The organism is Thalassolituus oleivorans MIL-1, assembly GCF_000355675.1.
GTDB classification, from domain to species: Bacteria; Pseudomonadota; Gammaproteobacteria; order Pseudomonadales; family Oceanobacteraceae; genus Thalassolituus; species Thalassolituus oleivorans.
Genome location: NC_020888.1, coordinates 1,267,747 through 1,383,089, shown reverse-complemented (window position 1 = coordinate 1,383,089; position 115,343 = coordinate 1,267,747). Strand labels below are relative to the sequence as shown.

General features: G+C 46.7%; 101 protein-coding genes, 1 tRNA gene and 1 pseudogene (2 of these 103 only partly in view). 41 read left to right on the top strand and 62 right to left on the bottom strand.

Annotation, left to right across the window (positions count from 1 at the left end; genetic code table 11):
- The 7 genes from cysN to TOL_RS06220 form a co-directional block, all read left to right on the top strand.
- Window positions 1-1,068 carry the 3' portion of a sulfate adenylyltransferase subunit CysN gene (gene cysN, locus TOL_RS06250; RefSeq protein ID WP_015486455.1) on the top strand. 543 nt of this gene lie to the left of the window's left edge, so only the last 1,068 of its 1,611 coding nucleotides appear in the window; its start codon lies beyond the left edge, outside the window; it ends in the stop codon at window positions 1,066-1,068.
- Window positions 1,069-1,270: 202 nt separating this feature from the next.
- A tRNA-Met gene (locus TOL_RS06245) sits at window positions 1,271-1,347 on the top strand.
- Between the two features lie 66 nt (window positions 1,348-1,413).
- The gene (locus tag TOL_RS18705; RefSeq protein WP_081601088.1) at window positions 1,414-2,085 is read left to right on the top strand and encodes a hypothetical protein; all 672 of its coding nucleotides are present in this window, start codon (window positions 1,414-1,416) and stop codon (window positions 2,083-2,085) included.
- A gap of 11 nt (window positions 2,086-2,096) precedes the next feature.
- Complete coding sequence (tnpA, locus tag TOL_RS18245) at window positions 2,097-2,396, top strand: IS66 family insertion sequence element accessory protein TnpA (RefSeq protein WP_015485608.1); 300 nt, start codon at window positions 2,097-2,099, stop codon at window positions 2,394-2,396.
- On the top strand, window positions 2,383-2,739 hold the full coding sequence (tnpB, locus tag TOL_RS06230) for an IS66 family insertion sequence element accessory protein TnpB (RefSeq protein ID WP_015485607.1): 357 nt from the start codon (window positions 2,383-2,385) through the stop codon (window positions 2,737-2,739). Before tnpA ends, tnpB begins: the two co-directional genes overlap by 14 nt.
- A gap of 23 nt (window positions 2,740-2,762) precedes the next feature.
- Window positions 2,763-4,394: an IS66 family transposase gene (tnpC, locus tag TOL_RS06225; RefSeq protein WP_015486452.1), complete on the top strand. Its 1,632-nt coding sequence runs from the start codon at window positions 2,763-2,765 to the stop codon at window positions 4,392-4,394.
- Window positions 4,395-4,408: 14 nt separating this feature from the next.
- On the top strand, window positions 4,409-4,645 hold the full coding sequence (locus TOL_RS06220) for a hypothetical protein (protein ID WP_015486451.1): 237 nt from the start codon (window positions 4,409-4,411) through the stop codon (window positions 4,643-4,645).
- 272 nt (window positions 4,646-4,917) lie between these two features.
- Here TOL_RS06220 and TOL_RS06215 read toward each other — a convergent pair whose 3' ends face one another.
- Window positions 4,918-5,643, bottom strand: coding sequence for a phospholipase D family protein (locus tag TOL_RS06215; RefSeq protein WP_015486450.1), 726 nt, complete (start codon window positions 5,641-5,643; stop codon window positions 4,918-4,920).
- A 121-nt stretch (window positions 5,644-5,764) separates the two neighbouring features.
- On the opposite strand from TOL_RS06215, the gene TOL_RS06210 reads away from it, so the two are divergent.
- Window positions 5,765-6,085, top strand: a complete 321-nt coding sequence (locus TOL_RS06210; RefSeq protein WP_015486449.1) for a type II toxin-antitoxin system RelE/ParE family toxin — start codon at window positions 5,765-5,767, stop codon at window positions 6,083-6,085.
- A gap of 10 nt (window positions 6,086-6,095) precedes the next feature.
- On the top strand, window positions 6,096-6,419 hold the full coding sequence (gene nadS / locus TOL_RS06205; RefSeq protein ID WP_015486448.1) for a NadS family protein: 324 nt from the start codon (window positions 6,096-6,098) through the stop codon (window positions 6,417-6,419).
- Window positions 6,420-6,539: 120 nt separating this feature from the next.
- Here nadS and TOL_RS06200 read toward each other — a convergent pair whose 3' ends face one another.
- Window positions 6,540-6,791 (bottom strand): hypothetical protein, encoded by a 252-nt coding sequence (locus TOL_RS06200; RefSeq protein ID WP_015486447.1) that lies wholly within the window; start codon window positions 6,789-6,791, stop codon window positions 6,540-6,542.
- Between the two features lie 276 nt (window positions 6,792-7,067).
- On the opposite strand from TOL_RS06200, the gene TOL_RS19015 reads away from it, so the two are divergent.
- Window positions 7,068-7,214 (top strand): hypothetical protein, encoded by a 147-nt coding sequence (locus tag TOL_RS19015; RefSeq protein WP_158505908.1) that lies wholly within the window; start codon window positions 7,068-7,070, stop codon window positions 7,212-7,214.
- 52 nt (window positions 7,215-7,266) lie between these two features.
- On the opposite strand, the gene TOL_RS06190 is transcribed toward TOL_RS19015, so the two are convergent.
- The 4 genes from TOL_RS06190 to TOL_RS06175 all read right to left on the bottom strand — a co-directional run bounded on the left by TOL_RS06190 (window position 7,267) and on the right by TOL_RS06175 (window position 9,121).
- Complete coding sequence (locus tag TOL_RS06190; RefSeq protein ID WP_015486445.1) at window positions 7,267-7,758, bottom strand: GNAT family N-acetyltransferase; 492 nt, start codon at window positions 7,756-7,758, stop codon at window positions 7,267-7,269.
- Entirely contained in the window at window positions 7,755-8,039 is a 285-nt protein-coding gene (locus tag TOL_RS06185; RefSeq protein WP_015486444.1) for a type II toxin-antitoxin system TacA family antitoxin, read from the bottom strand. Before TOL_RS06185 ends, TOL_RS06190 begins: the two co-directional genes overlap by 4 nt.
- A gap of 108 nt (window positions 8,040-8,147) precedes the next feature.
- Entirely contained in the window at window positions 8,148-8,720 is a 573-nt protein-coding gene (locus TOL_RS06180; RefSeq protein WP_015486443.1) for an ATPase, read from the bottom strand.
- Complete coding sequence (locus tag TOL_RS06175) at window positions 8,717-9,121, bottom strand: TA system antitoxin ParD family protein (RefSeq protein WP_015486442.1); 405 nt, start codon at window positions 9,119-9,121, stop codon at window positions 8,717-8,719. The genes TOL_RS06180 and TOL_RS06175 overlap by 4 nt, the downstream gene beginning before the upstream one ends.
- Window positions 9,122-9,390: 269 nt before the next feature.
- Between TOL_RS06175 and TOL_RS06170 the strand changes: the two genes are divergently transcribed.
- The gene (locus TOL_RS06170; protein WP_015486441.1) at window positions 9,391-10,311 is read left to right on the top strand and encodes a fructosamine kinase family protein; all 921 of its coding nucleotides are present in this window, start codon (window positions 9,391-9,393) and stop codon (window positions 10,309-10,311) included.
- A 67-nt stretch (window positions 10,312-10,378) separates the two neighbouring features.
- On the opposite strand, the gene pdxH is transcribed toward TOL_RS06170, so the two are convergent.
- The gene (pdxH, locus tag TOL_RS06165) at window positions 10,379-11,017 is read right to left on the bottom strand and encodes a pyridoxamine 5'-phosphate oxidase (RefSeq protein WP_015486440.1); all 639 of its coding nucleotides are present in this window, start codon (window positions 11,015-11,017) and stop codon (window positions 10,379-10,381) included.
- Window positions 11,018-11,191: 174 nt separating this feature from the next.
- Between pdxH and TOL_RS06160 the strand changes: the two genes are divergently transcribed.
- Complete coding sequence (locus TOL_RS06160) at window positions 11,192-11,638, top strand: RDD family protein (RefSeq protein ID WP_015486439.1); 447 nt, start codon at window positions 11,192-11,194, stop codon at window positions 11,636-11,638.
- A gap of 11 nt (window positions 11,639-11,649) precedes the next feature.
- Here the strand turns inward: TOL_RS06160 and lptG are convergent, their stop codons facing one another.
- Together lptG and lptF are read right to left on the bottom strand one after the other, a co-directional pair.
- Window positions 11,650-12,714 (bottom strand): LPS export ABC transporter permease LptG, encoded by a 1,065-nt coding sequence (gene lptG, locus TOL_RS06155; RefSeq protein WP_015486438.1) that lies wholly within the window; start codon window positions 12,712-12,714, stop codon window positions 11,650-11,652.
- Window positions 12,711-13,781 (bottom strand): LPS export ABC transporter permease LptF, encoded by a 1,071-nt coding sequence (lptF, locus tag TOL_RS06150; protein ID WP_041588421.1) that lies wholly within the window; start codon window positions 13,779-13,781, stop codon window positions 12,711-12,713. The genes lptG and lptF overlap by 4 nt, the downstream gene beginning before the upstream one ends.
- A 223-nt stretch (window positions 13,782-14,004) precedes the next feature.
- Between lptF and TOL_RS06145 the strand changes: the two genes are divergently transcribed.
- Both TOL_RS06145 and TOL_RS06140 read left to right on the top strand, forming a co-directional pair.
- Entirely contained in the window at window positions 14,005-15,474 is a 1,470-nt protein-coding gene (locus TOL_RS06145; protein WP_015486436.1) for a leucyl aminopeptidase, read from the top strand.
- 115 nt (window positions 15,475-15,589) lie between these two features.
- Window positions 15,590-16,252 (top strand): nitroreductase, encoded by a 663-nt coding sequence (locus tag TOL_RS06140; protein WP_015486435.1) that lies wholly within the window; start codon window positions 15,590-15,592, stop codon window positions 16,250-16,252.
- Between the two features lie 21 nt (window positions 16,253-16,273).
- On the opposite strand, the gene TOL_RS06135 is transcribed toward TOL_RS06140, so the two are convergent.
- From TOL_RS06135 to TOL_RS06100, 8 genes are all read right to left on the bottom strand, one after another.
- Window positions 16,274-17,485 (bottom strand): substrate-binding periplasmic protein, encoded by a 1,212-nt coding sequence (locus TOL_RS06135; protein ID WP_015486434.1) that lies wholly within the window; start codon window positions 17,483-17,485, stop codon window positions 16,274-16,276.
- A gap of 181 nt (window positions 17,486-17,666) precedes the next feature.
- Window positions 17,667-27,476 carry an Ig-like domain-containing protein gene (locus tag TOL_RS06130; RefSeq protein ID WP_015486433.1) on the bottom strand — a complete coding sequence of 3,270 codons (9,810 nt, stop codon included), beginning with the start codon at window positions 27,474-27,476 and terminating at the stop codon, window positions 17,667-17,669.
- A complete protein-coding gene (locus TOL_RS06125; RefSeq protein WP_015486432.1) occupies window positions 27,457-28,941 on the bottom strand; it encodes a delta-60 repeat domain-containing protein in 1,485 nt (494 codons plus the stop codon). Before TOL_RS06125 ends, TOL_RS06130 begins: the two co-directional genes overlap by 20 nt.
- A 429-nt stretch (window positions 28,942-29,370) precedes the next feature.
- Window positions 29,371-30,951: a glutamine-hydrolyzing GMP synthase gene (gene guaA / locus TOL_RS06120; protein WP_015486431.1), complete on the bottom strand. Its 1,581-nt coding sequence runs from the start codon at window positions 30,949-30,951 to the stop codon at window positions 29,371-29,373.
- A 79-nt stretch (window positions 30,952-31,030) separates the two neighbouring features.
- Window positions 31,031-32,515, bottom strand: coding sequence for an IMP dehydrogenase (gene guaB, locus TOL_RS06115; protein WP_015486430.1), 1,485 nt, complete (start codon window positions 32,513-32,515; stop codon window positions 31,031-31,033).
- 78 nt (window positions 32,516-32,593) lie between these two features.
- Window positions 32,594-33,469, bottom strand: coding sequence for an alpha/beta hydrolase (locus TOL_RS06110; protein ID WP_015486429.1), 876 nt, complete (start codon window positions 33,467-33,469; stop codon window positions 32,594-32,596).
- Window positions 33,469-35,349, bottom strand: a complete 1,881-nt coding sequence (locus TOL_RS06105; RefSeq protein ID WP_015486428.1) for an Lnb N-terminal periplasmic domain-containing protein — start codon at window positions 35,347-35,349, stop codon at window positions 33,469-33,471. Before TOL_RS06105 ends, TOL_RS06110 begins: the two co-directional genes overlap by 1 nt.
- Before the next feature lie 107 nt (window positions 35,350-35,456).
- On the bottom strand, window positions 35,457-35,927 hold the full coding sequence (locus tag TOL_RS06100) for a DUF3015 domain-containing protein (protein WP_015486427.1): 471 nt from the start codon (window positions 35,925-35,927) through the stop codon (window positions 35,457-35,459).
- Between the two features lie 266 nt (window positions 35,928-36,193).
- On the opposite strand from TOL_RS06100, the gene xseA reads away from it, so the two are divergent.
- The 3 genes from xseA to TOL_RS06085 are packed head-to-tail and all read left to right on the top strand — an operon-like array spanning window position 36,194 to window position 38,683.
- The gene (gene xseA / locus TOL_RS06095; RefSeq protein WP_015486426.1) at window positions 36,194-37,570 is read left to right on the top strand and encodes an exodeoxyribonuclease VII large subunit; all 1,377 of its coding nucleotides are present in this window, start codon (window positions 36,194-36,196) and stop codon (window positions 37,568-37,570) included.
- 22 nt (window positions 37,571-37,592) lie between these two features.
- Window positions 37,593-38,435, top strand: coding sequence for a M23 family metallopeptidase (locus tag TOL_RS06090; protein ID WP_041588418.1), 843 nt, complete (start codon window positions 37,593-37,595; stop codon window positions 38,433-38,435).
- 17 nt (window positions 38,436-38,452) lie between these two features.
- Window positions 38,453-38,683 (top strand): hypothetical protein, encoded by a 231-nt coding sequence (locus TOL_RS06085; RefSeq protein WP_015486424.1) that lies wholly within the window; start codon window positions 38,453-38,455, stop codon window positions 38,681-38,683.
- Here TOL_RS06085 and TOL_RS18240 read toward each other — a convergent pair.
- Complete coding sequence (locus TOL_RS18240; RefSeq protein WP_015486423.1) at window positions 38,680-39,234, bottom strand: acyl-CoA thioesterase; 555 nt, start codon at window positions 39,232-39,234, stop codon at window positions 38,680-38,682. The two genes, TOL_RS06085 and TOL_RS18240, sit on opposite strands and share 4 nt — an antisense overlap.
- Complete coding sequence (locus tag TOL_RS06075) at window positions 39,231-40,109, bottom strand: acyl-CoA thioesterase (protein ID WP_015486422.1); 879 nt, start codon at window positions 40,107-40,109, stop codon at window positions 39,231-39,233. Before TOL_RS06075 ends, TOL_RS18240 begins: the two co-directional genes overlap by 4 nt.
- Before the next feature lie 280 nt (window positions 40,110-40,389).
- On the opposite strand from TOL_RS06075, the gene trmA reads away from it, so the two are divergent.
- The 3 genes from trmA to TOL_RS06060 are packed head-to-tail and all read left to right on the top strand — an operon-like array spanning window position 40,390 to window position 44,094.
- Window positions 40,390-41,520 carry a tRNA (uridine(54)-C5)-methyltransferase TrmA gene (trmA, locus tag TOL_RS06070; RefSeq protein WP_015486421.1) on the top strand — a complete coding sequence of 377 codons (1,131 nt, stop codon included), beginning with the start codon at window positions 40,390-40,392 and terminating at the stop codon, window positions 41,518-41,520.
- Between the two features lie 33 nt (window positions 41,521-41,553).
- Entirely contained in the window at window positions 41,554-42,933 is a 1,380-nt protein-coding gene (gene dbpA / locus TOL_RS06065; protein WP_015486420.1) for an ATP-dependent RNA helicase DbpA, read from the top strand.
- A 24-nt stretch (window positions 42,934-42,957) separates the two neighbouring features.
- Complete coding sequence (locus TOL_RS06060) at window positions 42,958-44,094, top strand: putative solute-binding protein (RefSeq protein ID WP_015486419.1); 1,137 nt, start codon at window positions 42,958-42,960, stop codon at window positions 44,092-44,094.
- Window positions 44,095-44,304: 210 nt separating this feature from the next.
- Here TOL_RS06060 and TOL_RS06055 read toward each other — a convergent pair whose 3' ends face one another.
- The 4 genes from TOL_RS06055 to TOL_RS06040 all read right to left on the bottom strand — a co-directional run bounded on the left by TOL_RS06055 (window position 44,305) and on the right by TOL_RS06040 (window position 47,132).
- A complete protein-coding gene (locus TOL_RS06055) occupies window positions 44,305-45,222 on the bottom strand; it encodes a pirin family protein (protein WP_015486418.1) in 918 nt (305 codons plus the stop codon).
- Between the two features lie 90 nt (window positions 45,223-45,312).
- Window positions 45,313-45,570, bottom strand: coding sequence for a hypothetical protein (locus tag TOL_RS06050; RefSeq protein WP_015486417.1), 258 nt, complete (start codon window positions 45,568-45,570; stop codon window positions 45,313-45,315).
- Between the two features lie 33 nt (window positions 45,571-45,603).
- Window positions 45,604-46,284, bottom strand: coding sequence for a glycine-rich domain-containing protein (locus TOL_RS06045; protein WP_015486416.1), 681 nt, complete (start codon window positions 46,282-46,284; stop codon window positions 45,604-45,606).
- Between the two features lie 113 nt (window positions 46,285-46,397).
- Window positions 46,398-47,132, bottom strand: coding sequence for a hypothetical protein (locus tag TOL_RS06040; RefSeq protein ID WP_041588417.1), 735 nt, complete (start codon window positions 47,130-47,132; stop codon window positions 46,398-46,400).
- 125 nt (window positions 47,133-47,257) lie between these two features.
- Between TOL_RS06040 and TOL_RS06035 the strand changes: the two genes are divergently transcribed.
- Window positions 47,258-47,935, top strand: a complete 678-nt coding sequence (locus TOL_RS06035; RefSeq protein ID WP_015486414.1) for a DNA-3-methyladenine glycosylase I — start codon at window positions 47,258-47,260, stop codon at window positions 47,933-47,935.
- Window positions 47,936-47,979: 44 nt separating this feature from the next.
- Here the strand turns inward: TOL_RS06035 and TOL_RS18235 are convergent, their stop codons facing one another.
- From TOL_RS18235 to TOL_RS06020, 3 genes are read right to left on the bottom strand one after another with little or no spacing between them, the layout of a single operon-like run.
- Window positions 47,980-48,336 (bottom strand): glutaredoxin family protein, encoded by a 357-nt coding sequence (locus TOL_RS18235; RefSeq protein ID WP_015486413.1) that lies wholly within the window; start codon window positions 48,334-48,336, stop codon window positions 47,980-47,982.
- 46 nt (window positions 48,337-48,382) lie between these two features.
- Window positions 48,383-49,825 (bottom strand): exodeoxyribonuclease I, encoded by a 1,443-nt coding sequence (sbcB, locus tag TOL_RS06025; RefSeq protein ID WP_015486412.1) that lies wholly within the window; start codon window positions 49,823-49,825, stop codon window positions 48,383-48,385.
- A gap of 21 nt (window positions 49,826-49,846) precedes the next feature.
- A complete protein-coding gene (locus TOL_RS06020) occupies window positions 49,847-50,818 on the bottom strand; it encodes an alpha/beta fold hydrolase (RefSeq protein ID WP_015486411.1) in 972 nt (323 codons plus the stop codon).
- A 265-nt stretch (window positions 50,819-51,083) separates the two neighbouring features.
- On the opposite strand from TOL_RS06020, the gene TOL_RS06015 reads away from it, so the two are divergent.
- Complete coding sequence (locus TOL_RS06015; RefSeq protein ID WP_015486410.1) at window positions 51,084-53,777, top strand: DUF349 domain-containing protein; 2,694 nt, start codon at window positions 51,084-51,086, stop codon at window positions 53,775-53,777.
- Between the two features lie 175 nt (window positions 53,778-53,952).
- Here the strand turns inward: TOL_RS06015 and TOL_RS18230 are convergent, their stop codons facing one another.
- The 4 genes from TOL_RS18230 to TOL_RS05995 all read right to left on the bottom strand — a co-directional run bounded on the left by TOL_RS18230 (window position 53,953) and on the right by TOL_RS05995 (window position 59,014).
- The gene (locus tag TOL_RS18230) at window positions 53,953-55,914 is read right to left on the bottom strand and encodes a GLUG motif-containing protein (protein WP_015486409.1); all 1,962 of its coding nucleotides are present in this window, start codon (window positions 55,912-55,914) and stop codon (window positions 53,953-53,955) included.
- Window positions 55,915-56,063: 149 nt separating this feature from the next.
- A complete protein-coding gene (gene tusA / locus TOL_RS06005) occupies window positions 56,064-56,309 on the bottom strand; it encodes a sulfurtransferase TusA (protein WP_015486408.1) in 246 nt (81 codons plus the stop codon).
- 9 nt (window positions 56,310-56,318) lie between these two features.
- Window positions 56,319-57,554: an MFS transporter gene (locus tag TOL_RS06000; protein WP_015486407.1), complete on the bottom strand. Its 1,236-nt coding sequence runs from the start codon at window positions 57,552-57,554 to the stop codon at window positions 56,319-56,321.
- Between the two features lie 164 nt (window positions 57,555-57,718).
- Window positions 57,719-59,014, bottom strand: a complete 1,296-nt coding sequence (locus TOL_RS05995; RefSeq protein ID WP_015486406.1) for an acetyl-CoA C-acetyltransferase — start codon at window positions 59,012-59,014, stop codon at window positions 57,719-57,721.
- 238 nt (window positions 59,015-59,252) lie between these two features.
- Between TOL_RS05995 and TOL_RS05990 the strand changes: the two genes are divergently transcribed.
- Together TOL_RS05990 and TOL_RS05985 are read left to right on the top strand one after the other, a co-directional pair.
- Entirely contained in the window at window positions 59,253-60,671 is a 1,419-nt protein-coding gene (locus TOL_RS05990) for a 3-oxoacyl-ACP reductase (protein WP_015486404.1), read from the top strand.
- Between the two features lie 135 nt (window positions 60,672-60,806).
- A complete protein-coding gene (locus tag TOL_RS05985) occupies window positions 60,807-61,238 on the top strand; it encodes a CBS domain-containing protein (protein WP_015486403.1) in 432 nt (143 codons plus the stop codon).
- Between the two features lie 3 nt (window positions 61,239-61,241).
- Here TOL_RS05985 and TOL_RS05980 read toward each other — a convergent pair whose 3' ends face one another.
- Window positions 61,242-61,748, bottom strand: coding sequence for an RNA methyltransferase (locus tag TOL_RS05980; protein WP_015486402.1), 507 nt, complete (start codon window positions 61,746-61,748; stop codon window positions 61,242-61,244).
- 175 nt (window positions 61,749-61,923) lie between these two features.
- Here TOL_RS05980 and TOL_RS05975 point away from each other — a divergent pair, with 175 nt between their 5' ends.
- Window positions 61,924-62,277, top strand: coding sequence for an EF-hand domain-containing protein (locus TOL_RS05975; protein WP_015486400.1), 354 nt, complete (start codon window positions 61,924-61,926; stop codon window positions 62,275-62,277).
- A gap of 55 nt (window positions 62,278-62,332) precedes the next feature.
- Here the strand turns inward: TOL_RS05975 and rlmF are convergent, their stop codons facing one another.
- The 6 genes from rlmF to TOL_RS05945 form a co-directional block, all read right to left on the bottom strand.
- Entirely contained in the window at window positions 62,333-63,646 is a 1,314-nt protein-coding gene (gene rlmF / locus TOL_RS05970) for a 23S rRNA (adenine(1618)-N(6))-methyltransferase RlmF (protein ID WP_015486399.1), read from the bottom strand.
- A gap of 44 nt (window positions 63,647-63,690) precedes the next feature.
- Window positions 63,691-64,182 carry an SRPBCC family protein gene (locus tag TOL_RS05965; protein ID WP_015486398.1) on the bottom strand — a complete coding sequence of 164 codons (492 nt, stop codon included), beginning with the start codon at window positions 64,180-64,182 and terminating at the stop codon, window positions 63,691-63,693.
- 42 nt (window positions 64,183-64,224) lie between these two features.
- On the bottom strand, window positions 64,225-65,043 hold the full coding sequence (locus tag TOL_RS05960) for a mechanosensitive ion channel family protein (RefSeq protein ID WP_015486397.1): 819 nt from the start codon (window positions 65,041-65,043) through the stop codon (window positions 64,225-64,227).
- Complete coding sequence (locus TOL_RS05955; RefSeq protein WP_015486396.1) at window positions 65,036-67,147, bottom strand: ATP-binding protein; 2,112 nt, start codon at window positions 67,145-67,147, stop codon at window positions 65,036-65,038. Before TOL_RS05955 ends, TOL_RS05960 begins: the two co-directional genes overlap by 8 nt.
- Window positions 67,148-67,206: 59 nt before the next feature.
- Window positions 67,207-67,410: a hypothetical protein gene (locus TOL_RS05950; protein ID WP_015486395.1), complete on the bottom strand. Its 204-nt coding sequence runs from the start codon at window positions 67,408-67,410 to the stop codon at window positions 67,207-67,209.
- A gap of 69 nt (window positions 67,411-67,479) precedes the next feature.
- A complete protein-coding gene (locus TOL_RS05945) occupies window positions 67,480-67,662 on the bottom strand; it encodes a hypothetical protein (RefSeq protein WP_015486394.1) in 183 nt (60 codons plus the stop codon).
- A gap of 75 nt (window positions 67,663-67,737) precedes the next feature.
- On the opposite strand from TOL_RS05945, the gene hrpB reads away from it, so the two are divergent.
- Both hrpB and TOL_RS05935 read left to right on the top strand, forming a co-directional pair.
- Window positions 67,738-70,260 carry an ATP-dependent helicase HrpB gene (hrpB, locus tag TOL_RS05940; RefSeq protein ID WP_015486393.1) on the top strand — a complete coding sequence of 841 codons (2,523 nt, stop codon included), beginning with the start codon at window positions 67,738-67,740 and terminating at the stop codon, window positions 70,258-70,260.
- 56 nt (window positions 70,261-70,316) lie between these two features.
- The gene (locus TOL_RS05935) at window positions 70,317-71,072 is read left to right on the top strand and encodes a TSUP family transporter (RefSeq protein WP_015486392.1); all 756 of its coding nucleotides are present in this window, start codon (window positions 70,317-70,319) and stop codon (window positions 71,070-71,072) included.
- Between the two features lie 169 nt (window positions 71,073-71,241).
- Here TOL_RS05935 and TOL_RS05930 read toward each other — a convergent pair.
- From TOL_RS05930 to TOL_RS05880, 10 genes and pseudogenes are all read right to left on the bottom strand, one after another.
- A pseudogene (locus TOL_RS05930) lies at window positions 71,242-72,287 on the bottom strand (IS3 family transposase); the annotation flags it as partial.
- Between the two features lie 96 nt (window positions 72,288-72,383).
- Window positions 72,384-72,647, bottom strand: a complete 264-nt coding sequence (locus tag TOL_RS05920; protein ID WP_015486389.1) for a Txe/YoeB family addiction module toxin — start codon at window positions 72,645-72,647, stop codon at window positions 72,384-72,386.
- Window positions 72,640-72,894 (bottom strand): type II toxin-antitoxin system Phd/YefM family antitoxin, encoded by a 255-nt coding sequence (locus TOL_RS05915; protein WP_015486388.1) that lies wholly within the window; start codon window positions 72,892-72,894, stop codon window positions 72,640-72,642. The genes TOL_RS05920 and TOL_RS05915 overlap by 8 nt, the downstream gene beginning before the upstream one ends.
- A gap of 95 nt (window positions 72,895-72,989) precedes the next feature.
- Window positions 72,990-73,553: a transglutaminase-like domain-containing protein gene (locus TOL_RS05910; RefSeq protein WP_338055006.1), complete on the bottom strand. Its 564-nt coding sequence runs from the start codon at window positions 73,551-73,553 to the stop codon at window positions 72,990-72,992.
- A gap of 145 nt (window positions 73,554-73,698) precedes the next feature.
- A complete protein-coding gene (locus tag TOL_RS05905; RefSeq protein ID WP_015486386.1) occupies window positions 73,699-74,106 on the bottom strand; it encodes a GNAT family N-acetyltransferase in 408 nt (135 codons plus the stop codon).
- Window positions 74,107-74,208: 102 nt separating this feature from the next.
- Window positions 74,209-74,514 carry a hypothetical protein gene (locus TOL_RS05900; protein ID WP_015486385.1) on the bottom strand — a complete coding sequence of 102 codons (306 nt, stop codon included), beginning with the start codon at window positions 74,512-74,514 and terminating at the stop codon, window positions 74,209-74,211.
- On the bottom strand, window positions 74,511-74,999 hold the full coding sequence (locus TOL_RS05895; protein WP_015486384.1) for a hypothetical protein: 489 nt from the start codon (window positions 74,997-74,999) through the stop codon (window positions 74,511-74,513). The genes TOL_RS05900 and TOL_RS05895 overlap by 4 nt, the downstream gene beginning before the upstream one ends.
- A 116-nt stretch (window positions 75,000-75,115) precedes the next feature.
- Window positions 75,116-75,592: a hypothetical protein gene (locus TOL_RS05890; protein ID WP_041588416.1), complete on the bottom strand. Its 477-nt coding sequence runs from the start codon at window positions 75,590-75,592 to the stop codon at window positions 75,116-75,118.
- A gap of 110 nt (window positions 75,593-75,702) precedes the next feature.
- Window positions 75,703-76,143 (bottom strand): hypothetical protein, encoded by a 441-nt coding sequence (locus TOL_RS05885; protein ID WP_015486382.1) that lies wholly within the window; start codon window positions 76,141-76,143, stop codon window positions 75,703-75,705.
- 121 nt (window positions 76,144-76,264) lie between these two features.
- On the bottom strand, window positions 76,265-77,041 hold the full coding sequence (locus TOL_RS05880; protein ID WP_015486381.1) for a nucleotidyltransferase domain-containing protein: 777 nt from the start codon (window positions 77,039-77,041) through the stop codon (window positions 76,265-76,267).
- A gap of 550 nt (window positions 77,042-77,591) precedes the next feature.
- Between TOL_RS05880 and TOL_RS05875 the strand changes: the two genes are divergently transcribed.
- Window positions 77,592-78,041: a hypothetical protein gene (locus TOL_RS05875; protein ID WP_015486380.1), complete on the top strand. Its 450-nt coding sequence runs from the start codon at window positions 77,592-77,594 to the stop codon at window positions 78,039-78,041.
- Window positions 78,038-81,292 carry a beta strand repeat-containing protein gene (locus tag TOL_RS05870; RefSeq protein ID WP_015486379.1) on the top strand — a complete coding sequence of 1,085 codons (3,255 nt, stop codon included), beginning with the start codon at window positions 78,038-78,040 and terminating at the stop codon, window positions 81,290-81,292. Before TOL_RS05875 ends, TOL_RS05870 begins: the two co-directional genes overlap by 4 nt.
- Before the next feature lie 34 nt (window positions 81,293-81,326).
- On the opposite strand, the gene TOL_RS05865 is transcribed toward TOL_RS05870, so the two are convergent.
- Complete coding sequence (locus tag TOL_RS05865) at window positions 81,327-82,082, bottom strand: sulfite exporter TauE/SafE family protein (protein WP_015486378.1); 756 nt, start codon at window positions 82,080-82,082, stop codon at window positions 81,327-81,329.
- A gap of 51 nt (window positions 82,083-82,133) precedes the next feature.
- Between TOL_RS05865 and TOL_RS05860 the strand changes: the two genes are divergently transcribed.
- The gene (locus TOL_RS05860) at window positions 82,134-82,373 is read left to right on the top strand and encodes a glutaredoxin family protein (protein ID WP_015486377.1); all 240 of its coding nucleotides are present in this window, start codon (window positions 82,134-82,136) and stop codon (window positions 82,371-82,373) included.
- Window positions 82,374-82,390: 17 nt separating this feature from the next.
- On the opposite strand, the gene TOL_RS05855 is transcribed toward TOL_RS05860, so the two are convergent.
- Window positions 82,391-83,041 carry a riboflavin synthase gene (locus TOL_RS05855; RefSeq protein WP_015486376.1) on the bottom strand — a complete coding sequence of 217 codons (651 nt, stop codon included), beginning with the start codon at window positions 83,039-83,041 and terminating at the stop codon, window positions 82,391-82,393.
- Between the two features lie 77 nt (window positions 83,042-83,118).
- Here TOL_RS05855 and TOL_RS05850 point away from each other — a divergent pair, with 77 nt between their 5' ends.
- The 4 genes from TOL_RS05850 to TOL_RS05835 all read left to right on the top strand — a co-directional run bounded on the left by TOL_RS05850 (window position 83,119) and on the right by TOL_RS05835 (window position 89,338).
- A complete protein-coding gene (locus tag TOL_RS05850) occupies window positions 83,119-84,267 on the top strand; it encodes a patatin-like phospholipase family protein (RefSeq protein ID WP_015486375.1) in 1,149 nt (382 codons plus the stop codon).
- Complete coding sequence (cobB, locus tag TOL_RS05845; protein ID WP_015486374.1) at window positions 84,260-84,958, top strand: Sir2 family NAD+-dependent deacetylase; 699 nt, start codon at window positions 84,260-84,262, stop codon at window positions 84,956-84,958. Before TOL_RS05850 ends, cobB begins: the two co-directional genes overlap by 8 nt.
- 187 nt (window positions 84,959-85,145) lie before the next feature.
- Entirely contained in the window at window positions 85,146-86,240 is a 1,095-nt protein-coding gene (locus TOL_RS05840; protein WP_015486373.1) for an efflux RND transporter periplasmic adaptor subunit, read from the top strand.
- 2 nt (window positions 86,241-86,242) lie between these two features.
- Window positions 86,243-89,338 (top strand): efflux RND transporter permease subunit, encoded by a 3,096-nt coding sequence (locus TOL_RS05835; RefSeq protein ID WP_015486372.1) that lies wholly within the window; start codon window positions 86,243-86,245, stop codon window positions 89,336-89,338.
- A gap of 81 nt (window positions 89,339-89,419) precedes the next feature.
- Here TOL_RS05835 and TOL_RS05830 read toward each other — a convergent pair whose 3' ends face one another.
- The 9 genes from TOL_RS05830 to rlmKL all read right to left on the bottom strand — a co-directional run bounded on the left by TOL_RS05830 (window position 89,420) and on the right by rlmKL (window position 101,074).
- Window positions 89,420-89,698, bottom strand: a complete 279-nt coding sequence (locus tag TOL_RS05830) for a TfoX/Sxy family protein (RefSeq protein WP_015486371.1) — start codon at window positions 89,696-89,698, stop codon at window positions 89,420-89,422.
- A 180-nt stretch (window positions 89,699-89,878) separates the two neighbouring features.
- Window positions 89,879-90,115, bottom strand: coding sequence for a CDGSH iron-sulfur domain-containing protein (locus TOL_RS05825; RefSeq protein WP_015486370.1), 237 nt, complete (start codon window positions 90,113-90,115; stop codon window positions 89,879-89,881).
- 125 nt (window positions 90,116-90,240) lie between these two features.
- The gene (locus TOL_RS05820; protein ID WP_015486369.1) at window positions 90,241-93,381 is read right to left on the bottom strand and encodes a hypothetical protein; all 3,141 of its coding nucleotides are present in this window, start codon (window positions 93,379-93,381) and stop codon (window positions 90,241-90,243) included.
- A gap of 143 nt (window positions 93,382-93,524) precedes the next feature.
- The gene (locus TOL_RS05815; protein WP_015486368.1) at window positions 93,525-94,253 is read right to left on the bottom strand and encodes a hypothetical protein; all 729 of its coding nucleotides are present in this window, start codon (window positions 94,251-94,253) and stop codon (window positions 93,525-93,527) included.
- Window positions 94,247-95,359: a hypothetical protein gene (locus tag TOL_RS05810; protein ID WP_015486367.1), complete on the bottom strand. Its 1,113-nt coding sequence runs from the start codon at window positions 95,357-95,359 to the stop codon at window positions 94,247-94,249. The genes TOL_RS05815 and TOL_RS05810 overlap by 7 nt, the downstream gene beginning before the upstream one ends.
- A 148-nt stretch (window positions 95,360-95,507) precedes the next feature.
- On the bottom strand, window positions 95,508-96,092 hold the full coding sequence (locus TOL_RS05805) for a nucleoside deaminase (protein WP_015486366.1): 585 nt from the start codon (window positions 96,090-96,092) through the stop codon (window positions 95,508-95,510).
- 68 nt (window positions 96,093-96,160) lie between these two features.
- Window positions 96,161-97,156, bottom strand: a complete 996-nt coding sequence (locus TOL_RS05800) for an alpha/beta hydrolase (RefSeq protein WP_015486365.1) — start codon at window positions 97,154-97,156, stop codon at window positions 96,161-96,163.
- A gap of 207 nt (window positions 97,157-97,363) precedes the next feature.
- On the bottom strand, window positions 97,364-98,542 hold the full coding sequence (locus tag TOL_RS05795) for an ammonium transporter (RefSeq protein ID WP_041588744.1): 1,179 nt from the start codon (window positions 98,540-98,542) through the stop codon (window positions 97,364-97,366).
- Between the two features lie 390 nt (window positions 98,543-98,932).
- Entirely contained in the window at window positions 98,933-101,074 is a 2,142-nt protein-coding gene (gene rlmKL / locus TOL_RS05790; protein ID WP_015486363.1) for a bifunctional 23S rRNA (guanine(2069)-N(7))-methyltransferase RlmK/23S rRNA (guanine(2445)-N(2))-methyltransferase RlmL, read from the bottom strand.
- Window positions 101,075-101,242: 168 nt separating this feature from the next.
- Here rlmKL and rmf point away from each other — a divergent pair, with 168 nt between their 5' ends.
- Entirely contained in the window at window positions 101,243-101,437 is a 195-nt protein-coding gene (gene rmf, locus TOL_RS05785) for a ribosome modulation factor (protein WP_015486362.1), read from the top strand.
- Window positions 101,438-101,528: 91 nt separating this feature from the next.
- Here the strand turns inward: rmf and TOL_RS05780 are convergent, their stop codons facing one another.
- From TOL_RS05780 to TOL_RS05765, 4 genes are all read right to left on the bottom strand, one after another.
- Entirely contained in the window at window positions 101,529-102,557 is a 1,029-nt protein-coding gene (locus tag TOL_RS05780; protein ID WP_041588415.1) for a quinone-dependent dihydroorotate dehydrogenase, read from the bottom strand.
- 100 nt (window positions 102,558-102,657) lie between these two features.
- Entirely contained in the window at window positions 102,658-102,882 is a 225-nt protein-coding gene (locus TOL_RS05775) for a DUF2835 domain-containing protein (protein ID WP_015486360.1), read from the bottom strand.
- Window positions 102,879-104,012, bottom strand: coding sequence for a hypothetical protein (locus TOL_RS05770; protein ID WP_041588413.1), 1,134 nt, complete (start codon window positions 104,010-104,012; stop codon window positions 102,879-102,881). The genes TOL_RS05775 and TOL_RS05770 overlap by 4 nt, the downstream gene beginning before the upstream one ends.
- 113 nt (window positions 104,013-104,125) lie before the next feature.
- Window positions 104,126-108,961 carry an NAD-glutamate dehydrogenase gene (locus TOL_RS05765; protein WP_015486358.1) on the bottom strand — a complete coding sequence of 1,612 codons (4,836 nt, stop codon included), beginning with the start codon at window positions 108,959-108,961 and terminating at the stop codon, window positions 104,126-104,128.
- A 218-nt stretch (window positions 108,962-109,179) separates the two neighbouring features.
- Here TOL_RS05765 and TOL_RS05760 point away from each other — a divergent pair, with 218 nt between their 5' ends.
- The 6 genes in view from TOL_RS05760 to TOL_RS05735 are tightly spaced (at most 2 nt apart) and all read left to right on the top strand, a layout consistent with a single transcriptional unit that may run on beyond the window.
- Window positions 109,180-110,139, top strand: coding sequence for an AAA family ATPase (locus TOL_RS05760; protein WP_015486356.1), 960 nt, complete (start codon window positions 109,180-109,182; stop codon window positions 110,137-110,139).
- A 2-nt stretch (window positions 110,140-110,141) separates the two neighbouring features.
- Window positions 110,142-111,080, top strand: coding sequence for a DUF58 domain-containing protein (locus TOL_RS05755; RefSeq protein ID WP_015486355.1), 939 nt, complete (start codon window positions 110,142-110,144; stop codon window positions 111,078-111,080).
- Window positions 111,077-111,601, top strand: a complete 525-nt coding sequence (locus TOL_RS18225; RefSeq protein WP_015486354.1) for a DUF4381 domain-containing protein — start codon at window positions 111,077-111,079, stop codon at window positions 111,599-111,601. The genes TOL_RS05755 and TOL_RS18225 overlap by 4 nt, the downstream gene beginning before the upstream one ends.
- On the top strand, window positions 111,598-112,611 hold the full coding sequence (locus TOL_RS05745; RefSeq protein ID WP_015486353.1) for a vWA domain-containing protein: 1,014 nt from the start codon (window positions 111,598-111,600) through the stop codon (window positions 112,609-112,611). The genes TOL_RS18225 and TOL_RS05745 overlap by 4 nt, the downstream gene beginning before the upstream one ends.
- The gene (locus TOL_RS05740; RefSeq protein ID WP_015486352.1) at window positions 112,608-114,653 is read left to right on the top strand and encodes a VWA domain-containing protein; all 2,046 of its coding nucleotides are present in this window, start codon (window positions 112,608-112,610) and stop codon (window positions 114,651-114,653) included. The genes TOL_RS05745 and TOL_RS05740 overlap by 4 nt, the downstream gene beginning before the upstream one ends.
- Window positions 114,647-115,343 carry the beginning of a BatD family protein gene (locus TOL_RS05735; protein WP_015486351.1) on the top strand. It continues 989 nt past the right edge of the window, so 697 of the gene's 1,686 nt are visible here — the first part of the coding sequence; it begins with the start codon at window positions 114,647-114,649; its stop codon lies off the right edge, out of view. Before TOL_RS05740 ends, TOL_RS05735 begins: the two co-directional genes overlap by 7 nt.

Sequence of the window (115,343 nt, the reverse complement as noted above, 5' to 3'; positions counted from 1 at the left end):
AAAGACTACCAAGAATTCGCCGACAAGCTGAATCTGCCAAACGTACATTGCGTACCTATGTCAGCCCTTGACGGTGACAACGTAGTAGATCGCTCTACTCGTTCGCCTTGGTATACGGGCCAGACCTTAATGGAAATTCTGGAAACCGTTGAAGTATCCAAAGACAAAAACTTGGTTAACTTCCGCCTTCCGGTTCAGTACGTTAACCGTCCTAACCTCGACTTCCGTGGTTTCTGCGGCACCATCGCTTCGGGCACCATCAAGCCGGGCGAAACCATCATGGCCTTGCCGTCACAAAAGACCAGCAAAGTTGAGCGTATCGTAACGTTTGATGGCGACTTAGAAGAAGGCTTCGCGGGACAGGCAGTCACCCTGACTCTAGAAGACGAAATCGACATCAGCCGTGGCGACATCATTGTAAAAATCGACGACCAGCCGATTGTTAGCAACAAGCTCAACGCTAACATCGTATGGATGACCGAAAAACCAATGACCGTTGGCAAACCATACGATCTGAAATTCGCATCAAGCGCGACGGCGGGTACCTTCACTCATGTTCACCACCTGATTGATGTAAATACCCTAGAACAGCGTAGTGCTGAAGAAATTCAGATGAATGAAATCGGTCTAGTTCAAGTTAGCCTTGATAAAGCCGTACCATTCGACAGCTATGCACGTATTCCAGGCACTGGCGCATTCATCGTTATTGATCGCCTAACCAACGTCACCATCGGTGCAGGCATGATCGTTGGCGAAGCCGCCGACGACAGCGTAGAGCGTGGCCCACTAACAGCCGACGAAAAAGCCCGTCGCTTTAACCAGAAGCCAGCAATTGTTGCCATCAACGCAACCAACGCCGAGCAACTGGTAAGCGCTCTGGATCGTCGCTTGTTTGAAATGGGACGTGTTGCCGGTATCGCAAACGCGAAAGACGCCGAAGTACTGAAGAGTGCTGGTTTGGTTGCTCTTGTTGCCGGTGGCGCTGACGGCGCTGACGTGAGCCTAGCGGCTGAAAACGAAAGCGTTGAAAGCCTGATCGCAGACCTACAAGAGCAAGGTATTATCTAACCCTGCTTCTACGTAGCCAAAAGCCCCAGTGTCCACAAGATACTGGGGCTTTTTTGTATAAAAAATCGGTAACAACTAAGCCCGATCCTGTCGGACCTAACTCATTGAAAATAATCATAAAAAAATATTTGACAGCCTTTAAAAAGGTGGCATAATACGCGCCACTTGAGAGACGCAACGCGCATCATCAAGTGTGTGAAGTGGCTATGTAGCTCAGCTGGTTAGAGCACAGCATTCATAATGCTGGGGTCGATGGTTCAAGTCCGTCCATAGCTACCACTTATTCAAAGCCCTGCCCTGTTAGGATGTACTAACTCGGTGGGGTTTTTCGTGTTGGAGGCTAAAATGGAATTTGTTCTTGTTATATTTGCTGGTGTAATCGCAACACTAATAACAATATTATGTATATCAACACTACCCATTCCATCCGAAATAACAGCAGACGCTGTCCTATCTTCCATAGCAACAATATTAACAGGAGCAATTGCCTTAATAGCTGCGCTCCTATCAATAAAAAACATGAACAAAAACCACAAAGAACAAATAGACAAAATATTAGAGAAAAACGAGATAGAAGAATTCTTTAGGTACAAAAAAGACTTTGAATACAACTACCGATCAATAATAGAAAACCATAAAAAAAATGAGCCAAATAACTACCAAATATCTGCAGGTAATATATTCGGACAGCTACACGAAATAAAGGATTTTAAAGGAATACCCAATCTGGATGATACATTCATAAATAAACTCATAGATTTAATATCACGAGAACTGGGTTTATATACAAAAATATTAGAAAACAGAGATGGGAGTTCTGAATTCATATTAAGCACTGCACGCGCTATGTATCAGGAAATATCTGAAATAGGTAGTTATTTATATACGACAGACAAAGAAGTAAGAACAATAATAGAAACCAACTCGAAAGAAGTACTCTGTTTAAAAGTAAGCGCTCAAACAACCCCATCTAAAACCCACGCCGAAATCCCTCTAAACTGTCTTCAAATTATTTAACGAGACAGCTCATGACCAAATCGGAACAATGGCAACAACACCTTAATCTCTGGCACGAGAGTGGTCTATCCCAAGTCGCCTTTTGTCAGCAGCACAACATAGCCGTTCATAATTTTCAGTATTGGCGTAAACGTTTGTCGCCCAAGACAGAGTCGACGAAAACCAAGGCTCTGATCCCTATCACGCTGACGTCTTCGGCTCCGGCACGACTACGATTGGGCTCGCAGGTGTTGATTGAACTGTCAGTCGAGGCCTTACCCGATCTATTGGTGGCTCTCAATGATCGAGGGCTTTTGTATGCTTCGGCCTAGCGCATCGGTTCAGGTGTATTTATACGCAGGCGCGGTGGATATGCGCAAGTCTATTAATGGCTTGTCCGCTCTGATTGAGCAGGAGTTAGAACTCAACCCCATGATCAATGCGCTGTTCGTCTTTTGTAATCGTAACCGCGATAAAGTTAAGCTACTGTACTGGGAGCGCAATGGCTTTGTGCTGTGGTACAAACGGTTGGAAAAGCAACGTTTTAAATGGCTAAAGCCGACCGACACTGCATCCCTTTGCATCGACGGTTATCAACTGAATTTATTATTGGATGGACTGGATATTTTTAATAATAAACCGCATGAAACGCTATTTTACTCTGCTATAAATTAACGGATTTGGTATAATCCAACCCCATGAAAACACCACCGGCTGATCACTTACCTGACGATATTGTTGCGCTAAAACAACAGCTTTTAGCGCAGAGTCAGTTATTGCAATCGCAACAGAATCAGTTGGAAAAAAAAGAACAATTAATTCATCACCATCAAGTACTGTTAAATAAAAAACAATCACGTATCCAGTTTTTGGAAGAACAGATCATTCTGTTTAAACAGCGTCAGTTTGGTAAAAGCAGCGAGAAGAGTGATCAGCAAGCCGAATTGTTTGATGAAGTCGAACATGAGAATGATGCCTCTGCTCCTGAAATCGCAGAGTCCATTGATACAGAAGTGAGTACCGCAGAGTTGGCCTCAGACGCAGCATCGTCTACGCCTAAAAAAACCTCCGGCCGTAAACCTCTGCCTGCGGTATTACCGCGAGTACGTATCGAACACGATCTTACTGAAGCCGATAAACGTTGTGCATGTGGCTGTGTGAAAACCTGCATAGGCGAAGACACCAGCGAACAGCTGGATATTATTCCTGCCGTGGTTCAGGTACTCGTACACGCCCGCAAAAAATACGCGTGTAAAGCCTGTGAATCCGGCGTACACATCGCTGAACTTCCAAAGCAACCGCTACCAAAGAGCAATGCTAGCCCGGGCTTACTCGCCCACATTGCGGTTGCCAAATATCAAGACGGTTTACCTCTCTACCGGATGGAAACCATTTTTAAACGAATGGGCATTCATTTACCGCGTAACACCTTAGCCAACTGGATGATCAAAAGTAGTGAATGCCTACAACCACTTTACAACCTACTCAATGATCAACTGCTTGAAAGCGGTTATCTCCACATGGATGAAACCCGAGTTCAAGTATTAAAAGAACCGGATAAAACAGCCGAAAGCCTCAGCTACATGTGGGTCCGAAAAACCGGTGATCGAGAACATCCCATCATCTTATTTGATTACGCGAGTCGTCGACGTACCGACGTTGCCGCCTCACTATTAGGCGACTATCAAGGCTACCTGCAAACTGATGATTACGCGGGTTATCACCGAATTGGGCAGCAACAAGGCATCGTAGCACTTGCCTGCATGGCCCACGCTCGTCGTAAATTTATCGAGGCGCAAAAAGTCAGCCCAAGCCTAAAAGGCAAAGTCAGCAAAGCCGACATGGCGATCACCATGATCAAAGGGCTGTACGCCATCGAAGCCAGCATCAAAGACCAAGCAGCCGAACAAAAATATCAAACTCGACAAGAAAAAAGCCAACCTCAACTCAACAAACTCAGAGCTTGGCTGGATAAAGCGTTGCAACAAACCCTGCCAAAAGGAAAAACGGGGGAAGCCTTAGCGTACCTCGATAAAAACTGGGACAAACTCACGGTATACATCAGCGATGGCCGACTGAATATAGACAACAACCCAGTCGAAAATGCCATCCGGCCGTTTGCGATTGGACGCAAAAATTGGCTGTTTAGCGATAGTCAACGTGGTGCAAAGGCCAGCGCCATGCTGTACAGCATAATAGAAACCGCCAAAGCGAATGGACTCGAACCCTACGCGTATTTACGTACGGTACTGACGCGATTGCCGCACTGTGAAACGGTGGAAGATATTGAAAAACTGCTGCCGGAAAATATAGAGCTGGCGGTTATTTAAATTGGTAGGTGGGGTTGCTTGAGCGCTTACGTTTAAAAGAGCATGAGATAGCGCAAATAATATCCCTACATTTCAAAATAGTAAGCGAGTCAATATCAATCAATGAAGATTATATGGCAAAAAATATATTAATTACTGAGAATCTAAAAAAACTCACAAAAAAAACAAGAACTTTATCAGCATCAGAAGAAGATAGCATCGTAATAAATGCAGCAGAAAAATCCATACAAGAAAATACGCAGGAAGACTAGGATGATAATTGCTAAAACGCAATCGAATCAAACAAACCCAACACCTTAGCCCTTGATGGTATTTTACAGCCGACCAATGGGTTAAATTCCAATACCTGTTCAAGATATTCAGGACTTAAATTGTACTAGCTCAGACTTGATCTGACAGTTACCCGTTTTTTAAGCGTCATCTTTAAGTCCGAATGCCCCAACACCTTTTGCAGTGTGAGCAGATCGCCACCGTTCAAAGTATTCTAAAGAACCACTCGCTAAAACATCGCGAGATCAAATATTCACAGCACCAAATCGTCAGGCCACAAAAAGTAAAACCCCTTCCAGCCCTTACGAAACTCACCGCCCGCTTCCTTACCCTTATCAGTTAGATAATGCCGCTCATCGCGTAACTCTAGATAGCCAGATTTACACAATATCAGCAACACTTCATCCGTTTTACAATTACGCTTTTTAGCCAGCTTTGAGGTCGTTAACTTAGCCCCATCATCGGTACTTTCTTCATCATCTTCTTCTAGAGCTTGGTCTGTCTCTACATCTAAAGACTCGGCAGAAGACTCGGCAGAAGAATCACCAAAGGACACTAAATCACTGATTCTTAGTATTCTGGAAACCTCTTCAAAGGCATCTGTGAAAGCTTCCGTATCCGCCGACCGAGTAACGAGAACACCCATCTCATTATTATTAACCTGACTGAACTCATACAGATTCAAACTAGAGATGATGGCATTGGCATCATTCATATAGCACTTGGCGTGAAGATTTTTACAGAACCGAACTTCAATATGTCGCTGTCCAGCGAGCCAATCAAGCTCTGACTGGGCCATCTCTTTCTTTCCATAGACAATACGGACTTTCAGATCGGAATCGGACTTGAACTCTAAGAGTTCCTTCAAACGGGCGTTTATCTTGAGATAGGGACTAATGAGAATGAGATTCTTAGTCGACTTTTTGATCAACTCTTCAAGATAGAAGTTTAGAGATGTGGTACTGAGAAACTTAGCCATTAGATGTCGTTTACTTCCTTGTATTACAGTGAAGACATAATAACCGGTCAAACCGCATTAATAAATACTAGACAGGTACAATGTACGCGCCTATAGTAGGTACATTGTACACGAGGGCACAATGTTTACTTTTATAGAACTGGAAGGCTTTAGAAAACGACGAGCCGATCTAATGGAAGACGACGACTTTAGCGCAATGCAAGAAGCCTTGATCGTTAACCCAGAACTAGGAAATGTCATCCAAGGTACAGGAGGATTTAGGAAGCTACGTTGGGCAAGAGAAGGCACCGGAAAAAGCGGAGGTGTCAGAGTCATTTACTACAACAGATCGCAGGTAACAGGCAGACTGTATTTAGCCCTGATCTATGCCAAAAATGAAGCCGACAACATAACGAATGACCAGAAGAACCAGCTGAAACAAGTATCAGAACGGCTTAAGTGAGGATACCAACATGAAAGACGAATTATTTGCCGATCTACTCGCCAGCACAAGAGAGATGATCGAGATTGAAAATGGTGAACGAACTCCTAACCCTGAACACATGCACAGCTATAACGTTGTTGATGTGAAGGCAATACGTGAAGCCGCAGGAAAAACAAGGGATGAACTCGCAAAGATCATTGGCACAAGCACAGAAACCATCAAAAGCTGGGAAACCAAACGGAGAAATCCAACGGGACCCACTCAAAAGCTACTGCGTCTGATTCAAACGAATCCCTCAGGCATGATCGCCATATTAGAAGAGGACAACAAGGTGGCATCTCGACAAGCTTGATAGCACCTTCATAATGCTGGGGATTCAAGTCCGTCCATAGCTACCGCTTATTTCTATGGCTAGTAGGTTAACACTTACTAGCTTTTTTCGTTTTCTGGGGTTCAGAACGACCATTCTCCTTCACCGATCTACAAACATCTGCTCACCATTAGGCACTGCGAATATATCCTCATAGCGCAGCCCTGCCCGCGCTAATCTATCGCGTATAATGCAAACCAGCGGTGCAGCCAGTAGCGCATCTTTGCTGACTAAGTGGTATTCAACAAACTCATACAGTGAGTCAAGAGACCGATAGACTAGATGCAATTCCTCGTACAAGGATAAAACGTCATCCAGTTCTGCCGGACGCTTAGGTAAATCGACATTCGTCATTTCCATACTCCAGTAGTGGAAGATCTTAAAGTCCCTATGCCTGAATATCTGAATTCTGGGCTTTCGTGCTAGGATGTTCATTGACTTTCAAACTCCAACCCATACCAGCGGGTTGATGCAAATAATACATCAAGGATGCATTATTTGCACCATATTAAATGGTAATAAAAAGTGGATGCTATAGAACGAATAGATTTGCTAGCGCGAATAGAAGGACTATCCAGACCAGAACTCGCTAGGAAGTGTGGGCTTAAGGAAGATCGCATAAAAAATGTGATGACTAGACGAGCAAAGCTATATCAAGACGATATGGAGGCACTGTTCGCTGTATGGCCAGAGTATGCACATTGGCTAGCTACTGGATTAGAGTTAGCAGAAGCTGGTCAAATTAGCCCAATGACGAAGAAGCTTATGAAGTCTTAAAGACCGGCCCCAAAGCTGGCTGCTAGTAAGAAGAGTCGCGGACAGATAAACGCTATAAAGCTGATAACGGCAAAAACCAGCGATTATGATCCGTCGCCAGCTTCTTAAATCCAAAATGCTGATAAAAACGAGCTGCTTGGTCATCTATAGCATCCACGACAACCGCATAGACACCAACATGCTGGCTCACTTCTAATACTCGCTTTATGGCATCGGCCAGTAGCAGTGCTCCAACCCCTTCCCCTTGATGATTATCGACAACCGCCAAGCGCCCCAATAAAACGGCAGGAAGTGGATGCTTAGGCAGCTTTTTTAGCAGATGTAAGGGTAAGGTCGATAAATCAATAGCCAAATTGCTAAGCGTATAAAAGCCGATGATCTCGTTAGGCGTATCTTGATTGGTAGCAACATATACCCGAGCCACATTGCGCGTTTCATCCTGTTTAGCCTGACGCCGAATGTAATTATTTAGAGCAGCATTACCACAAGAAAAAGCCGACTTGTTATGGTCGGCTTTAAGTCTTTCAATAATAAGCACGCTCATCTGCTAACAACCCGATGATTATGCTCAATCATCGCATCCTTGAGGCGGTCATTTGCTTTGACATTATCTAAGGCTTCAAAGAATGACAAAGCATCACCCGCCGACAATGCCATGAATTCATGCTCATGAATGGTTTGTTTAGCATGATCTAATGCAATGGATAGGATATAAGCGTTAACCGACTTACTTTCAAGACTCGCGGCCTTTTCAAGCATCGCCTTCGCATCGGCTTGAAGACGAATATTGATCCGTTCATCTTTTACCTGCAGCAACGAACTCATATCTACCTCGCTAAACTATGCCTTAAGGACACGATTTTTTTACTCACTTGAAGCTAGTGTACGTCAAAATGGTGCCATGACAAGCAAGTTTGCACAATCTTGAAACCCCTACTCCCCTATCAGCGCCAGCACCCAGCTCGGCAATGCCACATCGACTCGCGCACTGATCTGGCCATTGATAATACTCAGCACGCGTTTAAACGGATCATCCAATCGGCTGTTGTCCAATACGTGTACTTCGTCGCACAGCGGAATTGCTGCTTTCACGTTATCTAAGGTGCGAGGAATGCGAGATAAGATCTTATCAGCTGGTACATTATGGCCGCCGTCGAGCACTCGTTGCGCGACACGAACTTGGTTCAAATCTGTGTTGTCGATGTGAATGAACACCAAAATAACTTGGTAGCCCGTCGCTTTGGCGGTGGCGATAAAGTCAATTTTGCTAACGTGGGAGAATACGGTTTCAAAGCAAAAGCTGTAACCTTGGCGGAGTTTATCGAATCTGAGTTCTTCGGCAATGCGTGCGGCTTTATGACTATTATTTACGGGGTCGTCTGGGAAGGCTTCTTTGGCAATGATATCTGCATTAATAAACGGCATACCTTTGGGCTTGAGCATTTGCTCGTAGAATGTACTTTTGCCAGATCCATTGCCACCGACCAACATCCATAGTTGTTTCATACGAGGGGTTCGAATTGTCCATTAGTAAAGCGACCAACAACAAGGCTGCCATCGGGGTTAACTTGCTCTAAACAGCCCGGTTGTGTTGCAGATGCCTGATAACGAACGCTGTTGCTGGCAATGGCTTGTTCCAACGCACCAGAAACACGCTTCTGGTCAAGCTCACTAAACAAAGCACCGGAATCTACCGTCACGGGTTTAGCTTCTTCGAATTTGATATCGAGCAGGCCCGCTTGCAGTTCGATCAGTTCTTTCGGGCTGATCTTGGGTGCGACTAAGCGACCTAAACTCGCCCAAAACTCGACTTGTTCGGCGGCGCTGCGCTTAAGTAGATCGCCAGCGAACTTTGCCGATTCCATTAACGATGCTTCAAGACGCACAGGGGATTGGGCTTTAGCCATGATCACAACCTCATACCAAAGAAAGTAGAAACGCGTTACAGGTATTGTAGCAGATTGCTACAAGGCATCAAGATACTCGAAATAGCCATCGTTTAACTCGATACAACTCAGCCTTACACTCGCTCACCTAAGCTTACCTACCTGACATTTTGCAGCATTCACTGACACAATTGGTCGGTTAGTTTACGGTAAAGTGTTAAGTAGGACTCACTCTTATTCCAATTCGTCCGACTATACTGATCATTCGTTCTTTTTTGGATTGTCGGATCATGACTGCGACATTATTACGCTCAACCGAGAGTGCTCAGTATCTACTGACTCGAATTTTGGCCGATGCGGTTGATCAACGTTTACTACTGCCTGCCGCCAGTGAGCTAACGAGCTATAGCCAACACTTAAATACGGCTCAGCAACAATATTGTGTTCGTACGGAAGCTGGCGACTTTTTTATCAAGCGCTTATCCGCTGAAGGCACCGGCATTGAACGTTTTCGAGCTGAGCAAGATGGCTTACTACGCATTATGGAAACTCAAAGCATTGTTACAGCACAGCCAATAACGTGCGGTGTGGTTGATGGTCATTCGTATCTAATTCTTACCCATACGCCATTAGCTGTACATGGTGATTGGCTCGAAGCAGGACGCCAAATTGCAGAGATGCACAGCCATACCAGTGATAAGGGCTATGGCTTTGAGCACACAACATTTTGTGGTGATACGCCACAAAATAACAATTGGAGTAATCACTGGGCGCATTTTTTCAGTGAGCAACGCATCGCACCGCTGTTAACTCAATTAGAAATGCGTGGGGATGGCATTCGCGGACGTGAACGAATTTTAGCTCGCTGCCAAACGCGCTTACTTGGGCATCAGCCAGAAGCTTCGTTACTGCATGGTGATTTATGGTCTGGCAATATCGCATTCCGTCCCGATGTCGAATCTTCTCGCCCTGTTGTGTTTGATCCCGCTTGTTATTACGGTGATGCCGAAACCGACTTGGCGATGACGGAACTCTTCGGACGCTTCCCTGAGGCCTTCTATAAAGGGTATCAGAGTGTGCGATCAATTGATGATGGCTATGCCATGCGCCGCCCTGTTTATCAGCTGTATCATGTGCTTAATCACGCGGTTTTATTCGGCAATCATTATATGGATCAAGCGCGAGAAATTATTAAAGGCCTAGCCAACTAATAAACAAAAAAGCACCCTTCATAGCGGTGCTTTTTAAATCATTTCCAAAACGTTAAACGCCTGCAACTTACGGATTCAACCGTTGCTGCAGCCATTCTCTGCCATTGCGGCGGTATTCTATGCGGTCATGTAATCGATGTTCACCGCCTTGCCAAAACTCCACTCGTTCAGGCACCAAACGATATCCGCCCCAGTAATCCGGTAACGGCACATCCTTACCTTCGTAAGCTTCTTTGACGGCAGCAAAGTTGGCCTCTAGTTCTGCCCTATTGGCCAATGGACGGCTCTGTTTTGAGGCCCAAGCACCCAGTTGGCTTTCGCGCGGACGCGAATGAAAATAACTTTCCGCTTCGGCGCGGGTCATTTTCGTCACTATGCCCTGCACCTGAATTTGTCGTTCTTGGCCAATCCAAAAAAAGTGAATTGAGGCACGAGCGTTGTTCGCGAAATGCTGGCCTTTGTTACTTTCATAATTGGTGAAAAATACGAAGCCTTGCTCGTCATAAGCTTTCAACAACAAGATGCGTTGCCAAGGTTGGCCTTCGGCATCAACGCTAGCCACCGTCATAATGGTTGGCTCTACAGGCAGAGTTTCACGATAGGCTTCAAACCATGCATGAAACTGTGTCATCGGATCTTTAGCGGCGGTTTGCTCGTCTAAACGACCTTGGGTGTATTCTTTACGAATATCAAATAAATCCACCATTTGGCGGCTCCTAATACTCAAATTTATCGAATTCAATGCTAGTTTGATGATATCACTCAAAAACCGCCGGTGTGATATTCATTAATGCAAAGAAGTGATGTGAATCATCAGCCTTCGTACTCCACGCTGTCCTTTGCTATCATTCGCGCCATATTCCTTCCTACCGAGGCTTGTATGTCGCTACAAAATTACCCCACTGCTTCATTGTTACGCCGATTTGCAGCGCTTGCATACGACGGTCTGATTGTCATTGCCTTGTACATCATGGTTGGTATGGTTTTAGTAGCCATCATTAAAGCAATTAGCGGCGAATTTCCGGGGGGCTTCCCAGCATCGGTTGATTTATCGCTGATGTTTACTATTTGTTTTTTGTATTACAGCCACTCTTGGCGTAAAGGCGGACAAACTATTGGGATGAAGGCATGGAGACTTCGCATCACAACCCTTGATGGCTCACATATACGTTTGAGCCACTGCATGCTACGCACGGGTATGGGATTTTTCTCGTTAGTGATTTTTGGCGTTGGTTTTTTCTGGGCTTGGTTGGATAAACAACAACGCACGTGGCACGACATGGCGTCGCTCACGCGCATTGTTTATCTCCCAAAGGATATGGCCTAAGCGCTAGACTACTAGCCCGCTTTGCGCAGCAGATAAATACCCGCTGTTGCGCTTCCTACAATAGGAATAATACTTGCCCAAATCGGCGCGAATCCAAACACGATACTGGCTGGTGCCAGTAGTTCTTCGGCATATTTATACACTAAGCCAACCAAGATACCTGAGAAGATTCGATAACCAGGCGTCACCGCCCGCAAAGGCCCAAAAATAAAAGAAATGCCCAAAATAACTAACGCAAATGTCCCCAGAGGCTGAGTAACCTTACGCCAAAACGACAGTAAATAGTTATCGGCATTCAATCCTTGGCGCTCTAAGTAACGGGTATAGCTATAGAGATTAGAGATCGACATATCACGCGGCTGCACCATCACCACGCTTAAACTAGCGGGGGTTAATTCGGTATTCCAATCTAAAGTATCAAAGTGCGTTGCAATAGTGCGGTCTGGTGTTACATCTAAGTCACGTACGTTTTCCATAGACCAATGTGCACGCTGATAGATCGCACGTTCGGCAGTTCGCATCCGTATTAAATTTTGCGCACTATCAAATTCATATAGGGTAACTCCATGCAATACGCCACCCGGTTCAATAGCAGTAAAGCGCATAAATAAATCGCCTTCTCGATGCCAATAGCCTTTGCCTTTGTTCGATAACGCATCATCCTTACCTTGAGCAACCGCTTTTTGCGCTTGGGCAATACGTTCCAAGGTTGGGATAGCAAACTCCGCCGTTACCATGCTTAAAATCATCAACAAAGCGACTGGCTTTAACACCGCGATAGAAATTCGTGTAACAGATAAACCAGCAGCGCGCATCACCGTTAATTCACTGCTTGCTGCCAAGCCACCTAATCCGGCTAGGCATCCGATCAAACAAGCCATAGGCATGTATTCATAAGCGCGACGCGGTAAACGCAGCGTCATAAACTCTAGGGCTTGAACAAATTGATAATCGCCTTTGAGCTGATCTAACTCATCAACTAAGGTAAAAATAGCATCAAGACCAACAATAACAATGACCACCACAAGCGAGGCCATCAATACACTGCGGGCGATGTAAGAATCGAGTTTATTCATAAACGCTTCACCCGCTGACGACGCAACCACTCAGGTCCAAGCAGAAGTCCTGTAGCGATAAACAAATACACAATATGCAAACTCCATAAGCCGATTTCAGGCTTTAGCGTGCGCTTTTCAATCATGCCCGTCATAGCAATCAGCAAAGAGATGTACACCATAAACAACACGATTGCTGGAAATAAACGAGCAAAGCGACCTTGTCGCGGATTTACTTTAGATAGGGGGAAAGCAATCAAAGTAACAATAGGCACCATCAATATCAGGGAAATACGCCACTGCAGTTGGGCCTGATGTTTGGGGTCTTTAGATCCGATTAAATCGAGTGTCGGCACAGCCTCTTTTCGCAGTTTACGGCGTTCTTCAGGTTCATCTGCGATCTTTACACCATACAAATCAAAATCGAGAACTTGCAACTCTAAGCTGTCTGAGTTGAGATCAAAACGGCGACCGCCATGCAGTTCCAAGAATCGCGAGCCTGTGTCGTCACTTACGTACTGAGTGCCAGATTCGGCGAGCAATAAAGTGTCACCATCAGCAATAAAAACACCGTGCATTTGAGTTTTATCATCGGATAGTGCCTTAGTGTAAGTCACCCTAGTGCCACTTTTTGTACTTTGAAAACGTCCCGGCACCAATAACTCAAACTCAGTAAGCTGAGATTGCTTTTGATACAAGGCTTCCATTTTCTGGGCACCCCATGGGCTCATCACTAACGTAAAGCTGGCGACAACCATAGTGACCATTGCAGCAGGCATTAAGGTGTACCCCAACAACTTGAAGTTAGAAAACCCTGTTGCGGTTAATACTGTCATCTCGCTTTCGGCGTATAAGCGCCCGTACGTCAGCAAAATAGATATGAAGAGTGCTAACGGAAGAATCATTTCAAGAAAGGAAGGTAGACGTAATAGCAGCGTAAAAAACACAATCTCAAGCGATACTTCGCCCGCAGCAGCAGCGGCCAATTGTTGAATCAAGCGACCACTCATTAAAATCATTAGCAGCACTATGGTAACGGCGAACATAGCGCCGGCAAGTTCTCGTGCTAAATAGCGAAAAAGAATCAAATCGATAAACCTTGTAACCCTGCGGCCAATTTGGCTGGGCGTATAATATTGGTGGCGGCCATTGTACCCATTTTCATTAGAAGATGTGCTCTCCCCTTGTATTTTGCCAACCAGCCCGCACACTATAGAACTAATCACCGAAGATAGTTACACGGCGAGGCCGCGTCACCGTCCTCAATAATAATGAAGCACGTTTTATGTGTTCACTTCGTCAGGAGCAGTCATGCAATATCAGGTAGTTTCAGATTCGGCCACCCAAGTTCAAACGGGATGTATTGTCGTTACTCTCGACCAGTCAGGCAAGTTATCTGACGCTGCACAAGCCATAAACAGTGCAACCGGCGGTTTCTTGCAAGCGCGTATTGATGCAAAAGACATTAAAGGTAATGTTGGTGACACTCTACTACTGCTAGGGGTTTCCGGTATTAGCGCCGAGCGAGTGTTGCTGGTTGGCACAGGTAAGGACGAAATCAGCGCGTTTAACGCAGGTAAAATTGTGACCGCTATTGCTTCCGGTATCGCCAAAATCCCAGGAACCGTTGCTGTCTCTATTGCTGACCTCGCAAGTGAGTGCATGCCTGAAGCTTGGTGGGCAGAACAAATGATGTTGGCCTTACACAGCGCACAATACCGCTTCACGGCGACAAAACCAGCCAAAGAAGAACCAGCGAGAGCTGAGAAGTTGATTTGGATTGGTAGTGACGTTGGTGCGGCACTAGAACGTGGTGACGCAATTGGTATGGGTACAGATTACGCTAAAGATCTTGGCAATATGCCACCGAATATTTGCACGCCCACCTACCTTGCTGAACAAGCTGAAGCGATAGCGGCAGACGGCTCAATGACGTGTAAGGTTTACGATGAGAAAGAACTAGAAGCGATGGGCGCAGGTTCGTTCTACTCAGTCAGCAAAGGATCTTCCGAACCGGGCAAAATTATTATCCTGCAATACTTAGGCGCAGCCGATAAAAATGCAGCGCCGCATATGCTCGTAGGCAAAGGCATTACCTTCGACACTGGCGGTATCAGCTTGAAGCCTGGTCCTAAAATGGACGAAATGAAATACGACATGTGTGGTGCCGCTTCGGTACTCGGCACGATGAAAACAATCCAAGCTCTAAAGCCCGCCATCAACGTTGTTGCTATCGTCACTAGCGCCGAAAACATGCCCTCAGGACACGCCAGCAAGCCAGGCGATGTTGTAACGAGCTTGTCGGGATTAACTATCGAGATCCTCAACACCGATGCCGAAGGCCGCTTAGTACTGTGTGATGCACTAACGTTGGGTATCCGCGACTATCAACCTGCCTCGGTAGTTGATATTGCAACCCTAACCGGTGCTTGTATGGCAGCACTGGGTAAAGTGAACTCAGGCTTGTTCACCACTGACGAAGGCCTGGCAACGGAATTGATGACTGCCAGTGGCTATTCTCGCGACCGTATTTGGCGCTTACCTCTGGAAGAAGACTACCAAGCAGGTTTGGATTCCAACTTCGCTGATATAGCAAACATCGGTGGTCCTTTGGCTGGCGCAACCACGGCAGCGTGTTTCTTATCGCGCTTCACTGAAGGCACTCGTTGGGCGCACTTGGATATTGCAGGCCCTGCATGGGGTGGTGATGGCACAACAAAGAATTCAACTGGTCGCCCAGTACCTTTGCTGAGCACTTACTTGTTAAATAAAGAAAGCTAAGACTAGAATCACGGAATCAGTGCTGTGACATTGGCACTTATCACCTGTTCTAACGATAGCCGGACTGTTAACGTAAAGCCGTTAGTAGTCCGGCTTTTTATTTTGAGGAACTCATATGTCCATTGCCAATATTCTGAACGATCGATTTTCAGTTCGCGCTTTCCGCCCAGAACCTGTCGCTGCAGATGTGTTACAAGAAATTTTTACAGCAGCTCAACAAGCGCCATCGAATTGCAATGTCCAGCCGTGGCAAACCTATGTGGTATCCGGTGAAAAGAAAGATAAGTTAAAAAATTTATTAGTTGGCACTGTGATGAAACAGCAAGCGCCCAATCCAGATTTTAATTGGAAAGTCGCCTACGATGGCATTCATCGCGAGCGTCAGTTTGGCTCAGCTAATGCACTGTATACATCAATGGATATTGCACGCGAAGATAAAATGAAACGCAACATGGCCATGTTACGCAACTGGGCATTTTTCGACGCCCCACACGTTGCATTTTTCACCATGGATACCTATCTCGATATCATGGGAGCTGTAGATATTGGAATATATGCGCAAACCTTGACGCTACTATTGAAAGAAAAAGGGATTGATAGCTGTATGCAAGGCGCGCTTGGACAGTTTCCTGATCCAATACGAGAATTTCTAGGTTTGCCTGAAGGGCGTGGAGTGTTATTCGGCATGTCATTTGGCTACGCGGACGAAAATGCTCCTGCCAATAAATGTCGAACAGATCGAGCAGAACTAACCGATGCAGTAACCTTCGTCAGTTAACGGTGTTATTAATTAGCCCTATCAATCTGCTGATAGGGCACGTTCCACATCAATACCTACAATGACTGCACCTATTGGCGTTTTAAATTCATCACCGACGGTTAAACTCAATTTGACCTGAAACGTTCGCGTCGACTCATCATATTCTATTCCGCTAATATTATTTCCGCCTATCCCATCTCCGAAGCTCTTTTTAAATGGCTCTTCATCGCCTTGATAGTAATCTGAAGTAATTGCACTCTGCCCTACGTTTACGCCATTTCGATCAACCACAAAAATCTCGGTATACAAGCCTTTTGAGGCCTCTTGGACGTCACGCAGATATTTAGATAATTGATTACTCAATAATTTATTGATCATCGGGCGCTCCGATACACCAATCTCCGCTTGCCACTTTTTATCTAATACTTCAATATCTTTAATCGTGACTTTTTTCATGGATTCATTCTGCATACGAATACTACTAATAACTTCGCGACTCTCAACCCAATTACGAATTTGATATTCTAAGATCGCCTTCAGCTTCTTGTTTTCACTTGTCGAAAGTAGCATCGAGCCGGGAGCACAACCCGAAACTCGGGCGTTGAAATTAGCTAAAAATTCTGGACGTTCGGACAAAAAATGATTGGCAAAATAGATACCCAAAGGCGTGTATTTCAAAAACCGACGCTTAAAATCACGCTCATTTAGATCAAGTTCAAGTGCAATTTCATGGAAGTTTTTTTCATCGGCAATAAAGGCGTCCAAGCGCCCTGCTCGAACCAGTTTGAATAATTGCTCCCCTTCATTAACCTCTTCGATCTGAGTGTAACCATTGATCTTCAACCACAGCGCCTGATTACTCGATCGAATGGCACCAATCCGCAGCCCTGAATGAAAATCTACCCGAGATTCCAGCTTGCTATCGGTAAAATACCAATACCATTTCTCTAGGGCGAACGGCACGGACATAGTCGCATAATCATCCAGTTCATCGGTAGGCATCGAGGTGAACAAACCGTCAGCATCGGCGGAGACAAGATCCGCAACGGCTCGCCCCCATGGCATGACCTGCACGTCATAGACTTCGTCCATTTCGCCAAAAATACAACGCATGACATTGGATGAAACGCCCGAGAGCTCACCTTGGAGCATGATTTGATATGGCGGAGATATTGTTGTGCGTAGATCGACAGCTTCGGCAGTTTGCAAGTAAACAATGAATAACATCGCAATCCAATGTCGTAACCTCATACGCAAATATCCTTACCCTAGATTTTCTAACCTTTTCTAAGACTAGCAGCCTTTGATCTGTTTGGAATATTCACTAGGTATATTTACACCCTACTTAATTAGCAATATTTGCGAATGATGAGTATAAAAAAGCCGGAGTCTAGCTCCGGCTTTTACGCTTACTATAGTGCCTTAGGGCAGCTTAATAGCTACCAAAGTAGAGTTCAACCCGACGTTTTTCGTTCTCTGGCAAACCGCTGCTAGGATCTATTCCTCGAGAAATAGTCACAATATGATCAGACGGGATACCACGTTCCTGTAAATACGTTCGAACAGTGTCTGCACGTTTATACGACAGTTTCTCGTTATAACGCACACTGCCTGATGAATCAGTAAACCCAACTAAGGTAATCACGCTTTCCTTACAGGCAAAGTAGTCGATAACAGCACGATCAAGAACATCAAAAAAGTCTGCCTTCAACTTGCTTGAGTTACTATCAAATAGGATATCGGCACGTGAGCTCTTCGATGTGCAAGCTTGAATCTCAACAACAGGTTCAACCACAACCGGCTCAATAACTTCAGGCTCAACAACCTCTACTACTTCAGGCTCTGGCTCAGGAATTACTTCAGGAACAGGCTCAATTTTTTTGCTGCCACTACTAAATGGATACCAAGTAATACCCAAACCATAACTCAGTAAATCTCCGGAATAACGATTAACGGTCGCTTCAACCAACATGCTCTCAGTTATTTGATAGTTTGCACCAATACCGTAAGCAAGGGTTGCCGAGCTTTGTTCATCAGCAAGCAAGGATCCTGAAGTATTCACAGTAGCGAAACCACCAGATACAAACCAATGCCAAGATCTATCGTTGTCCGTATAACGTTCATTATTGTCTAAAAAGGTTGGATACCAACGTCCTAGTATAGACAAGGCTTTGTAATCCAATGTCTCTTTTGTCGTCAGAACATCTGCAGCCAAGCCGCCTGCATCCTCATAGGACGCATTGACCGACCACTGATTAAACAAGTCATAGCCAGCCGACAGCGAATACCCCCAATCGAAACGATCAGTGATATTGATGCCGGAACCTGCAGTCTCTGGCGAGAAGCGTGAATAATTAAGGCCTGCGCCTACATACACACGATCCGCGCTAAACAAAGATTCTGACTCATTGGCACTTGCCACTGACACCATACTGAGAAGGCCAGCTAATACTGCGAGTAAGTGCTTGCGACGAACTAACAGTAAAGCAAGACCAGCCCAGATAAATCCAAGTGCACCACCCTTCGTTGACGTTTTCAGATAGCCTTCACGAGTATCGTTAATGCCATTACCGTTAATATCCTGGTTCTCGGCACCATCCAGAATGCCGTCGCCATCGGTATCTGCAACGATAGGATTTGAGCCTATGGTTACCTCTACAAAATCCGATAAACCGTCGTCATCAGTATCGCTCTTGAGCGGATCCGTTCCCAATGTCGCTTCCTCGTCATCGCTTAAACCATCACCGTCAGTATCAATTACTACAGGCGCTGGCGATGGAGCTTCATCAACAAGTGCATCCATATAGTCTGGGATTCCGTCGCCATCACTATCTGCGCAATTTGGATATCCATCAGCACATTCTTCCTTATCGCTCAGGCCATCGCCGTCAGAATCACCGCCATCGACACCAGATACTGGGTCAACACGATCAGGGATACCATCGCCATCAGTATCGCGATTAGGGAATGAACCATAGCCGCTCTCTTCTTCATCACTAATACCATCATTGTCACTATCGGTATCACGGTAATCAGCCAAGCCATCGCCATCCGTATCGAGTGGCATCCAGTCGTCATTCAGACCATCGGCATTCTCATCAGGACCATTGTCGACGACGCCATCACCATCTACATCAGCATCGTAAGTGTCATCGTAACCGTCATTATCTTTGTCTACGCCACTGATACCAGCTTCGTCCACATCATTGATTCGGTCAGAATCACTATCTAACTGCATGTAATCCGGTTGGCCATCTTTATCGGAATCGTGGCAGCATTCAATTGCGTCAGGAATAAAGTCGCCATCGCTATCACCACCGCCAATAGCGTTAACTGGATCAAGTACATCAGCGATACCATCGCCATCGCCGTCAACCAAGGTTTCATTGATGTCATCAATGCCATCTGCATCACTATCTGTATCCAATACATCTGGAGTGCCGTTGCCATCAGTGTCACGGATTGCAAAGTCGGCAACACCATCACCATCTTCATCAGGAGCGCCAAGTACATCAGCATCTAACGCATCATCAATACCATCGTCATCGCTATCTACGCCTGACAACTTAACGGCAAGTTCCTCATCGTCCCGGAAGTCATCACTATCAGAGTCGCGCAAGTTAGGATCTGTACCAATAAGCGTTTCCAAATAGTTAGACAGGCCATCCAAATCCGAGTCATTCGAATTGTCTAGCGCATCTATAGTACCGTCACCGTCCGAATCTACAGGCGTTGAAGTATCAGCACCGACTTCTTTACCATCTTCAACACCGTCATTATCAGAATCTGGGTTCAGAGGATCCGTACCGATATTTATTTCATCAGTATCAGACAAGCCATCATTATCATCGTCGGTATCAATAACATCTGGAATGCCATCGCCATCAGTGTCCGTACCTACCACAATTGAACTTGCGATTGACTCGTTACCGGCAGCGTCTTTGGACGTAGCAAATACAGTATCTCCCTCACTCGGTACAGGACTTAGTACACAACTGAAGTTACCGGTTGCACCAGCAACAGTAGTACAGAGAACAACACCGCCGGCGTCGGTAATAGTCACCGTAGATGCAACCTCTGCGGTGCCCGTTACTTCGACACCAGTACTTGGGTTGAGTAAAGGTGCCGCTGGGGCAGTTGAATCCACAGAACCAATTGCGGTCGCTGGTGATTCGTTACCCGCTGCGTCTTTCGCAGTCACTGAACCAGTCTGGCCATCCGCCAATGGATTCGGTGTGAAGCTGTAGCTGCCGTCTGGGCCAGCAGTCGTGGTCGCAACCACGGCACCGCTCGCATCTTTGATGGTTACTGTGCTGTTCGCTTCTGCTGTACCGCTTAACTCACCGGCGTTGCTTACAGTAACAACAGGTGCTGTTGGAGCTGTCGCGTCAACCGAACCAATTGCGGTCGCTGGAGATTCGTTACCCGCTGTATCTTTCGCAGTCACTAAACCTGTTTGGCCATCGGCCAATGGGTTTGGAGTGAAGCTGTAGCTACCGTCTGGGCCAGCAGTGGTAGTCGCAACAACCGCACCGCTCGCATCTTTGATGGTTACTGTACTGTTGGCTTCTGCTGTACCACTCAACTCACCGGCATTGCTTACCGCAACAACAGGTGCTGTTGGAGCCGTCGCATCAACCGAACCGATTGCAGTCGCTGGTGATTCGTTACCGGCGGCATCTTTCGCAGTCACTGAACCTGTTTGACCATCGGCCAATGGGTTCGGCGTGAAGCTGTAGCTGCCATCAGGACCAGCAGTCGTGGTCGCAACCACCGCACCGCTCGCATCTTTGATGGTCACTGTGCTGTTGGCTTCTGCTGTACCACTCAACTCACCGGCATTGCTTACCGCAACAACAGGTGCTGTTGGAGCTGTCGCGTCAACCGAACCGATTGCAGTCGCTGGTGATTCGTTACCCGCTGCATCTTTCGCAGTAATACTGCCGCTCTCACCATCCGCTAATGGGTTTGGAGTGAAGCTGTAGCTGCCGTCTGGGCCAGCTGTGGTAGTCGCAACAACCGCACCGCTCGCATCTTTGATGGTCACTGTGCTGTTGGCTTCTGCTGTACCGCTTAACTCACCGGCGTTGCTTACAGCAACAACAGGTGCTGTTGGAGCCGTCGCATCAACCGAACCGATTGCAGTCGCTGGTGATTCGTTACCGGCGGCATCTTTCGCAGTCACTGAACCTGTTTGACCATCGGCCAATGGGTTCGGCGTGAAGCTGTAGCTGCCATCTGGGCCAGCGGTGGTAGTCGCAACAACCGCACCGCTCGCATCTTTGATGGTCACTGTGCTGTTGGCTTCTGCCGTACCGCTCAACTCACCGGCATTGCTTACCGCAACAACAGGTGCTGTTGGCGCAGTCGCATCAACCGAACCAATTGCAGTCGCTGGAGATTCGTTACCGGCGGCATCTTTTGCAGTCACTGAACCTGTTTGACCATCGGCCAATGGATTCGGTGTGAAGCTGTAGCTGCCGTCTGGACCAGCAGTGGTAGTCGCAACAATCGCACCGCTCGCATCCTTGATGGTCACTGTGCTGTTGGCTTCTGCTGTACCGCTCAACTCACCGGCATTGCTTACCGCAACAACAGGTGCTGTTGGAGCCGTCGCATCAACCGAACCAATTGCAGTCGCTGGAGATTCGTTACCCGCTGCATCTTTCGCAGTCACTGAACCTGTTTGACCATCGGCCAATGGATTCGGTGTGAAGCTGTAGCTGCCATCAGGGCCTGCAGTGGTGGTCGCAACAACCGCACCGCTCGCATCTTTGATGGTCACTGTGCTGTTGGCTTCTGCCGTACCGCTTAACTCAGTAGCGTTATTGGTATCAACACTTGGAGCATTCGGCGCAGTCGCATCAACCGAACCAATTGCAGTCGCTGGAGATTCGTTACCCGCTGCATCTTTCGCAGTCACTGAACCTGTTTGACCATCGGCCAATGGATTCGGTGTGAAGCTGTAGCTGCCATCAGGGCCTGCAGTGGTGGTCGCAACCACCGCACCGCTCGCATCTTTGATGGTCACTGTGCTGTTGGCTTCTGCCGTACCGCTTAACTCACCGGCATTGCTTACCGCAACAACAGGTGCTGTTGGCGCAGTCGCATCAACAGCTGTAATCGCTGTCGCTGGAGATTCGTTACCGGCGGCATCTTTCGCAGTCACTGAACCTGTTTGGCCATCGGCCAATGGGTTTGGAGTGAAGCTGTAGCTGCCATCTGGGCCTGCAGTCGTGGTCGCAACCACGGCACCGCTCGCATCTTTAATGGTTACTGTGCTGTTGGCTTCTGCTGTACCGCTCAACTCACCGGCATTGCTTACCGCAACAACAGGAGCTGTTGGCGCAGTCGCATCTACCGAACCGATCGAAGTCGCTGGTGATTCGTTACCCGCTGCATCTTTTGCAGTAATACTGCCGCTCTCACCATCCGCTAATGGGTTTGGAGTGAAGCTGTAGCTGCCGTCTGGGCCAGCGGTGGTAGTCGCAACAACCGCACCGCTCGCATCTTTGATGGTCACTGTGCTGTTGGCTTCTGCTGTACCGCTTAACTCAGTAGCGTTATTGGTATCAACACTTGGAGCATTCGGCGCAGTCGCATCAACAGCTGTAATCGCTGTCGCTGGAGATTCGTTACCGGCAGCATCTTTTGCAGTCACTGAACCAGTTTGGCCATCGGCCAATGGATTCGGTGTGAAGCTGTAGCTGCCGTCTGGGCCAGCAGTGGTAGTCGCAACAACCGCACCGCTCGCATCTTTGATGGTCACTGTGCTGCCTGCTTCTGCCGTACCACTTAACTCACCGGCATTGCTTACCGCAACAACAGGTGCTGTTGGAGCCGTCGCATCAACCGAACCGATTGCAGTCGCTGGAGATTCGTTACCCGCTGCATCTTTCGCAGTAATACTGCCGCTCTCACCGTCCGCTAATGGGTTTGGAGTAAAGCTGTAGCTGCCGTCTGGGCCAGCAGTGGTAGTCGCAACCACCGCACCGCTCGCATCTTTGATGGTTACTGTGCTGTTGGCTTCTGCTGTACCACTCAACTCACCGGCATTGCTTACCGCAACAACAGGTGCTGTTGGAGCCGTCGCATCTACCGAACCAATTGCAGTGGCTGGAGATTCGTTACCGGCTGCATCTTTTGCTGTCACGGAACCAGTTTGGCCATCCGCCAATGGATTCGGTGTGAAGCTGTAGCTGCCATCAGGACCAGCAGTCGTGGTCGCAACCACCGCACCGCTCGCATCTTTGATGGTCACTATGCTGTTGGCTTCTGCCGTACCACTTAACTCACCGGCATTGCTTACCGCAACAACAGGTGCTGTTGGAGCCGTCGCATCGACAGAACCGATTGCAGTCGCAGCAGATTCGTTACCGGCTGCATCTTTCGCAGTCACTGAACCTGTTTGGCCATCGGCCAATGGATTCGGTGTAAAGCTGTAGCTGCCATCTGGGCCAGCAGTGGTAGTCGCAACAACCGCACCGCTCGCATCTTTGATGGTTACTGTGCTGTTGGCTTCTGCCGTACCGCTTAACTCAGTAGCGTTATTGGTATCAACACTTGGAGCATTAGGCGCAGTCGCATCAACTGAACCGATTGCAGTCGCTGGTGATTCGTTACCGGCTGCATCTGTCGCTGTCACTGAACCAGTTTGGCCATCCGCCAATGGATTCGGTGTGAAGCTGTAGCTACCGTCTGGGCCTGCAGTGGTGGTCGCAACAATCGCACCGCTCGCATCTTTAATGGTCACTGTGCTGCCTGCTTCTGCGGTACCGCTTAACTCACCGGCATTGCTTACCGCAACAACAGGTGCTGTTGGAGCCGTCGCATCGACAGAACCGATTGAAGTGGCTGGAGATTCATTACCGGCGGCATCTTTTGCAGTCACTGAACCTGTTTGGCCATCCGCCAATGGATTCGGTGTGAAGCTGTAGCTGCCGTCTGGGCCAGCAGTGGTAGTCGCAACAACCGCACCGCTCGCATCTTTGATGGTCACTGCGCTGTTGGCTTCTGCTGTACCGCTCAACTCACCGGCATTGCTTACCGCCACAACAGGTGCTGTTGGAGCCGTCGCATCGACAGAACCGATTGCAGTCGCTGGAGATTCGTTACCGGCTGCATCTTTCGCAGTAATACTGCCGCTCTCACCGTCCGCTAATGGGTTTGGAGTAAAGCTGTAGCTGCCATCTGGGCCTGCCGTTACAGTCGCAACAACCGCACCAGTCGCATCGTTGATGGTGACTGTGCTGTTGGCTTCTGCAATACCGCTCAACTCACCGGCATTGCTTACCGCAACTGTCGGAGCTATCGGCGCGGTCGCATCAACCGAACCAATTGAAGTGGCTGGAGATTCGTTACCCGCGGCATCTTTTGCTGTCACTGAACCTGTTTGGCCATCCGCCAATGGATTCGGTGTGAAGCTGTAGCTGCCATCAGGACCTGCAGTGGTAGTCGCAACAACCGCACCAGTCGCATCTTTGATGGTGACTGTGCTGTTGGCTTCTGCAGTACCGCTTAACTCAGTAGCGTTATTGGTATCAACACTTGGAGCATTCGGCGCAGTTGCGTCAACCGAACCGATTGCAGTCGCTGGAGATTCGTTACCGGCTGCATCTTTCGCAGTCACTGAACCCGTTTGGCCATCCGCCAATGGGTTCGGTGTGAAGCTGTAGCTGCCGTCTGGGCCAGCAGTGGTAGTCGCAACAATCGCACCGCTCGCATCTTTAATGGCTACTGTGCTGTTGGCTTCTGCTGTACCGCTTAATTCACCGGCATTGCTTACCGCAACAACAGGTGCTGTTGGAGCCGTCGCATCAACCGAACCGATTGCAGTCGCTGGTGATTCGTTACCGGCTGCATCTGTCGCAGTCACTGAACCTGTTTGGCCATCGGCCAATGGATTCGGTGTGAAGCTGTAGCTGCCATCTGGGCCAGCAGTGGTAGTCGCAACAATCGCACCGCTCGCATCCTTGATGGTTACTGTGCTGTTGGCTTCCGCGGTTCCGCTCAACTCACCGGCATTGCTTACCGCAACAACAGGTGCTGTTGGAGCCGTCGCATCAACCGAACCGATTGCTGTCGCTGGAGATTCGTTACCCGCTGCATCTTTTGCAGTCACTGAACCAGTTTGGCCATCGGCCAATGGATTCGGTGTAAAGCTGTAGCTGCCATCAGGGCCTGCCGTTACAGTCTCAACAACCGCACCGCTCGCATCTTTGATGGTTACTGTGCTGTTGGCTTCCGCTGTACCACTCAACTCACCGGCGTTGCTTACCGCAACCGTCGGAGCTGTAGGCGCAGTCGCGTCAACGGCTGTGATCGCTGTCTCTGGAGATTCGTTACCGGCGGCATCTTTCGCAGTCACTGAACCTGTTTGGCCATCAGCCAATGGGTTCGGTGTGAAGCTGTAGCTGCCGTCTGGGCCTGCCGTTACTGTCGCAACCACTGCACCGCTCGCATCTTTGATGGTGACTGTGCTGTTGGCTTCTGCAGTACCGCTTAACTCGGTAGCGTTATTGGTATCAACACTTGGCGCTGTCGGCGCAGTCGCGTCAACGGCTGTGATCGCTGTCTCTGGAGATTCGTTACCCGCTGCATCTTTCGCAGTCACTGAACCTGTTTGGCCGTCCGCCAATGGGTTTGGCGTGAAGCTGTAGCTGCCATCTTGGCCAGCCGTTACAGTCGCAACAACCGCACCGCTCGCATCTTTGATCGTTACTGTGCTGTTCGCTTCTGCAGTACCGCTCAACTCACCGGCATTGCTTACCGCAACTGTCGGAGCTATCGGCGCGGTCGCATCAACCGAACCAATTGAAGTGGCTGGAGATTCGTTACCGGCGGCATCTTTTGCTGTCACTGAACCCGTTTGGCCGTCCGCTAATGGATTCGGAGTGAAGCTGTAGCTGCCGTCTGGGCCAGCCGTTACAGTCGCAACCACTGCACCAGTCGCATCTTTGATGGTTACTGTGCTGCCTGCTTCTGCAATACCGCTTAACTCGGTAGCATTATTGGTATCAACACTTGGAGCCGATGGCGCAGTCGCATCAACCGGCCCGAATAATGTCGGAACTGATTCATTACCCGCGGCATCCGTTGAAGTTGCTGATCCCAAAGCGCCATCAATAAGGGGATTTGGATTAAAAGTATAAATACCGTCTGGGCCAGCAGTGGTAGTCGCAACCACGGCACCGCTCGCATCTTTGATGGTTACTGTGCTGTTGGCTTCTGCAGTACCGCTTAACTCTGCAGCATTACTCACAAGAATAATTGGAGCATTTGGAGCTGCAGAATCAACGGTAGCCGTCGCTGCTGCTGAAGGACCCGCACTATTATCCGCGGTAACACTCAATACAGCGCCATTACTTGGTACTGGTGATAGTGGCGTACAATTATAGTTACCAGATGAATCAGCAACAGTCGTACACAATAAAGTACCGCTAGCATTCTTAACTTCAACCGTGCTTCCCGCTTGTGCAGTACCAGAAACTTCATTACCGCTAGTAGGATTAACCGTGGGGGCACTAGCCACCGCAGGGCAACCATTAGCATTCACGACTAAACCACTAGGAGTGCCTGGGCATGTATCGAAGAAGTTATTAACACCGTCAGAATCGCTATCTGTATTTACTGCATTAACAACCGATTGAATTTCAGCCAAGGTATCAACATCAGCACCAACTAATGAATCAATAGCAGCATTTACATCATCGAGATTGGCCGCGGTGACTCCCGTTGCTCCTGCGTCTATATAGTCTTGAACGGTAGGTAGTGGGTATGAGTTATCTTCAGCATAAAGCTCAATTGCATTCGCGAGTTCGCGGTTAAAAGCATACTTAGAGTTGTCTTCGAATCTCTGATTTGTGGAAACTAAATTTGCGTAAGCAGCATTACCATCCGTATCTACATTACTAGAATCAAAAATATTACTAATTTGGTAAGAACTAATGCCCGTGCTCTTAACAAGGCCAGTCAAGTCATTAGATGGACTTCGAACAGTGTAACTACCACTAAGTTGATCAAAGCGAAATTTAACAATCATCGCTTCATCATCGGCCGAATCACCCGCAGCACCCGTAGCGCGATAACTGCTAAACGAACCAACAACTAATAAACCGCCGTCGCTTAACAATTCAAAATCATGTACGTCATCACTACTATCAATTTTTATGAACGATCCCTGAGCTTTAATAATATCCATGAACTCTTGGTTGATGGAGCCGTCATTTAAGTTGAACACCATCAAGGAAGACACACCACAAACAAGTGTCACTTGTGCTGTTGTTACCATTTGCAGTATTTGCAGGGCAAGCTGTGCTATTCAGTGATTTATAGTAGCCAGCGGCATCACGGATATCATCCGCCGAGAGATCGTTACCGGCGTAATGCATACCGAAGAAAAGTTTGTCTTTAACAATCTGGAAACCTTCACCCGACCAAGGATTAACCGCGAACGCGTTGCCTTGTACACTCCAGTTAGTATTTTGAGTGCCATCATCGTTGATAACGAAAAGAGGTTTGTTATTCGCGGTTGAGACTGCTGTGCCGCCATTAGATGAACTTGTATGGGCCGCCATGTCTAAACTATTGCCGCTTATAGCAACACCGCCTACACCGCCATCAGCAACTTCTGGTAAAACTACAATGCCGCCGACTAAGTCACCCGTTAAACGGTTAACGTAAGTGTTATCAACTGAGCCGTCGGCCAAATTCAGACGCCATACATCTACGTTAGTACCTGCGCCTGATACCGTCATATTTTGTCCGACAACCCACAACTTGTTGTCATCAATCGCTAATGACATAGCGCGCGTACCGCCAGTAAACGGAGAGGTAAAACCGCTACAAAACGTACCGTCGAGATTTAAACATGCAATATGACGAGTTGTGACACCGGCGATCTGGGTAAAATCACCAGCAATATAGAGCTTGCCATCCTGCTCAACAACCGGCGTATTCGCAGAGTAATAGCTAGCGCTACCATAAGTACCACTAGAACCCACTTGTCCATTTGAGCTATCAGCGCTACCTGGAGTGAGGTTATCCATGAAAGCTGTATCAAGAGTAAAATCGGCATTCAATTGGACTAAGTAATCAATGGCGGTATCGCCCCAGACGTTAGTGAACTCGCCACCAACTAAAATCTTGCCTTCGCTCGTCTCAAATACCATTTGAATATTTTCTGCATCAAACTGCGGCGCAGCATAAGGATACGAAGACGAGTTATTTGAGGTGAAAGTCTTATAAATCGTACCGTCCGCATTCAAGACCATCATTTTAGCCTTGCCGGTACCACTGTTTTCGTACTCAGTAAAACTACCGACAACAACAATGCGGCCCGCATTAGCACCAACCTTCAATTCGGTTGCCATGACAATACCTTCCGACGAGGTATCACCCTTACCTTTTGCGTTAACGGTATTCGGTACACCGAAAGACTTATCAACCAGAGACGTGGCCGAAAAGGTTAAAGGAACATCGACCGTTTCCGGCCCGACATTTAACGTAACAGACATCTGACTGTTAGGAGACGTGCTGATGAAATCATCAAACTTCGCTGTAATATTTACCGTATCCCCTTGGTTATAACGACCATCAGGGTTTACGCCTTCAATACTTAATAGCGATGGTGCCGCCGAGTAAACAAAAGAACTGCTTACAATAGCGATAGTAAAAAACACCAATTGGCGTGCGATGCTTTTTGTCATCAGTGACATCCTCAGCAATTTCGATTTAGCTACCACCAATTTGGGAACGGCAGAGCTACCAAAGAACACATCTCGCAACACTAAGTAACACTTCTGCTACACAACTGTTACAAATTTGCTCAGAGTGTAACGATATCGTCCTTTAGACGAATTGAGCCAAAATGCTGACTAATTTGCTTCAGAATCACAAGAAAAGATAAAAAAAACCATAAAAAACAAACACTTAAAAATATACAAGTGTCTATTATATTTTTTAAATGCTTGATTGTCAGGATAAAAATTACAAAAAGTAGACACTTGTAAGCTTAGCTAGCGGAACTTAATGTCAAAATACTTGTATGCAGATATCAAAGAAGTAAAACGGAATTTTTTAGCAAAAAAAACCACCCGAAGGTGGTTTCTTTTCATACTTAAGCAGCCAGTACCAAGTTATTCCCACTCAATCGTAGCTGGCGGCTTGCTCGACACATCGTATGTCACGCGCGAGACATGTTCGATCTCATTAATAATGCGATTCGACACCTTCTCTAACAATTCGTATGGCAAGTGCGCCCAACGAGCGGTCATAAAATCGATGGTCTCTACCGCACGCAAGGCAATGACCCACTCATAACGACGGGCATCGCCTACCACACCAACCGACTTCTGCGGGATGAATACGGCAAATGCTTGGGAGGTTTTGTGATACCAATCGAAGTTATGCAGCTCTTCGATGAAGATGGCATCCGCTTCGCGCAAGATATCGGCGTATTCTTTTTTAACTTCACCCAAAATACGTACGCCCAAACCAGGGCCCGGGAATGGATGGCGATAAACCATGTCGTACGGCAAACCGAGTTCTAAACCGATTTTACGTACTTCATCTTTAAATAGTTCGCGTAGCGGCTCGACCAGTTCCATCTTCATATCATCTGGCAATCCGCCGACGTTATGGTGAGATTTAATCACATGCGCTTTACCGGTTTTCGATGCCGCTGACTCAATCACATCGGGATAAATAGTCCCCTGTGCTAGGAAGTTAACGTCTTTAAGCTTGGTTGCTTCAGCATCAAATACTTCAATAAAGTTTCCACCGATGATTTTACGCTTGGCTTCTGGGTCAGATACCCCAGCCAACGCACCTAAGAATAAATCGGCAGCGTCGGCACGAATAACTTTAACGCCCATGTTCTTGGCGAACATGTCCATCACCATATCGCCTTCATTCTTGCGCAATAGGCCGTTATCAACGAACACGCAGGTCAATTGATCGCCAATGGCTTTATGCAGCAAGGCAGCAACAACCGAGGAATCAACACCACCAGACAGACCTAATAGAACTTTCTGATCGCCTACTTGAGCACGTACACGCTCGATTTGATCTTCAGCAATCTTGGCAGGTGTCCATAAAGCTTCGCAATCACAAATTTCTAATACGAAATGCTCTAATAAACGTTTACCTTGCAGGGTATGAGTCACTTCTGGATGGAATTGCACGCCATAGAAATTTTTCGCTGCATTCACCATACCGGCAATAGGGCAAGATGGCGTAGACGCCATAATTTCAAAGCCTTCAGGCATGGTAACGACTTTATCACCGTGACTCATCCACACATCCAGTAACGACTTGCCAGTCGTTGCATCAATGTGGTCTTTAATGTCTTTTAATAGTCGGCTTTCGCTATCCACTTGAATTTGGGCATAACCGAATTCACGAATATTCGACCCTTGAACCTTACCGCCAAGCTGCTCGGCCATGGTTTGCATGCCGTAACAAATACCCAACACAGGCAGCCCCATGTTAAAGACGATTTCAGGCGCGCGCGGCGAGCCCGGCTCAGGCACAGACTCAGGACCACCAGCCAAAATGATACCGCTAGGGTTGTATTCACGAATTTCTTCTTCGTCCATATCCCAAGCGCGAATTTCAGAGAACACACCAATTTCGCGCACGCGGCGAGCAATCAGCTGAGTATATTGTGAACCGAAATCAAGAATCAGAATCCGTTGGGCATGAATGTCTTGAGACATGAGGCTTTCCAGAATGTAGGCGTTAAAAACAAAATTGGGGATGACGCATCATCCCCGTTATTTCTTGCTAGGCAGTTAATTAGCCTAAGCGATAGTTTGGTGCTTCTTTAGTAATCTGCACGTCATGAACGTGAGATTCCTTCATGCCAGCCGCCGTAATACGAACGAACTCTGGCTTAGTACGCATTTCGTCAATCGTGGCACAACCGGTGTAACCCATGGCTGCACGCACACCGCCCATGAGCTGGTGAACGATATTGGTTAATGGACCTTTAACGGCGATACGACCTTCAATACCTTCTGGTACTAATTTATCGACGCCATCCTTCTTATCTTGGAAGTAACGGTCTGAAGAGCCTTGGCTCTGTCCCATTGCACCCAAAGACCCCATACCACGGTATGACTTATAAGCACGGCCTTGGAACAATTCGACTTCGCCTGGCGCTTCATCAGTACCGGCTAGCATAGAACCGACCATCACCACACTGGCACCGGCAACAATCGCCTTCGCGATGTCACCAGAAAAACGAATACCGCCATCCGCGATAACAGGAATGCCATACGGTTCCATTGCAGCCGCGACATTGGCTACAGCAGAAATCTGCGGAACACCAACACCGGCGACAATACGAGTAGTACAGATTGAGCCCGGACCAATACCCACTTTAACGCCATCAGCGCCAGCTTCAGCCAATGCAACCGCAGCAGCGGCAGTCGCAATATTACCTGCAATGACCTGCATATGAGGGTAGCGTTCTTTCACCCAGCGTACGCGGTCAATAACGCCTGTGCCATTCGCATTGCTGGTATGGCCGTGGGCGGTATCAACAACAATCACATCAACGCCAGCTTTAACCAGTGCATCAACACGTTCGTCAGTACCTGCACCAGTACCTACCGCAGCGCCAACTAGTAAACGACCTTGGTCATCTTTGGCTGCACTTGGATAGGCTTTGGCTTTTTGAATATCTTTAACTGTCATCATGCCGGTTAGCTTGCCGTTGGCATTCAGCACAAGCACTTTTTCAATGCGGTGCAAGTGCAGCAAGTCTTGTACTTCTTGTGGGCTAGTACCTTCTAGAACCGTTACCAACTGATCTTTTGGCGTCATAACTGAAGCTACAGTTGCGTCGAGATTTTTCTCAAAACGGACATCGCGGCTTGTCACAATACCCACCAGCTCTTCACCATCGACAACTGGCATGCCAGAGATGTTGTGCTGATTGGTTAATTCTAAGATTTCACGAATCGTCGTCGTGCTCGGCACAGTGATTGGATCTTTAACCACACCGCTTTCGTGTTTTTTAACCTTACGTACTTCAGCAGCCTGCTCTTCAACAGAGAGGTTTTTGTGAACGATACCAAGGCCACCTTCTTGCGCTATGGCAATAGCTAGGCGGGCTTCGGTTACAGTGTCCATGGCAGCCGAGATAACAGGCGTATTAAGCTGAATGCCGCGTGTTAAGCGTGTTTTCAGAGAAACCTGATTGGGCAGAACCTCGGAATAACCGGGAACCAATAGCACGTCATCAAAAGTGAGTGCATCCTGAGCGATTCGCAACATAGAGTGCCTTCCAGAACGAGGAGAATGAAGGTAATTCGGAAGTCCTTAGACTCCCAGGCGGCGCATTATACCGAAAGGTCAGTCACCGGTAAACGACGAACAACCCTGAGCCTCAATGAAGCGATAAGCAGCCTCTTTCAAATCGGGGTAAGCAAAGGTCTGAATGTGCGGGCCGACACTGTCTATCCAGCACGAAGGCGACCTAAGTGCCGCATACACTTCTTTGCCCTGATCATAAGGAATAACACCGTCCGTAGGGCTATGAAAAACCAACACCGGCACCTCAATGCTAGGCGCCAAGCGCACTGGATCCCAGGTTGACGGTACAAACAAAGTACCTGGCCAAAACAGATAACCAATCCAAGAATGCGCCAACGCCGAACGGGCAACAGCAGGAAAACCACTAAACGGCGCATCAAGCACCAAGGCTTCAATTGAATAAGTGTGTTGCGCCGCAGCAACGAAATTAACCGCCAACGCGGCTCCCATACTTTGTCCTAATACCACCAAAGGCTGTTCTGGAGCCCTGCTCTTTAACCAAATAGCAGCGGCTTCGACATCCATCATGACAGCGGGCATCATGGCTCGACCTTCGGAGGCACCATAACCACGATAGTCGAGCGCTAGCACCCCTACACCGCGCTCAGGTAACCAAGCGACACTGCGAAAATGACTGCTAATATTTTCGCCATTGCCGTGCAAATACAGAACCACCGGCGCATCCGCCTGCTGCTCTTCATTGTGCTCAAGCACCCCATCTTGCTGCGCCGGAATCCACCAAGCATGTACGGTGATATCGTCGGCAGTAGTTAAATAAACGTCTTCATACACTAAGCCAACATCTTGCGGCGTTTGTATCCACACAGTGCGCGGCACAAAATACAAACTGGTTAAAGAGGTACAGCCAACCAATACCCCTGACAACAAAAACAGACAAACTAATTTAAAACGCATCAAAAATACCAAACCGCTGATATATCAGCTTCATTGATTGCTTGAGCTTCCGCCCATTGACGCTTAAAAGCCAAACGCAACTGCAGGTTATCGGCCACCCCTACACCCTGCTGTAACAGCAATTGGCGGCGAATGGTATCGTCACCCAATGTGGCCGGTTGCCAATTAAACTCAAACTGTTGCTGATACGTTTGCCCTTGATACAGCCAACCTAAACGCGGCCCTATCGATGCTTGAATACCGTCCTCGAATTGATTGTCGGCTTTAAGCTCTATTTGCGCTAAACCATATATTCGGCCATCACCCAGTTTATGCGCGCGACCAAAACCAACGTTCAGATAAGTGAACAGCTCGCTATTTCCGGCAGCATATCTATCCATACCGGCACTAACACCCCAAGCGACAGGGCGTTGAAAGCGTGTACGGTGACTCAGCGATAAAACATCCACCAGCAAGAACCGCTGTAACTGCAGATCATGGTTGCCGCCATCACGTATATCAATCTCCCCCATTTGTATCTGCGAACCGGGGACAAATCCTTTAGGAAGGTCCAATATTTCGTGGTAAGCCGCGCGCCAACTTAACTGCACAAACGGCTGCTCATCACTCTGCCCTAGGGTTAACCTAGCGCGCTGTGTTTTATGGCCTTGATCATCACGAACATCGGGCATAGGTACGGAAGTGAAAGGACTACCGGTTTCCAACTTACTTCTGGCGGAAAGGATGGCGATCGTGCGTTTACGCAATTCCGGACTCGCCTTCTTCTTTTTCACCGACAAATAACGTGCATAGGCATGCCCTAGCTCCAGCGCTTGCGCCTGCTCAAGCGGTGATAAGCCGACCAATACGTCATCTACAGAATCGTCGCTTTCAACTAATTGCTTGGCGCGATCAACGACTTCGCCATCGGCTTGCGTCGCCATAAATTCCAGCTCCGTCGCCGCTGATGGCCGATACTCGTAGCCTGCGATCAGATTTTGTTGCTCTAAAGCTCGAATCGTATCAACCGGAACGGCTTTTAATACAAATTGATCCGCTAAGTTTGCTCGTTCAGAACTAGCATCCAGCAACGCCAGTAAACGGTAAGAACAGTTTTCGTCGAAGAAAAAATAATCAAAATACGTATCTTGGGTTTCCCAGATGTGACGCACGAACTGCGCAACCTCATCAGGGGTAAAATTCAGCGGATATTCCCACGTATCACGATATTCCATATGCTGATACTGATTGGTTTTTTCGTAGTACGGCATCACAGATACCACTCCAGGATAACCTCCCGTTAAACCTTTGTAGCTAAACACCAACTCGTTATCAGTGGGGTCGGCATTAGCCGCAAAATTCACACTATAGGCCAGTAATTTACTACGCGAGGGATCAGCTCTGTCCATACGCACTAATGTATGGCCGTACATGGATGAGGGCGAATTGATATGCGAGGCTGGAAATATGAGCGTCAGCGAATTGGCTTCTAAATCATCACGCCACTTTTCAAATTTGGGGCAAGGCTGATCAACAAAGGTATTAAGGGGTAACTGTTGTTTCAGCCAGAAATATCGCGCGGGAAACTGGCATTGAGCCGAAACGTCAGGTGCCTGTTCCGTAAGGGAAAATGCGGCGATATCCGCTGCCATTTCAGCCTCTGGATTGGTTTTACCATCAGCCGCTAAAAAGAAATTATCACTGTCATTTTGGCTAATTATCTTACGACTAAACGGATGTAAACGAACATGTAGTAGATGTGCCCATTGTGATTTATCCGCGAGCGCTTGAATCTGGTTATCACTAATAACTGAAGATTGGTTTTCTGTTGAAGGAAAAGCCGATGCACTGGCCAACAAGAATGTACAAAAAAACGACAACAACAATCCTGAGCGGAGCATGGTAAAAATATCCATTTAACGAAAGCGAAACCATAACCTAAAAAGAAAACAGTAAACATAAAAAAGCGCGCCGAAGCGCGCTTTCATCACGAAGATCTAATCAAAGATTAGCCAACGTATTTTTTCAACTCAACGTCTTTAGCCATTGCAGTCTTCAGTGACTCTAAAGCCACTTCAGAAGTTGCATCAGCGTTAAACATAGAATCAAAGTTAGATTGAACAGTGCGGTTAAATGCTGCTGAATCTGCTGCTTCTACGCCCATAACTTCAGCCAATGCAGCTAGAGTTTCGCCTTGACCTTTCGCTGCATCAACTGCCAACTGATCCATATTTTGATCAATAAACAATTGTGCATCTGCCAATGGACCGTTAGCTGCTTCACAACCCAAAGTACCAGAGGTCATACCAAATGTTTGGTTACCAGAAGTACCGTTAGTGGTAGCTGCTAATACATGCTCATACCATTGGCTAGCATCTTTAAAGACTACAGCAGTACCCAAACCGCAACCCGCTGGGCCTGCAGCGAATGCCATAGTAGATGAAGTAGCAAGAATTGTTGCTGCGATCAATTTTTTCATGGACAAATTCCTTGTTCAAATAAAGAAGTTCAGTTCAAAAAACATACAGTTAAACCCGTATCTTTAATACTGATCGAGAAATAACTTAGTCCTAAAATTTGTTGATGTCTATGCAAAATCAAAGAAATTATAACAAACCGGATATCATCAAATGCCGTTAGTGCCAATCTAAAAATTACAGCATTATCCGAAAGCCTGACTGGAGAATCACACGAGTTTGTGGCAGCCTGAACACACATTTACTGCAGTACTAATACAGTAGCGCTATGTCGTTTCAAGAGCCTCAAACCCGAGATCCGGGTGTATTCACCGTTAGCCAACTCAATCAGCGTGCACGCCAACTGCTTGAGATTTCTTTTTCGTCTGTGCGGGTCGAGGGTGAAATATCCAATTTAGCTCGCCCGTCTTCAGGCCATTGGTACTTTACCCTCAAGGACAGTGGTGCTCAGATTCGCTGCGCTATGTTTCGTTCGCGGACCTCTCAACTAAAGTTTTTACCAAAAGAAGGTGATCAAGTTGAGCTACGCGGCAATGTCAGCCTATATGAAAATCGTGGCGATTATCAGCTAATCGTCGATAGCATGAAGCCCGCCGGGGAAGGCGCTCTGCTGTTGGCATTTCAGCAGCTTAAAAATCGCTTAGCCGCAGAAGGATTATTTGACCCTGCACGCAAACGACCGCTGCCCGTTATTAAGCGCATTGGTTTAGTCACCTCCCCTACTGGGGCCGCAGTCCACGATATGCTCACCGTATTGAAACGTCGCTGGCCGTCAATGGAAGTTGATATTTACCCTACCCCCGTTCAAGGGCGTGAAGCGACACAACAAATTGTCGATGCCATTGGCCGTGCCAATCGAGATCAGCGCGTAGATGCCATCATTGTTGGCCGTGGTGGCGGCTCGCTAGAAGATTTATGGTGCTTCAACGAAGAGATCGTTGCTCGCGCTATTGCGGCATCGCAATTACCAGTAATTAGCGCGGTGGGTCATGAAGTCGATATCACCATTGCCGACTTCGCTGCCGATGTGCGCGCTCCGACTCCCTCTGCAGCCGCCGAGTTAGTGAGTCCAGATCAACAAGATGTGATGCAACGCTTGCAACAACTGCAACGCCGCTTGGCCCAAGGCATGCGCCAACATTTGCAGCAACAGCAACAGCGTATTTTACGCTTGCAGCAACGCGTACGTGGGCCACAACATCTATTGCGCAATCAGGCTCAACGTATTGATCAATTAGAAGCACGCCTGCAACGCGCCATGCGTCAGCAGTTACGCGACCAACAACAGCGTTTAGGCCGATTGCAGCAAGCGCTGAATCACCAACACCCGCAACGCAACCTGACGGAATATCAGCAACGGTTGCAGCGTTTATGGCTGCAACTACAACGACGTATGCAAACTCATTTACAACAGCAAGGTCAACGTTTGCAAAGCCAAGCTAAATTACTCAGCAGCCTGAGCCCCTTAGAAGTATTAGGCCGTGGTTATTCGATCACTCAGAGAGCTGACGGCCAAGTGATTGAAAAACACACAGATGTGAAAATAGACGACATAATGCACACTAGACTCGGCTCAGGCTGGATTGAAAGCCAAGTATTGTCACGTCGTAAAACGTTAAAAAAATCGTCACCAACAAAGAAGTAACTCAATCACTATGGCTATAAAAATGAAAATATTGTCTGCCGTTACAGCCTCTCTCTTATTAGTAGCCAATACGCTATGCCATGCCCAAGCCGACTCGCTTAGCGACTACCCGATGGCGGCCATTCCTGGCGGGATCGTCTCTGTTCCTTTAGGAATAACAAGTCACGAACGCCCAACCGTAAAACTCGGAAAACAGCCGGTATTAACCGTACAAGAAACAAGCGGAGAATGGGTCGCAGTTGTTGGGGTGCCATTGGAGCAAAATGGCAAACTCACCTTAACTAGCCAGCAAAAACAGTGGACAGTTGAAGTCGGAACGCATGATTATCCCGAGCAACACATCACGGTCGAAAATAAGCGCCACGTAAACCCAGAAACCAATGATATGACGCGCATCAACAAAGAATACGCACTCATGGGACCGGCATACAAAGGCTACAACGGTATCGTTGCAGAGGGTTGGCAAAAAATGAGTTGGCCAGTAAAAGGGCCATTAAGTAGCCCATTCGGATTTAAGCGCTTTTTTAACGAACAACCGCGCAAACCGCACAGTGGTTTAGATATCGCTGCACCGGCGGGCACCACCATTCTAGCTCCGGCAGATGGAAAAATCGTATTAACAGGCGAGTTTTTCTTTAATGGTAACAGCGTATTTATTGATCATGGCCAAGGCCTAATCAGCATGATGTGCCACATGAGCCGCATTGACGTTAAGGACGGTCAAATTATAAAACGCGGCGATGCGATTGGTGCTGTGGGACAAACCGGTCGCGCGACTGGCCCACACTTACATTGGAGTATCAGTATGAATAACACTCGTGTAAATCCGCTCTTGCTGGTAGCCGACCCTAACGGTAACCAGTAATTACCGAGGTAAATCTCATGACCAAACATCCAGGAACATCCGGTTTAATGCCAGTAAAGGGCAGTAGCTGTGGAATACGCCCAGATCCAGAAGCCTTGGAAATAACGGAGGGTTTTGATTTCAGCGGTGCGGCAGATTTGCTCACCGATGTAGCTGATGATGATAAGAAAAATGTAAAAGAAAATGGCAGCGCTGAATCATTTAATGCAGACACGGCCACCAAAGAAAACACTAAAAAACAGGATTAATGCGCTAATTCCGCATCGCGCTTAGCGTTCAATAAATTAATCTTGGCCGTTACTTCTGCCGACGGCGTCATCGCTTCGTAGTTGCCTTCTGGCTCATCGTTATATACATCAATCGCTTTTAATAACGAATCAAACGACCGTACGCGATTACCACGAATCATGGCAACGCGAGCCAATGTTTTACAGTGAAGCTTTCCATCGACCAAAAAACGATGCTCGGTGTAAACGTATTTACGATCCCAATAAACCACCCGTCCTTCGACCACGACTTTAGCAAACGGTTTGATTTCGCGAATAAAACTCATGGTTTGGCTGGCAATCACAGATCGCCAACCTTGTTTGAATACCAAAGGAATCATACCAATTTCAAAAAAACTCTGAACTCGGCACAAATCCAACCACATCGGGTAGCGGGTATTGGTTAAGTGCAAATTTAGATCACAATCCCACGGCATTACTCTAAATGTGGTTGTCGTTACACCAAATGGGTCACGACGCGGTCGCCAAGGACAGCGCACAATCATTAATGCATAGCGAATCAGTTGGATCATTTTTTAGCGCTCAAATCCAACTTACGAATCAAGCCTTCTTGTGCAACCGAGACAACAAGCTCACCTTGCTGGTTAAAAATTTGCCCACGGCAAAAGCCGCGACCGCCACCGGCATTCGGGCTATCAATTGCGTACAGTAGCCATTCGTCCATACGGAATGGGCGGTGAAACCAAATACTGTGATCTAGGCTAGCCATTTGTAGATCTTTTTGACCATAGGAAACCGCATGAGGATGCAGTGACGTTGCTACCAAATTAAAATCTGAGGCATACGCCAGCATAGTGCAATGCTCGTTGTAGTCATCACCCATCGGCGCATCAGCTTTCATCCATACAAACTTCACCGGATCTTTCTTTTGTGGCGCAAAAATATTTACCGGATCAAGCACCCGCATTTCAATCGGCTTATCGGCGGTATAAATATCGCGTACTCGCTCGGGGAAATGATCACGAAACATACGCGCTAATTCTAATTGTGACGGAATGCCATCAGGACCTTTAACATCTGGCATCGGCGCCTGATGCTCAAAGCCTTTCTCTGGATGCTGGAACGAACAAATCATGGTAAGAATCGCACGGCCATTTTGCGTCACTTTGACTTGGCGCGTGGCGAAGCTACGTCCAGTTCTTAACACATCAACATCAAACTCCAAGTGATCACCAACCGTACCCGCGAGCATAAAATAGACATGCAACGAATGCGGAGCCCAGTCGCCCTCTGGCAGGGTTAGCAAAGCCGCAGCTAAACTTTGGCCCATAACCTGACCACCAAATAATGCACGAAACCCTAAATCTTGCGTTTCACCACGAAACCGATTTTCACCGATAAATACTGGACGCAGCAGCTTGATTAAATCCTGCAATACATCACTCATACATTGACCCTTTTTCAAATGCATTCACAAATAACGGAATGCTTATGTTTCGTTATGCGCTAGCACAATACGGAATACAAGCGCTAAGGCATTGGCCCAAATGACACAGTGCGCCATTGTAGATTTTTGCCCATCGAACGCCAATCACAACAGAACGAATGCTCCACAACTGACTTTTCCCCCTTTAACGATCAAAAACCAAGCGGAAAGATGCAAGCGACGCCTCTATGCGTATAATACTCGGCCCAACCCGCCACGCCGACACAGGGCTACGTTTCGTATGAGTATGGCCGAAGACAAACAGCACGACTTCAACGTCCTAGATACCAGTATCTATCCCGCTCAGCTCGATGAAAAAAGCGATCGCCTGCGCCAGTTATTTGCAGAGTTTCAACCACCAGAGCTTGAAGTTCATGCCAGCGAGCCAAGCCACTTTCGCCTGCGTGCTGAGTTTCGTTTGTGGCACGAAGGGGATCGTTGTTACTACGCCATGTTTGAGCCCGGTAATAAGAGTAAAGCCTACGAAGTCAAAGAATTCCCTATTGCATCGCAACTCATTAATCGTTTGATGCAACAATTGCTGGTCGAAATTCAGCCAAACGAATTGCTGCGTCGTCAATTATTCCAAGTCGAATTTCTCACCACCATGAGTGGTGATGCACTGATTACCCTGATTTATCACAAAAAACTCGACGACGCATGGCAGGCAGAAGCCGAAGCTCTGCAACAACGTTTAGGCTTTCCAATTGTTGGGCGCTCGCGCAAACAAAAATTGGTGCTAGAGCGCGATTACGTCAACGAAACCCTACAAGTAGACGGTAAGGCTTTTCATTACCGCCAAATCGAAGGCGGCTTTACGCAACCCAACGGCGGCTTAAATCAGCAAATGTTGAGCTGGGCACGCTCGGCCTCGGATGCCTTTAGCGGCGATTTATTAGAACTGTATTGCGGTAACGGTAATTTTTCAGTCGCCTTGGCGGATAAATATGATCGCGTATTAGCCACCGAAATTTCAAAAACATCGGTCGCTGCAGCCCAAATCAATATCCGCGATAATGCGTTAGACAATCTGATTATTGCGCGTTTATCGTCAGAGGAATTCGTACAAGCCATTCGCGGCGAGCGCACGTTTACCCGTTTGGGCGATGTCGACTTAACCAGTTATAACTTCGACACTGTGCTCGTCGATCCGCCGCGCGCCGGCCTAGATGATGAATCAGTACGCCAAATCAGCGAATACAACAACATCATCTACATCTCCTGTAATCCAGATACCTTGCACTCAAACCTGACGGAACTGTGCAAAACGCATACAATCACACGCTTCGCCATGTTCGACCAGTTTCCGTACACGCACCACATCGAAACCGGTGTAGTACTGACGCGTCGCTCAGCCAATAAAGACCAATAGCAAACCCAACTTAGCCAAACACACAGGCCAACCATGACCGCATCAACATTCGCTAGCTTGGGATTACCTCAAGAACAACTCGATAACCTGCAACAAATGGGTTACGAGCAAATGACCGAAATCCAGCAGCAGGCGTTACCCGCCGCACTGGAAGGCAAAGATGTGCTCGCCCAAGCACGTACCGGTAGTGGTAAAACCGCTGCCTTTGGTATTGCCTTGCTAAGCCGCATTAATCCTCGCTTCTTTGGCGCGCAAACCTTGATCATGTGCCCTACCCGCGAACTGGCGACTCAGGTAGCGACTGAAATTCGTAAGCTAGCGCGTTTTCAACAGAATATTAAAGTGGTCACCTTGTGTGGTGGTATGCCAATTGGCCCACAAATCGGCTCGCTAGAACATGGCGCGCACATTGTTGTTGGCACCCCAGGTCGAATTAAAGATCACCTGCGCAAGCAAACTCTGAATATCAGCCAAATCAACACACTAGTACTAGACGAAGCAGACCGAATGCTGGATATGGGCTTTGCAGCCGATATCGACAGTATCGTGCAAGAAACACCGCACAATCGCCAAACGTTACTGTTCTCTGCAACTTATCCTGAAAACATCGAAGCACTGAGCCGTCAGTACCAAAATAATCCGGTCAGTATTCGCGTTGAATCCTTGCATACTGCGCACACCATTCAGCAGCAATTTATTGAATGCGACCGCGATGATCGCTTAGGCGCGCTAGAACGTGCGCTTGCGCATTTTGGCATCCAACAAGCAGTGATTTTTTGCAATACCAAACAAACCACTCACGAGGTTTGTACGCACCTACGTGACTTAGGTTACAGCGCGTTGGGTCTGCACGGTGATTTAGAACAAAAAGATCGTGACCGAGTACTCGTGCGCTTTCGCCAAGGCAGCCTTGCGATTTTGGTGGCTACCGACGTCGCTGCCCGCGGCCTCGACGTTGACGACCTGCCTGCTGTCATCAATTACGAACTCCCACGCGACGCTGAAGTCTATGTGCATCGTATTGGTCGTACTGGCCGTGCCGGTAAGGAAGGACTTGCTCTCAGCCTAACCACCAATAAAGAAGGCTACAAACGCGACGCCATTGCCGAGCAAATAGGGCAAAAAGTAAACAGCATGAACGCCGATGATTTAAGCACAGTACCTGCAGATATTGAGCGACCAGAGTGGATCACTCTCGCACTTGCAGCCGGTCGTCGCCACAAAATGCGCCCGGGGGACGTACTCGGCGCTCTCACAAAAAATGGTGGTATAACGGGTGCCGAAGTTGGCAAAATCGATGTATTAGAACAAGTCACTTACGTGGCTGTTAAACGCAACGCCTGCAATGCAGCGCTACAGCACTTAGAAAATACGCCCATTAAAGGCAAAAATGTAAGATCACGCAAAGCTTAAAAATGGATACACTAAGGTAACGGAATGATAATCATAAAAAAAATAATCGTATTATTGACTGTTTTATATTTTTCTACAGCATGGGGACTAGACGCATCCAGTAATTCACTGGATGCGAGGAAAAAAGCACGGCTAGAATCTACCGTAGTTAATCCAAACATACCGTTAGAAAAGCGTATTCATGCCATCAAAGAACTGCACAGCGATATATTCGTCGACGGCCATATCAAACGCACATTTTGCGCGTGGGACCCAATTGGCAAATCCGGCCCCATCGCAGCAACAGTCAACGATCAGGTGTTGCGCTCGTTGCACTATGGCCTAAATTTATCCGTCATCGTTTTTCAAAACGAAAATGAACTAATCGAGAATTTTTTAACCGAAAAAACATGTGATGCCATACTCGTACGTGGAGCTTTAGTTGCTCAATTCAATAAATTTTCAGCAACCATAGAGGCGGTTGGCGCCCTACCAGAAAGTAAACATCTGCAGTTATTAACTCAAGTACTGGCCGATCCTAAAATGGGAAAAAGCTTAACTAACGACCAATATACCGTAATGGGTATGGCAACCGTTGGTGGAAGCTATGTGTTCGTAAACGACCGATCAGACACAACTCTAACGTCCCTCAAGCAGAAAAAAATTGGCGTAGACTCAAGTAATCTTGGCACAGAGACAATTGTTAATACCGTAGGTGCAACTCCTGTAAAAGGCGCTCTAATGGAGTCAGTACAGAGTTATGTGGATGGCAAAGTCGACGCTATGATCTCGCCAGCTCTGCCCTACATAGTTGCCGGCAATAGTCAGGACAGTGGTAATAAGGGCGCATTTGCCAACAGTATATCGCAATCTACGTTACAGCTAATTGGCCGCACCGAATTATTTCCTTTAGGAATAGCCCAAATCTTACGTGAAGACTTTCTATTTAAATTCGATACCTACTCCCAGCGTTTCATGCAAGAACTCAACGGAGTGGTATCAGAAGATTTTTGGATCTCCATGTCAGAAGCCGAAACAAAAAAGCAAAACAAAATATATCAAGATATTCGTATTAAGCTACGCGATGAAGGCTACTATGATGCCAGTATGCTGCGTTTAGCGCGTAAAATTCGCTGTCGATTCGAACCTGCTAACAGCGAATGCACCAACTCTGTTGAATAATATCCAATTCACGGCTGAATATATTTATAGACAACCCAGTTACGAGCTTATTAATAGCTTGTAACTGGTACTTTTAATTATCTGAAATATAAACAGCATCTCCTACTCGCAACATCCTCTCTTGTTTAATACGGCCGTAGATTCCGAGATTCTGATGTAGTGATCAACTAAATCTGGCCACAATGACAGACTGAGATATAGTCAGTAATATCACTTATCTGGATAAGGAATAAATTCCTCTTCGTCACCGACGACCGTGGGAAAATTACCCGCTCTCCAATCTTGCTTTGCCTGCTCAATTCGTTCTTTACGGCTAGAAATGAAATTCCATTCGATATAACGCTTAGCCATTTTTTCACCGCCGATTAAGGCAATTCTCGATTCCTCTGCGGCTTCGATCACCACACCATCCGCGGCTGACAAGATGACCATAGCAAATTCAGGAATAATACTGTCTTTAATCTTCAAACTGCCTTTGGCCACATAAATAGCCCGCTCTTCGCTGTTCGGTAATGCTAGCGTTTGCCCTGCTTGCAGATGAGCTTCGACATATAAGGTTTCGGCATAGGTTAACACCGGTGACGTTAGGCCATAAGCGCTGCCCATCAATACCCGTAACGGCACACCTTCAATGGTTGCTGCGGGAATAGAGGCCGAAGGGTAATGATAGAAAGCAGGATCAATTTCTTCGTCTTTCTCTGGTAGAGCCAGCCACAATTGCAGCCCATGCAAGGTATGATCAACACCCTTCACTTCTGGCCGTTCCCGTTCAGAGTGCGTGATGCCGCGCCCTGCAACCATTAAGTTAATATCGCCGGGCGTGATGGTGGCATAACTGCCTAATGAATCACGATGTAATATTTCGCCTTCGAATAAGTAAGTAACCGTGGCTAAGTTGATGTGCGGATGTGGACGAACATTGATACCAGAGCCAGCCGGAAAATTCGCAGGGCCCATATGATCAAAGAAAATCCAAGGTCCAACCATTTTGCGTTCTTTCGTCGGCAAGGTACGACGAACCGAAAATCCACCGAGATCTTTTGCACGAGGTTGAATAATCAACTCAATCGCATCACAGCCCTGATTAACCGAGCATTCGGACTCTGTTTCTTTGGTTTCAATACTCATAATATGCCCTCGTGGAGTTAATAAGTAACGTTAATAGATCATTAAAATAGCCAACATAAAATATTACTAGATACCTAATTATTCTGTATTTTACTTCTCAACAGCATCCATATTTATATGATTAATGGCTTCCCAGAAATAACCTTTACTCTGATCAAACGTCATACGCCAAGTTTCACCGGTTTGAGAATTTATTTTATACATAGTTTCACTTGAGTATTGAGAGCGCTCAGATCCACCTTTGCTTCGTTTATCCCACCCGTACTCACCTGAGACCAAAGTATATTTAGCCGTAGCACAACCGGTAGTAGCAAAAGCTGCAAGAAGTATTAATAAAGTACGTTTCATTGTTATTTCCTCATAAAATCAGTATTTACAAAGTCAATCACCGCCACACCCTCCGCCGCAATCGCTGGAGTCACCACCAAAACTGTCAAAGAAGCCACCCGAACTTGATGTTGCACCCGAGTCTCCGGCGCAACCAGAAGCACAACCTATGTGACCAGCACAGTAGCCATCACCATAAAGCGGTGACGACTCATCTTTGCAATTTAGCGAATAGATAAAACCATCTTTGATACCGAGCTTGGCATCAATGGCGAACAGCAGTGGCAAGTGGATCGGAGCATTTGCGCTAATATTATCTTTAGCACATGCGAGTCTCCATGCTCGCTTGATCCCATCTTGAGCCAGTGTTCTTGTGCGCATAGCTTCTGTTGGAGTGTGATGCAGAAATCGACCTAAAGCTTTATCACAAAATGTTTGATAAGGACGGGTAAATAGAATGAACTCATGCCACGCGACATCAACCACTTGAGATGGCATTGAAACCATCCTTCGCTTAGCCTTATTACAAATATAGAAGTAATCTTTAAGAGCAGATAACACCAGAGTTACATCTTCATTTCTTAGATGTGGATATTTTTCTTGAATTTTTTTTCCAATCGTAGAATAAAAACGATAACTTTGGATAAACTCAAGCTGACGTCTCTTTTTACTCGAATACAAGTAATAAACCGAAGCGAGTAATAATAGTAAAAAGAATATCCCATAAAACCCCATAAAAACTCCCTCTTCTATAACAACAATATAACTATCAGACGTTAAGAACTCAAGCCAGAATCTATCACATAAAATCCACGAAACTTCATATAGTCACTCGAAAGACCGTACATTTACAGAAGGATCTTTTGACTGTTCTTACACCCTGCAACAGACGCAACCTCATACCAACTCATTCCTAATGCACCCGAACGACTGACAATACATACTTCATCGCCAACACTTGTCTCCGCATAGACGTTTCGCGAAACACTTAACTTGGTAATTAGATGACCTTCTTCTAGCTTTACTGGCTCAATATAAAGAGTGTTTTCGACTACCTTTCCACCGTGACTACTCTCACCATAGATCACCGTAGGATAGTAGTAATGAGGAACTGAATGATCATAAAGTGAATTTAAAACCGCGATAGCACCAATAGGATATGGTGTAATCATCAATGTCACTGAGCCAAGTGTAATTACACTCCTTCGAGACGATGGCGAAACAATAACAATCAACAAGACAAAAACTAGAACACTAAAAATTGATGGCAATATTAACTGCGATGGTTCAAATAGTACTATATCCATCAGGGCTCTAAGACAAAGAATCACACCAGGTAAAAATAAGATCTTTATCAGCTCCACTTTACTAGAATATTTATCTTCATTAACTATCGAATACAATAATGGGTAGCGCCAGCAAAGCCCAATCACAAGTATTGGTATGGCGACAACAATAGGAAGCAAAACATCAGCGGGATGAGGAAAAACAAAAGTCCAGACACAAAAAATTATGGCGCTAATATTGATTAACCTTCCAATATTCTGAGCCTTTTTAGATCTAGCGCTATCACCCACCCACATATACTGAAGTTCTCATTTGTAATATAGATATACTCAAGAATTCGATATTAAGATAAATACACTTGTAACTAAAGAGTTATAACTGCGATAATTTTTGCCTATATATCCACCACGCTGGAGCCATCATGCTTTCTTTCAGCCGTTTTATTGAGCAAGCCCAAGCACAACATGCCGATTATGATCTGCGTTTTAAGCACATCAGTAAGGCGAAGTCCGCTAAGCAATTGGCTGCAATTCCAGATGATCGTTGGTTGTCGGTACTATCGCAGTGTGTGTTTCAGTCGGGATTTAATTGGACCGTGGTGGCCAATAAGTGGCCGCGTTTCGAAGAAGTGTTCTTAGGCTTTGACGTGATTGATTTAGTGATGCAGCCGGATGAGTTTTACGAACGCTTAATGCAGGAGACGGGGATTATTCGTCATCATGCGAAAATTAAAGCGGTACACGAGAACGCGATATTTTTTCACGATCTGATTCAAAGCCATGGCAGTGTTGGTCAGTACTTTTCAGCTTGGAAACCAGAAGATTACGCCGACAATTTGCGTGAATTTCGTAAACGCAGTAATCGTGGCGGTGGCCGCACTGGGCAAGTATTTTTACGCGCGATGGGCGTTGATACTTTGATGTTTAGCAACGATATGTTGCAGGCATTGATTAGCACTGGGGTTATTGAGGCAGCCCCTAGCTCGAAGGCAAGCTGGGCTAAGCTGCAAGCGACAATGGATCGTTGGCGCGAGGAAACAGGATTGGGATTAAGTGAAATCAGTCAGATTTTGGCTTGGTCGGTTGGGCCGCGCAAGTAAAAATAAGAGCACACTAACGACTGTTAGTGTGCTCTCGTCAATCATTAATTTTGCATTAGTTGCAACACGCGGCTCGGGTTAAAGCCTTTAACAACAGCATCATTCACTGTCACTAGTGGCACGCCGCCAGTACCGCCAACAGAATAATAACGATCTAACCCTTCTTGCGAGTTGTCGATATCAAACTCTACATACGGGATATTATGAGCGTCGAAGAAGGCGCGCATTTTTTTACAATAACCACACCATGCGGTCGCATACAACACAACGTTTTTGTCCGTTTGCGCCGCACCTTGTTGTGTCGCCAACGTCGTATCTGGCGTCGCTAAATTCATAGTGGCTACGAATGCACCCGACGTTAACGCTGCAAATGCAACAAACAAGACAGCTACTATTTTCATATTTGTTTCCTTTATTACCGCCAATTCACATCAGCGTTAATGAATATTAATAATCCACAACAGGGAAAATCGATTCTGCATACATTTGCAGCTCGTGTATCCACTGTAATTTGATTGGGTCATCGGCTACACGCATTGCTGCCTGCTCTAGCAAAGGTGCAAACTGCGCGAAGGTTAATGCTGGTGTCGCTGGGGGCACTGCCATTAAGCGATTCACTCGGTACTGTTCCCAACGTTCGCGCTCATCTTCATTCAAGGTATCTGGATAATTACGTGCGCGATAGCGAAATAACATTTCTTCACAACGTTCGTCCCTAAATGGCGCAGGCCAATCGGCTAAATCCCAATCACTAAGCTGGTGCAGGTCGTTCATGGCTTGTTTATCTGCCGATGAGAAGAAGCCATCGTACAAACGACCATCCACATCTTTAGCCGCGACAAATCCGCGATCCCCAAAGACTTGCTGCAGCTTTAACGTTAACGAACCACCATCCCGAAACATGGCAAGATGCTGACGCAATCGCTCGCCACTAATCGCCCAACGCTCTGCTTGGTCCGGCGTTAGGGTTTTCGCCGGAGCCAGTACCGGAGACTTATTGATATGGATTTCTTTTAGCGGTAAACGTTCAACACCCTCGGGCAAATCTGCGGTGCGGGTAAATACCCGCTGCTGAATTTCTTCTGCACTTAAGGCAAATAATGGTGCTGGGTCTTGGTTTAAATCGAAGGCGATAAAGCTGTTTTTATTGGTTGGATGCCAGCACAGCGGCACCACAACCGCCATACAGCCTTGTTCCACCGGAAACATACCCGACACATGCATGAGCGGCTTGTGATTAGTCACATCCACCATAGCTGCAAGCGCTTGTTTGCTGCGATTGTTATACAAATACTTAAACAGCTTGGGCTGCTTATCGCGAATCAACCGTGCTAAGGCGATGGTGGCACGCACGTCGGATACTGCATCATGCGCTTTACCGTGGTCTAAGCCATTAGCGGCGGTGAGATGCTCTAGCTTGAAACTAACGCGGCCATCTTCATGCTTCGGCCAGTTAATGCCATCGGGGCGCAACGCATAGGCACAACGGACGATATCGAGTAAATCCCAACGGCTATTGCCACCCTGCCACTCACGAGTATAAGGATCATAGAAATTACGATAGAGAGTGTAACGGGTAAATTCGTCGTCAAAACGAATGCTGTTATAGCCTGCAGTACAAGTACCAGGCTGGCTAAATATAGCGTTAATGCGAGCAATAAACTCAGTTTCGGGCACGCCCTTTTTTAAGCAATCTTGCGGTGTTATACCGGTAATTAAGAGAGCTTCAGGGTGTGGGAGATAATCGTCCGCCGGTTTGCAGAATATCTCGACCGGCGGTTCGATTTCATTGAGGTCTTCATCCGTACGGATCGCCGCAAATTGCGCTGGGCGATCCCACGCTGGGTTAGCACCAAAAGTTTCGTAGTCGTACCAAACAATACTGTTCACTCATGGCTCCTAAGCCCGATATTACCAGCCTTGTTCTTGATTACCTGGTAGCTCACCTGGTTCACCTGTTTGCAGGTAATGCAGAGCATCGCGGGCTGATTGGCGCGGTAGCTCTTCCATCGGCAAGTGGCCTACACCTTCGTAGCTGATGATATCCATGTTCGGTAAATCCACTTTAAAGTGCTTCATTACTGATACTGGCGTCCATTCATCTTCTTCGCCCCACATTACTAGGGTTGGTGTTTGAATGTATTTAATGCGATTACCAAGGTCACGCTGGTCGGTGTCTTTTTCAATAGTGCGTGCAACTTTAATAAGAGATGAACGATTACCTTTGCGCAGACCCAAATCTTGGTTGCGGCGAATCACATCATCGGTAATTTTTTCATCATCACCGTAAGCTTCCTCAACACGGTGTTGCGCCTTTGACCACGATAAGATCAAAGCGTTGAACTCACGCAATACTGGAATTGTGTTGTAGCTCAAGGTTGAAGGCAACTCTTGCTGATAGCCAATAGAGTTAACCAAAATCATACGTTCTACGCGTTGCGGATAGCGCTCGGCAAAGTTCCAAGTGATGTAACCACCCAAAGAGTTACCCACCATCTGCACTTTGCGCAGATTTAGCTTATCCATAAAGTGTTCGACTTTAGTGATCATGTAATCGAGATCATAAGTCTCAGTTGCTTGATCTGGGCCAGTTAAACCGTGGCCAGGTAGGTCCATACGAATAACGCGGAAGTCGCCTTTCAGCTTTTCAGCCCAAGCATCCCAAATATGCAACGACGTGGTTTCGCCGTGCAGTAACAATACTACAGGGCCTGTGCCTTCATCGCGGTAATGAATCACTAGATCATCAACCGCAAGAAATTTAGACGATTCGTCGGTGTACTTCTCTGTTAGTTCCGATAACGGACGCGAGCCAACACCCATGTAGGCACAACCGCTCATGGCGACCATGCTGATCAGCAGCAAGAGTTTGGTGAAATTCATCGTGATCCCCGAGATTTTATTATTGTTTGACTGAGCTCCGCTCACCATTGCCAAACTTTACCACAGCGAATCCGCGCCGTCTTTACTGTACCTAGCATCTAAATGACGATCTGAAGACATTGTCTTAATTCAGGTGAAACGGCAGATTCCTGCAAGATGATGATTTAAGCATAAGGAACTTTGGAATCAATGGTTCCTAAACGGCTGGCGAACTGTAAAATGGGGGCGCTTTTTTCTGTGGCAAACCTTAGTTGGACATATTCGAATGGCGTTATTTAAAAAGTTTTTCAAACCAAAATCGCAACACGAGAATCCGGAAGTTAGACGAAAGGCCCTAGACACCCTGCAATCTGCGGAACAACTCATCACCTTCATCCGCAAAGAACCTGAAGCATCCGTTCGTGATGCAGCCCTTGCTCGCATACAAAGCGAAGACGATCTTGAATCCCTACTGCGCGACAGCAACAACGATTTGCGCGAAGCAACTCGCCAGCACTGGTTAAACCGCTTGCTTAACAACGGCGGCTTACCGAGTAACGCCGATAGTAAGGTATATGTGCGCATTGCCGCATTAACCGACAATCAAGAATTACGCGTTGAGGCTATTGGCCGCATCAGCGATGAACAGCAGCGCCTACAATTGGCCAGCGAGCACAGCGTTGCCCGCGTGCGTATGGCGGCAGCCGAAGGCATTCATAACCCTAAACTACTTCAGGCACTGCTTGATGTCGCACAGGGTAAAGACAAAGCTGTGTACCGCCTGTGCAAAGAACGCTTAGCCGCGGTAAAAGAACAGCAAGAACGCGAAGCAGCAGAACGTGAAAAGCTAGCGCATTTAACCAGCCAAGCGGAGCAACTGGTGCGCTTGGGTTATGGCCCCGATTTCTTTGGGCGCTTACAAGTATTACATCAACGTTTGAACGAACTACGCGCTAAGGGTGAAGAAGCCTCACTGACTAGCTTTGCTACAGCGCTAGAACAAGCCGATGAAATACTGCGTGCTCACGAAGCAGAGGAACAGCGTCGTGCCGAGCAAGCAGAAAATGCGCGCCAAGCGGAAGCTGATCGCGCCGGTATTATTGCGCGTATGACCTCGCAACTCGAAGTTGCAGCCGAGCAGCTTTCCGGTACATGGAATGCAGCTTGCCAAGGCGAACTGCAAGCCTGGGAGCATAGCGAAAAACAAAGCCCTGCGAATGCCGAGCAACGCAAAGCGTATCAAGCGCTAGCCCAACAATCTGCTGCGGTTGCCGATTGTTTAAATTTCTATAGTGAACAACAAGACGCTATAACCGCATGGTTTGCCAAAGCTACCAGTAAAGAATTGAGCGAAACCTTAGATGCCGCACGCATTGGTAAACAGTGGTTGCAACGCTGTCAGTGGCCAAGCAATTTAGTAGCACCTGAGTGGTTAACTCAGTTACAAGCTCAATGCGCACAGTTAGGCGACAAGAAAGACGATCTTCTTGACCAGCAAAAGCAAGTTGCTGACCAAGTACGCAAGCAAATGGACCAACTAGAAGCGGTGCTTGATGAGGGCCAAGCAAACGATGCTGGTCGCTTAATGAAGTCTATTCAGAAATCATTAAACGCACTTGATCACAAGCAACAGCAGCCACATCAAAATCGCCTGCGCTTGCTGACTGCGCGCTTAAACGAACTGCGCGACTGGCAGGGCTTTGCCATCAATCCAAAGAAAGAACAGCTATGCGCCAGCATGGAAAGTATTGCTGATGGCGACATGGAACCACAAGCGCGTGCCGATGCGATTCAATTGCTGCAACAAGAATGGAAAAGCCTCGGCAACAGTGGCAATGATCGCGAATTGTGGGCGCGCTTCCAAGCCGCCGCCGATCGCGCATTTGAACCGTGCAAAGCCTACTTCTCCGAACTGGCTGAACAACGCGGACGCAACGTGGCTGCACGCAACGACCTTACCCAGCAACTATTGGCTTATGAACAGGCCATGAATTGGGAAACAGCTGATTGGAAAGCCGTTCAACAAACATTGAACGCTGCACGTGACGCATTCCGTCAATATTCACCGGTTGATCGCGCATCTCATAAAGATACACAGACGGCCTTTCAAAGTGCGTGTGATGCTATCTATGCACATATCAAAGAAGAATACGGTCGTAATCTTGCGTTGAAAGAAGCCATCGTGAGCAAAGCCGAAAGTATGGTGAGTCATGAAGACTTAGATGAAGCGATCGAACAAGTTAAGCAACTTCAACAAGATTGGAAAGCCATCGGCATGACGCCAAAGGGTGCTGACCAAAAATTATGGCAGCAGCTACGCCAGCATGCAGATGCGGTTTTTGCGCGTTTAAACGAACAACGTGATGCCCGTAAAGCAGCGCTCAACACTGTGGTAAGCGAAGCCGAAGCTATGGTGGCAGAAGCGCAAGCAATCGTTGCTGATGAGAGTATAGAAGCTCAATCCTTAGCCAATAGCTTACGCGACATCAATGCACGCTTCCGTTCTCTAGAGCTGCCACGCAGCGCTCACCAACGTTTAAGCAAAGCACTGGATGAGATGCAAAGTGCCGTTCAGAGCCGTCAACAGCAAGCGAGTAACGAACAAATACTTGCGGCATGGAATGGCGTAATTCAGCGTTTGGAAGCACTACAAGCTGAGCAAGATTGGGATGCTAGCCTGCCACTTGCCAACGGCTTCGACGAAGCTAACTTCCGCGCGGCACAAGCCCGCACAGAATTTACTGAAGACGCAGGTGCTCTGTGTGTTGCCATGGAAATTCTTGCCAACATAGACAGCCCGGAACAAGACCGTAGCTTACGCATGAACATGCAGGTTCAGCGTCTGGCAGAAGGTTTAGGCAAAGGCCTAAGCGCGGAGCAAGAACGCGCCCAGCTGATTGAGCGTTGGTTAAATAGCAAAGCGACTGCGGAGCAACTTAACCGCTTCATCACTGCGCTAAATAAGGCTGCAACACTGTAAATTACAGCGCATGCAGCAATAAAAAAAGGGGCCATCATTTGGCCCCTTTTTATTTGTTTCTATCTAATTCGACCACCTATGGGAAGACTAACTCAAAGCCACAGCACCTATTCTCGCTGCACTTTATTAGTCGATATCGTAAGTTGATACAACCTAATTGGTACCCCACCCCATGCTAAGGGTTCGTTTTTAGCAGCAAGGTCGGTAGAACACTGCTATTACCAAAGTTCCAAGGAGCAATGGCCAGTGTCGATGCGCCCATATCAAAATCGTGATCAATATCAGCCCAACCAACATACAAGTTAGCGCCAGCAATGCAGCCACCCGCATCGGCTTCTGTTGGGCAACGCAATACGCTGTCGTTGACGCCAAACGTATCTATAGAGTTGTCACCGAATGCAATACCTGTGTCGACACCCAAGCCAGTTGCATCAGTGGCCCAATAGCTAGCAGAGATATTAGAATCAAATAAATACCCTGTTAAACCACCAAAGTATTCGACCACGACATCCAGAGGTGAGTAATCCGCATCAGGGCTAGTAACGACAGCACCGGTAGCAAAGCTCGTGCTCAGGCTCGATAAATAAGACTCGCCAATTAAACTGCCAGCGTTATTAAGAGCGCTTACCTCACCTCGGGCATAACTACTACTCACGGTCGAGTCTTCGATACCGCCTAATAGAGCACCGACATTGTAATGACCAGAAACATCGCCCGTAGCTGAGCTGCGGCTAATGGTAGAACCATAAACAGCACCAGCGACACCGCCAACCAACATACTGTCGCCACTAACATCGCCGACAGTCGACAGAAAATCCAGTACTGTAGTTTCGGCCAAGCCAACCACGCCACCGACACTTTCATCTCCGTAGACAGGAATCGTTATATACATATTAGAGATTGTTGAATCATGCGAAGACCCTACAACTGCACCGACATAACGTCCGCCGACGACATAAGCAGAAGCACCCGACAACACCAGATTGCGAACTTCAGCATTTTCGATATAGCCGAATAAACCAATGTTATCGCCATCACCTCGAGAGATTTCTAGATTACGAATTTCATAATCATTGCCGTCGAAAATAGCAGTAAAAGGCTGATCAACTGAACCAATTGGCATCCAACCATTCGTTGCATCCGGCACATAGCCAGTGCTGGATGCAAAATCGAGATTTTTAACTAACTCGTAGCCAATGCAGCCACCCACAACTGGGCAGCCTTGATCCGAAGACGAAGTACCGTTATTTAAGGTAGCTCCCGTTAGATCATTACGAACCCAATCCAATTGCTCAACCGTTGAAATTTCAATCAAGCCGTCGTTGTCGTCATCGACGTCATCTTCCGCGGCTACGCCATCGCCGTCGTCATTAATAGTCACCGCCGGATCAAATTTCGACACATCACTATTATCGCCGACGCCATCGCCATCAGAATCGAGTGTTTCTGACGCATTGCGAGGAAATGCGTCGGCATTGTCCGGAACGCCATCACCATCGGTGTCAGCCCATTCAGAAGCATCAAAAGGATATAAATCTTCTACATCGGGAACACCGTCGTTATCATCGTCGGTATCACTGTTATCGCCAACACCATCAACATCAAAGTCGACTGTTTCATCTTCATCTTCTGGAAACGCGTCATCAACGTCTAAGACACCATCATTATCGTCATCTGTATCGGCATTATTGCCAATGCCGTCATGGTCAGTATCCACGGATTCGGTAGGATCTTTAGGTAGGTCATCATCAACGTCGGGTACACCATCGTTATCGTCGTCAGTATCACGATGATCACCGATACCATCGCCATCCGTATCAATTGTTTCACTGGCATCGAAGGGGAATAAATCAGCATTATCACCCACACCATCGCGGTCGCTATCTTTGGTCTCCGACGCATCAAATGGGAATGCATCAGAATTATCGCCTTTACCATCGCCGTCGCTATCGAGACTTTCTGAGGCATCACGAGGAAATGCATCTTCAGTATCTACGACACCATCGCCGTCTTTATCCGATAATGGTGACGGACTCTGCGAATTCTGTGCAGCTACCGCATTGTCCTCGCCGCCGCATGCGACAACCAAAGAACATAGCAAACCGATACAAAGATATTTAAAAACGGGGTACTTCATAACAACCAACAGACCTTATTAGAATTGTGCAATTTCTGAACTATGGGCAAGTTACCACAACCAACTCAGACCTGTTAGTACAAACGCAGGCTTGTCTGACCTTGCAGACAATGACAGGTGGTTAATATCTAAAACGCCCTACTGATGCCCTATTCTTCCTCTTCTTCGCCTTTGCGAATCAAAAAGCGATAGTCACCGTCAACTTCTTCACTCAGTACTAATTCGTGACCAAGAAATCCGCAAAAACGAGTAAAATCGCGCACCGTAGAAGGATCGGTTGCTAATACTTCTACGACATCACCAATCGCGACATCACGAATAATATTGTGCAGTAACATTACTGGCTCTGGGCAAAACAAGCCGCGAGCATCAAGGGTTTGATTAACATCTGACATGGTGAACTCTTACTGCATCGTCTGAGATTTAGGTAACAACAAGCCCGCACGCGACGCACGATACACCAACCATACAGCGGCGACACACACTAATGCAGCAACGGCAAAGTGCATATCATACCCCAATGTCGCGGCGCTATAACCTGAGATTGCACTAGCAAACATCCCTGTCACGATCACAACACAACTTTGTAAGGCGTAATCCGCGGCAGCACTGTGTTCACGACAACGATCCATCATTATGGTGAAGAGCGCAGCGGTGGCCATGCCACCCGTAATATGCTCAACCGTAACGGCAAGCCAAATATGCGCTTTGTATTCAATACTAATACCGACGTAGCCGAGCATGGCCAAGGCTTCGAGCAACAAAAACAACGTTAAGGCTCGTGCACGAGAAATTCTCCCCACAAGCCAGCCGCCGTACAATGCGCCCGCCAATCCAGCGACAAATCCAACACCACCAAGCATAGTGCCCAACTCATCCAAACTGAGCCCAGCATCCGACAAATATGGGCGAATCATTTGTGTGCCAAATGCATCACCAACTTTATAAAGGGAAATAAGTGCAACCCAGAGCCAAGCGTCTTTTAAATTAAAGAAGCCTTTCCATAGCGGCAGCATAGATTGCTGAGCAACTTGGTGAGGTTTAGGTTTAGGTTTATAAGCATATAAAGGTAGTGTCCCCAGCACCATCATAAGAGCCAATACCCATAACGATACTTGCCACCCTAAATACGAAAAATAAGATACTAATAAGCCGCCAGCCAGTACCATTCCAGTACGGTAACCGCCGACTTGAACACCATTACCGAAACCGCGTTCATGTGGCGATAAATTTTCGACGGCGGTCGCATCTGTGGCTATATCTTGAGTTGCTATCAATACATTGATGCCGATTAACAGCACACCAAAAAGCAGCAAACCGTCAGTGGCTATCCAGTCCAATGGCATAAACGAAATAGCAATTAATAATGCTGCTGCGGAATAATTCATCGCCAAGATCCAACTGCGCCGAAACTCATCCGGCCAATGCCGTGGAAATAACGTAAAGCGATCCAACATGGGCGCCCAAAGGAATTTCAATGCCCACGGCAAAGCGACTAAAGCCATTAAACCAATATGCTTTAAATCAACACCTTGCTCACGCAGTAACACGGGCATAGCCTGACCGAAAAAACCATGCGGCAGACCTTGCACTAAATACAAACTAATCAGTGCCAGCCACTTCGCTTTATTTTGGTCCATCAAGATGCTCCGGATTTAATCAATAGCGCTACCATAGCGGGCTGATTATGCAGTTAACAGAGTTTATTTACTGGCGATAGACAATAAAAAACCCCGCCATAAGGCGGGGCTAAAGTGCTTTTCAACACAGGTCAGGATTGCAGGAGGTGATCCTACAGGGTCTATCAGCGCTCAATGATCGCAACAACACCTTGACCACCTGCTGCACAGATGGAGATAAGGCCACGACCAGAGCCCTTTTCTTCCAACATCTTAGCCAGGGAAGCTACGATGCGACCGCCGGTTGCCGCAAATGGGTGGCCAGTGGCAATGGAAGAACCGTTTACGTTAAGCTTGCTACGATCAATGCTGCCTAGTGGCGCATCTAAGCCTAACTTCTCTTTACAGAATTTCTCGTCTTCCCACGCTTTTAATGTTGAACAAACAACACCAGCAAAGGCTTCGTGGATTTCGTAGAAATCGAAATCTTGTAGAGTAATACCAGCACGCTTAAGCATTGCAGGAACAGCGTATGCAGGCGCCAACAACAAACCTTCTTTGTCTTTGTTGCCATCTTTACCGAAGAAATCAACCGCAGCAGTTTCGTAGAAGCTTAAGTAAGCTTTAACCGGCAGGTTGCGCTCTTTTGCCCATTCTTCGCTAGCTAACAATACAACCGATGCACCGTCAGTCAGAGCTGATGAGTTACCAGCCGTTAGCGTACCGTTACCAGACTTCTTATCGAATGCTGGTTTCAGGCTTGCTAGCTTTTCCATGTTTGGCGTACGTGCCAAATTATCTTTCTCAACACCTTGGAACGGCGTCACAAGATCGTCGAAGAATCCACGATCGTAGGCAGCTAACAAGTTTTGATGGCTGTTGAAGGCAATTTGATCTTGCTCTTCGCGAGTAATACCCCAAGCTTTAACGGTCAGCTCAGTGTGTTCGCCCATAGACATACCGGTACGAGGCTCACCATTGCGAGGCACTAAAGGTGCTAAATGCTTAGGACGAATTTTCATCAATTGCTTCAGCTTATCTTTCGTCGTTTTTTGACGGTTAGCTTCTAGCAAAATTTTACGCAAACCTTCGCTAACGCCGATAGGTGCGTCAGACGTGGTATCAGAACCACCAGCAATAGCACTGTCGATTTGGCCCAAAGCGATTTTGTTCGCTGCCATCATGATGGCTTGTAAACCAGTACCGCATGCTTGCTGGATATCACAGCCAACAGTGCGTGGGCTTAATGCAGTGCTTAACAAAGTTTCACGAGCCAAGTTGAAATCGCGGCTGTGTTTGATAACAGCGCCAGCGATGAATTCACCGATGTGCTCGCCTTGCAGATTGTAACGATTGACCAAGCCATTCAATGCAGCAGTCAACATGTCTTGGTTAGACGCGTATGAATAAGCGCTGTTAGAACGTGCGAACGGAATACGGTTACCGCCAATGATGGCGACTCTACGAACTGTTTGGGTCATGTTATGAATCCTGTTAAAACGTTGCCAAATACGCGGCAGAACGCAAAATATCTCAATATCTGCCCGGTGATGGCCAGTCTATCCGACCTGAACGCGCGGGCATTGGCTGAAGTGACACAGACTCAACCGCCTAAGGTCAATTTCAGACCTTATTATTGCTGCTGTAATCTGTTACCTTCCGGCGCTGTACATCGTGCCGATGTGATCCCCGTATAGCAAGCAACGAGTGAAACAGATCATGAGCAACTTTTACGAAACACTGCTGAACAATAATCTCGGCCGCAGCCTGCTGAAAAACGTCGGTTTGCCAACGCCAATTAATTTAAAACGTTACAACGCAAACCAAGAGACCTACTTTGAAGGTCGTGTATTAGTAGGTGCTTCCGACAACGCTGCACTGCTTAACGATTTGATGCGTAACCTGAAAGCATCGAACGCCAAAGTATTCTTTCCTTCAGCCTGTAAAACCGCAGCAGCTATCCTGAAAGCCGCAGAAGCAAACGGCGTGCGCGCTGTTGGTGTTGAATGCAAAAAGGATATGACAGACAAGTTTGATGCGTTTGTATTCGACGCTACGGGCTTCTCTGATACCGAACATTTGAACCAATTGTACTTCTTCTTTAACCCAGTAATGCGCAAGCTAAACAATAATGGCCGCGTCATTGTATTGGGTCGTCCGCATATGAAAGCAGCCACTGGCGAACAAGCTGCGGCAATGCGTGCACTGGAAGGTTTCACTCGTTCAGTGGCAAAAGAAATTGGTAAAAAGAGCGCAACCGCTCAGTCAATTTACGTCGAAGAAGGCGCAGAGGCGAATATCGACTCTGCTTTCCGTTTCGTTATTTCTGCTAAATCAGCCTATATGGATGGTCAGATTTTAACGGTTAGCAAAGCCGACGTAGTGACTTACCCTGAATGGCACAAGCCATTAGCAGGTAAAGTTGCATTGGTAACTGGTGCTGCACGCGGTATCGGTGAATCCATTGCACGCACATTGGCTCGTGACGGTGCTACCGTTCTTGGCTTGGATATCCCACCTGCCGAAGGCGATTTAAAACGTGTTATGGCAGAAATCGGTGGTGAAGTATTATTAGGTGATATTTCTTCCAAAGAAGCGCCAGCAATGATCTCTGCCAAACTAAAAGAAATGGGCGGCGGCGACATCATTGTTCATAACGCGGGTGTAACTCGTGATAAGACGCTGGCAAATATGCCTGAACATTGGTGGTCAATGACCATCGCGATCAACCTTTCTGCTGAAGAGCACATCAACAACCAGTTGTTTGCTGATGGCACGATCAACGATGGCGGCAGCATCATCTGCGTATCGTCTATGAACGGTATTGCTGGTCAGGTTGGTCAAACTAACTACGCAGCATCAAAAGCAGGTGTAATTGGTTATGTTCAATATATGGCTGACGAATTAGCCAAAAAGAACATCACTATCAACGCCGTTGCACCTGGTTTCATCGAAACTCAAATGACCGATGCGATTCCTTTCATGACTCGTGAAGTAGGCCGTCGTTTGAACTCTCTGTCACAAGGCGGTAAGCCAGTTGATGTAGCAGAAACCATTGCCTTCTTCGGTAACCCTGCTTCTAGCGGTGTGACTGGTAACGTCGTTCGTATCTGTGGTCAGTCATTAGTTGGTGCATAATCTTGCAACGCTAATGCTTTGATTGCTCAATAAAAAACCGGCTTCTTAGCCGGTTTTTTTATACTCGTAAATTGGCTCTGAGCCCAAACCAGCACTACATTTACTACTAGGAACACATATCCTGCGGAGTAAGTTATGAAGGTCGGTAAGATGATGTCAGCCAACGTTGTGCATGTCGGTTTAGATGACCCACTGCATAAGGTAAAAGCCATTTTCGAGCGAACTAAGTTTCATCACTTGCTGGTTATTCAATCGGGTAAGCTCTGGGGCGTAGTGTCGGATCGAGACTTATTGAAATCCGTTAGCCCTAATGTAGGTACTATTACGGAAACGCTACGCGATGTGGCTTCGCTGAATAAAAAAGTTCATCAAATAATGACGCGCAAGCCCATTACCCTTTCTCCGGATGCCGATGTGCACGAAGCGATACACGTTTTCAACGAATACAACGTATCCTGCATTCCAATATTAAACATTGATGGAAGCGTGGCTGGAATATTGAGTTGGCGCGATGTGTTTAAAGCACTCGAAGCCTATCAATTAAAAAAGAGGCAGAACAAAGAGTAGTCGCTAGCGAACCTTCACTCGATTATTCGTATCTCGACTCTGACGAATTAATTCATCACCATCCGCCGAAAATCCTAATTTAGCGCAGCGATCATAGAGCAGCACGTTGACCGTAGCCGCTAAATTCATACAGCCGATGGTCGGTACATAAACAACGCTGTGCGCACGATCAACAATCTCTTGCGGTATGGTGCCATCTTCTGGGCCGAATACATAAAACGCATTAGCCGGATGATTAAACTGCGGTAACGATATTGCGCCTTCTACCAGTTCGACGCACACCACATCTGCATCCGTTGGAATACACTCTAGTAGATCATCCACTGCCGTTAACGCAATACGCTGCACCACGTCTTTAGTATCCGTTTGAAAGCGCATGGCGCGATTGGCACGCTCACCGCTGTAAAAAACAGCATCGGCTTTGTAGCACCCAGCGGCGCGCATCACGCCACCGATATTGGTAGGGCTTTTTGGATTAACCAAGCCAATGGCAACATAACGATTATTCACTTCTGGAATTCACTCTAATAGCTCCCCTCGAGAGGATGATTGGCGGCAGTATACCAAATTTACGTCTGCCCCCTGAAAATCACCTAATAACGCCTGTAACAGTTTTCGTTGACCAGCATCAAGGTTTAATTACAGATGAGTGCAACACTGAGTAAGACACATAGGAGTCTCCCCAATGAAATCACTCATACTAGCTGCTTTATTATTGCCCCTATCCTCTGCGATTTTCGCCGAAACAGATACTCAGCAAGCCCCAACACCTGCGGCTAACATGCCCGGTATGATGGGAAGAATGATGCCTAACTTCGAGGATTTTGATCTCGATGGCAATGGCCAAATAACCGAACTGGAATTCAATGAAGCCCGAGCAAAACGGATGACAGCCCGTGCTGCCGAAGGTCGTCCTATGATGGGAATGGCCAATGCTGAACCATTCGCAGCAATGGATGTAGATGGCAACGGCTACTTAGATGCTGAGGAATTTTCAGCACATAAAATGCGTAATTCGAAAATGCCGATGGCTAAATAATCAATACATATATCAAGCCTGCAATTAAGCAGGCTTGATCTAGTGATTATTAAAGTTAATAACGCCAAGCAATAAAACGACTCACCTTTTGGCCTTGGGCCATAGGGGTAATTTCGATTTGTTTAGCCCCTTGCTGCTGCAAAACTTTTTTGAATAGCGGCAAATGATCACCATCAGATACAAGGCTAGTAAACCATCCCACTTGATCAGCATAATTGACGCTTTCTCGCATCATGCGTTTTAAGAAAGCCAGCTCTCCGCCTTCGCACCACAATTCATTCGACTTACCACCAAAGTTCCGCGTAACCGATCCTTTTTCACCTTTTAAATTTTTCCATTTACGCGCCGCTTGGTTTTCGGCTTCGCGCTGGGAAGAGAAAAATGGTGGGTTACACATAGTGGCTTCAAAATAATCGCCGCTGCGAATCATATTTTTGAACAGAAATTCAGAATTACGCTGCATCAATATTTCGGTTTTACTTAAACTAGGATTGGCTTCAACAATAGCGTGTGCATTGCGCACAGCGGTTCCGTCAGTTTCTGTACCCGTAAATTGCCAGCCATAAGCATGCGTACCGATAATCGGATAGATTAAGTTCGCGCCCGTACCTATATCTAAAATACGCGGCGGCTCATTAGTGCTGAGCTTACTAACATCATGCTCAGCCAGTAAATCCGCCAAGTAATGAATATAATCGGCACGGCCAGGAATGGGCGGACACAAATACCCTTTAGGAATACTCCAGTCTTCAACCTTGTAGTAATGCTGCAATAAAGCCGTATTTAAACACAGCACCGCGGCATTATTACTAAAGTCGATGGTCTGCTCACCGCTCGGGTTTAGCTGTAAGAAATCAGCGAGATCGGGCAAAACCTCAACCAGCAAGGTCATATCATATCGACCAGAATGCGGATTGCGAGGATGCAAGCCGATTGGCTTGGTCGAAGAAGCATAAGGTGATTTATCGGATTTTTTCTCAAACACCCATTTACCGTCCGCTGAGCGTTTACCTGACGGTTTAGCACCGCGCTCACCCATCGATCTTGCCGCACGATCAGAACTAGCTGAACGCTCTTTGTAAGCGGGCTTAGCACGATTAACCGGCTTCTCCCCTTCGCCTCGAGCTTTGTTTACTCGTTCCGATTTCGGAACAGAACTGGCTTGCGGCTTTAATGAGGATTGCGGCGACGATGTGGGGCTTGATTCAGAGCTCGACGGCTCTTCGCTCTGCGAGTCTGAATCCTTATGCTTGGCCGCCGCCGCAGCCCAAGGATTAAACGTAGCCGAAGGGCTTTCGACAGACGCTGAAGCGCTAGGCAAATCAGCGTCTGTATCGGTAGAAGCAGAATGAGGAGGTTTTGATTTCACGATAATGACCAACAATGATATTGGCGCATAATAGCACGAAATGCTTACTTCAGCGTGGCCACCAACGCCTCTAATTGATCCGTCGCCTTGCCCCAGCCTTCGTGAAACCCCATATTCTCATGCGATTTTTTGTCTTCGTCTGACCAGTGACGAACAACCGCTCTATAGAGCGTTTTTTCGCCCTCTGGCGTTAACGTGATGATTCCCGTCATAAAGGCCTTAGCAGATGGCTGCCAATCACCGATATACGCATCGGTCCAAACTATACGTTCATTCTCGACGACTTCTAAATACATCCCTGTATTTGGAAACTCTTGCCCCTCTGGACTGCGCATTACAATCGTTTGCGCACCGCCCGGACGAACATCTAGCTCTGCAGAAGCGACACTCCATGGCTTAGGGCAAAACCACTGCATCAATAATGCTGGCTCCGTCCAAGCGCGATATATCGCGGTCGGTGGTGCATCAATCAGGCGCTCTAGTACGAGTTCGTGATTAATGGCGCAAGTTTGGCTGTCATTCATAGCATCAGTCATCGTCTATCTCCCTATATTCCGTATTCACTTATTATCTTGTTCTCAACTCAGCACAGGCTTAGGTCGCGCAATGCTGTGTTTCTGTAGTAAAGCTGTACCACGCAAAACAATATCACTCTGAAACGCCTTTTCGTAACGCACATCTAAAACATACGCCTTGGTACGCAAACGAATAGCTAAGGTATGCGCAACCTCGATTTCTTCTAGAGTAAAACTCACGGGCTTCTTTAAATAGGCGTAGCGACTTGTGACCACCACCTCTTCAATTAACGTTTGCGCCGTTGCTAAATCAGCATCTAATGCGAGGTTAAAATCCGTAACCACCATCATATCTAACTCGCCAGCATTGCCTGATGACACAACATCGGTAATAAAACGGGAATTAGGAATCGTGACCAAATTATCATCGAGCGTCACCAAGCGCACAGTACGTAGACCAATGGATACTATCTCACCATAGGTGTCGCCAAAGCTTACTCGGTCGCCTACTCGGAATGGACGATCAAACAATAAAAGAATACCGGCCACTAGCGAGGCCACAACGTCCTTCAACGCAAAACCCAAAGCTACCGCGATGGAACCGGCTGCAGCGAAGAGCAGCTCTTGTGGTGGCTGTAACACACCGACAACCAAACCTATCGTGCCAAAAATATAGAGCGCAAAAGTTGTTAGCGTCGATATTTGTAAAATCAAAAAACGCCGTGCTGGAATTTTCTCCATCAAGCGCTTACTGCCGTTATTCAGCGCGACGGTTAAAGCCCAAATAAAAAAGCCGCCTAATATCAGTAATAATATCGCGTAGATATTAAAAACATCGGCAACGCTAAGAATGCCGCTAACTAACCCATTGGTATCATTCATGGAGCATGTTCTTCCTATTCAATGAGCTAACAACGGTATGATACCAAAGCGTGGTAATACGATAGCGGCCATCACTACCGCGCACGATAACTTCAGCATCGAGAGCCGACTTCAAGGCAAAGCGAATCACGTTTTCCTGCATGTTAGTCACCTTCACTAACTCCTCCGTCGTGAGGTTTTCGTGGGTCACAATGGCTGCAAAAACGAACATAAGCTTAGGTCCGAATTGCTCTATTCGTGAGCTACTCGGGAGTTGAGGAATACTCGCAACAACGTTTTTACCTTTAGTTTTAACGGAACCCTGCCATAGCTCTAATGCCGCCATTGGTAACCCACGACAACCATCCCAAAGCAAGCTGAAGTAACGTTGCTCGGCGTTGCGTAAGGTTCCAGCAACGGGGGAGCGAGTATCAATTAAAACGTCATCGTACTGTAAGCGATAGCCGCTTAACTGATTACGCGACAAGATCAAAGAGCGGATTTCCGTTTGGGTCCAACGCTTAACGCGAATAACATTGCGCATTTGGTATTCGCGGCCAAATACATTGCACAGATAAGCCCAACTCTGATTATTGATGGTAATTAGCCAATACACATTATTGAGTTTAGTGTTGGTTAGGCCTAATAGCGTTCGCCACCCTTGCAAGTACCCGACTTCGGCTAAGAACAGATTTTCCGCCTTATTTAAAATCACTATGGTGGGTACCATCTCAGCATCATGACGCACTAAGGCTTTGGGACCTTCACTCATATCTATTTCTAGAGCATTCCCTAACAACTGATAAATAGCGTCTTGGCTGGTCGTTTTCGGCGGTACGTCGATTCGTTTAATAATAATTTCAGGGTCATCTTGAGCAACACCATTGGTAAAACGAATCAAGGCAGAACTCTTACCAATGCCCCGTTCACCAGTAATTAAAATGACATTATCTTCAGAGCGCTCAGCATTCCACGCATCAAAGTCTTTACGGATTGCGGCACTCAATCCGGTATCAATAATCGGCAGTTTTAGTTCGCTATCTTTCTCTGTGCTAAACCAGCGCTGATAGTCCTCACAGATCACATCAACGGCAACTTCGTCTTCATCCGCCTCACCTGCCGCTTTCGTTTTAATACGAAACCAACGCGCACTTAAACTCTGATACCAAGCGAAATCGGCCAGCAATTGAGTGAAAAACACGCGCACAAACATTAGCAGAAGCAATGGTATTAGCAGTGGCAATACCAATACAAATGCCCAGCTTTCTTTTACTTTATCTAAAATTGGATCGACACTTGCCGGAAATAAGCGCTTCAAATTGAGCATCAATTCCAGTCGATAAAAATGCAAAAGATAACTCACAACACCCCAGCTAAACATCCATACTGCGGTTTCAATTAAGTGCGCAATTAACGACTTACCAAGTAAGTGCAAAGCTAAGGCAATGGCAGCCCACGGAAGCAATAGCCACTTAGCGGCCATTTCAGTACGTTGTTCGAGTTTAGCAGTGCTATCAGCGGTTAAAAACGAACCAGCACCTTGGCAAATACTTAACAAAAACCACTCGGCAGCAAGACTCACCACCACATAGAGCATATAGACCTGAAAGATCACCAGTAGGCTACCGCCCAAATTAGGTTCTGACTGCTCACTAAAAAATAAAGAGCTAAAAATCAGTAACACAATCCAAGGAAGTAAAGGCGCCATACCAAGTAATAAGCGTGCTAAAGCTCGAACACCTTGATGTTTGATACCTTTACTAATGACTTGGTTATGAGTAGAAACTAAGGTACGCGATACAACACCAGCAAACCACTTTGCCATCCAGCGCAGAGGAATAATAAGCAACAAAGGCAAACCAGACTGCATAACCAAGTCATAACGTTGACGCTCGGTAATATCTTTTTGCAATAGCCCGAGCCAAGCCTCTACAACGCCTTTAAATACATCTTTAATTTGCACCACTTCGGCTTTTAGCAAATCAAACAGATTGTAATCTTTACCGGTATTGGCGATATCCGCTGCCGCCGTCCATGGCAATATATTGGCCATAATAAGAACCACGACAACGAGCATAGCGCTAGCAGTTAGCACCGAACTAAGTCGACCAGACATTAGAGACATAAAGGACTAAATCTTCTTAAAAAATGAATGCGAAAACGTGTAAAGCGGCAGAAAAGCCATCACGAACGAATAAAGTAAGGTAACACGATCAAAGCCGCACCAATAGCAACGAGCCAAGTTACATCAGCAACAAAATAGGGATACACCATTAAGGCGATACCACACGCTAATGGCACTGGCGCCTTTTGCTTTTTGCCGTAGAGAAAGTAACCAAAACCAAAAGAGCCAAACACAACTCCCCACAGCAAACTCGACGTATCCACAAGCGGTTCCTTCGTTTGTTAACAGTAACAAATGGTAACGCTATCACCTTCACAGATGGGCATTACGCTTTAGCGCTTTTTCTTATCACGCTTTTTCTTTAAATAATCTTTTACTGGACGCACTCGATCAGGCAGTACGTTAGCGAAGCGCTGACGTAACTCATCGACCTTTTCTTCTTTCTTTTTATGTTCACGTTCGCTGCGGTGCTTATCACTCGCTTTGTCGAAATCAATCACATTGGTATCGCTCATTACGTTCTCCTAGCCCGACACACCATTGAGTAATAGGTAAGGGCTTTGGTCAGTATCCGTTTAACGCGCTGAGTCATGCTAACATTGCACTCTTTCGTTGGTATAGCCCTACACCTTCCTATGACTCTTGTCTTGCCCATTGATGACGTTATTGCCGACATAGCCTCTGCTCTAGCAACTAATATAGCGGTTTTACTCAGTGCTGCCCCAGGTGCCGGCAAAACCACCCGTGTGCCTTTAGCCTTGCTAGATGCAGATTGGCTAGCAGGACAACGAATTATCATGCTAGAACCGCGTCGCATCGCCGCACGCAATGCCGCGACCTATATGGCTCAAGCGCTGAACGAGGCAGTCGGGCAGACCGTCGGCTATCGCATACGATTGGAAAACAAAATTTCAGCCAGCACGCGAATCGAAGTGGTTACCGAAGGCATCTTAACGCGTATGTTGCAGGATGATCCTGAGCTGACGGGGGTGGGTTTAGTTATCTTCGATGAATTTCACGAACGCCACATGGCGTCCGATCTGGCACTAGCCTTGTGCCACCAGTGCCAACAGGTATTGCGTCCAGATTTACGCATTCTGGTTATGTCGGCCACCTTAGACGAATCCGCTTTGGCTTCTGCTCTCAAGGCTCCGACGATTCGCAGCGAAGGCCGCAGCTACCCAGTAACGACTCACTATCGCAGCCGCCGCGATGCCAACGAGCGCTTACCGCAACACATGGTTCGCGTGATTAACGAAGCTTTAGTACAAGACGATCACCTACAAGGCGACCTGCTAGTATTCCTACCCGGCCAAGGTGATATCCAACGTGTACAACGCCTGTTAGAAGAAACGTTGCCGGCCAATATTCGCGCTATGCCTTTGCATGGGCAGCTATCCGACGCCGAACAGAAAGCTGCGATTCGCCCGTCAGATGAATTCCGTAAAATCATTCTTGCCACCAATATCGCCGAAAGCTCCCTCACCATTGATGGCGTCAGTATTGTTATCGACTCGGGTTTAGAACGACGCATGGTGTTTAGCCCCGGCAATGGCGTGAGTGAATTAACCACCCAAGGTATTTCCAAAGCCTCAGCGACTCAGCGTGAAGGCCGCGCCGGACGCCAAGCGCCGGGCTTGTGTTATCGCTTATGGAGCGAACAAGATCACCAAGGTCGCAAAGCCCATATTCAAGCAGAAATCGCCGCTAGCGACCTAGCGCCGTTGCAATTGGAATTACTGCAATGGGGCGCTGCTGCCGACGAACTGTTATGGCTGACACCGCCGCCAGCCGCGCATTTACAACAAGCACACGATTTACTCAGCCAGCTTGGCTTAACCGCCGAGCAACAACTCACCGAGCATGGCCGCCGCTGCGCTCAGTTGGGATTAGAACCACGTTGGGCAAATGCCCTATGGAAAGCCGCCGAATTAGGCATGGCAAAATCCGCGTGCGAATTAGTCGCCCTATTGCAAGAACCGGGCATAATTCGACAGCAGGATGATATCGAATTAGCGTTACTGCGCGCCAAGCAACACCCGAGTTGGAACAGCAGAATCCAACCATTGGCGAAACGCTGGTATAGCCAACTCACCAAGCAAGCCGATAGTGCAACGCTCGATGTCGGTTTTGTGATTGCCTGTGCATGGCCAGACCGAATCGCAAAACGCCGCGGCTCAGGCGGCACTCAAAGCCGCTATCAACTTAGCCGTGGTATTGGTGCCGAATTACTACAAGACTCCACGCTGGATAAATACGAGTGGCTGGCCATTGCCGATCTTGCTGGCGGCTCGCCCAATAAAATTCGCTTAGCCGCCCCGCTCAGTTCGCACAGCATTGCCTTATTAGTAGAAGCTTATCCGCAATTATTTAACCGCCATATCGAAGTTAGCTGGCAAGACAATGGCCAACTATTAGCCGAAGAACAGCAACGCCTTGGGGCTTTGGTATTCAGCGCCAAACGCCTGACCAATTTAAATGCCGACGATTGGCAAAATGCTTGGCGCTCGTATTTTAACAATAGTAAAAACTCACCATTAAACGACCTTCACTGGACCGATAACGCGCTTAATTTACGCCAACGATTAGCCCTATTGCACCGGTATAACAAGGATAAAAATGAGTGGCCCGACGTTAGTGACACAGCCCTAAGCGCTAATATTAACGACTGGCTCATGCCCTTTTTAAATCAAGCACGGCATGTGCGTGATTTAGCTAAAGTGAACGTGATGGATGCCTTGTTGAGTCTGCTCAGCTGGGAACAGCAGCAAACGCTGAATCGGTTATTACCAACGCACATTCAAGTACCGAGCGGCTCTAATATCGCCATCGACTACAGTGCCGACATCCCTATTCTGGCGGTAAAACTGCAAGAAATGTTCGGCTACGAAGGCCAACCAACCGTATTAAATGGGCAAATCGCCCTGATGATTCACCTGCTATCACCGGCCCGCCGACCGTTACAAGTTACCCAAGATTTACCGCATTTTTGGCGCAACTCCTATGCCGATGTACGCAAAGACATGCGCGGGCGCTATCCCCGCCATCCATGGCCAGAAGATCCGCTCAGCGCCGAAGCCACGCGTTATACCAAAGCGCGTAGCAAGTCATAGCGGCGTATTATTTCGTTATACCGACGAACACTGGCTCTATTTAACAGGAACAAGCCATGGCATTTTCAATCGAGTTACTGACACTCTTCTTCTTCGCCGCCGTGATTGCAGGTTGTATTGATGCCATTGCGGGCGGCGGCGGATTAATCACCATCCCAGCATTGTTAATGTGTGGCGTCCCGCCTGCTCAGGCGATAGCCTCAAATAAAGTGGGTGCTGTAGGTGGTTCAATGGCCTCAACGCTTCACTTTGTGCGCAAGGGGCACATTGATCTGAACAGTGCCAAACTGATGATTGCCAGTAGTTTTGTCGGTTCGTTTTTGGGGAGCATGTTGCTCACTCGAATCGACAGCAGTTTTCTCGCCGTCATTATTCCGTTTTTACTAATTGGTTTTTCTTTGTACTTTTTATTCTCGCCCAACCTTGGCGAATTAGACCGAAAGCATCTGATTTCGGGAATGGCTTATAGCCTATTTGTCGCATCGGTGATTGGTTTTTACGACGGTTTCTTCGGCCCAGGCACGGGTGCTTTTTTCGCGATTTCTTTTACCTTGCTGCTGGGCTACAACTTAATCAAAGCCACAGCCTACGCCAAGCTGTTGAATTTTTGCAGTAACGTGGCGGCGTTAATTTACTTCATTATGTCCGGCTCAATTATATGGGAAGTGGGTATTGCCATGTTTTTTGGGCAAATCATCGGGGGTGCCATTGGCGCACGTCTCGTAGTTAACAATGGCAAGATGCTGATCAAAATTGTGATGGTGGTTATGACGATTGGGGTTTCGGTAAAAATGCTGGCCTTTAATGCTTAAACCGAATGCAGTAAGTGGAGATCCTCTGAATATCAGACTGTGGAAATATATAGACACTCCAAGGTGTAAGGGCTGATTAAATCGGCCCCAAATTAGAGCCGATTTATTCTTATCATGACCTTCCTATTAGTATTTAGTACTACTGATGTCCGTTAAAGCGGGGGAAGATCATTAATTCTGCTTTCAATGTATGAAAGAATGATTCCATATGAGCATTGTCAGTACATTTACCTGGGCGGCTCAAACTATGTAAGATGCCATGCCGTTTAAGATCCTTTTGGTATTCGGCTCCTCTGTACTCGACACCTCGATCCGTATGCAGCATAAGTCCCTTCTCTGGCTTTCTTTTCTTTATGGCAGTTGCCAATGTTCTTTTGGTTACTTCCGTCGTTCTTTTCGTATCTAAGCTCCAACCAACAATGCGCCGTGAGTGAAGATCCATGACCGCTGACAAGTAATGCCACTGCTTCTTTACTTTGAGATACGTCACATCCGCAACCCATACTTTGTTCTTTGCTTCAGGCACCGCACCATCAGATCTCAGGTTTTCACCCGAGGCAAGGAAACGCCTCATGCCGGGTGCTCGGTAGGTTACTCGAGTAACGCGCGCGATTAAGCCCATCTCTTGCATCAAGCGCGCTACACGCTTCCTGCTAACGGAGAATCCTTGGTTTTGTAGTGTTTTCCAAACTCTAGGGCTACCATAGCGCCCTTCGACCTTGTCATACACTTTCTGGATTTCAATCTTTAGCATGGCGTCTTCACTGGTACGATTAGAGTCTTTGCGGTTACGCCAATCGTAATAACCACTGCGAGAAACACCGAGCCAAAAGCACAAGGATTTGATACCAAGATCTAGTCCGAATCTTTCGATGAATCGATACCTTGCTGATGTTCCTCCGCAAGAAACCGTTGCCACTTTTTTAGTAGGTCGACCTCTTGCTTCAGCTTGCGATTTTCAGCTTCTAATCGCTTAACTTTCGAGAGTTCTTTGGCTTGCTTAGAAGATACTTCAGTTACTTTTTTACGTTTGTCTGCCACGATCTTGCCTTCACGATATTCTTTTCGCCATCGTGACAGCATAAATGGATGTATGTCGAGAGTGACGGCAACTTCTTTAACCTGAACACCTTCAATCAAACTTAACTGAACGGCTTTAACTTTGAATTCATTTGAGTATTGCCATGTTTTTCTGGGCTTTGTGTATTTGGGCATTGGACACCTTATCTGTTAGATGTTGGTGTCCGTTAAATCGGGGGAAGATCAATCCGGTAGAGCGCCTTGTTAGCAGTTTTATTTGGTGCATGCACATTAGTAATGATACCTGCACGATATTATGGTTAGCGTTTTATCATCAACGGCATAAACTAAACGATTGGTGTCATCAATTCGGCGTGACCAGAAACCTGACAAATTTTCTTTAAGAGACTCAGGCTTGCCAATACCCTCAAATGGTGAACGCTTAGTGTCACTGATTAATTTGTTTATACGCTTTAATGTCTTTTTGTCCTGACCTTGCCAGTAAACGTAATCATTCCAAGCTTCATCGGTCCAACAAAGAAGCCTACTACTCATCGACTATATCTCTTTGCGTAGTTTTACCACTTTTATATTGAGCTATTGATTTGTTTAAATGTTCTGCATTTGCAGGAGACTTTAATAAATGAACTGTTTCCATCAAACTATTGTAATAATCTAATGACATTACAACCGCATCTTCTGAATCTCGACGCGTTATAACCGTGGTGTCTGCATCATTAACGACAGAGTCTAAAACAGCTTTTAATCCATTTCTTGCTTCAGTAAAAGATACAACTCTCATAAACCACCTACATGTACAATTTATTGAACAACTATAACTCAGTTATTTTATATGCACAACATATGGTACATGTATTTTTGCTGCTAACGCCGCAATCACGCGCTTGTCGCGTGCATTGCTTTGTTAGCCGTATTTAGCTGAATATCCGGCAGATTATCTGCCACCTCGCGATAGGTATTTTTTGATAGAAGCACGTCAAGAACAGGCGTTATTGGCTCTGCCCATATTTCAGGCAGATCAGCTTCTCCCGCAGTGACTATCGGAAATGCCAAGTGCTCAGTCGGGGGACAGAAATCAGCCGAGACGCCCTCCTTATTTCCTCTAGCATCAACTCGATACCACCCGTGTTCTTTAAGATACAAAGCGTTCAAGCCATGCAGACAATAAGGTGGCCCATCACCATCATCACTGATGGTTAACCGTTGATAGCACAGACCTGCCGGTATTCCATTTGCTCGTAGCAATGCTGCCAGCAAGTGGCTCTTCGCGTAACAGTAACCTGTTCCGTGTTTCAACACGTCGGATGCCTTACATGTCACAGGATCACACTCGTGATCCCAACTATGCTTGATTTGGTCTCGGACGAATACAAAGCACTTCTCTGCAACCAGCTCGGGACAGTCAGCGCCGGCGGCTAGTGACTTCGCCCTAGTCAGCACCTCTGGCGTCTTCCAGTCTATGTATTTCGTTGACTCTAGATATTGATGCACGATGTCAATTTCCCAATATGGCTAACGCACACATAAAAGGCGAGCGTTAGCGAGTCCAGCCCACGCTTTTTGTGGGCGATTTTTAATGTGCTTGTTATGCATTTGATTGCCTCATTAGTTTAATGTCGCCAACTTCAGCAGAAAAGCCATGTCTTTCATAAAATGTGAACATTTCTGGAAGACAATATAGTTCAAAACTTTTGACCGAGGCTAGCTTTTTATGAGCCTTTATTAACTCTATCAATTTATCCCCCAGCCCATTTCTTCTTTGATTTTCAGAAACAATGATGTCAAAGATTAGCGCTTTAAAAGTAAAGTCTGTCAGCACCCGAGCGTAAGCTATGAGAGTTTTTTCATCAGTTAAAACACCGATGTTTATCTGTGAGCCCTTGACACAACTTCTTGTTTCTTGAAGTGTGCGGCCTTTGGTCCACCACTCTTCTTGATAGAGGCTGTGCAATTCTTCTATGTTTTTATCGCTTAGACTATAAGTTACGTTCATTATCGTTTTGATGCATAACGCCCCGCTAGAAGGCGAGCGAAGCGAGTCCTAGTGAAGGCCAGGCTTTTTGTGGCCGTAACGTATTTCAGCGGTTTGTTAAATTTAGGCTTCGTCCGAGATCTCTTCCCAGATTTGGCTATATCCGCTATCTGACATCAAGACATCTAATTCATAAGAAACATCCGGCAACATTGACGTATTATCCTTCCCGCCTAAAACCTCAACACCGTTTTCTCTATCTTCAGCCATTTTATCGATCATTTTCCAAATAAAGTAGCTAAAGTGTTTTGCATCATCTTCAGATTTCAATCCGTCTTCAAGTACATCTAGGACTCTTTGATCAGATAGCTGATTTGCATAATAAAAAACGAGATCACGAACATGGGAATATCTAACAGTCAAAATCACAACGCATCTCCCGCATTTTTAATAACGGACATCCTGTCGGCTATCCATTTGAGTTTTTCTACGAGAGAACTAATTTTCATCCTCTCATTTACCGTTAATAAATAATGGCCTTTTGCAGATTTCGAAGCCCGTCTATCTGGTTGAAATGACATACCTTTTGGGATGTCGGCGCGAGATAACACCCAAAATACATCAACATCCTTACCTGCACCACGAGAGACCATTTTATGCGCACTTTTAAGATGCTGCCAGCTTGAAGAAAATGACAACCCCATCTGATCATCAGGGAGAACCCACTGACCATCTTCAGATAATGTGTAGTCGCAGACACGAACGCCGCACACAGTGCGATATCGCCCGTCAGAAACTTCAGGGTACAGGGTTGGATGCTGCCCACGGACGCTGGGTCTTGCATAAAACCCATCCAGCTCGCTTATTATTTCCCTCAAGTCAGTAAGACATTTGAATTGCTTGGTCTCATCCATGTATATGACATCCGATATTGAAAAATTTAACGCCTAGCATTTGCGGCGCTTTTGTAGCGAGGTACGAGCGGATAAACCGTCCAAACCACGCAGTGGTTTTATGCAACATGCTTTTGTTATGGATTACACAGCTTGGTAGTTGTTACTTTAGTGGGAGGGCTTTTAATCAACCCCTCCCAGTTACCATACCTTCCATTATTAATCCCCGTTCCTTGATAACCAACAATAACTTTTTCTGGAAGAGGCTTCTTAGATTTGTAAATATCAAATATTTGAGCACCGTCATCAGGATGAAGGATAACTAAACCAAGTTCGTCTCTAGGAGGGATAATTAGAATACCATCGGCCTTCATTTCACCATGTCCAAATACTAACTCAGGCACTTCAGAGTCTAGGCTTGAAATTCGATTTGATTTGCTGATGATCGTGAGTTCTTTTTTCCCAGTATTTTGAACAATAAAACCCACTCTATATTTATAGCGAGCATGCTCATCTACTCCAATACAGCTTACAGAACTAATTTGAATCGTAAGGTCACCTGCTACAGAGAAACCTGAAAGTAGCATTAAAACTATTGTTAATAATCTATACATTTTGCATCCATAACGCCGCGCTTACCGGCAGAGTAAACTTGGTAGCTTTTTTGCGCTTTTGCAAAAAAGATGACGATTTTTCGGAGTCCGGTACAGCGCCTTGTTAAGCGCTACCATTGGCCTAATGTGTAAGTGCATTTCGCGCCTTTTTTGCACCACATAAATTCTTTCATTTTATACTGACACTGCTCTTCATTTTCAACCAAGTAGATATTGTGCAAATACTTCCCCACCACTTGCACATGACAAATATTACTTTTATTTTTAATGTATATCTCTTTATAAGGCGAATCTTCAATATCAACACCGTCAATTTTACAGGACTTAATACCATCTATATTTTTATACTCTGGAAGTTCAGAATAGCATTGGTTTTTACATAGCCTATATATGAATACTTCGTTAGCATTTTTAATTGAGCTTGAGTCACCATGTCCGCCAGGGCCATTAGTATCACCACTATAGGAATATTCAACCCAGCATGACCCTCCTTCCGCGAAGGCGAAAACGGATACTGAAAATAAAATTACGATTAAAGCTATGACTTTCATAGTGACTCGCTTAACGCCTGTATCACAGGAGACAACGTAGCAGAGCCAATTGTGGTAAAGTGCGCAAAGCGCACCACAATTTGCGGCGCGTAGTTGGCTTCCTGTGCATACACTTGTTAGCTTATTTCCCCAAAACTTTGTGGAAAAGCTCATTCAGCTGGGCCATTTCAAAGCTTCTATCCGATTTAGGAAGTTTTATATCTTCCAATCTTTCGAGCTGTTTTTCGATATACCGATTCAAAACCGGTATTGCCGGTGCCAGCATCTTTTCTTCACTTACCTTTTTACGCTCCAAAAGCGCATGTATCGTATCAAGTAGCTCATTGTCTGTTACTAGTGATAACACCCTATCAAATTCTATCGGTGCTGCTGTACCGTAACTTTCAAGCCATTGAATGGAGAACAATGGCCGCAAAACATAGAAATACTTTTTTAGCGGAACCATATCCTCTCTTAGATAACCACGATAATTAGTCTTCGCCATACTTCGGTAGTGATATATACCCTTTTCAGCAGAGTATATTTCTGGCAAGAGCTTCAATGATTCATGACGAAAATCACCATCGTCAATATAAGATATAGGGGATTGTATCCACTCTACAAATGCAGGATTTGATTTCCAGAATAACTTTAAAGCCTTTCTTACATCCCATCCATTTAAATCAATATCATCAACTATCGGATACTCAATCACATCTCGCTTATCTTCCAAATCGACTGCCAGATACCAATCGGGCTTATTTGCATATATAAAGCGGACATCATAATCACTATTAGGCGAAGCAAACCCCCACGCTCGACTTCCTGACTCGATAGCCATGAGAATCTTAACGTCGTATTTCTCTTCAGTCTTTTCAAGGCGACTTAATATGTCTTCCCTAATGCTACTATCTATCATTATTTCACCTTGAAGCTAACAGTTTATTCATGCGCATGCGCGTTTTGACGCTTCGCTTCCCTTCGATGTCCCGAGTCTAACCTGCTGTTTTAGCAATGGAAAGTAGCACTTCTGACCTAATTGACCGGTGTGTAAACGCGCATGCGCGTTTACACACCAAGTCGTCTTTACAATTTGCGCGTTATCACTTGAGCAACTGGTGTAACTAATTGATTCACCCGCGTATTTTCAATGCAAGAAAAACAAAACGCGCACGCTAAAAGTTGGGTTGGCGGCTAAACGCGCACGATTTTTCAGTTTTAGCTAGATCATCTGTTTAGCCATACAGTCTTTTGCCATGCCGCTAAATTCTTATAAAGCACAGGAGTACGTCAACGCGTACGGTTATGAATATTTTGTGTAACCACGATGACGTCGCGAAAAGTGTCAGAAAGTCACCGATTGTTACCCCAATAACTGCAAACGGTAACGCAAAATTACTGGATGACGCTGGTGTACCTTTGAGCGAGGTCTAGGCTAAAGGTATTGCTATCCGTCTTCGGAGTTTACCTTGAACTTGCGCCCCCTGTTTCCTTTACTCGCTGCGGCTGCCGCCATCAGTGCAGTGGTCTGGCTGTCCGTGCCGGATAAGTCGGTTGTTGCCATTCAAAGCGCACCCGTGGAGCCATTGGTGAATCCGGCTTCATCGTCACCCGCTAGCGCAAAAACACCATCAGTGATAGCTGCGCAGCAGCCGTCAGTAGCGCAATCGAAAAAAGAACACTCACACCTAGATGATGATTCAGGCGCTCTACCTGAGCATCTGCAAACCTATATCAATGAGCGCCGCCTTCCGGCCAGCGAGCTGACACCAGTACCAAATGGTCAAGGTGGTTTCAGCTTACCTGCGCGCCGCCAGTGGGAAGTTGTCACGATGGCAGTTATCAATCCCGATGGCAGTATGAGTACAGTTGAGCGTCAAATTCAGCCCCACGGTCAGGTTGAGGTGCCAGCACAATGAATATTAAAACGACCTTACTGATCAGCGCGCTTTTAACATGCTCGGCTCAGGCCGATATTTTGATTGTCAATGGTGACGGCGGTGGCGAAGGTTTTAACGATACGACGGTTGTTGCTGCGATTGATGGCAACCCTGGAACAACCCTAGGTGAACAACGACAAAACGTCTTTCAACGTGCTGCAGATATTCTAAATACCACTTACGACGTCAGTATTGATGTCAGTGTGAATGCACAATTCAACTCTCTAGCCTGCTCACCTACGGGTGGCGTTTTAGGTAGCGCAGGCCCTGCCGATTACGAATTTATTTGGACGGGTAGCACTTACGATGTGTACCCCGATGCCCTATACAACCAAATCAATGGTGCCGACATAACGGCGGGCGTGGAGATTAACGCGGAGTTTAATTCTGATGTCGATAATAGCTATTGCTTAGGCACCACCGATTGGTATTACGGCTATGGTGATCCAACCAATGGCGACAGCTCTCTGCTATCGGTAGTGATTCACGAACTTCTCCACGGCATGGGGTTTTTGTCCTTGCTCCAAAGCGATGGCTCAAGCAGTGCTTATTTCTTCAACGGCAGTACCAATGTCGACGTATTTGATTCGTATACCAAGAATCTTATGAATGCGAGCAACAGCACTATGCTCACCAATATGGTCGCCGCTAACCGTGCAACCGCGATAACGAACACAGGTAATCTGGTTTGGACCGGCGCCTTAGTTAATGCCGAAAGCGGTAATTACTCTGCTGGTGTGAATGCTGGTCGTATGCAAATGTACGCGCCTTCAAGTTACGAATCTGGATCGTCGGTTAGCCATTTTGATACCGCTGTTACTCCGAATGAAATCATGGAACCTGTCTATACCCAATTTATTGAGACCGCGGGTCTGGCAGCGCAACTTTTAGCGGACATAGGCTGGACGCTATACACACCCGCGCCCAACAATGCCCCAGTGCTCACAGCGATTGGAGCAAAATCACTCAATGAAGATGCCACCCTATCCGTTACCTTAAGCGCCACCGATGGTGATGGTGACAGCCTGACCTATTCTCTTGATTCTGCGAGCGCCGACCTAGGCGCTTCGCTGAGTGGCACTACCCTTACGATTACTCCTACTGCCAATTACAACGGCAGCGGCAGCATTACTGTCAGCGTTTCGGATGGCACAGATACAGATAGCGAAGCATTCAGCGTTACTGTAAATGCCGTTAACGACGCGCCCATATTAGGTGCTATTGGTGCGAAAAGCTTAAACGAAGATGCCACGTTATCCATTACTTTGAGCGCTACGGATGTCGATGGTAATAGCCTGACGTACAGCCTAGATTCGGCCAGTGCAAACTTAGGCGCATCGCTGAGTGGCACCAGCTTAACCATCACACCAAGCGCGAATTACAACGACAGTGGTTCTATTACGGTTAGCGTTTCAGACAGCGCACTGACCGACAGCGAGACATTCGCCGTGACGGTAAACGCGGTAAATGATGCTCCAACCATCGGTGCTGTGAGCAATCGAAATCAAGCCAACGACAGTACCGAAACAGTCACGCTTAGTGGTGCTGATGTCGATGGTGATAGCTTAACGTTCTCCGTCACTAGCTATGATGCTGGCAAGCTCACGGCAAGTGTATCGGGCACGACCCTGACAATCGCACCTGTCAGTGGTCAAACAGGTGCGAGCACCATTAATCTACAAGTATCCGACGGCGCACTAACCGCAAGCACCAGTTTTGTTGTGACTCTTATCGATGCCTCTGTAAATGATGCCCCCGCCATAACGAGCGTTAACGCCCGCAAGATGCTGGTTGACGACACCGATACGTTCACCATTTCCGCCACCGATGCGAACAGCGACCCTATCACCCTAACGATCGTTAGTGGCGAAACCGACAGTGCTCTCAACGCCAGCTTAAGCGGCACAGCATTAACCCTAGCGCCATCAAGTACTGGCAATTTTAACGTGCGCATCAATGCCGACGACGGTGTCGATAGCAGCAACTTAGATATTTCGATATCGGTTTATCCTGCATATGCTTTGTCGTCAGGAGCTAATACTCTTGGCGATGGCGATACCCTAGCTGAAAATACTTTAAGCGATACCACCGTGACTTTAACAGGCGGCGACGATGCTCTTACTGCCACCGTCTTCTACAACGGCGAATACCGGACCGACTTACTCAGCAATAGCACTAATAGCTACGTATTAGCCATGCCAGAAAGTGGCGCATTCGCTGGGGTATATACCCTCGATGTGACCGACAGTAACGGCTTGGGCGCTACTTATTATATTGAACGCCCTGTGCGTTTAATCAGCCAAGTCGATCCACTATTAGCCGGTTCAAGTATCACAAGAATTGATATCGAAGGGGCCGCTGCTGCGAGCACTCTAACGCTCGATAGCGACAACAGTGATATTGCTTGGATTGATGACGAGGGAACGCCCATATCGACTCTCATCAGCCCTGACGATAGCGTTAATTACAACCGCGTTAGCGCCTTCCTTGATGTAGCCAACAGCGTGACGGGCGATTCGGTTATTAGTGCTTATGGCAGTAATATCCCCACAGGCGAACTAACGCTTGCAAGCGTTGCTGCGCGAACATTGGCCATACATATTATTGATGAGGATGGTAACGACCTTTCGGATGTCGATGTCTTGGTCGACGACGAGCGGACATCCGGCTGGGGGGTCAACGACAGTGCGATTTCCAATGCCAATGGAGACATTACGCTTGATCTGCCACAAGTAGAATTACCACTGGTCATTAGCGCCGCTGGTTTCACCACTAGAACCGTAATACCGGATGCTGGTGCGACTAGTATAGAAATCACAATGGCAGCTGCAGCGTCTAACACGAGTACTATCGATGTTGCCTATCGCCTGTACGGAACAATAACGGCACAAAACTTCAACTTCGATGAGCTACCGGTATTGTCAGTCACCTTGAGCAGTGGCGATGTAGAAACCATAGAAACTACAGTTATCGGCAATCGCTCTGTTAGCTACGAATGGGAATCCGACTTAAATAATGGCCTACCACAAACGTTACTAATTCAACACTCATTAACATCCGACGTTTCTCTGCCGTTAAGCCCTGCATTTGACGAACAAAGCATCAGCGCCACCCTAACGAAAGTGAGTACCAGCAGTTCAGACAGCACTGCAGCAGGAGGGGCTTTTGGAATTTTATTACTGCTACTACCCGCTGTATTTATCCAGCGCCGCCGTAGAATAGCGGCCTAATATAAGAAAAACGGTAAATTATTGTGGGAGCTATTTAGCCCCACAATAATTTAATTGCGACAACCAAAGTAATAATTTCGTACAAGCGCTTAATGCGCTCATTACCGGTTTTTATTGATGTATTGGCACCTAGATAACCGCCAACAAGCGAGCCAAGAATAAGCGCAGGAATCCAACTCCATTGCACGGTAGCAACGGCGCCCATGGTGATCGCACCCGCGCCATTCCAACCAAGGCCAACCGCGACAAGGGTTTGAGCTACCGCCAAGCGATATTCTAAGCCGAACCAATAAACCAACCAGAGCGTCACAAAAAGGCCGCTACCCGCTGACAAGGCTCCATTGGCGAAACCAATCAGTAATAGCACTAGCCCGCCAACAACATAACCAAAGGCAGTACGGTGATGATGATCCGTTTTCAGCCCAAGCTCTGGCTTAAACCAAGAGTACAAAGACAGCAACAAGGTGAGTATACCTAGAGCAATCTCAGCGGTGCGAGCAGGCACATCAAGAATGAATAAGGCGCCACCAACCACACCCGGCGTGCCGGCCAAAAATATCAGCAAAAGTATGCGCCAGTCTAAATGCCCTTCGCGCATGTGACGAGTGGTCGCTCCAACTCCCAGAGCAACCGTCGCGATTTTGTGAGTCGCCAAAGCCAATGGAAACGGCAGGCCCAAAAAGATTAAGATAGGCAACTGAATCAAACCCGCACCGCCACCGGCAAGTGCCGAAAACCAATTAGCGACAACCGCAATCAGAAATAAAATCAATTGTTGGATATAATCCACAGCTAAGCCTCTGGCCAATTAAAGGCCAACGTCACACATTTGGAGATGTTCATGAAATACGCCCTGTACTATTACGACTCTTGCCCGTTTTGCCAGCGAGTGCTGCGCGTATTGCCAAACGTCAATGTACCGGTCGAAAAGCGTAATGTTGCCCAACATGCCCACTTTCGAAATGAGCAATATGCCGCAACTCATCGTACAACCGTCCCCTGCTTGCTGATCGAAGATGGTGACCAACAGCAGTGGATGTTTGAGTCCGCAGATATCATTCGCTATTTGCAAACTCTCTAACAATCGTTAGCTTGGCGCTATTTATTGTTAGGCGCTAACGCTGTCAGTAACTCAGGGGTAGCCAATAATCGACGCACGGTTTCGACTACCGCCTGAGTTTGCGCATCAACTTCAACGTTAATCGCATCCCCAACTTTAACGGCACCGAAGGTCGTGACATCTCGGGTCTCGGGAATCAGATGCACGCTAAACCGATCCGCTTCAACTTCAGCAATGGTTAAGCTAGCACCGTTCAAAGCCACATAACCCTTATCCAATAAATAAGGCGCAAGGTGCTCTGGGCGCTGCATCCACACCACTAAGTTATTTGCACTTTCGTTTACCGCCAACACCGCAACCTGATCCATAATATGACCAGATAACGGATGTCCTCCGATCTCATCACCAAATTTGGCGGCCCGTTCAATGTTAACCATTGAACCAACAGCCAGTGTTCCAAGATTGGTTACTTTCAAAGTTTGCCCAATGGCATCAAAACTCACTCGAGTGAATTCTGTATTCACGTCTAATGTGCGCACAGTTAAGCACGTACCATTAATCGCAACCGAGGCTCCGATTTGCAGATTCTCTGCCATCGCAGCAGGAAACTCGAATATAAAAGAGGCGAAGTCGGATTTGTGATCGAGTTCAATAAGGGGTAACTGTGTTTGGACAATTCCAGTAAACATTGGAGGCTCCTGTTATGGCTGGCAGCATTATGCACTATACTGCTGAGTATCAGTAGAGACTCACCAGAGACTGAGATTTGGAAATTAAAAAAACAGGCCTAATATTATCCGGCGGCGGCGCGCGAGCGGCGTATCAAGTTGGAGTATTAAAAGCCATACATAAGATTCTCCCCAAAGGCCACTATAACCCGTTCGACATTATTTCTGGCACATCCGCAGGTGCCATTAATGGCGTTGCGCTTGCCAGCTATGCCGAAAATTACCGCATAGGCATTAAACACTTAGAACGTATTTGGATGCACTTTAGCTGCGATCAAATCTATCGCACCGACTTTGCAGGCATGTCTTACAGCTTGATGCGTCTAGTGCGCTCAATGATGATTGGCAAACGCTTTAAAAATGATCCGGTATCCTTACTCGATAACACGCCGCTGCGCGCTCTGTTAAATGAGGCGATTAAATTCGATCAAATTCAGGGAGCAATTGATAACGGTGCATTACATGCCATTGCCGTTAACTGTTCTGGAATGGAAAGCGGTGAATCGGTTTCGTTTTTTCAAGGCCATTACAGCATTACTAACTGGCAACGCCAACGTCGAGTTGGTAAACGAACACGAATATCACTGGATCATTTAATGGCCTCTTCGGCTATTCCTATGGTATTTCCTGCGGTGAAACTGCAAAACGAATATTTCGCTGATGGTGCTGTTCGTCAACTTGCGCCCCTAAGCCCTGCGATCCACTTAGGCGCAGAAAAGATTATGGTCATCGGGGTTAGCGGTATTGCACATAAATCTAAGATTGTGAAACCAAACTCAAGTTATCCATCGCCCGCAAAAGTGATGGGGCACATGCTTAACGCTGCCTTCCTCGACAGTATGGAAGCCGATGTTGAGCGTATGAGTCGTATCAATCGAACATTGGATAGAATTCCGGAAGCTGTGCGTAAAAAAGAGCAGATGGAATTAAAAAGCATTCAACTACTCGAAATTAATCCGAGCAGATCCATCGACGAACTCGCAGGTGAACACGCCCACGAAGTACCCAGAGCACTAAAAATGGCATTGGGCGGCAGTGGTAACACAGGCCAAAGTGGTTCAGGGATTTTAAGTTACTTACTTTTCTCACACGGATTTTGTAAATCGCTAATTGATTTAGGTTATAGCGATGCAATGGCTCGCGCAGATGAAATCCGCGAATTTTTCTCGGACCACTTCAATGAGTAAACGGATTGTTGTTCTAACTGGCGCTGGCATTTCAGCGGAGTCAGGGATTATGACTTTCCGCGATGGCGGCGGCCTATGGGAGAACCATAGAATTGAAGACGTAGCCACACCACAAGGATTTGCCCGTAACCCTAGTCTTGTTCAAAGCTTTTATAATGGCCGCAGACAGCAGCTCAAAAGTGTAACGCCTAATCCGGCACATATTGCACTCGCTGAGTTTGAAAAAAACTATGCGGGTGAGTTTATGCTCGTTACACAAAATGTAGACGACCTGCATGAACGCGCAGGCAGCCAGTCGGTCATCCATATGCATGGCGAACTTAAACGCGTTCGCTGCCAATTGAGCGGCCAAGTTTTTAACCATGACGACGACATAACTCCAGAACACCAATGCCCGTGCTGCGGTGCACAAAGCCTTCGCCCTCATATCGTTTGGTTTGGCGAAATGCCGCTATACATGGACGAAATTACCCAAGCACTGAGTCAATGCGATCTATTTATTAGTATCGGCACTTCAGGTCATGTATACCCTGCTGCCGGTTTCGTTGAACTTGCACGTCAAAGCGGTGCAGAAACCATCGAAATCAACCTAGAACCGTCGCAACGTGCCGACGCCTTCCATCAAGCGATACACGGTCAAGCCAGCATAGAAGTTCCTCACTTCTTTCGATCATTACTGCAGAATTCGTAACAATAACTTACAAAAATCCGATTCCTTTCATCTTTGACGCCAACAATCCTATATTTGAGACAATAGGTTGCATAAACAGGCGCAGATTGCACCGTAGTCTTACCTTAAAATAAGCCCATTTCTGGTCTATCCGGAAAACTAAGCCATTATTAATACGGCTCTATTTTAACAACAATGGGAAAGCACTATGCGCTTTACGACATACTCTGTACTTTTCGGTCTCACCGCATTTTCACTGTTAAGCGGATGCAAAGAAACTTCACCTGAGATTGCCCCTGAGGTTATCCGCCCGGCAAAAGTCTTTAGAGTCATGTCACCAGACGAAGCGCAGATTCGTCGCTTCCCCGCGCAAGTCCAAGCCGCCGAACGTGCAGCACTGGCATTTAGAGTAAGTGGTGAGTTGGCTGACCTACCGGCTAAGCCCGGTCAGGATGTAAAAACGGGCACGATTCTCGCCAAGCTTGATCCCGCCGATTATCAAGTGAATTTAGATGATCGCAAAGCGCGATTTGCCTTAGCGAAGTCGCAATACGCACGAATGAAAGATCTATTCGATATGGGGCAAACTTCCAAGGCCCAATTTGATCAAGCGAAAGCCGAATTAGATATCAGCCAAGCCGCGCTCACGGCCGCTACTTCGGATTTATCCTATACCGAACTTAAAGCGCCTTTCCCTGGTGTTGTCGCTAATGTATTTGCCGAGAATCATCAACCGGTTAACGCCGGAACAACCATTGTTGTGCTTCAAGCACGAGACCAACTCGAAGTGAATTTAGAAATCCCAGAAAGCATTATGGTGATGCTGGTCGAACGCGATAACAAATCCTACCAACCCGATGTCGTGTTTGATGCGCTACCTAACGCACGTTTCAAAGCAACGTATAAAGAACATACCACCCAAGCCGACACTGGCACAGGCAGCTACACGGTAACCCTGACATTGCCGCGTCCAGAGAATCTAAACGTGCTTCCCGGAATGTCGGCCAGCGTGTATGTCGATTTAAATCAGGTATTTAGTCAGCGTACAGAGGTGATGCTAATTCCAGCTCACGCTGTGTTTCAGCAAGCAAACCAAGTTCAAGGAAGCAATCAAGCCAGTGTTTGGCGAGTAACAGAAGATCAAACTCTCACCGCCACTCACGTGGAAGTGGGCAAGATGACAAGCCACGGCATTGAAATCAAAGCAGGCTTAAAACCCGGTGATCAAATCTTAGAATCTGGAGTACAGCAAGCATCAGAAGGCATGCGCATTCGTCCTTGGTTGAAAGAGCGAGGCTTATAATCATGACCGCTAAACAAATACACTCGAAGGACCAAATGGGCAGCAACAGCGCTACCTATTTTATTAAAAATTCCACCACTAGCTGGTTAGTGCTTATCATCCTATTAGTCGGTGGTATCTCTAGCTACATGGGATTAGGGCGTTTAGAAGATCCTCAATTCACCATCAAAGAAGCGATGGTCATGACCAGCTATCCGGGCGCTAATTCTCTTCAAGTAGAGGAAGAAGTCACCGCGCCGTTAGAAAATGCCATTCAAGCTCTTCCTTATATAAAGAACGTCACCTCGATTTCGAAAGCAGGCTTCTCGCAAATTCATATCCAAATTAAGCCAACTTATCAATCCGATCAGTTGCCGCAAATCTGGGATGAATTACGACGCAAAATTCGCGATAAACAAGGCGATTTACCTCCGGGCGTGCGCACTCCCACAATACTGGATGATTTTGGTGACGTGTACGGGGTTTTGCTCGCGATTACCGGTGAAGACTATACCTACGAGGAACTCAGCGATTATGCCGATTTCATCAAGCGCGAACTTACCGTTACACCTGGCGTAGCCAAAGTCACGATATCGGGCACGCAAAAAGAACAGGTATTTATTGATATATCGCGCGAAAAAATGACCAATTTAGGCATTCCGCTATCACGTTTATACAATTTACTTGAGACACAAAATGCGGTGCAAGATGCTGGGCATATTCGCTTAAACAGTGAGTATATTCGCATCAATCCAACCGGAGAATTTAACAGTGTTCAAGAGCTTGGGGATCTTCTTGTCAGCGAAACAGGCTCAGGCAAGCTTATTTACCTCAAAGATATTGCCACGATATCCGAAGACGTTGCAGAAGTACCAAAGCATCTACTGCAATACCGTAACCATGCCTCACTGCATTTAGGTATTTCCTTTAATAAAGGTGTAAACGTCGTCGAAGTCGGCACTCATGTACGCGAACAGCTGCAACGCCTAGACGATAATCGTCCTCTGGGTATCGAGATGCACACCTTGTACGATCAACCGGCTGAAGTTGACGCGTCATCCACCGGTTTTATTCTCAACCTGCTCGCCTCGGTCGCCATTGTGATCGGTGTACTGCTGCTCTTTATGGGAATGCGTGCAGGACTAATTATCGGGGCCATTTTATTGCTCACCATTTTTGGTACTTTTATCGCCATGGATGCGTTATCCATTGAGCTTCATCGTATCTCGCTTGGTGCACTGATCATTGCTTTGGGGATGCTGGTTGATAACGCTCTCGTTGTCACCGAAGGCATTATGGTCGGCTTACAAAAAGGCTTAAGTCGCACTCGCGCGGCTTACGATATCGTTAAACAAACTCAGTGGCCGCTCCTTGGGGCAACCGTCATTGCTGTTACCGCCTTTGCGCCCATTGGTTTGTCACCCGACTCAACGGGGGAATTTGTAGGTTCCCTATTCTACGTTCTACTTATTTCGCTACTGCTGAGCTGGATAACAGCCATTACCTTAACGCCGTTTCTTTGTCATTTGCTTTTCGCCAAGTCAGAAAAAGTAAGCGATGAAGACACTGACCCATATAAAGGCTTTATCTATACCCTCTATGGTAAGGTGTTAAAACGTATGCTCGCTCAGCGTGCGATTACGATGTTGTGTATGGTCGGTTTATTAATCGTAAGCATTTATGGCTTTGGTTTCGTAAAGCAAAGCTTCTTTCCACCGTCAAATACGCCGATATTCTTAGTGGATATCTGGATGCCCGAAGGCACCGATATTCATGCGACTCAAGCGCAGGCAGATAAGCTCGAACGCTACTTCATGGAGCGCGACGAAGTTGAATTTACCTCGGCAACCATAGGTCAAGGCGAACTGCGCTTTATGTTGACCTATGCCCCAGAAAAAGAGTATGCCGCTTACGCTCAAGTTATGATCCGAACTCAAAATCGTGAGCAAATTCCAGTTTTAATTGAAGATGCAAAAGCATGGGCAGCAAATGAGCTTCCTGATGCCTTTATTAAATTTAAACGTCTACAAATCGGCCCTGGCACTAACGCCAAAATTGAAGCGCGTTTTTCCGGCCCCGACCAAACGGTATTGCGCAACTTAGCGGAACAAACACAAGACCTGTTCTTGGCCGATTCCGACACCGACAACGTACGTTATGACTGGCGTCAGCGCGTTAAAGTCATCCGTCCTGTTTTCAACGAAGACAGTGCACGCCGAGCAGGTGTTTCAAAGCAAGATCTCGACAATCTACTGCATCTAAGCTTTAGCGGTACTAAGATTGGCCAGTATCGTGATGGCACCGATTTAAAAGATATTATTATGCGTCCGCCCGCTAACGAGCGTTTAGACATTGACAGTTTGATGGAGCTACAAATTTGGAGCCCTGTCTTCAGCCGCTATATTCCAATCGAACAAGTCGTTGAAAGCTTTGATGTGCGCTTTGAGGATCCGATTATTGATCGTCGTGACCGTAAACGTACTATCACGGTCTACGCCGACCCATCATTAGAATCGGAGATAACTGCCGATAGCCTATTGAAGCGCCTACGCCCTCAAATAGAATCGATAGAACTTCCGCCGGGATATCAGCTTACTTGGGGCGGCGAATTTGAATCCGCTAGCGAAGCGCAAGCAAGTTTGTTTGCTTCGCTACCATTGGGTTACCTCATCATGTTTATTCTAACCATATTGCTGTTCAACGAATTGCGCAGTGCTCTGGTAATCTGGGCATGTGTGCCACTTGCATTAATTGGTGTCAGCGCGGGTATGTTATTGCTCGATGCAGAATTCGGCTTTATGGCCTTACTCGGACTACTGAGTTTATCCGGCATGATCGTGAAGAATGGTATTGTATTGGTCGATCAAATTCGTCTTGAGTTGTCTGAAGGACGTCGTCCGTACGATGCCTTGTATCATGCATCTGTTAGTCGTCTGCGTCCTGTCACCATGGCGGCACTGACTACGATTTTAGGCATGCTGCCCTTATTAACCGACCCATTCTTCAGTGCCATGGCCGTCGTCATTGCCTTTGGTCTTGGCTTCGCCACCATATTAACCTTAGGGGTTGTACCTGTGCTTTATTCAGTTACCCATAAAATCACTGCCGAAAAAGCGTAGTTCTATAAAGATAAGTTTTATCCGCCAGAAACAAAAAAGCCGCTGAATTCAGCGGCTTTTTTGTTATCGGTATTTACTTATCTACTTTAAAAACATCTGTTCTAACAGCTCTATACTTTCTAGTTCTGCCAACAGTTGTTCTCGCTCAGATTGTGCGACTTCCAACCAACTGCGATCGGTTAAACCACCCACCATGGCATACAAAAAATTCAAACTTGGTTTGAATCCCGCCACCTTTAACCGATAAAAAGCAGCAACCGCGCCAACCTCTCGCAACGTGTCCACATTCAAAATGCCGACCTTAGCTAACGTCTCTTCTGACTTTACGCCGAGGCCACGTAAATCTCGTATTTTTTTCATAAATAACGAACGTTACTTCCAGCTAAATTCGCCAGTAAACGTCTGGCAATTGATAACAGAATTAGCCGCATCTTCGATATAGATCTACGGTGCTGCTGATACTGGGTATTTCAGAACCGCCCCGAATTTAACATTCGAGGCGAATATTGCCCATACACAGAATGCGTTTATGGTAAGTGTTTACTTACTATGACTACCGTCGCACAAAGGACGAGATGCCGTCGCTTTACAGCCACAAAAGTACATCTTTTTAGAATCTTCAGGTACAAATTTAACCGGAGTAAAATCGGTTCCTTTATGTGAACCATCACAAAATGGTTGGGACTTACTTTGGCCACAAGAACACCAAAAATAAGATTTACCCGCTTCTACTTCAACGGCAATTGGGGTTTCGGATGCTCGGATAGCGTCACTCATGTCTTTCTCTCTCAACGTATTATTATGGTTATTAAGGCGGTGCTGCAGTCATTTCAGCCCGCGCCAATATGCCATTTGTCGCTAAAAATAGACAGACGCGAATAGGCCAACCTATCCCATAGCGTCTATTTTTCGACTCTTGTGCTATCGCTTACGAGTTTCAGTTTCCAGTTTTCCATCGGTGTACCCGCCAGATTCAAATGACTAGTCATGTAATACAGCCGTTTCGTCGCCATACCGTTGGGGGCTGTCGAAAAGCGCTGATGCAACCACGATGGTGGAATTGACTGCGAATACAGGGTTGCTCGAACGGTTAGGCGGCTCACATCAATTCCCTTCGGTAAAGCCACCTCATACACCAATTCATCGCCACCCTTAAAGTTTGGACCTTGATCCATATAATCTGGATCATCCCCCGTATGCTCCGGATCCGTTGATTGCATAAACTCCATCATCAAATCGCCATCTTCTTTAAAATGACTCGACGCACGCCAGCCATCCGGCAAAAGGCGATTATCTTTTATTGGATATACGCGATGAATAAAGCTGGTAGTAAATTCATGATTAGCGTTTTGATTCAATTCTTCATAAATCTGCACTTGGTCTTCACGATTAATGACTTGATAGTGCGGTTGATAGCTATCTGCATTCGGTAGAAACTCGCTTTCTAGTGGCTTGCCTTCGCCATCTAAAATAACACCAATATTATTCGTACTACCGGATACCCAAACTTCTTTATCGCCATCGAGTACGGCAAACTCAATAAATGCACGACGGAACGCAACACCACTCGGAAAACGATGCCCAGTTAAATTACGTAATTTAACCGTGGCTTTTAATGTATTTTTTTCAACACTATCAACGTTAACCTTAATACTGGCAGTGCGTTTTTGCGCCTGCAAAATCATATTTTCAACCGCAGTATCCACGCCATTATTGGCACTGGTCATATAATCGGTTTTCGATATGCCTAATACTTCAGGGAATTGGTCAAACATTTCTAGTAGAAATACATTTAGGCCAACATGCTCATGACGTTTGTAATCAGGCCTGAGTGGTATATCGATATCTTGATTTGCCAAGCGGTTATCGGCTTCTGGATAATTGATATCCTGAATGGCAGCAATCTGAGTAGTGATTTGATCTATGTTGATACTGCCGTCTATCGACTCAAAACCACCTGGCATATGACAGTCTTGACAGCTTTGGAATTGCGAACCTTCTACGCCAGGTTTCTGCGCAAAGGCGCTATTCTGCCACTCTAAGAAAGTCGCCTGTTCAATAGAATGCTGATAATCCTTAAAGGCTGGATTAGTTTCTGCCGCATTTAAAATTGGGAAGCGCGTTTCCGTCGCGCCAATATTAGGCAAGTTAATCGTGTGACACGTACCACATAGCTGGGAGTCGGACACGAATTGATTAACGGTCGGAGTCACCCCTAACGTATTTTGCATCGGCTTCACCGCTACATTTTCGAATGGACCAAATAACTTATCCGCAGGACCACGTTCATAGCGTCCGGTGTTGTTATGGAATAACGAATACGCCAATTCTTTGTGCGTTGCGTCGTTGATCCAACCCGGTGGCGGTGTCCAACCATCAACCTGCTCGGCCGTTGGCTTATCAATATGATGACAAACGGCACAACTAATCCCCTCGCGCGCCAACTGGCCATACTCTAAATATGGGCTATCTGTTGAGTCAGGCTTGTCTGGCTCGCTTGATAGAGTTTCAGTGAGATAAAAATAATCAACCGAGAAATTAGGATTAAGTGTCTTATCGGTTGCCGCATCAATGCTTAGCTGACGTTGACCCATTGCACCGTGGCAACTTAGGCAAGTATTAGTGACCGCTTGTTTTGTCTCATTTAAGGGCCCTTTTAGTGGTGTTGGCGTTTGTTTAGCATCGCGTTCAAGCAGCGCCATTTCACTCTCTAGCTGCGAATGAAAAATCGGATCCCGCCCAGCTAAGCCCATAGGCGACCAACGCCACTCACCATATTCAGAGAGATTGTAGCCATCACCGTAGTTTGGCCCCGTTTTCACAAACATGTTCACGCCATAAGGCTGGCCCCCCAAGCCACCGTGACAGCTCATACAGTTATCCGATGTTATGTATTCTTGGGTTTTATGCGATTTAGGTACTACTTGATCATTCCACTGCGATGGAAATACCTTCACAAGGCTCTTATCGAACGGCTGAATATTCTTAAATGTTGCAACAAAGGTTGGATCCGGTTGAGGGAGTGGCTGATCGTTAACACTGTTCTGAACCGGCGTTGCATTAAATCCAGCATGGAATTTGTCCGTTAATGCGCTCACCACGGCAGCATTGGTAAGGTCTGGTTGATAAGGCCGTAACGGCGCTGGTAGCATGAAATGTTCTTTTACATATGGATCGTCGCTTAACGTTATTAGCGGATAACTGCTGAAGTGACTTGCTGCGCGCCAAGAGGTATCAACCAAAAAGCGCAATGGATCTTCGTTAGGAAAAAAACCCTCTACATTTTTAAGGTCACTAAAGGTAAGTTGCTCTTTAGCTGAAGCATGGCAACGCAAACAAGGGGCACCAAAGCCTGATCCGGGAGCGGATTCTAAAGTATCGAGTTGACGCTCGACTGCCTCAGCAATGGTTTCTTTTCGACAGCCTGCAGGCGCTCCCTCAGAGCTGGGTAACACGGTCTTACCATCACTGGTTTTACAGGCTGAAGTTAATCCCGGGGCACCCGGATTCGCCCAGAACCAGCCATCTTTAGAAGCCGCTTTATCGCGTACCATCACGGTCCATGAAAATACCATGCTGGATAAAAACTTCTCGTACTCGGCACCGTCTTTATATTTAGGATTAGCGACCATGTCTTGATATAGCACTGCTGGCGGCGTGAACATCTCTTTGATAATGATGCTGCCATCCGGAAGATCGCCTTTGCGATCATTCTGCAACCAAGTAATCACTTCAGGTGAATAGTGAATACGAACCGCTGGATGAGTACCGTAATACTGCGCATTCACAAATGGGCCGGTATCACGCACACCTTTGTCTTTATCCCAACCCAACCGTTGGTACTGACGAGTCATCAACCAGTTATATAAAACTCGTTCGTAATCTTGCAGGGGCATAGTACTAGGTAACGGTAAATCGGCGGGAGTGGCACTAGCCATCTTCGAGGACGGAATATTTATCGTTCGTTCATTCAGTTTGTCGATTATAAGAAAAAGAAAACCAGCCACCAAAGCGAAAACAAAAAAGCGTTTAAAAATCGACATATTCTATCCCTGACGTTAATGTCCGAAAAATAACAATACAGAGAATGCCTGATTGAGATTCAGGGTCAATAGCTTAAAGGGAGGATATAAAAGCGCTTAGTTGAACCTAAGCGCAGAGTCGGTAAGGTAACTCGTTACTAGCATTAAGCAGTAACATCACCACGAACACGCTGAATTTCAGCGAGCGTTTCTGGTGAGTAATCTATACGAATACTTTTGATGAAATCTAAGATGTATTGGTCGGCTTCAGCGACGAGTTCTTGTTCTAGTTCGACGGAACCGAAGTCGAAGCCGCTGATACTTACCATAATCGATAAAACGTGATTATTTGTTATAGGTGTAACAAACGTACGATAAGGTCTCGTTACTTCAGCGTAGCCACAGATCGCAAAGAGCCATGATGAAGATCCGTCGTAATTCAGTTCCTTAATATCATCTCGACACTGAGGATAAATTAAATATTTATCGTCTTTTTCTCGATTCTCCGGATCCCTCATTTTACGTTCTTCGTATTGAACCAAATAGAAATAGAAATCTAAAAATTCACTTTTCCTGAAAACAGAATTGCAATCGGCCGGACGATAACTGTCTATTTTCAACACATCCATTTCCACTCTAATCTGCCCTGCTTCTAATTCATCACTCCCATCTAAATATCGAAATTTAGTTTTAAGCAAATGTTTTATCAACAAATAGTCTGGATTTTTTATGTTATAAATAGATTCATCATCTAAAGAAACAATATTAGATTCTGAGCATTTAGTATCCTGATTACATTCATCAGGAATAGGAATATAGATTTGAGTACCTACAAGATTGAAACTTACAATCGGTGCTTGACTAAAATCAGGGCCAATTAACGAACTCACCATGTCAATGAGCTCGACATATTCTTAACATAAGAAAGAAAATCTGTAGTTACCTTGCCATTCTTAGAAGGCCCTGCAACTGGTGCTACTGATATATTACCGGCTTCCGCTTTTATATCTTTCTGCAAGGACTTATGATATTGGCTTAAATTACCATTATTCAACGACAATGCCGCAGAAGCCAATGCACGTTTGTTCGTTCCAGAATATGCAACAGGTGTACTGTCGAACTTAGCCCCTTTCATTTCTAATGTGTTAATCACTTGAACAATATCAGCAACAGGGTCGTGTAATTTAAATTGATGTTTATCTAGAATACCTGGAACGTTTTCAAGTGCTAACTGCAAAAGCTTTACGCCATCACCGGCCAATGTCCATTTTATCGGCGTAGCACTGTTATTTTGACTACGATAACGCTGCGTATTTATTAAAGTATTAGCCAAGCGCTGAGCCGCTTCTAATGGTCTAAAAGCACGACGGCAAGGAGTCATCCAGATGCCCATCTCATTTCGTACCATTTCAGGAATAAAGAACAAGTTAAAACTGTTTTGATTTCCAAAACCATCAACCCCGGCTATATCAGATGATTGATCAGCGACATCATCGACGTTTTTCCCTGATCGAATGAAACCTACCTCTGTTTCCGCAATTCCATTTTCAACTACTCTTGTTTTCCACGAGCGACCATCAGGTTTTCTTACATAAAGTCCAGCAGGAGAGTTTGTCTCCTTTCCCGCAAACGTTATATCGGTAATATACACACCCGGCACAGCGCTATTTCCTGCCTCTGCCACTCCATTGTGTATTTGGTAATACAACGCCAAATCAACAAAGTTTTCCATGTATTCAAACGGCGTATTCACATTACTATTTGAGGTGACACCGCCGGCAATCGCGCGCAGTTGCTCAATTTTCATAATGGTTTGCACGCCTTTGGCGCTATTGGGGTCGATCAGAGAAGCAAATAGCGGCGCAAGTGCGGCGTCGATAAAGACCTTGCGACCATGGTCACCGTTGGTGGTTTTAGAGAAGGGAACAAACTGACGTGTATCGGCTTTGCTACCTAGTTTATAGGCTAATTGGCGGCGTTTAATAGAAACAATCGACATTCGGGTACAACTCCTTTGTTTAGTCATCATCCTTAGATGGCGAGAGGATAACATTCCCCCTGAGGCCCGACAATCCCAAGAGGATTCACTCCCGAGCATTTAAAGCTGCATAAAAACTCACCAAGACAAGCGATCTTGCATAGGCTTTTTATTCGTTTTTCCGCAATGCACTCTTCCCTTGCCAGTCCTCTAAATCTTGTTCAGGCTTCTCTGAGCGAAATTTTGCATAAAGCTCAATTCCCTTACGGTCTTCGAGAACATTTAGGCTAATTCCCTTGTCTTGCAACAGCGCTTCGTTGCCGGATGCGTTTGTTACATCACCGACAACGACCCGAGCAAAGCCTCTCATATAAATTAATGTTGCGCATATATCACAAGGGCTAAGACTGGTAAAAATCGTTGTTTTACTGAAGTCGATACGTCCTGCATCACGAATCGCCGATGTTTCTCCGTGATTGTAAGGATGATCTTCCTGAACCAGCGTATTGTGCCCTTTTCCGACAATTTTCTTTGTCGCATTATCAATAATAACGGCGCCAATTGGACAGCCGCCCTCGTTATAGCTTTTTTCTGCCAATAGCACGGCGATACGCATAAAGTCGGCATCGGCTAATCGTTGCGTAAAGTCATCATCCATCAATACAGGAAGGCTTTTCGTCGGCATATGAGCAATTACTCTCATGACCTTTTCACTCACTTCTGTTTTTTCATTGAGAAGAGTCTGTTTATTCATAAAAATCACCTACCCCAAGACATAAAATTCAACCTACCCAGTAAAACACTACGAGGCATAAATGCTATTTACTTCAACTGGTGATCAAAGAATTCTTGAATCCGATCCATCACTCCCTTCGTCCAAATCCCAGGTCCATGGCCGGCACCTTTTATTTTGTAAAAGGCAACCTCATGGTTCGTATCTCGTAATTTGGTATACAGCAAAACACTTTGATTGAAAGGCACTAGGGCATCTGTATCGCCGTGAATAATAAAAAAAGGAGGCAATTTTTTATCTTTTTCTATATAGGTTAGAGGATTGTATAAATCGACTAAGGCGCGATATTTCGGATCTTGAATTGGGCCACCGACAACTAACGACTCTGGAGAGTCCTCGGCATTGTGATCAATACGACTTGGATATTTGTGCATTTGTAAAAAATCGGTTGGGCCATACAAATCAACGACTGCTTTTACTGTACTTGTAAAAGGCTGATTATCTTCAGTTTCGAAGTCTGCCTCGTCCTCACTCACTCCCACCATCACCGCAAGATGGCCTCCCGATGAATCCCCCATAATGCCAATTCGATTAGGATCGATATGATACTTTTCGGCATTTTTTCGTAAATAACGAATGGCTGATTTAATATCTTGAACTTGCGCCGGTGCGATTGCTTCCGACGAGGGACGGTGCTCTATACTGGCAACGACATAACCCTGATGGGCAAAATCCGCTAATTGTGGCAGTGCTTGATAAAGGTTTTGATTGCGCCAAGCAGCGCCTTGCACGTAAACAATTAATGGCCACGAACTCTTGGCGCTCTCTTGTTTTGGTATGAGTAAACTTAGCGTTACCGCTCGTTTGCCATAAGTAGCATAGATGATATCGGGTAGGTACTTAGCTGCGTAGGAGTCGTCTTCGGCAACCGTCTCAATCATACCTGCAGGCTGCTCTAGTGATGGAGGGATTACAACATCACTAAAGCGAACCTGTGCCTGTGCATCATAGGCAAACGACGAAAAAATCAGAACCAGTAAACAAGTACTAAAAAAGCTCAGCCAGCGACCTTTATTCTCAATCATACGGTTACCTCTCACACTAAACTATACAACAGTAAAGTATCACTACCCGCCGTGTCTCAAACCCACATGGTGTGGTTTATAGTTCAATAAAATAACAGGTCCTGCTACTCCTTCGAAGCTTAAGTTTGCACCTCAAACGTCGCGCATAAAAAAGCCCCACGATCACTCGCAGGGCTTTCGGTCTTAATAGTCGAACCAATCCAATAATCAGAGTTCGCTGGTCGAACCAATTTTATGAATCGATAAATCAGCACCGTTGAACTCTTCTTCTTCGGTGAGACGTAATCCGGATACCGCTTTCACGAAACCATACACGATGAAACCACCAATCAAAGCAACCGCAATGCCCGCTGCCGTGCCAATCAGTTGAGACATAAAGCTGACACCGCCAAGACCGCCGAATGCTTCTAAACCAAAAATACCCGCTGCAATACCACCCCATGCTCCGCACAAGCCGTGTAGTGGCCACACACCTAACACGTCATCAAACTGAGTAAAACGGTTTTGCGCGAGAGTAAAGACATATACGAACAACGCACCTGCAACACCACCCACAACCAATGCACCGATTGGATGCATTAAATCCGAACCTGCACACACAGCTACCAAGCCAGCCAATGGGCCGTTGTGAATAAAGCCGGGGTCTTTACGGCCTGCCACCATGGCAGTGATTGTACCGCCAACCATCGCCATCAAGCTGTTAACAGCCACCAGACCAGAGATACCATCTAATGTCTGAGCAGACATCACGTTAAATCCAAACCAGCCTACCGCAAGAATCCATGCACCTAACGCCAGAAAGGGAATATTCGAAGGTGCAAATGCCACAACGCGACCATCACGATAGCGACCACGACGCGAACCTAACAGGAACACTGCTGCAAATGCGATCCAACCACCGACACTGTGAACAACAACAGATCCGGCAAAGTCATGGAAACTCGCACCAAAGGTACTTTCTAACCACGCCTGAAAACCATAGTTGCCGTTCCAAATAATGCCTTCAAAGAAAGGATAAACAAACGCAACAATCAACGCCGATGCGACTAACATAGGATAAAACTTCGCACGTTCCGCGATACCACCCGACACAATCGCAGGAATGGCCGCAGCAAACGTTAACAAGAAGAAGAACTTAACCAGCTCATAGCCACTATTCACGACAAGATCGGTCGCGCCCGCAAAGAAATCCATGCCGTACGCAATTTGATAACCAATAAAAAAGTACGCCAAGGTCGAAATGGCGAAATCGGTAATAATTTTTACTAACGCGTTTACTTGGTTCTTATGACGAACCGTGCCCACTTCCAAAAACGCGAAACCGGCGTGCATGGCAAGTACCATGATGGCACCAAGCAAAATAAACATGGTGTTGGCGCTTTGCATCAAGGTTTCTACCGCACTATTGATGCTGTTGACGTCAATATTTTCCACGTTGGGTCCTCTTAATAGTTAACAAGATCAAGTTAAGGCAGGCGCTCACTCCGAAGCCCCAAATCAGTGCCTTAACAACAATCAAACCCAGCCCTAGGTAAGAAAGAAGAATAAGTAGCTGTTCGTTTAGCAGATTTCATACCAAGTTTGTCATCTTTGTCTGAGGTCAGCTTGATATCGCCCAGATATGGCGCACTTACGCGAGTAAAAGTTTCAATATGTCGCAATTATGGATTTTTACTGCAGAGCGATGCGGGAAGGATGAAACCAATACTGCACACACATGGTGCAATATTGGTTTTTTCGCTTTTTTTTGGTGCCACACTCAAGCTATGCGAAGTTTCACTTGGTGATGTGATAGCACACATGAATATTGGTGCGACGCGCATAGTCGGTAGGAATGGATTTGGCGCTCACATCCACAATCGTAAATTCGCTCAGTGCTTCTACATCCATATCGAACTTACGCAGGTTATTCGAGAAAATCATCGTACCGCCCGGCGCTAGCCGTGCCATTGCTAAACGAATCAAATCAACATGATCTCGCTGAATATCCAGCACGCCTTCCATACGTTTTGAGTTAGAGAAGGTTGGCGGGTCCATAAAGATAATGTCATAGCTGCCTTTATCTTCGCGCAACCACTGCAAACAATCCGCTTGGATAAATTTGTGCAGTTCGTCGTTTATTTTATTTAAACGGAAGTTTTCACGACCCCAGTTTAAATAGGTACGCGACATATCCACGCTGGTGCAATGCGCGCCCACGGCGGCGGCATGAACACTGGCGGTCGCGGTGTAGCAAAACAAGTTTAAAAAGCGCTTACCTTTAGCTAGCTGAGCGATTTCTAAGCGCGTTGGGCGGTGATCCAAAAACAAGCCAGTATCTAAATAATCTTTTAGGTTTACTTGTAATTGCACTTGGCCTTCACGCACGACCATAGTGCTTTTTTCATCGTTGTACTTTTCATATTGCTTGCGACCCGTTTGGCGCTCGCGACGTTTAAGTACGATTTGCTCAGCCGGTACGCCGGTGACTTCTGGCAATACAGCTAGTACATCGAGTAAACGACGTTCAGCCACCGTAGGATCAATCGTTTTAGGGGGTACGTATTCTTGCACGTGCAGCCAATCTTCGTAGCGATCAACGGCCACTGCGTACTCCGGTAAATCGGCATCGTATAAACGATAGCAATGCACGTTTTCGCGGTTTGCCCACTTTTGTAGATTCTTGATGTTCTTTTTCAAACGGTTAGCGAAGGCTTCTACCGGCCCACGAATCGCACTGGCAGGCGCACGGTCAGAGCGTTCATCGGCAGCACCAAATACCAGCAAACGGGTTTCAATTTTGCCGTTCATTAACTTGTATTGCTTATTCACCGGGCGGCGAACACTGCGCGCTAAATCAAGGTTGGCGGTAAACATGGCAATCGGCCATTCCGGCATTTGCATGGTGGCATCGTGAAATTGCTGATACAGCGGCGCTAATTGCGGCAATTCACTTAAACGTTCACCGTAAGGTGGGTTACAAACAACAATACCGCCCTCCGCAATCACCTCTTTCTGCACACGCAGCTGTTCAATGCTACGGCGTTCCAAATGCACTTTACCGGCAAGACCTGAGCGTTCGAGGTTCTTTGTTGCAGCGTTAAGTTGGTCACCATCAATATCAAAGCCATATAAACGACTCGTCATGGCGGCTAAACCTTCGGTACGACGAATTCGTGCCGCTTCAACTTCTGCTAACCATGTTTTTCGATCGTGTTGGTGCCAACGATCAAAGCCCCAACGCTGACGATTAAGACCGGGTGCGACATCTGCAGCCATCTGGCCAGCTTCGATCAAAATTGTTCCCGAACCACACATAGGGTCAATCAGGTGTTTTCCAGCTTTAGCCAATGCTGGCCAACCGGCACGAATAAGAATCGCAGCGGCTAAGTTTTCTTTCAACGGAGCCTTGCCTGGCTGCAAACGATAGCCACGACGATGCAAGCTATCACCGGTCAAATTTAGATAGAGGAAAATCTTACCTTTACGTAGCTGAGCCTCAATACGAATGTCGCCATCCTTATCTACCGTAGGGCGAGCCCCCTCCTCCTCGCGAAAACAATCGACGATCGCATCTTTGATTTTTTGCGCACCAAATTGGGTGTTATTTAGGTAGTCGGTACGACCGTGAAAATCGATACGGAACGTAGCGCCCACGGGGAATACCATCGGCCAGTCGACCGAACGGGCCGCCTCATACATTTCGTCGACATTGTCTACCTGACTTTCTTGCAGTGGTAACAACAAACGACTGGCAAGGCGCGACCATAAACAAAATCGATAAGCGGTCGCCAAGTCGCCACGCCAAACCACACCGAGAATAGTTTCGCGCTCAACTTCACCGCCTAACTCTCTGATTTCATCGGCCAATAGTGACTCAATTCCCTTCGGGCAAGCTGCCAAAAAAGTGTGTTGAGTGGCGTTCGTTTCGTTTTGCATGGTGATAAATCCCAGTCCGTCAAATAGCAGAAAGCAGTTAAAAACGTTCTGCTTATAAGAAATCAATCGTTAACATTCGTCGTTCTGTCACGGTACAACTGTAGTCGGTCTGCTGCTGAACACCTGTGGCTGCCAACCCGAGCAAATGAATAGCGAGGAAGCAACTCTATGAAAAAACAGAAACGCGACATGAACGAAAGAGCATTCGCGCGCGGTTATCGCGCTGGTGTAGAGCGCCGTTCTAAAGACCTAGCCCCTGAAGGGCCAAACCGCGATTACTGGATGGCCGGTTGGCGATCTGGACGCGAAGACAACTGGGACGGCTATACCGGAGTTTCTGGTATTCACAAGATGGCGGTATAACCGCTCACACAATCTGAACACCCTAATTTTAACCTCCCGCTCCAGGAGGATGGCCCGGCAAACACGTCGGGCCATAGATTCTTCTCTAAGCTTACTTTCCCAATACCGATTTGATGGCGTTAACACATTCGCCTACCAATTCTGGGCCGCGATAAATAAAACCGCTATAGATCTGCACTAGACTGGCACCGGCTTGAAACTTCTCAACCGCACCACTGCCATCGAGAATGCCACCAACACCTATAATAGGTAATCGACCTTTCAGCGCTTCTTGTAAGCGTGCAATCGTCTCTGTGGCTAGATCTTCAACGGGCGCACCGCTCAAACCACCCGCTTCATTGCCGTGCTTGGCACCTTGCACACCATCACGCGATAGCGTGGTATTGGTTGCAATCACACCGTCGATTTCACAATCAATCAGGGTTTGCGCCACCAACTTCACTTCATTCTCGTCCATATCTGGAGCGATCTTCACGAACATAGGCTTGTAGCCGAATTCTTCGGCTAACTCGCGCTGACGAGCTTTCAGCGGCGTAAGAAGGTCACGCAATGCATCGCCATACTGCAGTGTGCGCAGGCCTGGAGTGTTCGGCGACGATATATTTACAGTAACGTAAGTCGCGTACTGATAGACCTTTTCTAAACAGATCAGGTAGTCGCTGGTCGCGTCTTCAACAGCAGTATCAAAGTTCTTGCCGATATTGATGCCCAGCACACCGCGAAACTTCGCCTTTTTAACGCGTTCAACCAGGTGATCAACACCTTTGTTGTTAAAGCCCATACGATTAATGATGGCGCGTTGTTCCGGAAGACGGAATAAGCGTGGCTTGGGATTACCCGGCTGTGGACGCGGTGTAATCGTACCGATTTCAATAAAACCAAAACCTAAGCGAGCAAAGGCATCAATATAGTCGCCGTTTTTATCCAAACCCGCGGCCAAGCCAACCGGATTTGGAAATTCAATACCTGCAACCGTTACCGGCGCGGCAGGCACTTGTTTGGTTATAAATTGCAGCACACCTAGGCGTTCAGCCGCACCCAGCATATCTAAGCCCAGCTCGTGAGAGGTCTCACCACTTAGACGAAAGAACAACTGACGGGTTAAAGCGTACCAATCCATAACAACCTCAAGTGAAAGCATGCGAAAAACGGCGGCATTATATGCTACTTAGGGGCTGCTGTAGATGATCAGGTAGAAAAAAGTAGGCTAGAACGTCGGGTCAATCAACCCGCTTGATACTTTGAAAGCGACCATCGCCATCAAACTCGATGGCATAACGACCGTGAATACCATCATGGCCGATAACATGTTGCAGCACGTTCGCAGGAAAACGTACCCTGCGGCCGTCCACCGAGGTAGCCTGCACCAATTTGATTTCACCACGATAGTAGCGAAGGTATTCCTCCGCACTTAAATGAATATCAACCACAATACGCTGACTCACGATTGATCCTTATTTAAGTTTTTCTTGGCTTCAAATCTACGTGACTCGAGCAATTGTAATTCTTTTTCTAAACGCCAACGCTCAAAACGTTCGCGTAATGATTTGATTCGTCGAAAGGTCTGCCCGGATAGGCTCTCCGGCTCACGCTGAAGCCAAAGTACTTCTGGCTGTAAATAATCTGGCATCACGGCCAAACCCGCCTGATTAAACAAACGTCCTTCTAAAGTGCCATAACGATTCTGAGGCAATTTATCTTTTGTACACAAGGGCGCTTGGGTTAATACTTCTTCCAATAGTCCGAGCGTACGAAACACCGGGCAATTAACACTTTCATTCCAAGCGCTGTCTACATACTCAACCCAGCTAAACCGCGCTTCCGGCACCCATTGACGATCTTCACAGCGAACATAAGGGCGCGTCATAGAAAGTAATAGAGGGTCAGGCTGCAAAGCGAGAATCCGATTCCAAAACCGTAAGCCATTAAAGTTAGCGACTAAATCGGCATAGGAATAAACACCTGTCGTTTGCGCACCAAAATATACGCTCTCGGTCCACTCGCCAAACAGTATAGCTTCCTCCACTGGTAAGGTGAGGTGCTTAGTCATTTCGAAATAGGTATGACCTTCAGTAAAAAAATGCCCCATTTTATCAGTACCGACTTCTTCGCCACCGACGCGAATCACCGCAGCGACACGTTCACTCAGAACCAAAGACGGCGATTGCGGCCAAGTGAAATTGCGATAAATCGAACGATTTAGCGGTATACGGTAACCATCGTTATCGGCAACACTTTCGGCATAACTTTCGATTTGCCCAACAATCGGACGGGCAAGATACACTGCCATCGAATCGTATAAACGTGGCACAGAGCAGCGCGATTGCTTGGGAACACGTTGAACCTTACGCGGCTTTAAGTGGGGTGCAGGGCGATTAGCGCGCTTAATCGCTAAATTCATACGCCGCTGTACTTCGGCGGCGATAACAGCAGAGCTATCGTTTAACACCAATTCTGCCGGGCGTGAAAATTGATCGACCTCCGCAGCACTCGTAGCAAAGGAGGTAATGAATGTTGCCAACAGCATCAACAGCGGCGAGAGGCGCCTAACAACGGCAGTGTTAGCCAAAAGCATAAAAAAGCCCTGCACCATAAAAAATAGAAACAGGGCTTTTAGCACGAATTGCGTGAGACTGCATTAAGCAGCACGCGCATACCGTTACTCGATCTAATTACACGACCAACTATCTAATTGCAGTTTTTTTGATGACGACTCGCTTGGGCCAAATCGAGCAGCTCACGCAAGGCGACTGCAATCATAGCAAACTCCATATTGTCGGCACTTTTAAGTTCATTAAGCATGCGCTGCCAGCGTCCTACCAACACAGCCTGCTCCTCTTCCCAGTGTGCAATTGCATCACTTAATTCCGTCTGATTATCGTTACCCGCTAGAATACCAACCGTCAACGAACGCTGCTGCCAGTCAAGATCATCTCGGAAACTTTCTCGCGCCATTGCTTCCCAGTGAGAGCTAGTAGGCAAGGCATTAATTTGCTGCAAGAACCAGCCCAGTGATAAATGCTCACCGATGCCAAAATACGCCTCAGTGACATTGTGCACATCGCATTTGCTTTGCTGAGCGGCCTCGATAATACCGAGTGCGGCATATAACTCGCCCGCCCCTGCTGAAAACGCAGCTAAATCGGCAGGTACACCAGCTTCACGACGTTTATCATAGAGTGCCTGCCAGCGAGCTAAGGCACCGCCTTTTAATGTCTCACCCAGATGAGCAGCAATATGGCGTACCGCATCACGGAATTGATCCACTTCGGCCGCAATAGCAACACTCACGCGACGATTGCGCAAAAACCAGCGCGTAGCTCGACGCACAAGACGCATTAACTCGGCCATCATATCTTCTTGAATATGCGTATCGACGCTGTAATCCAGTGCGTTAATCTTGCTCCAGTATTCCGGTAGCGAGAAGGTATCGCGTGCGGTGACATAAGCCCGAGCAATATCGGTAACAGTCGCACCACTCGAGTCTCCTAAGCGGCTAACAAAAGTAATGCCCATGTAGTTAACCATGTCGTTCGCCAATTGCGTGGCAATTATCTCACGGCGCAAACGATGGCGAGTTAATGGCTCGGCAAAGCGTGTAGCAAGTTCTGCAGGGAAAGCGGTACTGGCAATCGCTGAAATATAATCATCTTCGGTAATACTTGGACGATTCAGCTGTTCTTTTAAATCGGCTTTCGTATAAGAAATTAACACCGCCAATTCAGGACGTGTTAAACCTTGATTTTGAGCGCGGCGATCCAACAACACGTCTTCTGATGGTAAAAACTCTAAGCTACGGTTCAGCTTGCCTTGGCTTTCGTAATCACGCATTAAGCGCACATATTCGTCTAAGCGTAATTTGCAATCGCGATAAGCCAAAGCAATCGCTTGGGTTTGACGATAGTTATTATTCAGCACTAATTTACCGACCGCCTCGGTTTGTGCCATAAAGACTTCATTACGCTGCTTACGCGTTAGATCACCATTATCCATGATCTCGTTCAGCATAATTTTGATGTTGACTTCATGGTCGGAGCAATCGACACCGCCAGCATTATCAATAAAGTCGGTATACGATGCCCCACCGTTTAAGCCGTATTCAATACGCCCAAGTTGAGTCACACCTAAGTTACCGCCTTCACCAATCACCTTGGCACGAACTTCGTTACCATTAATGCGTAAGCCATCGTTCGCTTTATCCCCGACATTCGAATGGCGCTCTTCACTGGACTTAATATAGGTACCAATCCCGCCGTTCCAAATCAAATCCACCGGCGCTTTTAAAATCGCTTTAATTAAATCATTGGGTGCTAAGTAATCTTCTTTAATCTCAAAACGGACTTTCATTTCTGCGCTAATCGCTATGCGCTTAGCCGACCGCGAAAAGATACCGCCGCCGGTCGATATCAATGATTTATCAAAATCTTCCCAAGACGAACGTGGTAACTCAAATAAACGTTTACGCTCAGGGAAGGTCGCAGCCGAATCAGGATTTGGATCGACAAAAATATGCATATGGTTAAAGGCTGCCACTAAACAAATATGTTCCGACAGCAGCATGCCGTTACCGAATACGTCACCCGCCATATCGCCAATACCAACCACACTAAAATCGGTGGATTGAGTATTCAAACCTTGCTCACGGAAGTGACGTTGCACCGAAACCCAAGCGCCCTTCGCGGTAATGCCCATTTTCTTATGGTCGTAACCAATCGAGCCACCGGAAGCAAAGCCATCGCCCATCCAAAAACCGCGAATTACCGCAATTTCGTTGGCAATATCAGAGAAGGTAGCGGTGCCTTTATCCGCGGCCACCACAAGATATGGATCATCCGGATCATGGCGAATCACACGTTCAGGCGGTACAACATTACCCTCGACTAGGTTATCCGTGACATCGAGCAGTGCGCTAATAAAGGTTTGATAGCAAGCAATACCTTCCGCCATAAAGGCGTCTCGGCCACCATCTTTTGGTAAACACTTAGCCACAAAGCCGCCCTTAGCACCCACGGGGACAATAACGGCGTTCTTAACTTGCTGGGCTTTTACTAACCCCAACACCTCTGTACGGAAGTCGTCGCTACGATCCGACCAGCGAAGTCCACCACGCGCTACCTTACCGCCACGTAAATGCACACCTTCGACCCGTGGCGAGTAAACAAATATCTCGAACATCGGGCGCGGTAATGGCATGTCGCTGATATTTGCAGGATTCAATTTAAATGAGAGATAACTCTTATCGCAGCCATTTTCGTCTTGCTGATAAAAGTTGGTCCGCAGGGTCGCTTTAATTAATTCAATATAACGACGAATGGTGCGGTCTTCGTTAAGTTGAGCCACATTATCAAGATCAGCGATCAGTGATTCTTCAATCTTAGTAACCTTATCTTCTCGCTGTTCTAAGGTTTGCTCCTCTAGACCAAATCGCTGATGAAATAGTTTGACTAACTGCGCACTGATACCGATATATCCGCACAAGGTATCAGCGATATAGGATTCGGAAATACCGAAACGAATTTGTTTCATGTAACGTGCATATGCACGCAGAATTGCGATATCTTTCCAGCCTAATTGGCCGCCAAGAACCAAACGGTTAAAGCCGTCATTCTCTGCACGCCCTTGCCATACCGCACTAAAAGCATCTTGAAATAGATGCTTAACCGCGCCGATATTGATTTTATCCGACAGGGTATAACGCAGCATAAAATTGTGAATCCAAATACGTCGACCATCAGCGCATTGAATTTCGTAAGGGTGCTCTCCTAACACACGAAGACCGAGATTTTCTAATACCGGAATAACATCCGACAAAGGTAAAATCGTTTCGGAATGAAACAGTTTAAAGCGTAATTCGTTTTCGCCTTCTTCCAATTCACGATAAAAACTCATGGCCATTTCTTTAGCTGAGTCACCGCGTAATTGTTCCATATGCTGAATATCAGCAACCGCGGTACGCGCGCCGAAGCTCTCCCGATAGCCGGCAGGAAATGCCGCACGGTATTCATGGAACTGTACATTACCCTTCTCTTCACCTACCTGTTCGATAAGCGCGTCGTGCATATCATCTGTCCAAGAACGTACAACTTGGCGAATTTTACGGGCTACGATTTCCTCATCTAGCGTATTGTCTCTATCGGGGTTTAACCGCAACATAAAGTGCGTACGAGCAAGCACCGATTCAGAAAAATAGGTATTAAACTCAATATCCAGCGGTTCAAACTCTTGGCGTAACACCTGCTCCATTTTGTAGCGCAATTCAGTGTTGTATATGTCGCGAGGTGTATACGCTAAGCAAGATACAAACTTACTGTAAGAATCTTTGCGTAAGTAAACGCGCGTCTGGCGCCGTTCTTGAATATTAAGGATGCTAATGGCTGTTTTATAAAGATGGTTAACATCCGACTGGAACAGCTCATCACGCGGATAGACTTCAAGTATGCGATTAAGCTCTTTACCGCTATGACTCCATGCCTCAAATTGAGCTAATGCCCGCACGCCGTTCAATTTTTCACGAATTAACGGAATATTATTCGGCGTCTCGATATACACGATCGAGGTGTACAGGCCCATAAAGCGCATACCACCCACCACATTCCCGCTTTTATCAAAGCGTTTAACCACGACGTAATCTGGATACGCAGGGCGATGCACTCGACTGCGCGTCCCCGACTTCATAAAGCTCACCATGTTCGGGCTGGTGATAAAATCTTGAATCTCGGGCTCTAGCTCTTCTAGCTTGATGCGATTACGCGTTGCCGAATTAAATTTGAAAATACCTAAATCATTAGCGCTATCACGTACCACATAGCGCTCTTTCTTCTCGGTTTCGATACTGAATTCGTCATAGGCCAAAAACGTAAAGTGGTTATTTACCAACCACTGCATAAAAGCTTCAGACTCGGTACACTCTGCTTTATCGTGATGCCCTGATGATTTACCGAGATCAACACCCGCTGCTTTTGCCTTTGCAACAATCGCCGGAAAATCTCGAACACAGCTATTCACTTCAGACAACACAGCAATCAACTCTTGCGTCACCGCATCAAGCAGTTCGGTATCGGAATGATGATCAACCTCAATATAAATAATGGCTTCACTAACCGACGTTTTACTGGCCTGATTCCATGTTTTACTCGTATTTAATTTTCCGGCTTTACTGCGTTCGGCATTGAGTGCGCAATAATGGATCGCGTGCAGCGACATCTGCCGAGCATTCAATTGCATGCGCACAGAATCGACTAAAAATGGCATATCCTCAAAAACCACTTCGATGACCGTATGCATCGACTGCCAGCCATGATTTTCGTAGTCGGGGTTAAACACCCGTACCTTAGGGCTTCCTGCTTCGCGCTGCTGAATAAACTGCCAACACGATAATGCAGCGCCATAAACATCATCCACCGAGCGGGCCAACAATTCGTCTTGCGGCGCTCCGGAGTAGTACAAATCCGAAAATTGCTTCAGTAAAGTCGCTTGATTTGCTTCGTTGCGTTCGTCTATCAGAGTGTGTAAAGCTGTGAGCATGGTGACGTCTCGTATCTTTGTTATCTGGTTATATGCATTAAGCGTAGATCATTTGGTCACATTGACAGGTTCTACAGTTCAATCCCCTACCAACTATCTGTTGACGCTCCTTTACCAATGGCCACAGAACTTTGTGAGTTACGACCTATCTGAGCATTGACCCACGCGAATGAATCACTAAAATCCTAAACAAATCAAAGTGCTAGGAACGGACTGACATGACACTACAAGCGGGTTTTCTGCAGCTCAAAGCATCCTTGCAGGAACGCATCATTGGTCAACCTCATTTGGTCGATCGGCTACTCATTACCCTCTTAGCTGATGGCCATTTACTGGTTGAGGGTGCTCCAGGTCTCGCCAAGACCAAAGCGATTAACGCCTTAGCCGAACGAATTGAAGGCGAATTCAAACGCATTCAGTTCACCCCCGATCTTTTGCCGGGTGATATTACGGGTACGGATATTTATCGCCCACAGACGCAAAGCTTCGATTTCCAGGCTGGCCCAATTTTTCACAACCTCATTCTTGCTGACGAAATCAACCGAGCACCGGCCAAAGTACAAAGTGCCTTGCTAGAGGCGATGGCCGAGCGCCAAGTCACGGTTGGTGGTGTTACTCGTCCATTGCCCGAACTATTTATGGTCATGGCGACTCAAAACCCGATTGAACAAGAAGGCACCTACCCTCTACCTGAGGCACAGCTTGATCGCTTTTTGTTACATGTAAAAATCGGTTACCCCGACGCCAACTCAGAACAAGCAATTTTACGTTTAGCCCGTGGCGAGGCCATGAATGCCGCGAACGATATCGAACATCCATTATCGGCAGAGGATATTATGAAAGCGCGCCAAGAAGTGCTTTCTCTCCATATGAGTGACGCCGTAGAGCAATATTTAGTTCAACTTATTATGGCTACCCGCGAACCCAAAGCGTATGGCGAAGACATCGCGAACTGGATCGAATATGGCGCTAGTCCTCGCGGTACAATTGCGTTAGATCGCTGTGCTCGCGCTCATGCGTGGTTAGCTGGCCGCGACTACGTAAGCCCAGATGATATTAAAGCTGTGGCTCACGATGTATTGCGCCACCGCCTACTACTGAGCTTTGAAGCTGAAGCCAGTGGTATGAACTCTCAACAAGTCATTAATGAGCTGCTCAAACGCGTACCGGTTGCTTGAAGATGTTAGGGCACTTTTCTAACGGCACTGAAATTCTGCCAGAAAACTTGGCCGGTTTGCGTGTGCTTGCGCCGCAACTACCGCTGCAAAGGCAGAAGAAAGTACTTAACGATTTAGCAGGTACACATACGGCTGCAGTGCGCGGTCGCGGTATCGATTTTTCCGAAGTACGCGAATATTTACCAGGCGACGATATTCGTAGCATGGACTGGCGCGTGACTGCCCGTACCGGCGATGCACACATCAAGTTATTCCGCGAAGAACGAGAACGCCCAGTACTCATTATTTGCGATTTACGCAGCTCAATGGATTTTGGTACTCGGCGCACGCTTAAGCGCGTATTAGCGGCGGATATTGCAGCCCTATTAAGTTGGTCTGCATTGGCCAAAGGCGACCGTATCGGCGGCCTACTGTTTAACGACACAACAGAACTAGATTTACGTCCCCGCACAGGGCGAAAATCGTTAATGAATTTACTGCATCAACTTAGCAGTTTAGAAATCAGTAAACCCAACGCAGCACAGCCGCAAAATCCTGCCCAACGCATGGCCGATATCTGCAAGCACGTCAGCCGCATCGCTCATCCCGGCAGTGCTGTGTATTTTATTAGCGATTGGCTAGGCTTCGACGCACAAGCAGAACGCTTAATTTATCCGCTAACGCGCCATTGCGATTTAACCGCAATACACATCAGTGACCCCTTCGAGCAATCGTTACCTGCTGGTCGATTCACCCTAACCGACGGCCAACAACGACAAGTATTGGATGCCAGCAGCCAAAATACACGCAACGCTCATCAGCAACATTGGGATGCTCAACAGCTAATACTCGGCCAACATTTACAGCGTCTACAAGTCCCCCTAATTCGAATTAGTACAGCGGATGATCCATTACCTTTATTGCGTAAAGGTTTAGGGTTAACGAAGGGAAGCAAGCGATGAACTCCCAACCAGCAAATGCCCAAGCGCTACCATTAAAAGATATTTATTTACCCGACCCTATTGGCCTTTGGCCTCTTGCTCCAGGTTGGTGGTTACTGATCATTTTAGTGCTAGTACTCATAGGCACGGCTATTTGGTTTTGGCAATACGACCGTAAATATGGCGCTCCAAAACGTCAGGCTCGTGATCTTATCGTTGGTGCATATACACAATGGAAAATTGATCAAAACAACGAACACTATTGCGAAACCATTAACCAAAGCTTAAAGCGCTACTGGCGGCTTTATAATAAAGATGCGGGTGCGCTCTCTGGTAAAGACTGGGTACTAGCCCTAAATCGAATTGGACAGTCACCCATATTTACTGGTGATTTAGCTCATTCTCTCGCGTCTGGCCCTTATCGCCCTACGGCCTACATACCGCATGCAGAATTACAGGAAGCAGCATTGCGCTGGCTAAAAGTTGCCAATAGCAAAGCCTTGAGTCTGCCAATTACTTCTACAACTGGAGCCACCCAATGATCGAATGGCACTGGTTATGGGCACTTTGGTTATTGCCATTACCCATCATTATGCGATTAATCCCCGCGGTAAAACGCGACGAAGCTGCGCTTAAAGTGCCTAGCTTTACCTTATGGCAAAATGATTTTGGCCAATATCAAGTGGGGAGCACTAAGGTCAATTTTGCTTGGCTCTTACCTTGCCTTATTTGGGCTGGCTTAGTCGTCGCCCTCGCCCGACCAAGCTGGCTCGGCGATGTTGTCGAATTACCGGTAAGTGGTCGCGACTTAATGATGGCCGTGGATATTTCCGGCAGCATGGAAATAAAAGATATGGAAATTAACGGTAAAGCCGTTGATCGTCTGAGCATTGTAAAAGAAGTACTCAATGATTTTATCGACCGCCGCGAAGGCGATCGTTTAGGCTTAATTTTATTTGGTTCCAACGCCTACCTACAAACTCCGCTAACCTTCGATCGCGAAACGGTGCGCACCTTCTTAAATGAAGCGGCACTGGGTTTAGCGGGTAAAAAAACCGCTATTGGCGATGCGATTGCTCTTGCCGCCAAACGCTTAGAGAGTAACCCGGCAGAAAGCCGCGTACTGGTATTACTCACTGACGGTGCTAACACCGCAGGAGAAATCGAACCAGTCAAAGCCGCAGAACTAGCGGCGCAAATGGGAATTCGAATTCATACCATAGGCCTTGGTGCAGATTCGATGGAGGTCACCAGCTTCTTCGGCTCGCAGCGAGTTAACCCTTCTAGAGATTTAGACGAAGACTCACTCCGTAAAATCGCTGACCTCACTGGTGGAAAATTTTTCCGTGCACGCAACACCGGAGAGCTAGAAGAGATTTACACCATTATCGATCAACTGGAACCAACGGAAAAAGATCCAGAAATCTATCGTCCGCAAACCAGCCTGTATCAATGGCCGTTATTAGCCGCATTAATATTAAGCTTAATTCAAGGTGTCTTTAGCTCAGGTGTATTATCACGTTTTAACAGCACCAAAGGAGGGGCGCTATGAACCCTCTTGATTGGTTAGTACCGTTATCTGATTTTCATTTTTTACGGCCAATGTGGTTGCTGCTATTTATACCAGCCGTCATTGCCTTCGTAATGCTGCTCAAACAACGTTTAGGTGAAGGTGATTGGCAACAAGTTGTTGATCCCGCATTGCGCGCCTACGTGCTCGATCGTGCGCCCAAGCAATCCACAAAAAGTGGCCATTGGTGGATTTTAATCGCGTGGCTCGTCGCTACCCTCGCGTTATCCGGTCCCACATGGCAACGCATTCCTGTGCCGGTAATGAAAAACCAAGATGCCTTAGTCATTCTAATGGATATGTCGCTGTCGATGGGATCTCAAGATATTAAGCCCTCGCGCGCTATTCGCTCGGTGCAAAAAGTGACGGATATTATTCGCGAACGAAAAGACGGTTTAACCGCCGTCATCGCCTACTCGGGTGATGCTCATACCGTAACCCCATTTACTGATGATGGCGAAACCATAGAGCATCTATTGCCATCACTAACACCCGAAATCATGCCTAAACTGGGGAGTCGTCCGGATAAAGCGATAAAATTAGCGCAAGAATTAATGACGAATGCCAATATTCGCAAAGCGCAATTCCTATTGCTTACCGACGGCATACAGCCGAATGATGTAACTCGCATAAAAGATTTGCTCGGCGAGAATACGCCACTAGCCGTCATTGCCATTGGTACTGCCGAAGGTGCGCCAGTATCGCTAGGCGACCAAGGTTTCTTACGCGATAACGACGGCAATATCGTGTTACCTCGTTTAGATACCGCACCGCTCAATGAACTGCGCGCACAAGCCAATGTGCCTTGGCTACCACTGGCCTTCGATGATCGTGATTGGAAAACCTTATTAAAGTCGGAAGTGACCGCCAATAATGAAGAAGCAGATTCCAGCCGTAATACCCAATACGACCAGTGGCACGATGCGGGTTTTTGGCTGGTATTCTTGTTATTACCGATCGCGCTAATCACTTTCCGTCGTGGCGTTGTATTTACCATCGTATTGATTCCAGCACTTTGGAGCCAACCAAGTGATGCCTTTGAATGGCAAGACCTATGGAAAACACCCGATCAACAAGGACAAGACCTAATTGCAACCGATCCCAATAGCGCCGCAGAAAAATTTGATGATCCAAGTTGGAAAGGCAGTGCTTTATACAAAAGTGGAGATTACCAAGGAGCAGTCGATCAATTTAGTCAAGACTCTTCGGCTCGAGGGAAGTACAACGAAGCAAATGCTCTGGCACAAACTGGGAATTTAGAAAAAGCCTTAGAAGCTTACGAGGAGGCCATTCAACGGGCAGGTAACGATGCTGAATTACTTAAAAATGCCGAAGCTAACCGTCAACTCGTTGAAAAAATAAAAGAGCAGCAAGAAAAGCAACAGCAAAACCAACAGTCATCAGACGACAATCAATCCTCTGACGATAAAAACAACTCTGATCAAAAAAATAATCAGCAACAAAACGATCAACAAAAGAATAGCGATGAAAACCAGTCGGCAGATCAGAGCCAATCTTCTGACTCGCAACAAAGCGACTCGAAAAATCAGCAAAATGATAGCCAATCGCAAGATCAACAGAACTCATCATCCAGCCAACAAGAAGATGACGACTACGCTGAGCAACAGGCGCAAAAAAATAAAGAACAGAAAGACCAAGAACAAAAAGATTCAAAAAATGCTCAGTCGCAAGCCGATCAAGAGCAACAAGAGAAAGAATCAGAAGATGAAAAGAATGCTGCTCAAGCGGGTGAAAAATCCGACGAAGAGCAAGATAAAGAAGACGCTCAGTCTATGGCTCAGCAACAACAGGAACAAGACCAAAACGGCGAAAACCCAGGCGATACACTGGGCCAACTCGATCCTAACGCAAGCCAGCAAGATGGCATGACGCGTGAAGAAAAAGCCGCGAGGCAGAACTGGTTAAATCGAGTGCCGGATAATCCGGGCGTACTATTACAACGCAAATTTTTATATCAGTATCGCCAACAAGCTGATGACGACAAAGAGGAAGTCTTATGGTGAAGCCTAGCCGCAACCAGCGCTGGTACACACTGCCCGTAACGCTAATGGCACTATTGCTGTTAGCCATTCCAGTGCGTGCCGCCGAATTATTAGCCAGTGTTGATCGCAAAGAAATCACAAAATCCGACGTCGTTACACTACAAGTTCGCTATACCGGCAATGCTGGATTTTCTAGTCCAGAATGGTCGGGACTAGACAAAAGCTTCGACATTATTAGTCAAAATCGCTCCATGCAATTCAATATGGCGAATGGTAACAGCACCTCGTATACCGAATGGACGCTATCACTAGCGCCTAAATCAACGGGCAAACTCACAATTCCAGCATTTATATTTGATAAAAGCCGTAGCGAGCCAATTACCGTTAACGTCACCGATTCGCCCAAAGCCACAAATGCCAGCAATGAAGAGTTTTATTTTCAGGTAGAAGTCAGTGGCGGTACGCATTATGTGCAAGAGCAATTACTGTACATCGAGAAATTGTTTTACACCGTTAATCACGAAGACCCATCGTTATCGGAATTTGCCGTAACTGATGCGCAAGTCCAAGCACTCGGCGAACCCAAACAATATATCACCGTCGTGGATGGCCAACGCATCGGCGTATATGAACGTCGTTATGCCATATTTCCAGAAGTTGCAGGCGAATTAGTGATACCTGGACAACGCTTCAGTGGCCGCATCAGTAATC

Coding starts and splice junctions, on each gene's coding strand:
- TOL_RS06100 (WP_015486427.1), bottom strand. CDS start 35,927: ATGAAAAAATTGATCGCAGCAACAATTCTTGCTACTTCATCTACTATG.
- TOL_RS06200 (WP_015486447.1), bottom strand. CDS start 6,791: ATGACGAATGTCGATTTACCTAAGCGTCCGGCAGAACTGGATGACGTT.
- guaA (WP_015486431.1), bottom strand. CDS start 30,951: ATGTCTCAAGACATTCATGCCCAACGGATTCTGATTCTTGATTTCGGT.
- TOL_RS05955 (WP_015486396.1), bottom strand. CDS start 67,147: ATGTCTCTAATGTCTGGTCGACTTAGTTCGGTGCTAACTGCTAGCGCT.
- TOL_RS06175 (WP_015486442.1), bottom strand. CDS start 9,121: ATGGCTAAAGCCCAATCCCCTGTGCGTCTTGAAGCATCGTTAATGGAA.
- TOL_RS06045 (WP_015486416.1), bottom strand. CDS start 46,284: ATGGGGTTTTATGGGATATTCTTTTTACTATTATTACTCGCTTCGGTT.
- TOL_RS05765 (WP_015486358.1), bottom strand. CDS start 108,961: ATGCTCACAGCTTTACACACTCTGATAGACGAACGCAACGAAGCAAAT.
- guaB (WP_015486430.1), bottom strand. CDS start 32,515: ATGTTGCGAATCGCTCAGGATGCACTCACTTTTGATGACGTGCTATTG.
- TOL_RS06000 (WP_015486407.1), bottom strand. CDS start 57,554: ATGGACCAAAATAAAGCGAAGTGGCTGGCACTGATTAGTTTGTATTTA.
- TOL_RS05915 (WP_015486388.1), bottom strand. CDS start 72,894: ATGAGAGTTGTATCTTTTACTGAAGCAAGAAATGGATTAAAAGCTGTT.
- TOL_RS05945 (WP_015486394.1), bottom strand. CDS start 67,662: ATGAGCGATACCAATGTGATTGATTTCGACAAAGCGAGTGATAAGCAC.
- TOL_RS05795 (WP_041588744.1), bottom strand. CDS start 98,542: ATGCAAAGCGCCAACACCATGTTTATTTTGCTTGGTGCCATCATGGTA.
- TOL_RS06190 (WP_015486445.1), bottom strand. CDS start 7,758: ATGAGCGTGCTTATTATTGAAAGACTTAAAGCCGACCATAACAAGTCG.
- TOL_RS05920 (WP_015486389.1), bottom strand. CDS start 72,647: ATGAGTAGTAGGCTTCTTTGTTGGACCGATGAAGCTTGGAATGATTAC.
- TOL_RS05755 (WP_015486355.1), top strand. CDS start 110,142: ATGTTAGGGCACTTTTCTAACGGCACTGAAATTCTGCCAGAAAACTTG.
- rlmKL (WP_015486363.1), bottom strand. CDS start 101,074: ATGCAAAACGAAACGAACGCCACTCAACACACTTTTTTGGCAGCTTGC.
- TOL_RS05810 (WP_015486367.1), bottom strand. CDS start 95,359: ATGTCGATTGTTTCTATTAAACGCCGCCAATTAGCCTATAAACTAGGT.
- tnpC (WP_015486452.1), top strand. CDS start 2,763: ATGAAAACACCACCGGCTGATCACTTACCTGACGATATTGTTGCGCTA.
- tusA (WP_015486408.1), bottom strand. CDS start 56,309: ATGTCAGATGTTAATCAAACCCTTGATGCTCGCGGCTTGTTTTGCCCA.
- TOL_RS06210 (WP_015486449.1), top strand. CDS start 5,765: ATGTTTACTTTTATAGAACTGGAAGGCTTTAGAAAACGACGAGCCGAT.
- cobB (WP_015486374.1), top strand. CDS start 84,260: ATGAGTAAACGGATTGTTGTTCTAACTGGCGCTGGCATTTCAGCGGAG.
- TOL_RS18225 (WP_015486354.1), top strand. CDS start 111,077: ATGAACTCCCAACCAGCAAATGCCCAAGCGCTACCATTAAAAGATATT.
- dbpA (WP_015486420.1), top strand. CDS start 41,554: ATGACCGCATCAACATTCGCTAGCTTGGGATTACCTCAAGAACAACTC.
- TOL_RS06105 (WP_015486428.1), bottom strand. CDS start 35,349: ATGCTCCGCTCAGGATTGTTGTTGTCGTTTTTTTGTACATTCTTGTTG.
- TOL_RS05855 (WP_015486376.1), bottom strand. CDS start 83,041: ATGTTTACTGGAATTGTCCAAACACAGTTACCCCTTATTGAACTCGAT.
- TOL_RS18240 (WP_015486423.1), bottom strand. CDS start 39,234: ATGATCCAACTGATTCGCTATGCATTAATGATTGTGCGCTGTCCTTGG.
- TOL_RS06130 (WP_015486433.1), bottom strand. CDS start 27,476: ATGGTGTTCAACTTAAATGACGGCTCCATCAACCAAGAGTTCATGGAT.
- TOL_RS05830 (WP_015486371.1), bottom strand. CDS start 89,698: ATGAAAAAAATACGAGATTTACGTGGCCTCGGCGTAAAGTCAGAAGAG.
- TOL_RS05985 (WP_015486403.1), top strand. CDS start 60,807: ATGAAGGTCGGTAAGATGATGTCAGCCAACGTTGTGCATGTCGGTTTA.
- TOL_RS06185 (WP_015486444.1), bottom strand. CDS start 8,039: ATGAGTTCGTTGCTGCAGGTAAAAGATGAACGGATCAATATTCGTCTT.
- TOL_RS05870 (WP_015486379.1), top strand. CDS start 78,038: ATGAATATTAAAACGACCTTACTGATCAGCGCGCTTTTAACATGCTCG.
- trmA (WP_015486421.1), top strand. CDS start 40,390: ATGAGTATGGCCGAAGACAAACAGCACGACTTCAACGTCCTAGATACC.
- TOL_RS05740 (WP_015486352.1), top strand. CDS start 112,608: ATGAACCCTCTTGATTGGTTAGTACCGTTATCTGATTTTCATTTTTTA.
- lptG (WP_015486438.1), bottom strand. CDS start 12,714: ATGAATAAACTCGATTCTTACATCGCCCGCAGTGTATTGATGGCCTCG.
- TOL_RS06090 (WP_041588418.1), top strand. CDS start 37,593: ATGAAAATATTGTCTGCCGTTACAGCCTCTCTCTTATTAGTAGCCAAT.
- TOL_RS05800 (WP_015486365.1), bottom strand. CDS start 97,156: ATGATTGAGAATAAAGGTCGCTGGCTGAGCTTTTTTAGTACTTGTTTA.
- TOL_RS06110 (WP_015486429.1), bottom strand. CDS start 33,469: ATGCGTTTTAAATTAGTTTGTCTGTTTTTGTTGTCAGGGGTATTGGTT.
- TOL_RS05935 (WP_015486392.1), top strand. CDS start 70,317: ATGGCATTTTCAATCGAGTTACTGACACTCTTCTTCTTCGCCGCCGTG.
- TOL_RS05760 (WP_015486356.1), top strand. CDS start 109,180: ATGACACTACAAGCGGGTTTTCTGCAGCTCAAAGCATCCTTGCAGGAA.
- TOL_RS06170 (WP_015486441.1), top strand. CDS start 9,391: ATGACTGCGACATTATTACGCTCAACCGAGAGTGCTCAGTATCTACTG.
- TOL_RS05805 (WP_015486366.1), bottom strand. CDS start 96,092: ATGAATAAACAGACTCTTCTCAATGAAAAAACAGAAGTGAGTGAAAAG.
- TOL_RS06085 (WP_015486424.1), top strand. CDS start 38,453: ATGACCAAACATCCAGGAACATCCGGTTTAATGCCAGTAAAGGGCAGT.
- xseA (WP_015486426.1), top strand. CDS start 36,194: ATGTCGTTTCAAGAGCCTCAAACCCGAGATCCGGGTGTATTCACCGTT.
- TOL_RS05960 (WP_015486397.1), bottom strand. CDS start 65,043: ATGAATGATACCAATGGGTTAGTTAGCGGCATTCTTAGCGTTGCCGAT.
- TOL_RS06060 (WP_015486419.1), top strand. CDS start 42,958: ATGATAATCATAAAAAAAATAATCGTATTATTGACTGTTTTATATTTT.
- rmf (WP_015486362.1), top strand. CDS start 101,243: ATGAAAAAACAGAAACGCGACATGAACGAAAGAGCATTCGCGCGCGGT.
- tnpB (WP_015485607.1), top strand. CDS start 2,383: ATGCTTCGGCCTAGCGCATCGGTTCAGGTGTATTTATACGCAGGCGCG.
- TOL_RS05820 (WP_015486369.1), bottom strand. CDS start 93,381: ATGTCGATTTTTAAACGCTTTTTTGTTTTCGCTTTGGTGGCTGGTTTT.
- TOL_RS18235 (WP_015486413.1), bottom strand. CDS start 48,336: ATGAAAATAGTAGCTGTCTTGTTTGTTGCATTTGCAGCGTTAACGTCG.
- TOL_RS18705 (WP_081601088.1), top strand. CDS start 1,414: ATGGAATTTGTTCTTGTTATATTTGCTGGTGTAATCGCAACACTAATA.
- TOL_RS06055 (WP_015486418.1), bottom strand. CDS start 45,222: ATGAGTATTGAAACCAAAGAAACAGAGTCCGAATGCTCGGTTAATCAG.
- TOL_RS05975 (WP_015486400.1), top strand. CDS start 61,924: ATGAAATCACTCATACTAGCTGCTTTATTATTGCCCCTATCCTCTGCG.
- nadS (WP_015486448.1), top strand. CDS start 6,096: ATGAAAGACGAATTATTTGCCGATCTACTCGCCAGCACAAGAGAGATG.
- pdxH (WP_015486440.1), bottom strand. CDS start 11,017: ATGGTGGATTTATTTGATATTCGTAAAGAATACACCCAAGGTCGTTTA.
- TOL_RS05815 (WP_015486368.1), bottom strand. CDS start 94,253: ATGGTGAGTTCGTTAATTGGCCCTGATTTTAGTCAAGCACCGATTGTA.
- TOL_RS06135 (WP_015486434.1), bottom strand. CDS start 17,485: ATGAGGTTACGACATTGGATTGCGATGTTATTCATTGTTTACTTGCAA.
- TOL_RS05990 (WP_015486404.1), top strand. CDS start 59,253: ATGAGCAACTTTTACGAAACACTGCTGAACAATAATCTCGGCCGCAGC.
- TOL_RS06215 (WP_015486450.1), bottom strand. CDS start 5,643: ATGGCTAAGTTTCTCAGTACCACATCTCTAAACTTCTATCTTGAAGAG.
- TOL_RS06075 (WP_015486422.1), bottom strand. CDS start 40,109: ATGAGTGATGTATTGCAGGATTTAATCAAGCTGCTGCGTCCAGTATTT.
- TOL_RS05780 (WP_041588415.1), bottom strand. CDS start 102,557: ATGGATTGGTACGCTTTAACCCGTCAGTTGTTCTTTCGTCTAAGTGGT.
- TOL_RS06180 (WP_015486443.1), bottom strand. CDS start 8,720: ATGAAACAACTATGGATGTTGGTCGGTGGCAATGGATCTGGCAAAAGT.
- TOL_RS05745 (WP_015486353.1), top strand. CDS start 111,598: ATGATCGAATGGCACTGGTTATGGGCACTTTGGTTATTGCCATTACCC.
- TOL_RS06160 (WP_015486439.1), top strand. CDS start 11,192: ATGTCGCTACAAAATTACCCCACTGCTTCATTGTTACGCCGATTTGCA.
- TOL_RS05965 (WP_015486398.1), bottom strand. CDS start 64,182: ATGACTGATGCTATGAATGACAGCCAAACTTGCGCCATTAATCACGAA.
- TOL_RS05840 (WP_015486373.1), top strand. CDS start 85,146: ATGCGCTTTACGACATACTCTGTACTTTTCGGTCTCACCGCATTTTCA.
- TOL_RS05860 (WP_015486377.1), top strand. CDS start 82,134: ATGAAATACGCCCTGTACTATTACGACTCTTGCCCGTTTTGCCAGCGA.
- TOL_RS05880 (WP_015486381.1), bottom strand. CDS start 77,041: ATGATAGATAGTAGCATTAGGGAAGACATATTAAGTCGCCTTGAAAAG.
- TOL_RS06015 (WP_015486410.1), top strand. CDS start 51,084: ATGGCGTTATTTAAAAAGTTTTTCAAACCAAAATCGCAACACGAGAAT.
- TOL_RS06050 (WP_015486417.1), bottom strand. CDS start 45,570: ATGAAACGTACTTTATTAATACTTCTTGCAGCTTTTGCTACTACCGGT.
- TOL_RS05905 (WP_015486386.1), bottom strand. CDS start 74,106: ATGAACGTAACTTATAGTCTAAGCGATAAAAACATAGAAGAATTGCAC.
- TOL_RS05995 (WP_015486406.1), bottom strand. CDS start 59,014: ATGACCCAAACAGTTCGTAGAGTCGCCATCATTGGCGGTAACCGTATT.
- TOL_RS05835 (WP_015486372.1), top strand. CDS start 86,243: ATGACCGCTAAACAAATACACTCGAAGGACCAAATGGGCAGCAACAGC.
- TOL_RS06035 (WP_015486414.1), top strand. CDS start 47,258: ATGCTTTCTTTCAGCCGTTTTATTGAGCAAGCCCAAGCACAACATGCC.
- TOL_RS05825 (WP_015486370.1), bottom strand. CDS start 90,115: ATGAGTGACGCTATCCGAGCATCCGAAACCCCAATTGCCGTTGAAGTA.
- TOL_RS18230 (WP_015486409.1), bottom strand. CDS start 55,914: ATGAAGTACCCCGTTTTTAAATATCTTTGTATCGGTTTGCTATGTTCT.
- TOL_RS06040 (WP_041588417.1), bottom strand. CDS start 47,132: ATGTGGGTGGGTGATAGCGCTAGATCTAAAAAGGCTCAGAATATTGGA.
- TOL_RS06140 (WP_015486435.1), top strand. CDS start 15,590: ATGTCCATTGCCAATATTCTGAACGATCGATTTTCAGTTCGCGCTTTC.
- TOL_RS19015 (WP_158505908.1), top strand. CDS start 7,068: ATGACTAGACGAGCAAAGCTATATCAAGACGATATGGAGGCACTGTTC.
- TOL_RS06125 (WP_015486432.1), bottom strand. CDS start 28,941: ATGACAAAAAGCATCGCACGCCAATTGGTGTTTTTTACTATCGCTATT.
- TOL_RS05895 (WP_015486384.1), bottom strand. CDS start 74,999: ATGGATGAGACCAAGCAATTCAAATGTCTTACTGACTTGAGGGAAATA.
- hrpB (WP_015486393.1), top strand. CDS start 67,738: ATGCTAACATTGCACTCTTTCGTTGGTATAGCCCTACACCTTCCTATG.
- TOL_RS06020 (WP_015486411.1), bottom strand. CDS start 50,818: ATGAATTTCACCAAACTCTTGCTGCTGATCAGCATGGTCGCCATGAGC.
- TOL_RS05770 (WP_041588413.1), bottom strand. CDS start 104,012: ATGCTTTTGGCTAACACTGCCGTTGTTAGGCGCCTCTCGCCGCTGTTG.
- TOL_RS05890 (WP_041588416.1), bottom strand. CDS start 75,592: ATGTATAGATTATTAACAATAGTTTTAATGCTACTTTCAGGTTTCTCT.
- TOL_RS05885 (WP_015486382.1), bottom strand. CDS start 76,143: ATGAAAGTCATAGCTTTAATCGTAATTTTATTTTCAGTATCCGTTTTC.
- tnpA (WP_015485608.1), top strand. CDS start 2,097: ATGACCAAATCGGAACAATGGCAACAACACCTTAATCTCTGGCACGAG.
- TOL_RS06145 (WP_015486436.1), top strand. CDS start 14,005: ATGCAATATCAGGTAGTTTCAGATTCGGCCACCCAAGTTCAAACGGGA.